The sequence below is a fragment of the Sphingorhabdus sp. M41 genome, assembly GCF_001586275.1.
GTDB lineage: Bacteria > Pseudomonadota > Alphaproteobacteria > Sphingomonadales > Sphingomonadaceae > Parasphingorhabdus.
Genome location: NZ_CP014545.1, coordinates 686,058 through 801,400 on the forward strand (window position 1 = coordinate 686,058; position 115,343 = coordinate 801,400).

Genomic DNA, 115,343 nt, shown 5'->3' on the forward strand with positions numbered 1-115,343 from the left:
GCCGTCGATTGCCTGGTGTTCCAGTAGCGCAGGTCGCGTTTGGCGATCTTGAGCGCTACCTCGTCGGTGAGTTCAGCGACCTTTGCCTGCAATTCGCCGACGCGGTCCTTGATCAGCTGCAAGCCGCGCGCGGTGACCAGATTGGGGCCGACCGGAATCGGATGCTCGAACTTCGGCTCGAGATGCTCGTCATCACCTTCTCTGCGGAAAGCAACGCTCATCAATCAGGCCTTGGTCGTCTTGGGGGTTACCCAGATCGACACCGGCGCGACAAATTTGCCATGCGCGGGTGTGCCGACATCGATGCGCTCGGCGGTGACCAGCTCGCCGCTCTCGAGACTGAAGGAGGCCCATGGTTTGGGCATGCGGCCAAAGGTCATTTTCTGGATCGGCTGACCGGTGGCGCTGTTCATGATGGTTGCGATAATAGCCATGCCGCGCCGCTTGCGATGGATGGGCCGAACTGTCAACCACCGGCATTGAATGGCGTCATACAGAGCGGGTCCGGGGTTGCTCCGGTCAGCGCCAGTCGACGATCTGCCAGCCGCGCTGTTTGGCCATATGCCGCAAGAGGGGGGTCGGGGTCGTTGCGATTGCTTCATCGGCAAATTCCAGCATCGCCTGGTCGCTGACATGGTCGGAATAGGCGCGGACATGGCTGTCGGCGCGCTGCCAGCCCTGTTTCGCAAACAGTGCCTCGATCCGGCCGATCTTGGCATCGTCATAGCAATTCTCGCCAATGATGGCGGGCAGGACGCGGCCTTGCGGGTCGACTTCCAGCAGCGTCCCGATCAGATGATCGAAGCCAAGGCGGCGGGCAATCGCCTCGGCGTAAAGTTCATAGGAAGCGGTGACCAGCACCAGCTTGCGCCCGTCAGCGCGATCTACCTCGATCTGGTCGATCGCTTTCCGATGACGGTTGGACCGCAACACCCTGTCGGCAAAACGCTCGATATGCGGTTGCAATGCCGAAAGTTTCGGGGAGCTGCCCAGCAACATCCGCTGGTTGAAGGTCTTCAATTGCCCGCGGCTGATCAGCTTGAGCCCATAGGCAATGAAGCCGAATGGCAGAAGCGGCAGAAAAATCAGCCGCCACGGGGCTCTCGCAAAAACCATGTGAAAGAGAAACGGTGTATAGGTTCCGCGCACAGTGATCGTGCGGTCCATGTCGTAAAGCGAAATTTTCTGCATGCCGTCCCGAAGTTCCCGTTCGCGGGGTCCTTAGCAGCCTGCCGGCAAAAGCACCAAATATTTGAGCAGTTTAATCTCTTGAGCTTTGGCGCAATTTCGGTCACCTATAGACGCGATGTCCATGCCCAGCGATTTTGTCGAAGAGACAGCCGAAGGTGGAGCGGTTACGCTGCATTTTTCCGGCGACCTGTCGATTGCCAGCATTGGCGACTTGCCGGAGCGTCTGAGAGAATATGAAGGCGAAGCGCAGCGGCTCGATATTTCTGCCACCGGCTATACCGACACCGTGGGGGCCTGGCTGATACACCGGACAGCGCGCGACATGAACGCGGAAATTGTCGGTGCGGGTGACGATGCACAGCGGCTGATCGCTGCCGTCGCAGGAGCCGATCAGCCGACGGAAATCCGGCCGGAACCGGCCAACCCGGTTATCCGGGTGCTGGGCGAAATTGGCGAGGCGACGGCTATCGCCTTTACCACGATGACCGGATTGATCGGCTTTTTCGGTGCAATCGTGGTCGGCTTCATGCGTTTGGTTCGACATCCCGGTAAAATAAGATGGAATGCCGTGATCCAGCGCTTTGACGTTGTCGGCGTCCGTTCGCTTGGCATCATTGGTCTGATGAGCTTTCTTATCGGTCTGGTGATCGCGCAACAGGGGGCGGTGCAGCTGCGGCAGTTCGGCGCGGAAGTGTTCACGGTCAATCTCGTCGGACGACTGACCCTGCGCGAACTGGGCGTGCTGATGACCGCGATCATGGTGGCGGGCCGGTCGGGCTCGGCCTTTGCCGCGCAAATCGGCACGATGAAGCTGACCGAGGAAATCGACGCGATGCGCACCATTGGCGTGTCACCGGTGGAGGCGCTGGTGCTGCCGCGCTTTATCGCCGCCGTCTTCATGCTGCCACTGCTCGGATTTTACGCATCGATGGTCGCGATCATCGGCGGCGGCCTGCTCAGCTGGGTTGAACTCGACATCCCGCCAGCCACTTTTTTCGCCCGCATCCGCGAAGTTGTGCCGCTGACCGACGTCTATGTCGGTCTCGTGAAAGCGCCGGTCTTTGGTGCGATCATCGCGGTTACCGGCTGCTATCAGGGCATGCAGGTCAAGGGCAATGCCGAGGATGTCGGCAAGCGGACGACCGCAGCGGTGGTTCAGGCTATTTTCCTCGTCATCGTGCTCGATGCCTTTTTTGCGGTTTTCTTTACCTGGATCGGATGGGATTGATGCTCGATTCGCAAGCCATTGCCTATGACCCCGATTATGAAGGCCCGATCGTCAGCGTCCACGGCCTGCGCAACGCTTTCGGCGAGCAGGTGGTGCACGACAATCTCGACCTCGATGTGCATCGCGGCGAAATCATCGGCGTGGTCGGGGGGTCCGGTACCGGCAAATCGGTACTGATGCGCTCGATCATCGGGCTGCAGACGCCGAAAGAAGGCGAGATCAAGGTCTTTGGCGAACAGATATTGGGAAAATCGGACACCGAGACAATCGAGATCCGCAAGCGCTGGGGTGTGTTGTTTCAGGGTGGCGCGCTATTTTCGACACTGACAGTGGCTGAAAATGTAATGGTGCCGATTCGTGAATTCTACCCGGATATGGACCGCGAATTCCGGCGCGAAGTGGCAAAATATAAGGTCTGCCTTTCCGGATTGTCGCCCGACGCCGCACCGAAATACCCTTCCGAATTGTCCGGCGGGATGCGCAAGCGTGCCGGCATCGCGCGGGCACTCGCGCTTGATCCGGAATTGCTGTTTCTGGATGAGCCGACCGCTGGGCTGGACCCGATCGGTGCCGCCGCGTTCGACAAGCTGACCAAGGAATTGCAGCAGACTTTGGGGCTGACCGTATTCCTGATCACCCATGATCTGGATACGCTGCATGCCATTTGTGACCGGGTGGCGGTACTTGCTGACCAGCGCGTGATCGCGGTAGGCACGATCGACGAATTGCTTGCGCTCGACCATCCCTGGATACAGGAATATTTCAACGGTCCACGTGGCCGGCTGGCATCTGCCGGAAAAAAGATGCTGGGATGAGAATGATGATGCGTATCAGAGAATTGTTGCAGGTGACGGCACGGCTCGTCATAGAGGTGAGATAGATGGAAACGCGCTCCAACCATATACTTGTCGGTGTTGTCACTTTGGCGATGCTGGCCCTTGTGGCCGCCTTTCTTGTATGGATCGTCCGCTTCGGCGATGGTACGACCAAGCAATATGACATCTTTTTCTCCCAGTCGGTAGGCGGATTGGCGTCGGGAACCGGCGTCACCTTTGCTGGCGTTCCCTCGGGCCAGGTGATCAAGGTCGAACTGTGGAAGAAAGACCCGAATTTTGTTCGCGTCCGCATTGCGGTCAGTGAAGACACGCCAATATTGGAAGGCACCACCGCCACCATCCAGAGCGTCAGCTTTACAGCGCCCCCCAATATTCAGCTCGACGGCGCGAAAAAGGGCGCGCCGCCGATTACCGAGCTCGGACCCGAAGGTGTGCCGGTGATCCCGACCAAGCCGGGAGCGCTCGGCGAACTGCTGAACAGCGCGCCGCTGGTAGTGGAACGGCTGGCAACCCTCACCGATCAGCTGACCCAGCTGTTGTCGGAGGATAATCAGAAATCGATCAGCGGCATATTGGCCAATACCGACAGGTTGACCGGCAGTCTTGCGAAACAGGCACCCGGACTAGAAGCGTTGATGGAAGAATCGCGGATAGCCATTCGTAACGCCGGTCAGACCGCCGAGAAGCTTTCGCTTGTGGCAGACAGCGCCAATGATTTTCTGACCAACAATGGCGAGCCAGTGGCCAGAAACCTTGCTACGACGCTCGACTCCGCATCCAAAAGTCTTCTTGCGTTGGAAGGTGTGCTGAAAAACGCGCAACCTGCAGCAGATCGCTTTTCGAACAAGACTTTGCCGGAAGTCGATCAGCTGGTGCAAGATATGCAGGCACTGACGAAATCCATGACAGCGGTGACCGAGCGGCTAGATCAGGGTGGCGCCGGATCCTTATTGTCTGCGCCAGCGCTGCCGGACTATAAACCAGGGAAATGACAGGGCAGATATGATGAGCAAGTTTCGAACTTTGAAATCTGTCGGTCTTCTGGCCGCTACTCTCGCGCTGAGCGCTTGCGTCAGCTTCGGCGGGGCTGAACCGCCGCCATCGCTGCTTTCGCTGTCACCCGACCAGAAATTGTCTGCAGGCGCGATGCAGAGTGGGCCGCAAGCCGGTTCGTTGGTGGTGGCGCTACCCGCAGCTCCGCAAAAACTGAATACCATTCGCGTGCCGGTACAGACCAGCGGCACGGGCATTGCCTATCTGAAGGACGCCGTCTGGGTCGATAAACCGGCTCGCTTGTTCCAGGATTTGCTCAGCGAGACAATAGCCGCGAAAAATGGCCGGCTAGTGCTGACCGCAACCCAGGCGGGCGGCAATGCACAAACCTATATCACCGGCGAACTGGTCAATTTCGGCCTCGATGGTCCCAGTCTGACGGTCACCGTCACCTATGACGCAGTGAAAATGGTCAAGGACAAGCCGGTTGAGAAAAAGCGCTTCGAAGCCAGCGAGAATGTTTTTGCGGCAGAACCAGATCCCGTCGGACAAGGCCTTAACAAGGCGGCCAATAAAGTGGCTGCCGACGTCGCCGAGTGGGTCGGCTAACAGTTTAGCAAAGCCCCCGCTACTCCTCGCCGTAGCTGAAGCCCTCGGGCTCCGGCCAGTCTATCGCAGTCGCTGCCATCACCCGAAACAGACAGCCCATCTCGTCTGCATGGGTCAGCCGCTGATGCGCAGACCGGATGTTATCAGCCTGTCTCGGACTTGCCGCGATCAGCGCTTCAGCGCGTTGATCAATTCCCAGCGACTTCAGCCACTGTCCCTGTTCGGTCGGCCCGTGCACCGCCAGCAAGCGCGTCCGCGCAATATTGGCCAAGGTGTGAAAATCGACATGAGCGGTGAGGTCTGATGTTCCCGGGCTGTCAAACGGGCTGATCGGCAGATGATCCTTCACCGCTTGCAGCGTGCTGCCGGTGCCCGGTCGCTCATAGCCATAGTCGATGATCAGCAAGGTGCCGCCCTGTTTCGCCAGACGATTGGCAAGATTGCCGGCCCATTCCACGCTGACCGGCGAGCGTTCCAATATCGTCCCTTCCGGAAATCCGCTCATGCTGTCGCCAATTTGCTCCGCCGCCGTTTCGGAACTGGGCACGGCGATAAATTTGCTGCGGTCCCGCGCGACCATCTGCCGTCGCCAGCCGCTCGATGTCGCGACAAATTGCTCGACCGGCAACGCATCGAAAAATTCATTGGCGACGATCAGCAGCGGCCCGTCTGTCGGCAGGCTGTCTATATCGGCATGCCATGTTGCATCGGGATGCAGCTCTGCCTGTTTGGCTTTTAATATCGGGCTGGTCTCGACAAGATGAACCGCCGGACTGCAGCCGAATTTGCGCAGGGACCGCAGCGCATCATAAGCCAAAGTGCCACGTCCCGGACCCAGTTCGACATAGTGACACTGTTTCGGTGACCCTTTGCGAAGCCACAGATCGGCGAGCCAGATGCCTATTATTTCCCCGAACATCTGGCTGATTTCGGGAGCAGTGACGAAATCACCTTCTTCGCCCAACGGATCCTTGCTGGCATAATAATGGTCATTGGCAATCGCCATATAGTCGCCGAGCGGGATCGGACCTTCGCGGTCAATCCTGTCGGCAATTATATGCGCTGCGCTGGGTAGGTCCGCCTTGATGCCGTCAGGCAACGCTCTTGTCTCCGGCCACCGGCTCGATGCGTGCGCGTCGGCCTTTCGCGGTGAACACCAGCCATGCACCGAGCAGGATCATCGGCACCGTCAACCACTGACCCATGCTGAAACCCGATTGCTCGACCAGCCAGGTAAGCTGGGCGTCCGGCTGGCGGAAAAACTCGACGAAGAAGCGGCTGCAACCATAGACCAGCAGGCCGACACCGACCAGCTTGCCGGGCTGATAGCGGGCATCGGTCTTCCAGAAGAGCAGCGAGAGAATGATGAAATAGAGAATGCCTTCCAGCCCTGCTTCGTAAAGCTGGCTGGGATGGCGCGCGACATCGCCGCCCATCGGGAAGACGATAGCCCAGGGAACATCGGTTGCTCGGCCCCAAAGCTCTCCGTTGACGAAATTGGCCAGCCGCCCGAAGAGCAGACCGAATGGGATAACGCAGGCGATATAGTCGCACATCCGCAGAAAATCGAGCTTCTCACGCCGCGCAGTCCACCAGAGAGCAAGCACGACGCCAATCGTTCCGCCGTGCAGCGACATGCCGCCGTTCCAGACCTGCAAAATCCGGATCGGGTCCAGCAGGATTTCCGGAGCGTAGAAAAACACATAGCCGAGCCGGCCACCGACGATGATCCCGAGCGTCGCCCAGAAGATCATGTCATCGGCATGGCGGCGGGCCATTGGCGAACCCGGCTGCGCTATCAGCTTGGTCAAATACCAATAGCCGATCAAAATCCCGGCAAGATAGGCCAGAGAATACCATTTGAGCTGGAAAAATCCGAGGTCAAGAGCGTTGGGAGACAGGCCAAGCTCCTCAAACCGCGTAAACTGTGCCGCATTGGCCAATATAATATCAATCAACTCTTTTCCCCGCGTGGTTTCCTGTCCATATAAAGGGAAATTCCCCTTTACCAAGAGGGAACAACGGGAGACTTGAATAATGGCGACCTCTGAACTTGATCTGGTAATTGACAAAACGCTGGAGGAACTGACGCAGCCTGGTCAGCTGCTGGAACTCGACACGATCAACAAATACGGCGTCGATATGCCGATTTTCAAGAATGCGCCGCAGAATGTGTCGGACTATTTTGCCTATTTTTGCCACCAGCATGCCGACAAGGAGTTTCTGATCGATGGCGACATCCGGCTGACCTTCGGAGAGACTTATGCTGCCGCGCGCGTTTTGGCCGGCGGGCTGGTTGAAGGCTATGGCGTTCAGAAAGGCGACCGGATCGGAATCGCGGCGCGCAATTCTGCCAATTGGGTCATTCTCGACATGGCGATCATTATGGCGGGTGGTGTCTCGACAAAATTGAACGGCTGGTGGCGCGGTGATGAACTGGCTGACGGGATTGAGGATGTCGGTTGTTCCTATGTATTTGCCGACTATCAGCGAGCCCAGCGCCTGGTTGAATCCAAACGCAATCACGGCGCCGAACTGTTGGTTTTCGAACATGACAAATTGCCGCTGGAAGGCTTGAAAGTCATGCTGGAAAAAGGTGGCGGCGCCGAAACACCGCTGCCGCAAATGGCTCCGGAAGACAATGCGACGATCCTGTTTACTTCCGGTTCCACTGGTCGCTCAAAGGGTGCCTATGCCGAGCATCGCTCGGTCGTCCAGGGCGCAATGAGCTTCGTCGGGACGGTACTGGTGCTGGTCAATATCATGGAAAAACAGGGCAAGATGCCCGAGGGGCAACCGACCGCGCTGGTCTGCGTTCCGCTATTCCATGTCACTGCCTCGGTGCCGCTGGTGCTGGTTAGCTATGCGATGGGCCGCAAGCTCGTATTCCTCAACAAATGGGATGCGGAAGAAGCGATGCGCCTGATCGAGAAGGAGCGCGTTACCTATTTCGTCGGTGTTCCGCTGATGAGCATGGAAATCTATTCGCATCCGCATCTTGACAAATATGATCTCAGCAGCTGTGTCACCATGGCCGCGGGCGGTGCGCCGCGTCCGGTCGAACATGTTCGGCGGATCAAGGAGAAAATGGGCGATGGCTATCCGGTGATCGGCTATGGCCTCACCGAAACCAATGGCGTTGGCTGTTCCAACCAGAATGAAAATTATCTCGCCAAGCCGGACAGCACCGGGCGGGCAACACCGCCGATTGTCGATGTCGCGATCCTCGACGATGACGGCAACAAGATGCCGCAGGGTGAGCGCGGCGAAGTCTGCATCCGCACCGCTGCCAATTTCACCGGCTACTGGAACAATGAAGAGGCGACAAAGGACGCTTTCACCGATGACGGATATTTCCGTACCGGTGATATTGGCTATCTCGATCCCGAAGGCTATCTGTTCATTGTCGACCGGAAAAAGGAAATCATCATCCGCGGTGGCGAGAATATCAGTTGTCAGGAAGTGGAAGCTGCCGTCTATGCCAATCCGGCTGTCGCCGAAGCCTGTATTTTCGGGGTCCCTGACGAGCGGTTTGGCGAAGTTCCGGCATTGGTCTATCACACCAAGGACGGTCACAGCCTGACCGATGAAGAACTGCTGGAAACGCTTAAGCACCAGCTCGCTCCCTTCAAGATGCCGGTTCATATCTGGCAATATGAAGAGCCGTTGCCGAAACTCGGTACCGCGAAAATTGCAAAAATCGTGTTGGCGAAAAAGCATCGTGACGAACTGGCTGCAACCGGATGAACATTCGTGCCAATATTCCGGCTGCGCCGGCCGATCCGGCTACGCGGATCGTCCGGCAGCGGGATATTATCAATCGGCGGGTGCTGGCTGAAGAAATTGATCGCCTGATTGCCGAACATGGCATGCCGACAGCGCGGGCGAAAATTCTGCCGCTGCTGCAGGAGGCGCTCAATGATGGCCGGGCGGAGATCAGCGCGCGTTTGCTGAAACGACCTTCGGCGGGTCATGAAATGGCGGCAGCGCAATCCTTCCTGGTCGATCAGCTGGTCCGCCTGATCCACGATATCGCGGTCTATCACCAATATCCGGTAAGCAATCCGTCGTCGGGCGAGCGGATTGCGGTGATGGCCGTGGGTGGATACGGCCGCGGCGAAATGGCGCCGCACAGCGATGTCGACATCGCCTTCCTGACCCCGCACAAGACCAATAGCTGGACCGAGCAAGCGGTTGAGGCGATGCTCTACTGGCTCTGGGACCTCGGTTTCAAGGTCGGTCAGAGTAGCCGGTCGATCGATGAAATGGTGCGCATGGCCAAGGAGGATTTGTCGATCCGCACAGCCCTGCTGGAAGGCCGCTATATCTGGGGCGATACCGGAGTCTACGAAGAAGCCAAACAGCGCTTTTTCAGCGATGTTGTCGCCGGTACCGACAGTGTTTTCGTGGCCGAGAAGCTCGCAGAGCGCGATGCGCGGCATATGAAAATGGGGGATAGCCGCTATGTCGTCGAACCCAATGTCAAGGAAGGCAAGGGGGGCTTGCGCGACCTGCAAACGCTTTACTGGATCGGCAAATATATCCATCGGGTGACATCCGCCGAACAGCTGGTCGATGTCGGTCTGCTCACCGTCGACGAATTCAAGCGCTTTCGCAAGGCGGCCAATTTTCTCTGGGCCGTGCGCTGCCACATGCATGATATCACCGGCCGGGCGGAAGACCGCCTGACCTTTGACCTGCAGCCGGAAGTGGCGCGCCGGATGCGATTCGCCGACCGTCCCGGCAAGTCGTCGGTCGAACGGTTCATGCAATATTATTTTCTCAACGCGAAAGTTGTCGGCAATCTGACCGGTGTGTTCCTCGCCCATCTCGATGAAACCCACAATGCCGGCGTCCGTCGCTTCCTGCCGTCGCTGACCCGCAAGCCGAAGAAGCTCAAGGGCTTTGTTCTGGATCGCGGACGGCTCGCCTTGCCGAATGAAAATTTCTTTGAGGAAGAACCGGTCCGGCTGCTGGAAATTTTCTGGCTCGCCGACAAACATGAGCTTGAGATTCATCCGATGGCGATGCGGGCTGCGCGCCGGGATGCCAAGCTGATCGACAACAAGATCCGCAAGGACAAGCACGCAAACCAGTTGTTTCTCGACGTGCTTTGTTCACCACGTGATCCCGAACTGGTGCTGCGCTGGATGAACGAAGCTGCTATTTTCGGCCGTTTTATTCCGGATTTTGGTCGTGTTGTGGCGCAGATGCAGTTCGACATGTACCATCATTATACAGTCGACGAGCACACTATTCGTGCCATCGGCCTGCTCGCCCGGATCGGAAGGGGCGACCTGATTGCCGATCATCCCAACAGCACGGCGACGATGGCAAAATTGCAGAACCGGCGGGTGCTGTTTGTCGCCACCCTGTTGCATGATATCGCCAAAGGCCGCGGCGGCGACCACAGTGTGCTGGGTGCGGAAGTGGCGATGAAGCTTTGTCCGCGGCTTGGCCTGCGACCCCATGAAACCGAACTGGTCGCGTGGCTGGTCCGCAACCATCTGCTGATGTCGGCAGTGGCCTTCAAGCGCGATCTGTCGGATTTCAAGACCATCCAGGATTTTGCCAGCAAGGTGAAAAGTGTCGAACGCCTGCGCCAGCTCACGGTGCTGACCGTCGTAGATATTCGCGCGGTCGGGCCGGGCGTGTGGAACAGCTGGAAGCGGCAATTGCTGACCGATCTGTTCGAAGCCGCGCAGGAAATGCTGCTGCTCGGTCACAAGCAGCGTGGCCGCAAGGAGCGGATTGACGAGAAAAAGGCGGTTCTGGCCGAAGCGCTGTCGCTGCCGGAGGCCGAGTTCAAGAAACTGTCCAAGCGGTTCACCGATGCTTATTGGATCGCGGAGCCGGATGATATCATTGCCCAGAATGCACAGCTGGTTCTGGACGCTGGTGACACGGATCTGGCGATATTTGCCGATGTCTATGCCGAACGCGGGGCAACATTGATAACCGTCTATGCGGCCGATCATTCCGGACTTTTCTACCGGATTGCTGGTGGGATCCATGTCTCTGGCGGCAATATTATCGACGCCCGCATTCACACCACCCGCGACGGCATGGCGCTGGACAATTTCCTCGTTCAGGATCCGCATGGCAAGCCATTTTCTGAAAAGGAACAGCTGGAGCGAATCAAGCAGGCCGTTGAAGATGCTCTGGCCAACCGATCCAAGCTTTCGAGCAAGCTCGACGCTAGGCCGCTTGCTCATTCGCGGGCAGGCGCGTTCGAAATAACGCCTTTTGCGCTGGTCGACAATGAAGCCTCGAACCGGTTCACGGTAGTGGAAGTCAACGCGCAGGACCGGCCGGCCTTGCTGAATGCCTTGGCTTACGCCCTGTTTGAATCGAAGGTCACCGTCCATAGCGCTCATATCGCGACCTATGGCGAGCGGGCGGTGGATACGTTCTACATCACCGATCTGTTGGGTGGAAAGATTACCAGCAAGCAGCGGCTGAACGGGCTACAAAAACGGCTGACCAATGCTGCCGCCCGCAAGCCGGAGAAGGAAACGGACTAGGGGAGCTTGTCTTTCAGAGCCGCCAGCATACCGAATGGCCCGGCCTCTTCTTCCGATTTCAGGCTTTCCTTTGCCACGACATCCGCATTTGGGCCGCGCGGGAAGGGGGGCAGCGCCAGACAGAGCGTTTGCGCGATTGCTTCGCCGAGATCGATCTGACCATTTTCATATTCGATTATATCGCAATCGTCTTCCGTCAGCTCGATTTCTTCCTCAGCGCCTTCAATGCCCAGTTCGGGCACAAAGGCAATCTCGAAATCCTCGCGCAACCGAACCTGAAAGCTCTCTCCGGTAATCGAGCAGCGCTGCTGCAGGTCGGATTCGATCCGTCCGGTAAAACCGATGCGATTATCGCCGGCCAGCAATGTAAATGCCGCGTCCAGTGCGGTAATTTTTGGCAGATCAAATCTCTGCGCCAACTTCCGCCTTTCTTCCTCATTTGCGGACAACTTGCCCGTGCGCGGCTTGGACCCGATTTCCGAAAGCTTGACGATATGGGAAAATTCCGGCTTGTCCATCATGCGGCCCGTCCGCTGTCCGGAAGCTGGCCCGCAACGATCGCGTCGGTCTCACGATCTTGCAGCGCGGCGTGATAAGCCGAGAGCCGGCTGGCGAGAATGTCCAGCGCCGCGTCGTCCGGTTTTTCGCCGCGGAAAATATTCCGGACTATTGCCTCGCGAAGGTCGGCATCTTGTTGCAGCGCATCCCGATAGGCGCCTACCCGGCCACCCAAAGCGCCGATTATCCGACCGACATGTTTGCCGACAATCATGTCGCCAATGCCGATCTGACGCAATTGCCCGTCCATGTCCTGAATGAAGATCTCGGTTAGCCAGGCGATCTCCTGACCTCGTTCCTCGTCTTTCTCCAGCCGGATCAGGACCAGCGAGAATATTGCAGCAATCATATCAAACCGGCCGTCGAGACTGTCCGGTACCTGTGCCTCTTCATACCAGCCCAGTTGCCGTCCCTCGCTGACAATCGCATCGTACAGCGGTTGCATTTTTGCATTGGGATTGTCTCGGGAAAAAATCTTGCTGAAAAAGGACATTGCTGGTTCCGCTGGTTGGATCGAAAGTTTATGGACGAACGGGTCGTTTGTTAAGTCTGGATACAGGGCATATTGATATTTATGGCGCGAGATGCAATGGGCGATGACGAGTCAGGTACCGATACGGTGCTGGCTGTATAGTGGAGAATGAGTTCGATGGTCGGCAATATCAAAAAACACGGTCTGTGGCTCGGGCTAATGGCTGGTGCGATGACAATGGCTGGATGCACTCAGGTGCGCGGCCATCAGGGATATATTGCCGATGAAGTGTTGATGTCAGCCATTCAGGCCGGCATCGATAACCGCCAGTCGGTGGAAGCTTCGCTCGGTCGTCCGACCTTCACTGGCCAGTTTGACGAAAATACCTGGTATTATCTGTCCCGCGACACCCGCCAATATGGCTTTAACAACCCGCGTCCCCGTGATCAGCAGGTGATGCGCGTGATATTTGATGCCGACGGCAACGTGACTGCGGTCGATCGCACCGGTCTTGAACTGGTGGCGAGCATAAGCCCGGATGGCGACAAAACGCCGACTTTGGGCCGCGATCGCTCCTTTTTTGAAGAATTGTTCGGTAATATCGGCGCGGTCGGTGCACCGGGTGCTGGCGGGGCGAGCAACGACCCGACCCGCCCCTAGCGACCAATCCTATTTTGCAATGCCGCTGGCAGCCAATACTGCCAGCGTTACCAGCTCCGATGCGGTGGATGCCATGGTGGCAATCTGCACCGATTTTTCCAATCCGACGAGCATCGGTCCGATGACCGAATCGCCACCCAGTTCGCGCAGCAATTTTGCCGACAAATTGGCTGACTGCAGGCCCGGCATGACCAGCACATTGGCGGGCTGGGACAGGCGGCTGAACGGATAGTTCGCCATCAGCTTCGGATTGAGCGCAACATCGGGCGCCATTTCGCCTTCATATTCAAACGTGACCCGTCGTTGGTCGAGCAAAGCCACGGCTTCGCGCAGATTCTCCAGCCAGCGGCCTTCGGGATTGCCGAAGGTTGAATAGCTGAGGAAGGCGACGCGCGGTTCGTGACCCATCTGCCGGGCTACCGCTGCTGTCTGCTCGGCGATGTCGGCCAGTTCATGGGCTGTGGGTCGTTCGTTGACGGTGGTGTCGGCCATGAACACCGTATGATGCTGGCCGACCATGACATGGATGCCTAGTGCGGTGCGGCCTTTTTCGACGTCAATCACTTTGGCGACATCGCGGAAGGATTGCGAATAGGGCCGGGTAACGCCGGTGATCATCGCGTCGCCCTGATCCATGGCGAGCAGCGCCGAACCGAAGATGTTGCGGTCCTGATTGACCATGCGCTTGATATCGCGCTCCATATAGCCGCGGCGGTGGAGACGCTCGTACAGCATGTTGACCATGTCCGGGACCAGCGGGCTGTTACGGCTGTTGTGCACTTCAAAGCTGTCCGGATCGCTGACGCCCAGTTCGGCAAGCTGTTCCCGCACGCGATCGTCGCGTCCGACCAGAACCGGTGTGCCATAGCCGCCATCGCGGAACTGGATTGCCGCGCGCAGCACGACGGCTTCTTCCGCCTCAGCAAAAATGACGCGCTTCGGAGAGAGACGGCAGGCTTCATAGGCTTGCGTCAGTACCGATGTTGTCGGATTGAGCCGCGCTTTCAGGCTCTGCCGGTAGGCGTCGAGATCCTCGATCGGCTTCTGGGCCACGCCGCTATCCATGGCAGCCTTGGCAACGGCTGCGGATACCACGTCCATCAGCCGCGGATCAAAGGGGGCGGGAATGATATATTCGACACCAAAGCTTGGTGCTTTCCCGCCATAGGCAGCGGCAACTTCTTCCGGAACCTGTTCGCGCGCCAGTTCGGCAATCGCATGGGCTGCCGCAACTTTCATTTCCTCGTTGATCCGGGTTGCCCGGACATCCAGCGCGCCGCGGAAGATGAAGGGGAAGCCGATGACATTATTGACCTGATTGGGATAGTCGGAACGGCCGGTGGCGATAATCGCATCTGGACGGGCCGCCTTGGCATCGGGCGGCGTGATTTCCGGATCGGGGTTGGCCATGGCAAAGATGATCGGTTGCGGGGCCATATCCTTGACCATTTCCGGCTTCAGGGCGCCGGCAGCCGACAGGCCGAGGAAAACGTCGGCGCCGGACAGCGCGTCGGTCAGCGTTCGTGCATCGGTGTCGATTGCGTGGGCAGATTTCCACTGGTCTACATCGTCGCGGCCGCGATAGATGACACCGGTCCGGTCACACATGGTCAGATTATCGTGCGGCACGCCAAGGCTCTTGATCAGCGAGGCACAGGCAATGGCGGCAGCACCGGCGCCATTAACGACGACCTTGATATCCTCGATCTTGCGGTCGGTCAGCAGGCAGGCGTTGATGATCCCGGCGGCGGCGATAATCGCGGTGCCGTGCTGGTCATCATGAAATACCGGAATATTCATCCGGTCGCGCAAGGTCTGCTCGATGATGAAACAATCGGGTGCGGCAATATCTTCCAGATTGATGCCGCCGAAGCTGGGCTCCATGATCTGGACGGCATTGATGAAGGCGTCCGCATCCTCGGTGTCCAGTTCCAGATCGATGGAATCGACATCGGCGAAGCGCTTGAACAATACAGCCTTGCCTTCCATCACCGGCTTCGAGGCTAGGGCTCCCAGATTGCCGAGGCCGAGGATCGCGGTGCCGTTCGAGATGACCGCGACCAGATTGCCTTTGGCGGTATAGTCATAGGCTTTCGACGGATCTTCGGCGATCGCCCGGACCGGAACGGCAACGCCGGGAGAATAGGCGAGGCTGAGGTCGCGCTGGGTTGCCATCGGCTTGGACGCAATAATCTCGATTTTTCCGGGACGACCGTGGGAGTGAAAAAGCAGAGCTTCCCGTTCGGAAAATTCTAGATTGTTGTCGTTATTGTCGGCCAAATTTTATCTCCGCATATTCAGTGGTCGGCTCGGTTGCGCCGATCGGAAGTTCACATCCCCCCAGAGACCTACTCGTTTTGTCTCGGAGCCGCAATATCAAGTAAATTTCAATAGGATATGTTCGCTACTCTTTTATGTCCGGCTGCACTCGGCTATCGCGGTGCCATGGCAACCCAGACTCAAGACAAGATGAAAAAATCGGCCAAAGCGCCCGCATCGGCACCGACCAAGGTCACGCCGATGATGGAGCAATATTTCGGGCTGAAGGAAAAGGCCGGCGATTGCCTGCTATTTTACCGGATGGGCGACTTTTTCGAGCTGTTTTACGAGGATGCCAAGCTCGCTGCGGCGGCGCTGGATATCGCACTGACCTCGCGCGGCAAAAATGCCGGGGAATCGATCCCGATGTGCGGGGTGCCGGTGCATGCGGCGGAAGGCTATCTGGCGAAGCTGATCCGGTCCGGTTTCAAGGTGGCCATCGCCGAGCAGGTGGAGACGCCGGCCGAGGCCAAGGCGCGCGGCGGCTACAAGGCCTTGGTCGCGCGGGACATCATCCGCTATGTGACCGCCGGGACGCTGACCGAAGACAATCTGCTCGACGCGCGGAGCGACAATATGCTGGTGGCGCTCGCCGAGGTGCAGGGAGAGATCGGACTGGCAGCGGCGGATATTTCGACCGGCAATTTCGAATTGGCGACGATTTCCGACGATGCGCTCGATGCCGAATTGGCCCGGATCGCGCCATCGGAAATCATCTGTCCGCCATCCTTGCTGCCACGGCTGCACAAGGCGACCGGCTGGGCCAAGGACAATTTCGACAGCGGCCGCGCGGAAAAACGGCTGCGCGAGCATTTCGGGGTGGCGACGCTCGATGGCATGGGCGAATTTTCGCGCGCCGAACTGGCGACCGCAGGCGGACTGATTGCCTATGTTGATCATGTTTCGCAAGGTCAGGCACCCTATCTGCATCCGCCGAAGAGACGGGAAACGCGGGAGTTTCTGTCGATCGACGGGCCAACCCGGGCGAGTCTGGAAATTGACCGGACGCTGGCGGGCGGGCGCGAGGGCAGCCTGCTCCACTCCATCGATCGCACAGTGACACCGGCCGGTGCCCGCTTGCTGGCCCGCGATCTGTCCGCGCCCCTGTTCGCGGAGCAGCCGATCAACCGGCGTCTCGGACTGGTGCAATGGTTTCATGACGGGTCGGGAATCCGCGACGATGTCCGCACCGAGCTGAAGGCGCTGCCCGATATCGGCCGGGCGCTGGGACGGGTTTCTGCAGGGCGAGGCAGTCCGCGCGATCTGGGGCAGATTCGCGACGGTCTGGCGGGTGCGCGGATCTTGCGCGAACGGCTGGCGCTGGCACTGGGTTTGCCGGCACTGCTCGAAAATCTGTTGCCCGCGCTGGATGGACATGGCGAGCTGGTCGACTTGCTGGAACAGGCGCTGGTCGAGACGCCGCCCACCGAAATGGCCAATGGCGGCTATATCGCGGCGGGCTATGACCCGGCGCTCGACGAACTGCGCAGCGCCGGGTCCGATGGCCGCAAGGCAATTGCCATATTGGAAGCCCGCTACCGCGAAGCTACCGGCATCAATACGCTGAAGATCAAGCATAATGCCGTGCTCGGCTATTTTATCGAAGTGCCCGCCCGGCATGGCGACAGCCTGATGGCCGAAAATTCGGGCTTCACCCACCGCCAGACGCTCGCCGGGGTGGTGCGCTTCAACTCGACGGACCTGCACGAAGAGGCGGTGCGCGTGTCGCAGGCCGGAGCCCATGCGCTGGCCGCCGAGGCCGCGCATTTCGAGGAACTGGTCGACAAGGTGCTGGCCCGCAAGAAAGAGATTGGCGAAAGCGCCGACGCGCTCGCCCGGATTGATGTCTCCGCGGCGCTCGCTGAACGCGCCGCCGAGGGCCAGTGGTGCCGGCCCGAATTTGTCGACGGCAATATATTGGATATCCAGGCTGGTCGCCATCCGGTGGTCGAAGCCGCGCTGTCGGTCAAGGGCGAGGCTTTTGTCGCCAATGATTGCTGCCTGGCGCAGGACGAGCGATTGTGGCTGGTGTCCGGCCCCAATATGGGTGGTAAATCGACCTTCCTGAGACAAAATGCGCTGATTGTCATACTCGCACAAGCGGGTGGCTTTGTTCCGGCGGCGTCCGCGAAGCTCAGCCTGGTCGACCGCCTGTTCAGCCGCGTCGGTGCCTCCGACAATCTTGCGCAGGGCCGCTCGACCTTCATGGTCGAGATGGTCGAGACCGCCGCAATTCTGTCGCAGGCGACCGAGAAAAGCTTCGTCATTCTGGATGAAGTGGGCAGGGGGACCTCGACATATGACGGTCTGGCACTGGCCTGGGCGGTGGTCGAGGCGGTGCACGAGACCAATCGCTGCCGCTGCCTGTTTGCCACCCATTATCACGAGCTGACCCGGCTGGCCGACCGGCTCGACGCGCTGTCGCTCCACCATGTCCGCGCGCGCGAGTGGAAAGGCGATCTCGTGCTGCTCCACGAATTGGCCAAGGGGCCGGCTGATCGCAGCTATGGCCTGGCGGTGGCGAAGCTGGCGGGCATCCCCAAGCCGGTGCTGAACCGCGCCAAGACGGTGCTCGACAAGCTCGAAGCCGGCAAGGCGGAAACCGGTGGTCTTGCCGCCGGTCTTGGCGATCTGCCGCTATTCGCTGCGAGCCTTGCAGACGTCGAGGAAAAATCCGATGATCTGCGCAAGGCGCTGGGCGCGCTCGACGTCGATGCGCTATCGCCGCGCGAGGCACTGGACCAGCTTTATGCGCTGAAAGCGCAACTCGAACAGGAATGATGCTATGAAAAAGTGGATCGTGACCTTGCTAGCCGTGGCGCTCATTGGCGGAGCGGCCTTTGTCTATTACACTCGCAGCACCAATAGCGAACCGCTGGAGATTGGCGTTACCGCTCCTGATTTCACCACAACCGGCGCGCTGGCGGGCAAGGAATTTCAATTTTCGCTGGCCGACAAGCTGAAAGACGGACCGGTCGTGCTCTATTTCTTCCCCAAGATCTTTACCGAGGGATGTACGATCGAAGCCAATATGTTTGCTGATGCCACCGCTGACTTCAATGCTGCCGGTGCCACGGTGATCGGCATGTCAGCCGACGATATCGAAGGATTGAAGAAATTCTCGGTCTCCGAATGCCGCGACAAATTCGCCGTTGCCCGTGCGGATGAGAAAATTGTCGAGGCCTATCAGGTCCGCATGGCACCGGGTCTCGCGATGACCAACCGGACCAGCTATGTCATCGATCAGAACGGTAAAATTGTCTTTGTCCACAGCGCGACCAAGCCGCAAGGTCATGTCTCGGGTACGCTTGCAAAAGTGAAAGCACTCGCCAAAAGCTGATTTAACGCTTGCATTTGCCGCACTGCTAGACTGAAAGATTTCCATGACCGATCACGCACCCGATCCCGCCATGCTCGCCAAAGCGGAAACGCTCACCGATGCCTTGCCTTATCTGCAACGCTATGCAGGCAAGACCTTTGTCGTCAAATATGGCGGCCACGCGATGGGCGATGCCGCGCTCGCCAGAAATTTTGCCCAGGATATCGTTCTGCTCAAGGCGGTCGGGATCAATCCGGTGGTCGTGCACGGTGGCGGCCCGCAAATCGGTGCGATGCTCGCTCGGGTCGGCGTGGAAAGCGAATTTGTCGACGGTCTGCGAGTCACCACGAAGGAAACTGCGGAAATCGCGGAAATGGTGCTCTCCGGCGCGATCAACAAGGAACTGGTCAGCTGGATCGGACAGGCCGGCGGCAGCGCCATCGGCATTTCCGGCAAAGATGGCGGCTTTGTCAAAGCGTCGAAGCTGCGCCGCACCAATCGCGATCCGGACAGCAATATCGAACGGATCATCGATCTCGGCTATGTCGGCGAGCCCAGAAGAGTGGATCGCAGCGTGGTCGACAAGATTTCCGCTGCCGGGATGATCCCGGTCATCGCGCCCATCGGCGTGGGTGACGATGGTGCAACCTATAATATCAACGCCGACACCATGGCCGGAGCAGTGGCCTCGGCCTTGCGCGCGGCGCGCCTGTTCCTGCTGACCGATGTCCCGGGCGTGCTCGACAAGCAGGGCGAACTGCTGACCGATCTCGACCCGACCAAGATCCAGGCTCTGGTTGACGAAGGCACTATCACCGGCGGCATGATTCCAAAGCTCGAGACCTGCGTGAAAGCGGTTCAGGAAGGTGTCGATGCGGCGGTTATCCTGGATGGCCGGATACCGCATGCGATGCTGCTCGAAATCTTCACCAGCAAAGGCGCGGGTACGCTGGTCCGGGATGATTTCGATTCGGTTGATTAAATCGCCGGCTGTCCTATATATATGATACAGTAAATTTCTGGCGGAATCCGTGACAAATCACTGGCCGCTCTGGTAGATTATCGATAAAGGGGCCGTCATGGTATTTGAACTCATCAACATTATCCAGTTTCTCCTTGGAATTGTAATCACGGTTATCATTGTGCAGGCAATCATGAGCTGGCTGCTCGCCTTCAATGTGATCAATCTGCAAAATGACATTGTCCGGGCGATCTGGACCACGCTCGATGCGCTGACCGCGCCGATCTACCGACCGATCCGCAAGATCATGCCGGATTTCGGAGCGATCGATCTGACCCCGATGGTCGTGATCATCGGCATTTTCATTATTCAACGGTTACTGGACGGCGTACAATATGAGATGTTAGCGGGATAAATACAGGTGGCAGCACAGATCATTGACGGCAAGGCTTTCGCCGCCGGCCTTCGCGAACGGATCAAAGACGCGGTTCCGGCCTTTGTGAAGCAGGCCGGCCGCGCGCCCGGTCTGGCCGTGGTGCTGGTCGGTGAAGACCCCGCCAGCCAGGTCTATGTCGCGTCCAAGCACAAGGCGACCATCGCCGCCGGGATGGAAAGTTTCGAACACCGGCTACCGGCCGATGTCGCGCAGGAAGACCTGATCGCGCTGGTCGAGCAGCTGAACGCCGATGAGACCGTCGACGGAATATTGGTGCAATTGCCTCTGCCAGAAGGTCTCGATGAAAAAGCCGTGGTCATGGCGATCGACCCTGACAAGGATGTCGACGGCCTGCATGTGATCAACGCCGGCCGGCTGGCCAATGGCGAGGACGCGCTGATCCCGTGCACCCCGCTAGGCAGCCTGATGCTGCTGAAAGATACATTGGGCGATCTGACCGGCCTGGACGCTGTGGTGGTCGGCCGCTCGATCCTGGTTGGCAAGCCGATGGCGCAGCTGCTGCTGGCAGAAAATTGCACCGTTACCATGGCCCATAGCCGCACGCGCAACCTGCCCGACGTGGTCCGCCGCGCCGATATTGTTGTCGCAGCCGTTGGCCGCGCCGAGATGGTCAAGGGCGACTGGCTGAAAGACGGCGCCGTGGTGATCGATGTCGGTATCAACCGGCTCGACCCCGAACCGGGCCAGAATAAAGGCCGTCTGGTCGGCGATGTCGCCACTGCTGAAGCGCTCGACCATGTCCGGGCGATTACCCCGGTGCCGGGAGGGGTTGGCCCGATGACCATTGCGGTGCTATTGCGCAATACGCTGGTCGCTGCATCCGCGCGCGCCGGACTGGAAAAACCAAAGGGTCTGTAATGCGAATATTTGCCGCTATCGGAATCGCGCTGATGCTTTCGAGCTGTGCGGGCGGCGGCGCTCGTCTCAATGACCGAGAACGGTACGACCGGGTCATCGGAAAGCCGGTCGCCAATCCGAGCGCGATCGTCAAGGCAGAATTGTCCTTCGCCCGGCTGGCGCAGGAAAAGGGGCAATGGACCGCATTTCGCGAGACCGCCGCCGACGAGGCGATCATGTTCACGCCCGAACTGGTCAATGCGCAACAATGGCTGAAAGGCAAGGCCGATCCGTCTCAGGCGGTTAGCTGGCAGCCACATAAAATCTACATGTCCTGCGATGGCAGCATCGGTGTCTCAATTGGCGCCTGGCAAAGCGCAAACGGCACTACCGGTCACTTTACCACCATCTGGCATCAGGATGACTTCGGCTCGCGTCGGCCCGGCAAGGACGTGAATTGGAAATGGATATTCGATGATGGTGTGCCGCTGACAACACCGCTGGCAGAGCCCGACTATGTCGAAACCGAAGTGGCTTCATGCAAGACGAAGCTATCCGAAACTGTTTCTCCAACAGGACTGACCGAAAAGGGCAAGTCCGGGACTTCCGCCGATCGCAGCCTGGTCTGGAACGCGGCCTTCGCGGCCGACGGCTCGCGCATCGTCTTTGTCGATCTGGCGCAAGACGACGGCAGCTTCAAGCGGGTGCATGAATATCGGGTCGACGCTCCGACACCATGATCGAACTTTTCATCTCTGCCTTCATCACCTTTTTCGTGGTGATCGATCCGCCAGGCTGCGCGCCGATCTACGCCAGCCTGACCAGCAGCGCGCCACCACGCGACCGCCGGATCATGGCCATTCGCGCTATCCTTGTCGCCGCAATCATATTACTGGTTTTCGCGCTGTTCGGGGAACAGATGCTGGGTGCGCTGGGTATCAGCCTCGACAGTTTCCGCATTGCTGGTGGCATCATGCTGTTCCTGATCGCGCTCGAAATGGTGTTCGAGAAACGCACCGAACGGCGAGAGGACCGGGCGCAGGAGATTATTGAGCAGCCCGAGATCGAGGATGTTTCAATCTTCCCGATGGCCATGCCGATGATCGCAGGGCCCGGTTCAATTGCCGCTGTCATGCTGCTGACATCCCAGCATGATGGCATCGACAATGCGCTGATCATTCTCGGCGCTTTGGGATCAGTACTGTTGCTCACCCTGTTCGGCCTGCTCGCAGCTGGCCCGCTGATGCGGGTATTGGGTAACAAGGTCGAAGCAGTCATTACCCGGGTGCTCGGCGTTCTCCTGGGCGCGCTTGCGGTACAATTTGTGGTCGACGGGCTGAACGCGAGCTTCTAGCGCGTCGCGACATTTGGCGCGGGATCTGACGCTAAAACCCTTGGCTATCCCACATCCGTCGGGCGTGGCTTACATTCATTCCCGCTCCGTCCAGAGCCAAAGTCTGAAGGCTGCTGTTCACTCGCTGATCACCCCGGAGATCGAGAGCAGCATGAAAGCGCGATTGGCCAGCCCGGGGTTGATGATCAGACGTTTGATCAATTGTTCCTGGCTTTCATTTTCGCTTCCATAAGCAGCGACCAGCTTGTCCCAGGACTCCCGAGAGTCCTCAATCCGGCCATTTTTGGCATAGACCATGGCCATAGCGATGTCATAATAAGGTCCAACGCCAGTACTGGACGGCACGATTTTCTCGGCGATTTCCAGTGCTTCCTTGTCCTTGCCTTCCGATAGCAGCGTTAGCACCAGTCCCGTTTCTGCGACGATGGAACCGCTGGGGTCGAGGGCGATGGCGCGTCTCAGATATTTATTTGCATCCGGGTCTCCGCAGCCAAATAGAAAGCCGCCAGTCTGAGCCTGAATGGTTGCTTCATAGGGATCCAGTTCAACCGCTTTTTCAGCAAATTCTTTGCCGCGAGCACAGCTGCGGTTGAAGAAACTGGATCTGGCGAGGGCAAAATTGGCCGACGCGTCTTCTCTGCCACGAACCATCGCGCGGCGTGCATATTGCAATCCCGCCTCGAAGTCCGGCTCTTTGCCGCTGGATTCTACCCGCAAAAAAGACATGAACGATGCAGCGGCAAGAATTTGGCTATCCAACGGATCCGCTTCCAGCGACTTTTTTATGCATGATTCAACGACCGGCAACAGATCAGGATCGCGATTGGCACGATAGTTTTCGAACCGGAGAAGACAGGAATAACCAATCATGGCGCCGTCGGGCAGATGTTTGCGCTGGTCGGTGGCAATCACTCCATAAATGCTGGCAATGCGACTGGCTACCGGACCAAGTTTTTCAGGATATTCAGACATTGAATCAGGCAACACCAGAGTTGTCGACCAGATGGTCTCCTTCTCTATCAACGATGTCAGCGAAAAGTTGATTTCGGGTCCGGCTGCCCCTTCGACTATCTGGCTTTTGAACAGATAGGCGTTCTGATCCTGATCTGAATTGATGTCTGACCCGTTTGCTGCTGCCAGGCGTACTTGCGCTGAACGGGCGAAGGCATCTTCAAAAAAATGTTGGATGCCCGAAGCTCTTCCGCTGGTTGAAACTCCGGAATCCTGTCGGGTGACGGCAACGTAAATTTTCGGAGCCATGGTATATCGGTCCGAATTTAATTCCGTGCCGGATGAATTCGGGTTGCTGGTGTTCAGCAACCAGATGAGGTCGGCTCCGGCTATGATCAGCAAGGCAGCGATTCCGAATGTTATCCACCGGTTCTTGAACCACAGATCCAGCTTGGTCTCGGTTGGTGCGGGGATATTGAGATCAACATCATCCGATGTTGTTGCAATCGGTAGCTCTTCCAGCTCAGCATCATTCACCTCGATTTCGACGGCATAATGGCCAATCGGAATATGCAGCCGGGTCGCACTGTGGTGAGCGGCATAATGAGCGGATAGCATTTTTCGCAGCCTGCCCACTTGTACGCGCGGATAGCTGTCAGCCTGAACATCAAAATCTTCGGTGCGACCAAGTCCGTCCACGGCAACCTGATAGGCCTTGGGTGGATTGGCCGGATTGGAAATGGCTTCTTCAACCAGATAGCTCAACAGTTGCGACATGACTGGCGAGCGAATGAAATCGGGCGATTGCAGAAGCATATGTGTTTCCGCACGGAGCAGCTTGGCTCGACGTTCCTCCGAAATCGGCGAGGATGTCATTTCGGTCTCCCTTCGAATTTATCGCTACCAGAAATAAGCGCTATCTGCACAAGCCAAATGATCACTGAAATGCCACTCGGTCTCGAAGACTGATCCAGCCTTCACTGCCGACGATGATATGATCGTGCACGGTCAATCCGAGTTCTTTACCGGCTTTTAGCAGGCGGCGGGTGGCATCGATATCGCCCTCGCTGGGATTGGGATCACCGGACGGATGATTATGCGCAAGGATCAGGGCGGTTGCATCCAAAGCTAGCGCACGTTTCAATATCTCGCGCGGATAAATGGGGGCTTCCGAAATAGTCCCTCTGCTCACGACTTCGTCGCTGATAAGCCGGTTCCTGCTATCCAGAAACAGGACCCGCACCTCTTCGACCGGCAAACGCGCCATGGCCACGATAAGATATTCGATGACGTCCGTAGCCTTGGACAGGCAAATCCGGTCCAGCATCTTGTCCTTGGATGATATGAGCATGGCTTCCCGCACCAGAGACAGGATGGCCCGGGCAGGATTGCTCTTGGCTGTCCGGGGATCAGAGTGCAATGCCGCCCCGATCGAACCAAATTCGGTAATTAATGCATCGGCGACGGAAGAAGCATTGTCTATTTTCGCAAGGACGAAAAGTCGCTCCAGGATTTGTCGACCCCGTACTGCCGAAGGCGCTGCTGATGACGGTAAGTGCCGGCGGTCAATACAATCAGCATCGGATAGGCCCAGACTGCCGCTACTGCTCCATAAGCCTGTGGCATCAGTTCCGGAATAACCATTATCGGCAGGTGCGTGAGCACCTGTATCGATTGCATAGCGCATAACCATAAAGTCCAATACCTCTCAGCATTTAAGGCAAGATAGAAAAAGCTGCCCAACATCGCTGCATCGACAAGGAAGATTCTCACTTCAACATGAGAAAATCGATCGGAAACAGGGGCGGCGACCGCGATCGTGAGAAAGAAACCGACCAAAATTATAATGACCGCAAATCGCTCCGGTCTGCCGCCCCATATCAATCCATAGCTGCAACAAATAATCAGCAGCGCTTGAAACAATTGAATCCTGACCATTATCCTTTCGACCAAAGAAAGTTGATACGGTCAAGCCTAGCTTGGACTAAGCGGAAGGGACCGCTCTGGGATACACAGCTTCCGGTTCCGAAAGTTCCGCCTGTACCGGAGGACATTCCAGACCATCACCCCAGCTAACGGCGCGCAATCCAGCATCTTCCCGGTCTTCAGCCAGATGCGCATGCGCTTCCACCACTTCCCGATAACAGCGGGCGGTCTGGGCTGCTGCAGCAATCAGTTTTTCCGAGGCATCCATCCCGGCAGTCAGGGAAAAACGGGTGCCCGATGCGAGTCGGGCAGCAGCAATGCTGCTCATCAGTTCACCCATCTGAACCATGGTCAAATTGAGGGATTTTTCGACCTCGTGGATTTTTTTTGCGATGGGGCGGGCGGCTTCGATACGTTGATTCAACATGTGACTCTCCAGTCGCCGGATCATACCGGCGCCGATTGGTGACCAAAATTCCAAGGATTAATTTGGGCTGATCAACCTGCTCACGAGTATTGCGGCAAGGCAGACAAAGGCAAATGCAAAGGCGAGCTTGACCGATAGGTCGGCGATCGCCCAGATTCGCGCTCCTTTGTTTAGATCGTTACCCAATTCTCCCTGCTTGCGAAACGGCACAGAAAGGAGCGGGTTGGAGAAAGTGGCATAAGACTGATATGCCGATTGCACTTCCCTGACTCTATCCTGCGACGCTGCCTGATGTCCAGGCAGGGGATAAATTGCGTCGGATTCCGGCTTCGTCGCAATCCCAATTTTCTTGGGTACAAAATATTTGGGTTCAAATCCCTCGTGTTCAGCCAGCATCCGGGCGGCAGCCCTGCTGCTCGTCACTTCCAGTTTTTGTCGCGCAGACCGCAGCCGTTCGTTGATCACATTGGGCGTGACGTCAATTTCCTGGGCCGCGGTTTTGGCGTCATGACCTAGCAAAAGCAGGCGCAGCGCCTCCTTTTCATTCTCATTCAGATTGTCGCAAAAAACGCTGGTCATATTTTGCTCATACGACAGGGACGTTGATTTGGCAAAAAATACATGGTCAACATAGCGGCAAACTCTCCCTTCCCGTAGCGCAAAAACGTGAATTTCATATGGTTTTGCTGGGGTTAAATCTCATGTTACCGCTACAAGGAGTAAATTTAATTCGATAACAAATTCCTAATATCGCAGCAATTCAGCCGGATCTGCGTTGGTTTCATTAACTTGTAACGCTCGAATTGCCGGTGACACGGGTTCAACCTCAAGAATGTCGGCAAATCAGCCCATAAACATGCTTGTTCGGCAAGAAGCCCTTGCGATTGTTTGTTCGGAAAGGCGGTACAACGGTTCTGGCTCTGCCTGAGTCCGAGTCCCTCCGCTGAAGAATGGGTATCGCATGCAGCAATGGAATACTCTGGTCAGTATTTTGTCGCTGTATCGGGCTTTTCAGCCAGTTCAAGAGGAGCGTTGAACCCGCTAAGCTTCTCTGAACATACAGATCCGGGTTGATCCATATTCTCCCATGAGTGGATCAACCCGGAGATGATATTACGGTCTGAGTGCAACCGATCGAGTGAATTTGAGTAGTATAGTAGTAGAGTAGAGATTGTAATCGTCATGATTAAACGCGATTTGAACAGCTTCACCCGGCGAGAAAAAGAACTTTTTCTCGGTCACTTGGTGACGTGGGGCGCGATTATTTCTGCCTTTGTTCTGGCGGTCGTCTTGTCACCGGTGGTCGCTGCGGAGCAGGATGAACCTGCCGCAACCATCCGTGCGGATGCCGACACCGATATCGTGATGAGTGACAAGGGCTGATCAGCAACTGACTCACTATCGCCAGCATGTCGTCTGGCGCATCATCTTAACCTCGCACCCTTGATCTGCGATGCTATAAAGGGCCTATAACGGGCGCGCTTCTTCCACCAACATCACCGGAATTCCATCCCGTATCGGATAGGCCAGACCCGCTGCTTCACTGATGAGCTCCTGCGCTTCTGTATCATGAACCAGCGCAGTCCGTGTTATCGGGCAGACCAATATGCTCAGCAATTGTGGATCAATTGCCTGCAGCTCGTCTTTTGCACCCTGAATGCTCATTGTAAGGTAACGCGGTCATCGTCGCCATCCTGGCGGCCGAAAAACTGCAGCAGCTGAATGATCAGTTCGGCGCGATTGGCGAGGCCATCGACTTCCAGCAAAGCCTGTTTAGACGCGGCGTCAAAAGGGGCAATCTGCGCGATGCCGTTGACAAAGGCCATGTCGTCGAGCCGCCCGATACTGTCCCAGTCAACCTGATAGCCTTGCAGTTCAGCAAATTTGCGCGACTCTATTTCGAGCGCAGCGCGTTCGGCGCTGGCCAATACTTCGTCCAGTTCCTGGTCGTCCTCAATCTCGGCCCTTACCTGGCGAAAGGCGGTGGATGCGTCGATTTCCTCGACAATCCGGAATCGCGCCACGCCTTCCAGCACCACATTGAAGCGCCCGTCATCCAGCGCCTCGATATCGATGATCTTGCCGAGGCAGCCAATATCGAACAGGGCAGGGTGATCGCCCGCTTCCTTCGGCTGGACCATGCCGATCCTACGATCACGCGCCATCGCGTCATTGATCAGCGCGCGATAGCGTTCCTCGAATATGTGCAGCGGCAGATGCATGCCGGGAAACAGCAACGCACCAGCCAGCGGGAAGATAGAAAGTCTTTTGGTTTCGCTCATCCGAACAGCACGGCGCTGAGCTTGCGGCGGGTCGCAGCCACCCATTCGTCCTCAAGGCCGACCATTTCGAACAATGACAGCAGTTTCTGCCGCGCCGCGCCGTCATTCCACTCCTTGTCGGCAGCGATGATGGTCAAAAGATGCTCGGCCGCAGCGTCATGGTCGCCGGTAGCGATCAGTGCGACGGCGAGATCGAATCGGGCCTGATGATCCTTGCTATTAGCAGCCACAGCCGCCTCCATCGCCGCCAGCGCGCCGGCATCGGGCTTGTCCTTGGCCAGTTGCAGGGTTGTCTGCGCGCGTTCGATCGCGGGGTCGCTGCGCAGCTCGTCCGGCAATCCGGCGAGCGCGGCTTCTGCCTGCTCTATATGGTCTGCCGCAACCAGCGCGCGAATCAGTCCGCCGACTGCCTCGACATTATCGGGCGCCATATCGGCAATCTGCGCGAAAATCCCGGCAGCACGCTCGGCATCGCCTTCGCCCAGCACTTCTTCGCCCATCGCGAGCAAAGGCGCGATATCCTGTTCGGGCTCCGCTCCGCCGCCAACAGGCAGCTTTTCGAGCAACTGGTCAAGCGCGCCGGTCAATTGGCTTTCGCTGCGGGCGCTTGTCAGGTCCGCGACCGGCTTGCCCTGAAAAATCGCATAAACGGTAGGGATCGACTGCACCTGGAACTGGGCAGCGATAAATTTATTCTCGTCGACATTGATCTTGGCCAGTATCACGCCCTTGTCGGCATAAGCCGCGGCCACTTTCTCCAGCAACGGCGTCAGCGCCTTGCACGGCCCGCACCATTCCGCCCAGAAATCGAGAATGACGAGCTTGTCCATGCTCGGTGTCACGACTTCCCGCTGGAAGACTTCTACCGCTTTTTGTTCTTCGACTGTCAGTCCTGCTGTTGCCACGTGATGCTCCTGTTATAGCGCGGGACCAATGCCCGGACGCGCGCTCAAATCGTTTAACTTGTGGGCTTTATGTGGGGAGCGGGACGCCAATGCCAAGGATATTTTTGCATTTGTAGTGAACTAGGCGTTGATTGGGGCTTGCGGGGTATAAAAACCCATGCTAACCGCGCGCCTCAACTGCTGCTGACCAAGTGATTACCCAAGTGTCGCAGCAACGCCGAGCGGGCGTAGCTCAGGGGTAGAGCACAACCTTGCCAAGGTTGGGGTCGAGAGTTCGAATCTCTTCGCCCGCTCCAGTTTTTCCAAATAATTTCAACATTTTATGCAGATCGCGGCGGCGCGAAATCTGCTTCCCCGCTCCAGACTCTGCGTCGGGTAAGCATGGGGGAAGCAGTTGGCAGCGTTTCATGGCGTGGATTTGGGTGTGCATTGCGACAATTTGCTACAAACGAAGCCAAGCTGCAAGGCGACTCTGCACCGAAAATTTGATGCTAAGGATATATACCCTTGCATATCCAACTTTCAAAAGCGGCTGAGGAGTCTAATGGCGCTGAGATCACAGAGTTCAACAGTCGTTGAGTACGTCAACAATGTGTCTTATTGCTTGATCTGCCTGTTCGTTGTTCGAAAACCTACCGAAACTGAATCGGATACACTCGGATGCAGTTTCGTAGTCAAATCCCATGGCCCGTAAAACGTGAGAGGGTTCGATTGAACCAGAGGAACAAGCTGATTGAGTTGATGCAGCAATCTTCGGCTGTAATCTAGCGAGAAGATCTGATGCATCTCGCCCCGGAAAATGCATGAGCGCATTTCCCGGGTGCCGTCGCTCGAGTGAACCAATCAAGCTAGCTATTCGTTTCTCTGCGAGACTTTTTATAAAGCGATTGCGTATCGCAGCAATTGTGCCACGCTCACTTGATCCATTGTCTGAGACGAGCCGGCAGGCTTCTCCAAAGCCCATAATTAGCTCTGTTGGCATTGTGCCGCCACGGCGTCCCCCTTGTTGTCCTGCACCGACAATAATAGGCTTTATCTGATCCGACAGGCCAGGACCTGTCAACAGTGCTCCGATGCCTTTGGGACCGTAAATCTTGTGCGCCGAAACTGTTGCGAAAGCGATGTCAAGATTAAGCAGATCAATATCCATTGCAAGAGGTGCTTGCGAAAGATCGACGTGTAGCAGAATTCCTCGGCTTCTGCAGAGATCTGAATGGGCAGTAAGATCCGAAATTGCACCATTCTCATTATTGACGCCGACAATCGATACCAGAGCCGTGGAGTCATTTAGCAATGTTCTTAGGTGATGGTGGTCGGGTGCGCCATGTTTATTAAGAGCTATTCGCTTGACCGTTAACCGACTATTTTCCGCTTCATTCAAAATTGAGCCATGGTCAGCAGCGCCGATTAAAAGCTCCGTGCGCTGTGAACTAGAAGCTATTGCTTCGGCCGTCCTGACGGCCATTGCATTAGACTCACTTGCTCCGGATGTGAAAATAACGTCTTCACCTTGAAGGCCAAAGAGTTCTCCTACCTGCGCGCTTGCCACCTTAATGGCAGCGGCGGCGCGCCATCCGAGCACATGATCTGCCGAGTGCGGATTGGCAAAATGCGCTGCTGAAGCTGTATGGATCACCCGCAAAACACGCTCATCGACGGGAGTCGATGCTTGGTAGTCAAGGTAGATTGTTTGCCCAACCTGCATATTAACCCCGATGTTGGAAGAACTCGCCTGTAGCCCTTATAAACAAATTTGTATACTGGATGATGTCACCAGGAGGTAGAATGAACAAGCACGGGCTAAAAAGTGCCGACTATCGGCCATGCTTTTCGGGGCATGAAACATTCCCCCTACGTTATGGTTGGCTGCAGAAAGCGTATCGTGCTGTTAACCAAGTGTCATCAGCAAAAGACGCGGTACACCTATTCCGAGATCCCGAGTCTATCGCTCGTTTCGGTGTGGGCCGCAATATGGTCAGCGCGATCCGCTATTGGGCCATTGCCGCTGGCGTATTGGAAGAAACTAGGGCAGGACTTCAAACAACGTGGCTTGGGACTATGCTGTTCGATGAGAATGGAACTGATCCTTATCTTGAAGAAGACGCCTCACTTTGGCTGCTTCATTGGTATTTGGCTGGGCGTTGTAGACTCACATCGGTCTATTGGCTGTTTAATGAATTTAGAGGGGGCAGCTTTGTTCGGCAGGACATCGTCGCTCCTCTACTTAAACTTGCCGAAGAGCGTGGGTGGAGCCGGGTGGCATCCACAACGGTTGACCGAGACTTGCAGTGCATTCTTAGAAGCTATATTGGTGGACGCGGCTCTAGCGAAGCTGGAGAATCCGTACTCGCTGAACTTGGTCTGATTCGTCCAATGGACAAGCAGCGGTCGCGGCTATCGCGCGGTCGCAAACCTAATCTTTCCAATGCAATATTCCTCTATTGTTTGAATGAGTTCTGGAATAACTTTGCGCCTGATCAGGCGACTATGTCATTCGAAAATACCGCTTACGCGCCCGGTTCTCCGGGGCGTGTTTTTTTGCTTGAGGAGGATGATATCGTTGATCGGCTTGAGCAGCTTGAAGAAATTTCGGGCGGGGCATTAGTTTGGTCAGAGACAGCGGGATTACGACAGATAATTCGGAGCAAAAAACGTTCGATAAAAGCGGAGCAACGCATTCTTCGCGAGACACTGATCAGCGATTGTATTCGGATGGCTGCATGAACAATTCCGTGACAATAACACCACGATTCCGTCGGTCCGTCCGCCTAGACACGGATTTTTCGTCGGCAACTGCGATTGATGACTTTCATTGTCCGGCTTCATTCCAAGCCGCCATAACTTTCATGGCATCCCACATCGCTGATACTGAACAAGGTGCCTTTACGTGGACCGGGCCTTATGGCGGCGGCAAGTCTAGCTTAGCCGTTGCGGTCGCCTGCCTATTTGGAGCGCCTAAACCAGTCCGTGATCAAGCCGCTTCTTTGTTCGGCGAATCCGTCATAATCGCTTTAAAGTCGGCACTGCCCTATTTCCCATCGCGCTGGAATGTGCTGCCGCTAGTCACGGAACGTCGGTCGATCGCGATTCAACTTGCAGAGCTTTTGGATATCCCTGCCTCCTCGAGTGCATCAGACATCCTCAATGAGATAAAACGTAAAACTAAGGATCGCGGTCTGCTCATTATTATGGATGAGCTAGGTCGTGGATTAGAGGCAGCAGCCGACGGCGAAGGCGATCTTCACCTCCTACAAGACATCGCTGAACTCTCTGCACGTAGCGAGAGTAAGTTCATTTTTCTCGGAATCTTGCACCAAGGTTTCGAGGAATATGCTGAGCGACTAGGTAGTAGAACTAAAGAATCCTGGGCGAAGATTCAGGGGCGGTTTGTTGATATTTCAATTTCGATCTCGCTTGAAGAGACGATTGAACTAATTGGTGAAGCACTTGGGCACAACCGTGCTATCCATACAGCCATTCCATTGAGCAACGATTGCGTCGCGCAATTGCGACCGGTACGCAAAAAAGCCGACGCCAAGCGCATGGCAGGTAAGCTGGCTCGCGCAGATCCGCTTCACCCTTTTACTGCCTGTCTCTTGGGGCCCCTTTCCCGGCGGGGTTTTGGTCAAAACCAACGAAGTGTGTTTTCCTTTTTGAATTCTGCTGAACCATACGGGCTACAGGACGTACTCAAAAAAGAGGCTCTCGACGGCGTTTACCCGCCGCACCTATTGTGGAATTATCTACAGGCGAATTTTGAAGCTGCAATCCTGACGTCACCGGACGGGCGTCGATGGGCAATGGCGCATGATGTCCTTGAGCGGTGCATGGTGCGCGGCGCAAGTGACCTAGAACAACAAGTATTAAAAACCATCGCAATTTTTGAATTGCTCAAAGATCGGTCCGGAATTGCGAGCAATTTAGAAACGATTGTTCTAGCGCTTAACGAAATCAATCGCTCTGATATTGAGGCGGCGCTTACGCGTCTGGAACAGCAATCTGAAATCGTTTTCCGGAAACACGCAGGCATATATGTGCTTTACGCAGGGTCGGATTTCGATGTCGCGGCTCGATTAGGAGAGGTTTTATCAGAACCGACGGATATCGACCTCAACATGGTGCGCTTGCTGGCTGATCTTCAGCCGATGTTGGCGAAGCGTCATCATGAGGAGACAGGCGCGATGCGGTGGTTCGAGATGTCGATCGATCCGGTATCGAAGCTGGAGTGTTCCACAGCCCCTAAATACGCTCAAGACACTATTGGACGCATAGTTTTTGCATTGCCGATGAAAGGTGAGAGCCAGAAGGAAACCATAAATGCGTGTAAGCGCGCCGCCCGTGCCGAGGGTAATTGCCCGTTAATCATCGGTCACCATGCTGACGCAGCCCAAATTCTCGACCTCGGACGAGAACTTGCGGCGCTAAATACTCTGGAAAGTAAGTTTCCAGAACTTCGAGGTGATCCGATTGCACGTAGAGAAATCGATGCTCGTGTCGCAGAGGTTCGTCAGAAACTCGAGGATATCCTACATGGTATGATCGAAGAGTGCAGTTGGTTCGTTGCAGACCAGAAATCAAAGCGACTGACCAAGCGTCTCTTAAACGAGCAACTGTCCATCCTGGCTGATGCGATCTTTAGCGATGCTCCACTAATTCGCAATGAGCTGTTAAACTGCTCTGAGCCATCCTCGAATGCGGTAAGTGCGCGAACCAAGCTAATGAAACGTATGGCAATGCGTGGGACGAGCATTGACCTAGGGTTTGACGGAAAAAACTATCCTGCGGAGCGCGGACTCTACATTTTGCTGCTCAAAGAAACAGGAATTCACGTTGAGGGTAAATACCGCGCCCCCGCCAAGGGCAACACGCTGTATCCATTGTGGTGTGTGGCCGATAAGTTGCTCTCATCTAAGCAGGGTGTCGTGGGGGGTGATGAGATTATTCAGGCTTGGGGCAAGGAACCAATTGGGTTGAAGACCGGCCTTGGACCGGTGTTTTTGTCAGCCTACATTCTGTCGCGTCGTGATCGTGTTGCGGTCTACGGAGAAGGAATATTTCAGGCCAACTTCAATGAGCTTTGTGTCGAGTTCCTCGCTCGAAATACCAAAGACATTGAATTGCGAAAGGTTGAAATGAAAGGGTTTGTCGGAGATACACTTAAGACCCTAGGCGGACTCCTAGAAATCAAAGATACTGCGGAACCGTTGCGGGTTGCGCGAACGATAATTAGCGAGTTCGATGCCCTCGTGCCTTGGACGACGCGAACCCAATCTCTTTCTCCGCAAACACTCAAGGTCCGTGAGATTCTCAAGCGGGCGAGTGACCCAAACCAGCTCTTGTTTGACGATTTGCCGCGCTTAGCTGAGCCGCTAGCCGATGGCAATTTTGATGCGAATGCAACGGCAGTCCTGCTTAGAGACGCACTGGCCGAAATGCGAGCAGCCTATCCAAAGGTACTCGACGATTTGAAAGATCTGATGTTGCGAGAACTGGATGTTCGAAGTCAAGACGACCACGCCTTTAAAGATTTACGCGATCGTGCAGATAACATCCGCCATATTGGCGGTGATTTACGTTTAGAAGCTTTCGTGGGAAGGCTGACGCAGTTCCATGGCACGCGAGAAGATATAGAGGGGCTTGCCGGCGTCGCCGTCAATAAACTCCCAAGAGACTGGAATGACGGTGACCGAGAACGCGCAGCTGTCGGTCTTACCGAACTTTCGACTGTGTTTCTGAAAACCGAAACGATGGCTCGGGTTAAGGGGCGCAAGGATGGGCGCCATGCCATGGCAGTCGTCGTGGGCAAGCAGAACATGCCGCATTCTCTGTTCAGCGAGATCCAGGTCGCTGATGTCGATTGGCATGATGTAGAAAAGCTAGCTGGCACGCTTGATCGTGCTTTGAGCGAGGCAGATCAGCAGAGCCGCGAGATCATTCTGGCTGCTCTGATCGAGGTGACATCTAAATATCTCAACACAAGCGATGAACGTCTTGCAGGAGAACGAGCATGAGATCTACCCGCCACGTGTTGGGCCTTTCGGGAGGCCGCGACAGCGCTGCTCTGGCCATCTTTATGCGTCAGAGACATCCAGAAATTGAGGTCGAGTATTTCTTCACTGATACGGGTAAAGAATTGCCTGAGGTATACGAATATTTGACGCGCCTTGAAGGCTATCTTGGGAAGCCGATACGTCGATTAAATCCTGATCGTGACTTTGATTTCTGGCTGAAGAGCTACAAAAGCTATCTACCTTCTGCGCAGTCACGCTGGTGCACGCGCCAGCTCAAGCTTCGCCCGTTTGAGAAATGGGTGCGAGAGTTTCTTGAAGCCGGAGAGACGGTTATGTCCTACGTTGCGATCCGCAGCGATGAAGAATACCGAGAGGGTTATCAGTCAAACAAGGAAAAGCTGCTGGTTAGGCTACCCTTCAAGGACGCCAGCATTGATAAGGCGGGTGTCATCGAGATACTAGAAGGTTCAGGATTGGGTCTTCCAGAATACTATAGTTGGCGCAGTCGCAGTGGTTGTACTTTCTGCTTTTTTCAGCAAAAGATCGAATGGGTGCGTTTGAAAGAGCATCATCCGGGGGCGTTCGAGGAAGCAAAACTGTACGAGAAAACGGCAATTGAACACGGCTCACCGTTCACTTGGAGTCAAGGCGAGTCGTTAACTGATCTTGAGCAACCAGAACGGCAAGAACAGATCAGACTGGATCACGAAAAGCGTTTGGTTAGGGCGCGCACGCGGGTGCAGGCAAACCCATTGCGCCCAGACACGCCGTTGGACCTAGATGATGTTTATGGAGGGGCAGCCAAAGCCTGTCTGACCTGCCATAAATAGTGAGATACAATATAAATAAATTTTGTTTAAGGTCATTTCATGTTCAAAGTAACTGCACGGACCGTACTAGAGTTGGGATCAGAACTAATAAGTTCGGATCCCATCGCCTTTTATGAGTTGATCAAGAATGGGATCGATGCTGGTTCCAAGAACGGTGTTACGATCAAATTTGATATCGTGTTGGCGCGCCGAGACTTTGAAGAGGCAAAGGCGGAAGTTTTAGCTGAATTGAAACTTCAGAGTCTTGAAGCATCTGATGACGAAGAGCAGGATGACGCTTGGGATTTTGAAGATTTGAAAAAGTGGCTCGCGGGCAAACTTATTACCGAGGCCGATGATCTATGGGAGGAAGCGAATTCTCTCATTGAAGCTGCAGAAGATCTCGAAGAGCTTGCAAGCGTCTTGCAGACGATTAATGGCCTGAATTCTATCACTGTATCCGACACAGGATCGGGCATGTCGCTTAAAGAACTGACCTCGGTTTTTCTAGTGATTGGCACGTCCTCGAGAAAAACTGAAATTGATGCTGCGCTAGCCGGTGGAAAGTCGCACACCCCCTATTTGGGTGAAAAGGGTATCGGGCGGCTGTCAGCAATGAGGCTGGGCGACACGCTCTCGGTCCGTACGACGAAATCTGGAGAAAGCCACTACAGTCTTATCGACATCGATTGGTCAGCCTTCGATGATTCGACTAAGATGATCGAGGATATCACCGTTACGCCTGCACGCGGCGGCAAGAAGAAAGACCCTGAGTTCAGCGGCACTCAAATCGTTATTCGTAAATTGAATGCCGACTGGGCCGAGAAACGCGTTGGTTGGCTTGCAATGGATGATTTCTCCTTGCTTATCAACCCGCTCGACAAAAAGATAAGCCAGCGGATTGTTGTCCTATGGAATGGCAAGAGGGTCAACATTCGGCGGTTGGAGAACAGTTTTTTGTCTCATGCCAATGCCCTTGTGCGAGGAAAATATCGAAATACCGAGAAAGGCCCCGAGTTGGAGCTTCGGATTGAGCTGAACAATATTGGTTTTGACCATCCCAAAGAAATAAGTATCGAAACGGCGACAGCCGATGTCTTACATGGCGCTTTGGTAGGTCCAAAGGCAAAGCGCCGACGGATGAACAAGCGAGATGTCGACTACACAGCGCTCGATACAGTTGGCCCGTTCGACTTCGAGCTACATTGGTTTAACCGTTCAATTCTGCGGAAACACAAAACAACAGGTGAATTTCAAGCTCTTAGAAACCTACTCGACCAATGGATGGGGGTACGCCTCTATCGCGATGGCTTTAGAGTTTACCCCTATGGCGAAGAAGATGATGATTGGCTCGATCTCGATAAAACAGCCCTTAAGTCAAAGGGCTATGCATTAAATCGCATTCAGTTGATCGGACAAGTCGAAATCGGGCGTTTGTCTAATCCTCGCTTAATTGACCAAACCAACCGCGAAGGTCTTCGTCAAACACCCGAAGAGGCTATATTGAAGGAGACAGTTCAGTTCTCCGTGGAGCGTTTGCGTGATGAGATGAACCGCATCACACGGGAACAAAAAGATGCAAAACAACCTTTCATCGCTGATGAAACACGAACGGCCGATCTAGAAAAGCGGATGAAGGCGACTATCCGTTCAATTGGCAAAGTTGTTCCCAAAGAGCATCGAGAGGCTGTCCAAGAGTTAGAATTAATGCGTGAGGAGTTTTCTCGCTATGCCGCAAAAGCGCGTGAGCGCATTGCTGACATGGAAAAGGATGCGGATCAGATGCTCGCAATGGCAGGCATCGGCTTGATGGTCGAAGTTGTGGCGCATGAGCTAACCCGGTCCGCGGAAGATGCTTTGGATATTCTCAACAGTCTCAAGCGAAAAACTGTTCCCGACGAAGTGCGTCAGAGGCTTGAAAGTCTCCGCGCATCGATGAATAGTATTAGCAAGCGCCTGCGCATCCTGGACCCGCTAAGCGTAACAGGCCGCCAGCGTAAAGAGCGTTTTAAATTGGACGAGCTAGTCGATGAAATCCTCGATGCTCATGAAGTGCAATTTGCTCGCCACGAAGTCCAACTAAGCGTGTTTCCCCCAGATAAGCCTGTTGAAGTGACGGCAGTTAAAGGGATGGTTGTCCAGGTTTTGGAAAACTTGATCTCGAACTCATTATATTGGATGGATGTTGAGAAGCAGCGCAAGATGTCACGTGAACCAATGCTCACAATCGCCGTTGAAGATAATCCTCCGCGTGTCCGTTTTACGGACAATGGACCCGGCATTTCAAAACAATACAAAGATCGGATTTTTGATCTTTTCTTCTCGCTTAAAGACAAGAGCCGCCGCCGCGGACTCGGGCTATTTATCGCCAAGGAAGCTGCTGAACATAATGGTGGCGCCTTGATATTGGATGTAGAGACTACCAACAGCGAAGGTCGGTTTACTACTTTTGACTATCAAGTGGTGGGGGACGACTCTTGAAAGATAAAAAGCTGGTAGAGAAAGCTGGAATCACGTCTGCAATCATCGTTGATGACGGATACGATGAGGATCCATTGTATCACGAGCTGATCGATGAAGATGGCTGGGACATTTTTTTTGATGATGTTCAAGGTGCTGCATCGTCGCGCATCGAAGCATTTTTACCCGAATTCGATCCTAGTGCCAGAGATGAGCTCAAGTCCGATCAAAAATTTATCGATGCACTATGGCGCAACCGAGAAGATATTCGCGACCTTTTGGGCGGCCTTTTTGATGACTATGAGCAAAAGGCCGCAGATAACGCGCCTTTTCTTACGGCGGCGGAAGATGCACTGACTGCGCTCGGCATTCCTTACACCACCCATGGTCGGGATTTTGTCAACGATGCTGTTGATGCAGACTTGATCGTGATCGACTTGTTTTTGGGTATCCAACAGGGTGCTGAAGACCGACAGCTTACGGTAGACAGACTTAAATGCGCTATCGATCAGCGGAAGGGGGCTCTCCCATCTATTGTGCTGATGTCCCAGATTCCGACGATTGACGACTTGGCCAAAGAATTCCGTAGTGACGTGAAGCTCCATGCTTCTGCGTTTCGATATGTTAGGAAGCCCGATCTTCAGACACCAGGACGCGTTCAGGGGCTAATTCTGACGCTCGCCGCGCATCGCAGGGACAGTCAGGCTTTGTCTACCTTTGTGGAGACGTGGGAGCAGAAAGCACAAGATGCCGTCGGAAAAGCAGCGAGTGCGCTCCGAAAAATCGACATTGATGATTTGCAACATATTCGGACTATGCTTTTGCGCTTCGAAGGCGTGAACACATCCAGTTATATGCTAGATGTTTTTGATCGCGTCCTTCAATATGAGATTGAGGCTCATAGCGAAGTTTTAAAAGCGGCTATTCTGCTTGATGAGATGGCAGACGACCCCCCGCCATTGATGATTTCTAACGACCGCGACACCTATGCCATCTTGGAGCGTACGCTGTTTGTCAATCCAAACCGCAGATCACATGCGACGGGCGCTGTATGGCCAATTACTTTTGGAGATATAATAGGACCACGAGTGGGGACTGCAATCAAGCCTCGTGGGTTTTTTGCAGGACAAAATGATTTGGTGTTCTTTGTCGCATCTCCAGAATGCGATCTTATCAGAACGGACGGTCTAAAAACTGTGCTGTTGATCGCCGGCAAACTCGAAGAAGTCGATATGGCGAAACCTGTACTCGGCGTTTCTGGAAACACAACGCCAGTTTTATCGATTGATGGCGGTCGGCGATATCAGGTGACTTGGGATTTCGGGGATTTGCGCACAATGAACCTTTCACGAGCAAAGAACCTCTTGAAGACGAATGGTGATGCAGTCGTTCTTGGCCGTCTCAGGGATATCTCTGCGCTCGGGCTGCGTCAGCAGCTCCTTGGAAATGTTGGACGGGTGGGCGAGATGGCGCCCTTGCCAAGGTCGTTTCGGTTCACCGCTGATATTTACTATGCACACCAGGACCAAACGGAACGGCAACTGGCTCTGCCAGCGGGAGTAGTGCTGCGTGGCAACGCCCTCGTTCCGCGAAAAGCAAAATCGGCCACACTTATTTTTGATTCGAGCTGTGAAAACGAACTTACAACTGCCATATTGGGCTTGGATGTCGCGACGGTCTCTGATGGCAGTAAGGCGTTGCTGAACAAGCTTAAAGAGCAAACTCGGCTTAGAAAGCTTTTTCGATCAGGTTTTCAGTGGATCAGTTTGCCGCTGAAAGACCCGCAGCCGGCAGAACTTCTCCAGGATGGTGAACCTCTCCCGGAGAAAGACGATAAAAAGCCAAAAGTGGAGAAAGTCGGTATGATTGTGACCCAACCTAACTTTGTCGAACAGCTCGGCACCAATTTCCGCAAATCAGGTTTAATTTTTAAAATCGTCGTCGACGAAACATTGGTTGGATGACGTCGGCATAGTCACATACCCGCGATTTAAGGCCTGAAAGCAAGCGACGGCGTTGAAAGTGTTGGAATTTCGCCATTTTCGGTCGATCATGCCAGCCGGGTCGGCGATTGGCTGGCGCATATTTCCCAGTAATTCCAACAGCCTGCACCCCAACCGACGGCGCTGCTTTTATCTTGCCATGCACCCGACCTTCCTAACCGTCTGCTCCTGATACCTAAATTCGGGGCTGCTATATCGTACCATATGGGGTTCCTTCTTACGTTGGAGGGCTTCTGGTAGTATCGCGATATTATGATAATCGGGGTAAGCGTAAATGGTGGTCTGAGCGAGCCGATGCGTGGTGGTGCAGTGGGTTTTCGAAGGTCAATATTGCAACGTCCACGGTCTGAAACGTGCAACGTTCGCGCGCTGGCTGAACATGCTGACCGACTCAAAAATGGCTAAGATGCGTGTCGAGCGCGCGGCTTTGGAGCGTAAGCGAGCGGTCACCAAAAGGGTAGGAAGCTGACCACCGACCGACGCAATCGGGCAGCGCAGTCGTTCTGGGCGATGCATTTGGAAGCCTTGAACTGGAGCGGAATGAGCTCAAAAATTATGCGCTAGCGCTTCGAATTTCCCAGCTCAGCCTGCGCAGATGGCGCGATCTGATTGCCGACGAGGAGCTCGTGATCGACTGGCGCGCGCAGCTTCATGGCAGCGCGCGACCGCAAATAAGCACTGGTGCTAGCAGCGCTGCTAACGGTGATGCTGCCGGTTACGGCTTAACAGAGGCGCTGACGGGCGGCGCGCGCTCGGCAGGCCCGCGCAGCTTCACCGACGAAGAACAGCGCATGATCGTGCTCTAATCCGAGGTGCCTGGCGCGACGGTGGCGGAGGTGTGTAGGCGTCATAATATCGTCACCAGCATGTTGTTCCGCTGGCAGGTACGGCTGGCCGCGCAACACAGGCAGCAACAATCGTCTTGGGCGGTTTGTTGATTGCTAGCCGTAATATTTAGCATGATAATAAAGCAGGCCATCCAGTAGAAATTGATTGTCGCCCTTCCTATATCGTTGGGAACTTCAACTATAGGAAAGGTAATCCAGAATGGCTGACTATCATATTTCCAAAGATGCTGATGGCTGGAAAGCAATGAAGGCTGGCGGCGAGAAAGCCTCGGCCCGCGCATCGACCAAGGCTGAAATTCAGGCGCGAGCCAAAGAACTGGCGACAAATTCTGGCGGGGGTGAGGTGAGAGAACATGCCTCGCGTGATGGCTCGGTGCATAAGCGTGGGCAAATCATTGATAGCGACACCCATGGTAAAACTGATCCACGCGGGAATGGCTAACTCTTCGCAAAGATCATCATCTCGAAAAGAACGGCACTATAGCCAATCCAGTCTGGCTGATGGGGTGTATGTCGCTTCAATCTGTTTATCAAAATAACCGTGAATCTCTGAAGGCTACGCCTCATAGTTTTGTCCAATGCCGCGCCTTTCTTGATGTAGGCCGCGTTGCTCGGCAAGCTCTGCCTGTATCATATGGCGCCGTTGCTCACGATCCCGCACGAGGCAACGATAGACGTTATCTTACAATTGAATGTCGGCTATTCCGCTGACAGAACTTCATTCTCTAATGCAGAAATTCGCTCCAAGCATATCGTGTGAACCACGCGACCGAGTTCCTCGATCTGCTCGCCCAGCCAAGTCAGTTCTTCCTCGCTGATGCGGTAATGCTTCGAGTATCGCGCCTTCACATATGCTTCCTTGAGCTTCTCGAACCGTGCCCGGTCCGCACGAAGTTCGCGCGGCCAGCAATCGACAAGGCGCATATCTAGACGCTCCGCCTGCGTTCTCAGGAAACCAAGATTGTGAACATGCGGTGTGTAGAACGTGCAGACCAGTAATACACAGTGGTAAAGCGTTTCGGCTGTCTGGTGCAATTCAAACGCTGCGTGTTTATATAACCCTTCAGCGATTGCAAAATTCGCAATTTTTTGTCGCCCACCGGCCGCAGGAAACCACTCCTCAAAATACTCCTTGGCCATCGCCAGCGCCTGCTCGGGTGTCTTTGGTTTGGGAACGTGCAGTTGGCGGCCATCGGCCTCATAAAGCGCAATGCCGTCCTTTGCGACGTCCATGAAGAAGTAGCGGCCATGAGCCAGGCCATCATTCACTTCTCCGAGTGTATGGACGATGAAGTTGACCGGCGTGCGCAGCGTCTTGTCGATGGCCAGTTCGCGCATCAACCGGTTGTCCAGCTTGAGCCAGTAGTCGACCTTGTCGGTCAGGCGCTTATCATTGACGATGATGAGGATATCGAAGTCGGAGCGATAGCCTTTGGCCGTGTGCGGCTCGTCGACCCAGCCTCCGCGAGCGTAGCTTCCATAGAGGATGATCTTCTCGATCTTCCCCTTCTTCTTCCACTCATGCTTTGCAAGCGCCAGCGCGTCTTCGAACTCTTCGAAGATTATCGCCTTCACGCGCTCGATCTCGCGCTGCTTGGCTGCCGGAAGATGATCAAGTGTCGTCTGCATAATTACCTCCACCCTGAAAGGTCTTTCGCTTATTGGCAAGCCAGATCATACGATTACGCTGCCCTCGGCCGTGTCTATACCAAGAAATGGGGATGGTACGCGAAAGCCACAGTAATCACGCTACGGCGCGCAACGATGCGAGCGTTCGCGCCTGTTTGACTTCGCGCACGCTTTGCAGTTCTCCACCGGCTAAAAGCCGAGCAATCTCGGCTGACACCTGATCGGCAGCAATGACCAGCGCGGTGTCGAGATGGACATATCGTTGCGTAACTCCGCGCGGGGCGTGGCCCAGAAGACCGGAGATGGTTAGTTCGCTAAAACCTAGCGATGCCGCCAAGCTGGCAAAGCTGTGGCGTAACGTGTGAGGTGTCACTTCCTCTAGGCCAGCTCGCGCGCAAACACGGTCGAGCACGCGGACTACGCCAATGAAATGCCCGTCACCCCAATCGGCGGGGAACACAAACGGTGAATGACTGCGCTGCGCCTGCTTTTCGAGAACCGTCATCGCGTCATCGCCAGCAACGCGCATTTGCGGCCCCGACTTTGTATCGGGGAACCGAACGAGATTGTCGTCGGGCTGAACCCATTCCTTTCGCATCGCCAGAACCTCCATGCGCCGGAACCCGGTGAGCAACATGACGCGGATTGCGGCAAGAGCGGTCGGATGCTCGCCCTCGCTCCCCATCTGCGTCATCAGTTTGCCCAGGTGCCGGATTTCGCCAGCGTTCAGATGGCGCTTTAGTTTCTGGGAAGCCATGATCCGCACGCCCGCTGCCGGGCTAACCTCGATAAGCCCAAGGCGGCGGGCGTGATTGAGAAGACTTCGCAAGGTGCTGATCGAACGCGATGCAACGCCTATCCCGCCTGCTGTCCGCCCACCTCTCCCGACTTTGCGAGCCTTGGCCGTGCGTCCAGCGGCGATATCGCCCTGTAAACGTTCAATGTCGGCGAGCTTAAGCTGGCTGACCACGCGGTTTCCAATTAGCGGCTTGATATGAAGGTCGATCCGGCTGCGGTCACCGGAGATTGTTGATGCTTTGATGGGCCGACGGTTACGCCCGATTAGCCGTCCAGCCTCGGCTTCGGTCAGATACCAGTCGCAAATTGCCGAGATCGTCCAACCCTGTTTGATGGCATGACGTTCTGCCGATGGGTCTGCGCCATCGATGACGCTCGCCAGCTTCTTCTTTGCGTGGTCGCGTGCCTGCTCGACGGTTAGGGCGCCATATTGGCCGATGACGCAGCGGCGGGTGCGTCCTTCGAGATTACGATATTGAATGATGAATGAGCGTGTGCCGCTGGGTTTGATGCGAACGCCAAATCCTTTGAGTTCGCTATCCCACAAAAAGTTGTCGCGGGGGCCGGGCTTTGCAGCGTCGATTATGCGCTTGGTCAATCGGGGCATGTAAAATTCCTTGGGGGTTAGAGTAAAATCCTCTCTGGTTTTGTGACTGGGCTGGCGGCGCACGCGCGCCAAATCTGCTTCCCCACGCAGGTGCAGCATAAGCGGGGAAGCAGGGGGGAAGCAGTTGGCGGAAAACCGCGGCAAATCGTAGCGTAGCCGATTCGGGTTTTCGGTCAATATAAGCTATTGAATAGTAGTGGTATTTCGTGGTTTTAGAAACATCGGGAAACTGTAGCGAAAACGACCAGAACCCGTTGCCAAGGTTGGGGTCGAGAGTTCGAATCTCTTCGCCCGCTCCAGTTTTTCGGTTAAAAGCAAACATGCGGCGCATGTTTGCCCGAAAAACTCCCGACCGCGAGGGAGGGTGGCTTGCCCAAATGTACCTCAGCACTATCACCCTGCGAGTTTCCTGCTTCCTAGCGAATGAATCAATCCGGCGGATTGTCATCCGGAAAACTCCCAAGCGCAGGCGCAGGGTGGCTTGCCCACATATTCACACGCACGCACCGTTCCAGAGAATTCCCTCTTCCCTGGAAATGTCGACGGCATTGCCGATCGCCTGAACGAATCAGCTCCCTGCGGGCGGAGAGCACTGGGCCTCGAATCGATGGAACAGGGCGCCGATTATGAAGCCGAAATCCGGAACAGTCCCGGGATGGTTACGCCTTTCACCATAATATCATCGGCGCACCACTCGTCGGCAGCAACTATTGTGGCCACATGTCGAGAGCGGCAATCAAGCTGTCGGCATCATTGGTATCTGCATGCGCGTCCGCCAGTTCGTATCGAAAAGAAACGGCAATGGAAGCCACCAGTTTCGCGTCCTTATGCAAATCAGCGGCAACAGTCCTGTCACCCGCAGCAGCACGCTCGAACGCCTGTTCGCGCAGCCTTGCAGCTTCAGTGATCAAGCCGGAAACATAATTGGTCATGTCTCTGGCCGACTGAGGAGTAATTCGTAGGGGACGTGCCATGGCGCACCTATAATCCCGGTGGTTCAGCTCGTCTACCCTTGCCATACAAGGTGGAAAACCCGAGGAAAATGGTCCGCATAATATGGCTGAAGAGCAGGAAGCGAGTCGCCGCCCGGATCATTTGCAGCGCAGGGTCAATATATCCGTCACCAGTTCCAGATCGCTCGGCTTGTCCACATCGATCGCCGCTTCCGCGATCGGCAATATGATAGGCTCGGCCTGCAGCTTCATGCGCTCGCCCGCCTGAGTCATGGCATCCTTGAAACCGATCGTCCGGCTCAGTGCGCGCAGCAGCAGCCATGGGCCGAAATGGGCGAAGATTTTCCAGCCCTTCTTGCGGTCCTTTTCGATCGCCGACCAGAAAGCCACCGCTGGCTTGGCTGCCTCATTGTGCAAAGCGAAGAGATTGGCACCGCTATAGGCACCGCCGCGGAATTTCAGCCAGGTGCGGCGGGCATCGGGATAAGCGGCGAGCATGGTCTGGCGCTCGACCACGCCGACCGCGACATCCTGCCCATTATGCCCCTGAAAGAAACAGTCGAGTATCTCTCCGGTCAGCAGCGCATTGTCGGCCGTGGTCACCAGTACCGGCCATGGCGCGATATCACTGCCGATCACGCCGTGGATGCTGGTCGCGATGCCGTCGTTTGATTCGACGAAGGCAATGCCCTCATGTTCTGCCAGATCCGGACTTAGGCCCGCCTTCAGATGTTCGGGCGACTGGGCCATGACAACGATCCTGCCAATATGAGGCGAGCCGATCAGCGCGCGCGCCACACGTTCGAGCATGGTCTGGCCTGCTATCGGGATCAGCGCCTTATATTTGACGTTGCAGTAAGCCGCCATCGGGTCGCCCTCGGGTCGCTGGCCAGCCAGGATGATCGCCGTCCACGGCGGCTGCTGGTTGGGTCTGGCATCATCGGCGGACATATCGGGGGGTACTAACAGGGGTCATGGGCGTCCTTGTAATTTTTCAGCGCGACCGGCGGGGACCGTCTGCGCTGGCTATATGTAGACGCAGCAAAGGCTTTTGCAAAGCAGGCCATGGCGCCGGTCATTTACCCGGGTCCCGACCGGGAGCCGGTAGACTTTCGCGCGAAATCTGTCCAAGGACGGGCAGCGCCGGATTTGGTTCGCCAGCGCCTTCAAGAGTAGATGAGGTCGGACATCCGATGGAAAAAATATGAGCTCCGAATCATCAATCGATCCCCGGCGCATCGGCTTTCTGTTCAATCATGACGAATTGCATCAGGTAGCCCATATCGCGCCGATCATCTCCGCGCTGCAGCGGCAGGCACCGAGCGCGCGCGTCGAAGTCATCACTTCCAGCGACCGGCAGGCCGAAGCCGTTCGGCAATTTCTCGATCCTGCTTTGCCGACCCCCGCTTTCTGGTCGATCCGGCCCAATCGCTGGAGCCGGCTGGCCGAGAATCTGCTGGGCAAGATGGTGCCGCTCAACCGGCTGAGCAGCCTCAAGCGGAGTAGCGACCTGTTCCGCCATTTCGACGCGCTGGTGGTGCCGGAGACCACGACGACCTTTCTGAAGATAAACCGTTCATCGGACCGGACCAGGCTGATCTTCTTTCCCCATGGTGCCGGTGACCGCTCGATAGGTTTCTCGCCGGAAATAAGCCTGTTCGACTATGTGCTGTTGCCCGGCGAGAAAACCCGCGACCGGATGCTGGCAGCGGGCGTGATCCGCCCCGACAATCACCGCATCGTCGGCTATCCCAAATTCGAAGCTTATGCGAACCGGCCGCCGGTGAGGCTGTTCGACAATGACAAGCCGATCGTGCTCTATAACCCGCATTTCGATCCTTTGCTCTCGTCCTGGTTCCGCTTCGGCGAGCAGATTCTCGACTATTTCGCGCAGCAGAGTGACTATAATCTGATTTTCGCGCCGCATGTCATGCTGTTCCAGCGCAAGCTATTGGCTTCGGTCGAGCACCGGATGCTGAAATTCCGCCAGCGAATCGACCCGCATTATGCTGCGCTCGCCCATATCCATATCGACACCGGCAGCAGCAGCAGCGTCGACATGACCTATACCAATGCGGCCGATATCTATCTCGGCGATGTCAGCAGCCAGATATACGAATTTATCCAGAAACCACGGCCGGCTATTTTCTTCAATTCCCATGAAGCCGACTGGCGGGGCAATCCCAATTATGACCATTGGAATTTCGGTCCCGTGCTGGATGATATCGCCGACCTCGGACCGACGCTGAAGGCGGTCTCGCCACTATCGGACTCCTATCGAGAGGCGCAGACCCGTGCCTTTGCTTATTCTTTCGATATCGACGCTCAACAACTTCCGTCCCAACGCGCCGCCCTGGCGATAGCCGAATTTCTGGATCTGCAGCAGCGCGGCGAGCCGGCCACTATATAGCGGTGGGTTCGATCGTCAGAAAGTCCCTGATCTCAGCCGAATTCGGTCCCAGGCTGATCGGGTTCCGGACCCCCGGCAGGACACAGATATCGAACAATTCAGTGATCGCGCCCTCGAAGCGCAGCCATTGCGCGACCTCCCCGGTCGACTGCGAAACGATCTGCACGCCGCACCAGACGTCCTGATCCTTTTCCTTCAGCCGGTCGTCCAGCGCCAGCCCCTCGAAATGGCCCTTGCGGGGTTTCGACAGAGTGACGAAAACATGATCATTGTGAAACGCCAGGCCGCGTAAAAATCCGGGGAAAAAGGTCAGTGGCACGAAGCTGTGGTCAGCCGGATCCAGCCAGCCCAGCTCGCCGGTCCCCGAATTCAGCAGCCAGACCCGACCGTCATGAAAGCGCGGACTGTGCGGCATCGACAGGCCTTCGGCGATGATTGCATTGCTTTCCACATCGATGATCAGCCCGCCCTCGTCCCGCTGATCCCGCCACCCGTTGGCCACGTTCGAGCGAGCGGCGGCGCTGACATATTTCGGCCGGCCGTTAACCATCGCCAGTCCATTGAGATGGCAGCGGTCTTCCGCGATAATTTCGCTGATGAATGCGGGCTTCCAGACCGGCTTGAAACTGTGGGTCAGGCTGGGTTCGCACAGGCAGTTGAAGCGGGTGTTGACGAAGACGATCCTGCCATTTTCCTGAATGCCGATTTCGTGGATGTCGACATTGCCGGTGGTCTGCAAGTTGCGCGGCACATAGACCTTGTCATGCACCTGATTGGCCGTCTGACCGGACATCAGAACATTTTCCATGCGGACGATCTGGGTCAGCGTGCCGAGATAGATCCGGCTGGCATCGCCAGTCAGACCCATAGCCTGCGGATAGACGGCTTCATGCAGCGCCAGTTTTTCGTCGATGCCATGACCGATCAGATAGAGCCGCCCGGTCTGGTAGGAGGTAAAGCCGATGGAAATATCTTGGTTCGCCAGAAAGGACGGAAGTCCGGGCGAGAAACTGATTTCTATATTGCCCACGTCGGCAGCTGCGGTCTGACCGGCATCGCTGGGCGTATGTCTGCTTTCGGGAGCTAGGGTCTGCGCGCCACCCGCATCTGGCTTGTCGTCGCTCACAATATCGCTCCTGCTAGGCATCAGGCCTCGATCAGCGATCTTTCCATAAAAGCTCGGTGGCGCAAAGACTTAAATGTGGACGGCTGGCGGTTGTATAGCCCAAAACCTCGCGCCTCGGCGGCTAAAAGTCGACAGCGATACCCTTGTGCTCCCAATCTCCATAGCGAGTGGGGCCGTTTTTCTCGCCAATCTCTGCCGCCTTTTCGATCGGATCGGGTTCCGGCACCGGTTTGTTCGGGGAGAGATGCGCTGGCGCCTTGACATGGGCCGGTCGCTCACCGGGTTTTCTATTGCTTTCGGTCATTTTTTTGCCTTGTCCACCAGTTTGAATCGCCCCGCCTCAAACCCTATATTGAGCTTAGAAACACGATTATCAAGCGAGTACAGGCGATGAACTTTATGAAAACAACCATGTTGCTGGCAGCGCTGACCGCGCTGTTCATGGCATTGGGCTATTCGCTGGGTGGCAGCGGTGGCGCGATAATCGCCCTGCTGGTCGCGGCGGGCATGAACCTGTTCACTTACTGGAACGCCGACAAAATCGTGCTGAAAATGCACAATGCGGTCGAGATTGATGCCAAAAGCCACCCCGAATTTTACAAAATGGTTCAGAATTTGTCGAAACGGGCAGGTTTGCCGATGCCGAAAGTCTATATTGTCGACCAGCCCCAGCCCAACGCCTTTGCCACCGGCCGGGACCCCGAACATTCGGCGGTTGCGGCAACCACCGGCTTGCTCAAGATGCTCAGTCATGACGAAATCGAGGGTGTGATGGCCCACGAACTCGGCCATGTGAAAAACCGCGATACGTTGATCATGACCATGGTCGCGACGATCGCCGGCGCCGTCTCGATGCTGGCCAATTTCGGCATGTTCTTCCGCGACCGCAACGCCGGTGTCGCCGGCATCATGGCAGTGCTGATTGCGCCCTTCGCCGCGATGATCGTGCAAATGGCGATCAGCCGCACCCGCGAATTCGGCGCCGATGCCGCCGCTGCGCAGATCAGCGGCAAGCCCCTGTCGCTGGCTTCTGCGCTGGCCAAGATTTCGGGCGAGGCCGCCCGCATTCCCAACCCGATTGCTCAGCGCAACCCGGCGGCGTCACAACTCTATATCGTCCCCGGCGGCGTCCGCCAGATGTTCTCCACCCATCCCGCGACCGAAGACCGGATCGCGGCCTTGCAGGCGATGGCGCACGGTGGCGGCTCCGGCGGCTGGTCCAGTCCGCCCGACGAGATCGGCGATATGGGGCGCCGCCATAAACCGAGCGCACTGGATCCGACGCGCTAGAAACAGCTGGGCTGGAGAGACAACATGCTCCGGCCTAGCCATCCGCCCGGATGAGATAGTCAAAGGCGGACAACGCGGCTTTCGACCCTTCACCCATCGAAATGACAATCTGCTTATATGGCACCGTGGTAACGTCGCCCGCCGCAAAAATGCCCGGAACAGACGTTTCACAGCGATGGTCGATCTCGATCTCGCCATAAGGGGATCGCTTGACCACATCGCCGAGCCATTCGCTGTTCGGCATCAGGCCAATCTGGACGAATACACCTTCCAGCGCGACATCATGCTCCTCATCGCTGTTGCGATCCTTGTAGCGCAGGCCGGTGACCTTCTCGCCGTCGCCAGTAATTTCAGTCGTTTGTGCCGAAACAATGGCGGTGACATTTGGCAGGCTGTTCATTTTCTTCTGCAGCACGGCATCGGCGCGCATCGCGCTGTCAAACTCGATCAGGGTGACATGGCTGACAATGCCAGCCAGGTCGATCGCCGCTTCAACGCCGGAATTGCCACCGCCGATAACCGCGACGCGCTTGCCTTTGTAAAGCGGGCCGTCGCAATGCGGGCAATAGGCGACACCCTTGTTGCGATATTCCGCTTCGCCGGGCACGCCGATGGTTTTCCAGCGCGCGCCGGTTGCCAGAATGACCGCTTTCGCCTTCAGCGACCCGCCGCTCTCGGTCGTGAGCGCAAACAGATCGCCGTCCTTGGCCGGGCGCGCCAGATCCGCGACGCGCTGCTGGCTGAACACTTCCAGATCATATTCGTTCACATGCCGCTGCAATTCCGCGGTGAGCTTGGGCCCCTCGGTATAGGGCACGGAAATGAAATTCTCGATTCCCATCGTATCCATCAACTGACCGCCGAACTGTTCGGCGATGATGGCGGTGCGGATTCCCTTGCGTGCGGTATAAATCGCCGCCGCTGCGCCGGCGGGGCCGCCGCCGACCACCAGCACGTCATAGGGGTCTTTTGCCGACAGTTTGCTGGCCGCCTTTTCAGCGCTGCCGGTATCGACCTTGGCCATGATTTCGGCCAGATTCATCCGGCCGGAACCAAAGGGCTCGCCGTTCAGAAAGACGGTTGGCACCGCCATGACCTTTCGCTCTTCAACCTCATCCTGAAACAGCGCGCCGTCGATTGCGACATGGCTGACATTGGGGTTGCGGGCCGCCATGATATTGAGCGCCTGAATGACGTCTGGGCAATTCTGGCAGGAGAGCGAGAAAAACGTCTCGAAATGATATTCGCCTTCCAGCGATGCGACGCTTTCGAGCAGCTCGTCATCCTCCTTTGGCGGATGGCCGCCGACATGGAGCAGGGCGAGAATCAGGGAAGAAAATTCATGCCCCAGCGGCAGACCGGCAAATTCGACTTCCGATTTGCCATCGTCCGCAGAAACCAGGAAAGATGGCACACGCTTTGATGTCCCGTTGAGATCGACTTCCACGAGATCGGACATCGGGGCGATCGTCTCGACCAGTTCTTTCATCTCGGCCGATTTTGCGCTGTCGTCCAGCGTGGCTACCAGCCGGATCGGGCGGCGCAGATTGACCAGATAGGCTTTCAGCTGATCGGCGGTGGATTGATCGATGATGGGCATGATATTTCTCTCATATCGCCAGGGCAGCGCTATAGGCTCGCTGGCATTAGGTCGAAGCGAAGGGGGAGAGTGACCGGCACAAAGCCGGTCACTGCATTTTTCATTGGTTTTGGATCGGGTTTAGATTTTGCCGACGAGTTCAATGGAAGGGGCTAGCGTTTCTTCGCCTTCTTCCCATTTTGCCGGGCAAACTTCACCGGGATTGGCGCGGACATATTGCGCTGCCTTGATCTTGCGGACCAGTTCAGCCGCGTTCCGGCCGACGCCTTCACAGGTAATTTCCATGACCTGAATGACGCCATCGGGATCCACAACGAATGTCGCGCGGTCGGCAAGGCCCTGACCTTCACGCAAGACGCCGAAATTGTTGCTGATCGTGTGATTCTGGTCGCCCAGCATGTAGAAATTGATCTTGCCGATCGCATCGGAACTTGCATGCCATGCCTTGTGGCTGAAATGCGTGTCGGTGGAAACCGAGTAAACTTCAACGCCCATGGCCTGCAGCGCATCATATTGGTTAGCCAGATCTTCCAGTTCCGTCGGGCAGACAAAGGTAAAGTCTGCAGGATAGAAGAAAAATACGGCCCATTTGCCGGCGACATGTTCTTCCGTCACGTTGACAAATTCACCGCGGTAATATGCTTCGGTAGAGAAAGGCAAAATTTTGCTGTTAATGGTGGCCATTCGTAGTCCTTTTTTTTTCGGTTGAGATTTTTTGCACGCCAGCATTGGCGAGCAATTATCCTTCTGTTTGAGACGCTTGAAATATGTTGTGGTGCAGCACTATTCAACAGCCAATCGGAGCCTATCCGGATAATTATGCCGATCACAATGATCGGTGATTTCAATCAGCGCCAATCCATGTCCGTTTTCCCCGCCTGCCACTCAGCGGTACCGCCAGCAGCGCGGGCAAAAAAAGGGCCGGATCAAATCCGGCCCGCTTCATTCTCTTGGTGAAGGCACGGCAGAGACTATCTCTGCCGTGCCTATTGGTTTGCTTGGTCTGGATTACTCAGCGAGCATTTCGTCATAGGCAGCGCAAGCTTCAGCCGCACCAAGGCTTCCGTCGGCAGCGCCTTGCTGCATCTTTTCCTGAACGGCCTGCATCTTGCTGGTCATTTCCTGCAGCGCTTCCGGATTGCTGGCCAGGCCTTGCATCTTCGTGCCAAGTTCTTGGGCCTTGGCCATCATCGCTACCTGGGTGCACGCTTCGGTGGTTGCAACTTCAGCGGTTTCTTCCGTTGCAGCGGTTTCTGATGTCTCATCGCTGGTACCGCATGCACCGAGCGCAAAGGCGCTCGCAAAAACTGCCAAGGATGCAATTGAATTTTTCATAGTTTTTTACTGTTGTTTCTATATGTCACCGAAAGATTCTGGATAAATCCAGACACGGACCTAACGTAACCTCCAGACGCTAAGTAACAATAGCGCGAGCAGTGTATCTGATCTGCTCCAATGACAGTTCGAAACCATTGGCCGATAGCCTTCAAATCCGTGATTGTCGTTTTCCACACTAGCCCTGCTCCATCCAAAAGCTTGATCGAAACGCCGGAAGGTCTATGCGGTTGGGCAGAGCGAGCCACCCGGGTTCTCCAAGCCAAATCATCGCGGAATAAAAATGAACGAACCCAATAATAAAATCCCCGGCCTTGCGACGCGCCAGTCCGCCATTCGCCTGCTTGACGCCGTCTGCCGGCGCGGTGAGACGCTGGATCAGGCGATGCCGGCCGCAACCGGAAAGCTGTCCAATCCGTCGGACAAGTCGCTCGCCCATAATATTGCCGCCAATGTGCTGCGCTGGATGAGCGCGCTCGATGCCATGATCGACAGCGCGACCCGCAACCGGCTGGCCGATGATGCCAAGGCGCGGATGGCGCTGCGCATCGCACTGGCGCAGGTGCTGATCCTCGACACGCCCCAACATGCCGCGATTTCTACCGCCCTGCCGCTGGTCCATGGTGGCCCGCGTCGGTTGGTTCACGGCGTATTCTCGACCGTCATGCGCGGTATCGAATCGGGCAAGCTGAAACTGCCCGAATATCCCGAAATTCCCGGCGAAACACTGGACCGCTGGACCAGCAATTGGGGCGAGGATGTCGCCAATGCCGCGAGCGAGGCGTGGTCCACACCGGCACCGCTCGACCTCAGCTTCCAGTCCGACGATGTCGGCTCGCTGGAAGGCACAAAGCTCGCCCCGAAACATCTCAGGATATTTCCAAATCTTCCAGTCACTGGGCTCGACGGATTTGATGAAGGCCAGTTCTGGGTACAGGATCTGGCCGCCTCGATTCCCGCGCGGCTGTTCGGCGAAGGCGAGGGCCGGACCATATTCGACCTCTGCGCCGCCCCCGGCGGCAAGACCATGCAGCTGGCCAGCGCTGGCTGGAAAGTGGTCTCCGTGGACAATAGCGCCAAAAGAATGGAACGTTTTCAGGACAATCTCAGGCGCACCGGCTTGGCAGCCGAAGAAGTCATCGCCAATCTGATGCAGTGGGAGCCGGCGGAACCTGCGGATGCGGTTCTGCTCGACGCGCCGTGCAGCGCCACCGGCATTTACCGGCGACACCCCGATGTCCTGCATTGTATCGGCTCCCGCCAGATCGAGGATCGGGCCGAAGTGCAGCGCGCCTTGCTCGACCGCACGGCAGCCTGGGTGAAGCCCGGCGGGACTCTGGTCTATGCCGTCTGTTCGCTCGAACCGGAAGAAGGCGAAGAGCAGATCGATGCCTTTCTTGAGCGCCACGAACAGTTCGCCATCGATCCGGTCCGCGCTGACGAGTTGCCGACAGGCATATCTCCAGCCGAATCCGGCTCCGTCCGGACGCTACCCGACACGCTGGCCGAACAGGGCCATGTCGACGGGTTTTTCATCGCCCGGCTGGTTCGCAAAAGCTGATTTTCTATATATTGTGAACCTGTCCCCAAACTGTCCACAAGGGACTGTGGCAACAGCGGAATAGCGTCTTGCTTGCCCGGTTCAAAAATTCTACTGCCGGGCATAGTTTAAGGAAGCGCCATGTCCGACAGCATTCGTATTGCCCCATCCATTCTCTCTGCCGATTTTGCCCGGCTGGGCGAAGAGGTGCAGGCTATCGACAAGGCCGGCTGCGACTGGATCCATGTCGACGTGATGGACGGCCATTTCGTACCCAATATCACCATCGGGCCAGCAGTGGTCAAAGCCCTGCGTCCGCACAGCGCCAAGCCGTTCGACGTTCATCTGATGATCTCGCCGGTCGATCAGTTTCTGGAAGCTTTTGCCGAGGCCGGCGCCGACATCATCTCCTTCCACCCGGAAGCGGGACCGCATCCGCATCGTACCGTGCAGACCATCCAGTCGCTCGGCAAGCAGGCCGGGCTGGTGCTCAATCCGGCGACTCCGCTGGATATTCTCGATTATCTGATCGACGATCTCGACCTGATTCTGGTGATGAGCGTCAACCCCGGCTTCGGCGGGCAGAGCTTCATCGACAGCCAGTTGCGCAAGATCGAGGCGATTCGCAGACGGATTACCGCAACCGGCAAGGATATAAGGCTGGAAGTCGACGGCGGTATCGATCTCAAAACCGCGCCAAAGGCAATTGCCGCCGGCGCCGACACATTGGTGGCCGGAACCGCCACGTTCAGAGGTGGGCCTGATCATTATGCCGGCAATATCAGCGGCCTGAGGGGTGAATGACCACCGACGGGTCTGACCGGCTTGATCTGGGCGATGGCCACCCGGACGAGCCATCGACCCATGACGGAAATGATGCGGCAGGCGAAGGCCGAAGCCTGACTTTGCGCCACGAGCGCGACCGCGGCCAGTCGCTCGCCCAGCAGGCGACGATGCTCTATTACCGGATCACGTGGCGGATGCCGATGCACCGGCTCCGGCTGTCCGGAAAACTGCCCTTGCGGTTGCTCGCGGTACCGGTTGATCCAATAGAGGGTGACCGGGTGCAGGGGATGGCGGTGCGCGCTGGCTACTTCCTGTTCCGCGGCCTCAAGAAAAACCACGACAATATCGACTTTGCCAATCTCAAACTGCCACCGCAATTTGAAGATTATGTTCACCGTTTCCAATGGCTGCGCGATCTCGATACGGCGGCTTCGCGCGATCAGGCCGTGCCGGTGGCGGAAAAGCTGATCAGCCAATGGCTCGACGCCAATGGCGATGCCATTCGTCAGCCAGCCTGGCGGCCCGACAATTGCGGCTGGCGGATGCTGATCTGGGCTAGCCATGCGCCGCTGATCCTGTCTTCCAGCGACCTAATCTACCGCTCGAAAGTACTCAACAATATCGCCCGGACCGCCCGTCATCTGGACCGGACAGCGGACAAGGCGAATAGCAGCCTCGGCCGGCTGGTGGCGTGGAGCGGTGTGGTGGCTTCCTCTCTATTGCTGCCCGAAGGACGCGTGCGCCAGATTGTCGGCGAAGCGGGTCTCGAAAAAACAATGGGCGAGTTTTTCTTTGCCGACGGCGGTTCCGTCTCGCGGTCGCCGCTCAACCAGATGGACGCGGTGATATTGCTGTCGATGCTGAAGCAAGTCTATCTCGCCCGCAATCTGGATGCGCCGGAATTTCTCCAGCAAGCCCTCAATCAGGCCGTGCCTCCGCTCACCGCCTTGACCCATTTTGACGGGACGATGGGCAATTGGCAGGGCAGCGGCGCGACATCGGCGGAACAGGTGGCGCAAGTCGTCGAGGCCAGCGGCGTCCGCGCAAGACCGCTTCGTCAGGCGCGCGAATGGGGATATCAGCGGGTTTCTTCCGGCCGTACGGTGCTGGTGCTCGATGCCGCACCGCCGCCGATCGCGCGGATGGCCGTGGCTGGCTGCGCCTCCACCTTGGCCTTTGAAATTTCCAATGGCGACTGCCGGATCATCAGCAATTGCGGCGGGGCAGGGCTGGTCGGCGCGACCATCCCGGCAGCACTCGCCCGGGGCCTGCGAACCACCGCCGCGCACAGCACCCTGTGTATCGCAGACAGCAACAGCACCTCGATTCTGCCCGACGGCAAGCTTGGCCGCGGCGTCAGCGAAGTCGAGCTGTTCCGCCGCGATGTTGAAAATGCCACTCGACTTGAGGCCAGCCACGACGGCTATGCCAAGCGCTTTGGTCTGGTTCACAAGCGGCTGTTGCTGCTCCGCTCGGACGGTCTCGAACTGCGCGGCGAGGATATGCTGATTCCCGATGGCAAGAAGCGACGCCGCCGCAAGGATGATATCCAATATGCATTGCGGTTCCATCTCGGGCCGGATATCGAATGCGACCTGATCTCGGAGGGCAAGGGCGTATTGCTGCGTTTGCAGGACGGGAATCTGTGGCAATTCCGCTCGACTAGCGGACAAATTCAACTGGAAGAAAGCGTCTGGGTCGACGGCATGGGTATTGGCCATGACGTCATGCAGATGGTGATTTCCGGAGCAGTGGGCAGAGGCGGTGGAGCAACCGGCTGGCTGCTCAAACATATGGGGTAAAAATGACAGAGAATATCAAAATCAAACGCGCGCTTTTGTCGGTTTCGGACAAGAGCGGCCTGGCCGATCTCGGCCAGCAGCTGGCGGCGATGGGCGTTGCGCTGATCTCGACCGGCGGCACAGCCAAGGCCTTGCGCGAAGCAGGCCTCCAGGTCGCGGATATTTCCGACGTTACCAATTTTCCCGAAATGATGGATGGCCGGGTCAAGACCCTGCACCCCAAGGTTCACGGCGGCTTGCTCGCCCGGCGCGACGACGCCGGCCATGTCGCTTCGATGGAAGAACATGATATCGCCGGGATCGATCTGGTGATCGTCAATCTATATCCCTTCGCCCAGACCGTCGCCAAGGGCGCGGAACGCGACGAGATTATCGAGAATATCGATATCGGCGGACCGTCGATGGTGCGCAGCGCGGCAAAGAACCATGATTTCGTGACAATCGTGACCGATCCTTCGGACTATGAAACCCTACTGACCGAACTGCAGCAGAATGACGGCGGCACCTCGCTCGCCTTCCGCAAGAATATGGCCGCCAAGGCCTTTGCCGCGACCGCCAGCTACGACAGTATGATCGCCCAATGGTTCGGCTTTGCCGATCAGGGCAAGATGTTCCCCGACACGCTGCCGATCACCATGAGCCGCCCGGTCGAGCTGCGCTATGGCGAAAATCCGCATCAGAGCGCGGCCCTTTATCTGCCCGACGGCCCGTCCGCTAGCGGCATTGCCCAGGCCGAGCAGCTGCAGGGCAAGGCGCTCAGCTATAATAATTATAACGACGCCGACGCCGCGCTCGAGCTGGTCAGTGAATTTCGCGACGGCCCACCGACCGTGGTGATCGTCAAGCACGCCAACCCTTGCGGCGTGGCGAGCGCGGATAATATTCTCGACGCCTACAAGGAGGCTCTGGCCTGCGACAGCGTCTCTGCCTTTGGCGGTATCATCGCGGTCAACCGGCCACTTGATGGCCCGGCGGCGGAAGCGATGACCGGCATCTTCACCGAAGTTGTCTGCGCCCCGGGCGCGAATGACGAGGCAAAGGCTATCTTCGCCAAGAAGAAAAACCTCCGCCTGCTCCTGACCGGCGAATTGCCCGATCCGGCCCGGACCGGCATGGGCTTCAAATCCATCGCTGGCGGTTTTCTGCTCCAGTCCCGTGACAATGGCCAGATCGCCCAGTCTGACCTGAAATGCGTCACCAGGCGCCAGCCGACCGAGCAGGAAATGGCCGATTGCCTGTTCGCCTGGACCGTCGCCAAACATGTCAAATCCAATGCGATTGTCTACGCCAAGGGCGGCGCGACAGCCGGCGTCGGTGCAGGCCAGATGAACCGGCTGGAATCGGCACGTATTGCCGCGTGGAAAGCCAAGGATGCAGCGGAAAAAGCAGGCTGGAGCGAAAGCCGGACCATCGGTTCAGCGGTGGCCTCGGATGCCTTCTTCCCCTTCGCCGATGGCCTGATGGCTGCGGTGGAAGCTGGTGCAACAGCGGTGATCCAGCCGGGCGGTTCAATCCGCGACGACGAGGTGATCGCGGCAGCTGACGAAGCAGGCCTGGCAATGCTATTTACCGGAATGCGCCATTTCCGGCATTAGGCTTTCTTCCCTCTCCCGTGCGGGAGAGGGTTGCGCAGACTTGCAAACTTGTTTGCTAGTCGCAGCTGGGTGAGGGCGCACTTCGCTTCGGGGTATAGAACACCCTCATCCAAGTCCGCCTAATCCGCTTCGCGCATAAGGCTCCCTATCCTTCTCCCTCACGGGAGAAGGGAAATAGTTAGATAATGGCAAAAAAGACTCCATTCCCACCTCGCGAAGAGATGCTGTCGCTCGTCAATGGCGGTGAACTGACCGTGAAAGTCACACCCAATGCGGGAGACAACAGCATCAGCCTGCCAGGAGCAACCGGGCCTGCCGGCATATTGCTGATCCGCGTGACCGCAACGCCGGAGAACGGAAAAGCCAATGCGGCGGTTTTGAAGCTGCTGTCCAAAGCGCTCAGGCTACCCAGGACATCGCTGGAAATCATTCGCGGCAACAATGCGCGCACCAAGCTTGTCAGAATTCCCGATTGAATATTCCTTCTCCATCACGGAAGAAGGGGAACATCGCTCCGCCATTGTGCTCCGCACTTGATGCGGAGCCCTGCATTATTAAGCGTGCAATATAGCCGAATCTCCGCCTCTGGCGGGGAATACGGTCAAGCCGCAATCACTCCGGCGTGGCAGCCTGTGCATTCTGTCCGTCACCTTCCGGTGCGGCGATGATGTCGCGGGTTACGCTGCCCTTGTCGACGGTGAACGTGTCCGGATCACCAACCGAGGAACGAATCCCTGCGTCCGAGCTGCCGGCCTGACCGACGATCGCCGATTCGGTGATGCTGCGCGCTTGCGGGCCGCCGAACAGGGCTTCCAGAGTCTGCTGCTGCAAACCGCCGGTCTGGGGACGAGGCTGACCGGGCTGTGGCGGGGTCAGCGTGAAATCGGGCGGAATGACCAGCGGTGGCTGGCGGGAAACAGCGAATTCGTCGGGCCGATCACGGTCAAACAGGCCGGTGGAACCACAGGCCGTCAGGCTGGCCAGCGAAACTAGGCTGATGGCGACGGTGGATTTACGCATGATATTGTCCCTCAAAAATCTCTTACGGAGCCTGATAGCGCGCTCCTGACACAGGTCAACTTTCGTCAAGCTGAACATCGTCTTTTGTCTCGTCCTTCTTTTCGCGGATAAGCAACGCCCGCGCAAGCAGGATCACCACACCGATGCTGATACAAGCATCGGCGAGGTTGAAAATGAGGAAAGGCCGGAAATCGCCGAAGTGCAGATCGGCAAAGTCCGCAACATAGCCGAGCCGCGCGCGGTCGACGATATTGCCCATCGCCCCGCCGAGCACCATGCCGAGCGCGATAATATCCCATTTCGCCTTTTCGCGGTTCATCCAGATGAACACGGCAATGCCGATCAGGCCGGTCAGCGTGACCAGAGCCCAGCGCTGAAAATCGGTCGAGGCGGTGAGAAAGCCCATCGAAACCCCGTAATTTTCCGCCCAGGTCAGGTTGAAAAATGGCATCAGTTCAATCTGGCCGCGGACCGGCAACTGGAGCGGCCACATGACAAGAAATTTGCTCGCCTGATCAAGGATGAAGATCAGAAAGGCGATGACCAGGCCGATGCGGCGGTAGTTTTTGATTTGTGCGCTATCAGTCATATCAAATTCCGTTCGGAGCAGCGCAATGGTGAGAGAGGGAGTCGTCATCCTGAACTTGTTTCAGGATCCCGCCGGGCTTGGCGCTCTGTCGCCGGAGGTCCTGAAACAAGTTCAGGATGAGGGGTGAGAGAATGTCGTTCACGCCACCACCTCTGCACAACGATCACACAGCGCACCATCCTCTTCCACTTCCGGAAGCAAACGCCAGCAGCGGCCACATTTATGGTTGTCCGTCTTGGTCACAGCGATTTCCGCACCATCAGCGACATCCGCGACAATCGCCAGCTCGGCAAATTCTTCGGTGCTGATCGGCAGATCGGTCATCGGGTAAACAACCTCTGCTTCCAGACTCGACCGAATGGTCTTTTCCCGCCGCAGTGGTTCAATGGCTTCGGTAACTTTTTCGCGGGCATCGCGAATGGCCTGCCATTTGCCCGCGAGATCAGTATCGGTCCAGCCAGCATCAACCTCGGGCCATTCCTTCAAATGGATCGAGTCTTCCTCATCCGGGAACCGGCTCTGCCAGATTTCCTCGGCGGTAAACACCAGCACCGGCGCGATATAGCGGGTGAGGGCGTGGAACAATATGTCCATCACCGTCCGGTAAGCCATGCGCTTCGGATCATCCGGCGCATCGCAATAGAGGCAGTCCTTGCGGATATCGAAGAAGAAGGCGCTGAGATCTTCCTGCGCGAAGGCATTCAACGTCCGCATATAGGGGCCAAAAGCAAAGTCATTCACATGCTGCTTCAGCTCCGCGTCAACCTCGGCCAGACGGTGCAGGATATAGCGTTCCAGCTCGGGCATGTCAGCCACCGCCACGCGCTCGGCATCGGTGAAATCACCCAGCCCGCCGAGCATATAGCGGAACGTGTTGCGCAGCTTCCGGTAGCTGTCCGAAACCCCTTTCAGGATTTCATCGCCGATCCGGTGGTCTTCGGTATAATCGACACTCGCAGCCCACAGCCGCAATATGTCCGCGCCCTGCACATCGATGATCTTTTTCGGATCGAGCGTGTTGCCGAGCGACTTGGACATTTTCTTGCCGGTCTTGTCGAGCGTCATGCCGTGGGTCAGCACGGCTTTATAAGGCGCGCGGCCTCTAGTGCCGCAGGACTCAAGCAGGCTCGACTGGAACCAGCCGCGATGCTGGTCGCTGCCTTCCAGATAGAGATCCGCCGGGCTCTGCTGTTCCGGCCATTTGCCGCTTTCCAGAACAAAGGCATGGGTGCAGCCGCTGTCGAACCAGACGTCGAGAATGTCGGTGATCACCTCATAATCGTCGAGCTGATGGTCGTTGCCGAGAAAATCCTGATGATTGGCGTTGAACCACGCATCGGCACCACCAGTTTTGAACGCGGCGATTATCCGGGCATTAACCGCTGGATCGTTGAGATATTCGCCGCTCTTGCGATCAACATAAAGCGCGATCGGCACGCCCCAGGCGCGCTGGCGGGACAAAACCCAGTCCGGCCGCCCCTCGACCATCGATTCCAGCCGACGACGCCCGCGTTCCGGTACGAAGCGGACCTTGTTGCGGATTTCGTCGAGCGCTACGTCGCGAAGGGTTGCCCCTCCACCATGCTGCGCATGGTCCCCGTCCCCGTCGCTGCGCGTCAGGGAGGATGCTTCCCCTTTTCCTCCCTGCGCCGAAGGCGTGGGGAGGGGGACCGCCGCAGGCGGTGGAGGGGCACTGAGAGGCGCATCCATCGGCACAAACCATTGCGGCGTGCAGCGGTAAATAATCTTGGCTTTCGAGCGCCAGCTGTGCGGATAGCTATGCTTGAAATCGGCGCTCGCCGACAACAGCGCACCCGCCTCGCGCAAGTCCGAACAGATCGGGCCTTCCGGGCTGTTGAATTTCTTGTTGATCACACCGCCGGCGCGCTCGTCGCCACGCGGCAGCCATTCCCAGTCGTCGCGATAGACGCCGTCCGCATCGACCGCGAACACCGGATTGATGCCATTGGCCTTGCACAGATCGAAATCATCCTCGCCATGATCGGGCGACATATGGACCAGCCCGGTACCCGCATCGGTGGTAACAAAATGCGAACCATCGAGAAACGGGCGCGGCTTGGAGTAGAATTCGCTGTCCGGGAATTTGTCTGCCATCGGATGTTTGGCAGTGGCACCGGCGAGCTGGGAGCCTTGGAATTGGTTATCAACTACTAGGGCCTGCATGCGCTCAGCGTCCGATAAGCCAGCAGCGACATTTCCAGTAGGTTTCAAGGTAAGCCCAGTCCGCTCGAAGAATTGGTCGACTAGATCGAAGGCAACAAGATATCTGCGATCATCGCTCGCGTTGATCTGCAAATAATATACATCCGCCCCATAAGCGAGCGCCTGATTGACCGGAATCGTCCAAGGCGTCGTCGTCCAGATCACCGCATGCGCACCAACCAATTCCGGCGCATTCGGCGCCTCAACAATCTCGAACGCCACATCAATCTGCGTCGAGATTATGTCCTCATATTCCACCTCGGCCTCGGCCAGCGCGGTCTTCTCGACCGGCGACCACATCACCGGCTTGGCACCGCGATAGAGCTGGCCGGCTTCGGCGAATTTCAGCAATTCGGTGACAATCGCCGCCTCGGCGTCATAGTCCATCGTCAGATAGGGCTTGTCCCATTGTCCCATCACGCCGAGCCGCTTGAACTCCTCGCGCTGCACACCTACCCAATTGTCGGCATAGGTGCGGCATTCGGCGCGGAACTCGCTGGCCGGGACCTCGTCCTTGTTCAGCTTTTTCTTGCGATATTGTTCCTCGATCTTCCACTCGATCGGCAGTCCGTGACAATCCCAGCCGGGCACATAAGGCGCGTCCTTGCCGAGCAGGCTCTGCGAGCGGACAACCAGATCCTTCAGCGTCTTGTTGAGGCTATGACCGATATGGATATTGCCATTGGCATAAGGCGGGCCATCGTGAAGGATGAATTTCTCGCGGCCGGCGCGGGCTTCGCGCAGCTTTTCATAGAGACCGATCTTCTGCCAGCGCTCCAGTATCGCCGGTTCCTTTTGCGCAAGGCCGGCTTTCATGGGGAAATCGGTTTTCGGCAGGAAAACCGTGTCTTTATAATCTGCTTTGGGATCGGTCATGATCGCGGGGATTAGGGGAGGTTGCGAGCGTGTGCAAGCATGGTTTTGCACCGGTGACCCAACCGTTCGTCCTGAGCTTGTCGAAGGACCTTTATCGGCTTGAGACGTCCTTCGACAGGCTCAGGACGAACGGCAGAGACGCTCTCGCCCGACCGCGCAACTCAAGCCAGCAACTCTTTCGCCCGCTCACAATCCTTTTCCATCTGCACCTTCAGCGCGTCGAGATCATCGAATTTCTCCTCGCCGCGCAGGAAATGGTGCAGTTCGACTTCGATGGTCTGGCCATAGAGGTCTTCGTTGAAATCAAAGAAATGGGGCTCGAGCAATTCCTTGGGCGGGTCGAACATCGGCCGCACGCCAAGACTGGCGGCGCCGTTCAGCACCCGGCCGTCGGGCAGGCGGCCTTTGACGGCATAGATGCCATATTTGGGCCGCAGATATTCGCCGATATCGATATTGGCGGTGGGATAGCCGAATTCCCGCCCGTTCTTGTCGCCGTGGATGACTTCGCCTTGGATCGCGAATGGCCGGGTCAGCAGACGACCCGCTTCCTCGCAATGCCCTTCCTTCAGCGCTGCGCGGATGCGGCTGGATGAAATCACATCATCGCTGTCGCTAACGGCGTTGACTGCTTCGCTCTTCAGTCCGTGCGCCGCGCCGATGTCGCGCAACACATCAATATTGCCTTTTGCGCCCTTGCCGAAGGTGAAATCCGCGCCGGTGACCACACCGGCCGCGCCAAAGCGGTCGACCAGCAGCTTGGCGATAAAATCTTCTGCCGTGGTCGCCGCCAGCCCGGCGTCAAATTCGAAAACCAGCATCGCGCTGGCGCCGGCATCGGTAAAGAGGCGCTGGCGCTGGTCGAGCGACGTCAGCCGGAAAGGGGTGACATCGGGCTTGAAAAAACGCACCGGATGCGGATCAAAAGTCGCGATGATCGTCGGGCGGCCTTCGTCTCGCGCCCAGCTCAGCGCCTTGCCGGCGACCGCCTGGTGGCCGAAATGGAATCCGTCAAAATTACCCAGCGCGATGATCGCGCCGCGCAGCTCGCCTTCGATCCGTTCTTTTCCGTTTAGTCGTTGCATGAGATGTTCATTAGCCACAAATTGTCATTCCGGAAGCAGATTTCTTCCAAATCTATGATTTGGCTAGGAAATCTAGCTGTCCGGAATCCAGCTTCAGACTGTCTGGACGAGAGGTGGATTCCGGGTTCCAAGCAATGCTGATGAAAAATCTGCTGTTTTTCAAGCATTTCCAGGCCCCGGATTGACAATATGGGTCAAGGGGCGGTGATGGTGACTGGTACAGTATGTTCGTCATGCCAGCGGCGGTTGCGCTCTATTCCGTAACCAGCTCGCGAGCATCGGTACCGGGTTTGACCACCAGCGGCGTTGCCGGTGTCACTTCGCTTTGGGGCGGCGCGACCGTCTTTGGTATCGGCTCAATACCCGCCTTGATTACCCGCAAGGCATTCAGACCCATCACCGCACGAATTTCCGCTTCGCTGAACCCGGCATCCATCAGCGCCTGGGTAATCTGCACAACCCCGCTGGTGTCAAAGCGAGTAGTGACCGCGCCATCGAAATCGCTGCCCAGCGCAACATGCTCGATGCCAACCAGATCACGAACATGTTTCGCTGCCTTGGCTACGGTTGCCGGATCGGTGTCGCACATCGCCCCGTCCCAATAGCCGAGGCCAATGACCCCGCCGGTCGCTGCCACATCTTTAATCTCTTCATTGGTGAGGTTGCGATTGACCCCGCATACCGCCTGCACGCCGCCATGGCTGGAGACCACCGGACGCTTCGCCATTTTCAATATATCGGCAACCGTCGCATGGCTCGAATGGGCGATATCGACGATCATCCCCATTTGCTCCATGTCGCGAACGACGGCCCGGCCAAATTTGGTCAGCCCGCCCTTTTTCTCGCCGTGCATCGAACCGGCCAGTTCATTGTCGAAAAAATGCACCAGCCCCGCCATCCGCATGCCCGAAGCATATAGTTTCTTCAGATTTGCCCGGTCGCCTTCCAGCGTCTGCAGGCCCTCAGCCGAGAACAGGACGCCAATCGGTCGTTTGTCACGGGCGCGGAATTCAACCAGACCATCGACATCGGCTGCATTGCTGATCGTTGCCAGTTCGCCAGCGGAATCTTTCACCGCCCGGCCCAGTTTCTGCGCATGGTAAAGCTGCCGCTCGATCAGCGAGAACCAGGTCCGCACCGGCTGCAGCTGGGTGATCGCCAGCAAGGTGATATTGTCGGTATCGGCGCTGTTGCTGTCGTAATTCTGACCCCTGGGTGTCTTGGTCACGCTGGAGAAAATCTGCAGCCCGACATTGCCCGCCTGCAGGCGCTTCAGGTCGATATGACCGCGATCGACGCTGTCGGTAATCTTTCGCTTCCACAGCAATGTGTCGCCGTGCAGATCGACTATCATCAGGCTGTCATGCAATGTCTGCGCTTCCGCGCTAATCGCCGGCAACGGCTTGCCGTCGACCATATTGGTTTGCTTCTCGAACCATGCCGGCCCGAAAATCAAAAATCCGCCGATTGCAATCGCGATGAGACCCGAAAGTGCCAGCGCGATTTTCTTCACGGCAGTCTGCGTTTCAGAGTGACGAAGCTGTAGCCAGGCTTGCCATTTTTCGCTTCACGATCCTCGCGCGCTGTCTCTTCCCAGATGGCGGCGTCAAACGCGGGCATTTTAATGTCACCTGCCGGTTCGCTATGCACCTCGGTCAGTTCGATTCGGTCGGCCTTGTCGAGAAAGGCCTTGTAGATTTCCGCACCGCCAATCACCGCAATATGGGGGGCATTGGCCATTTTCAGCGCTTCTGCAATACTGCTGGCAACCTCCGCTCCGTCGCCTTCCCAATTCTCGTCGCGGGTGAGCACGATGTGGCGCCGTCCGGGCAGCATGCCGGGCAGGCTGTCAAAAGTCTTGCGGCCCATGATCATCGGCTTGCCCATGGTCATCTGCTTGAATCGTCGCTGATCTTCCGGCAGGTGCCATGGTATGGTGTCGCCATCGCCGATCACGCCATTGTCGGCGATTGCCAGGAAGAATATAATTTCAGGATGGTTCATGAGCGACGCCTAGCGCAGTTACAGCATACTGCAAATTAGAAATATAATTTGGTGACATGGCCCATTTTACGACCGGGCCGGCTCTCGCCCTTGCCATAGAGATGGAGGTGGTTGGCATCATCGCTCAACAGCTCCTGCCAGCTGCCCGCCTGCGCCCCGATCAGATTGTGCATTTCGACCTTTTTTGCGGCGAGACCCGTGTCACCCAGCGGCAATCCGCAAATCGCCCTGATATGATTTTCAAACTGGCTGGTGACCGCACCTTCGATTGTCCAGTGGCCGCTATTGTGCACGCGAGGCGCCATCTCGTTGAACACCGGTCCGCTCTTTGTGGCAAAAAATTCGCAGGTCAGCACACCGACATAATTCATCGCTTCCGCCATTTTGGCGGCGAGTGCGCGGGCGTCGTCCTGCTGCTCCAATATTTCCATCGGAGCGGGCGCGGTCGAGACCGACAAGATCCCGTCGACATGGACATTATGCGGCGTGTCCCAGAAACGGATTTCGCCATCCTGGCCGCGCACCAATATCACCGAAAATTCATGATCGAAGGTGACAAAGCCCTCGGCAACGCAAGGTTGATGCGCCACCGCTTCCCAATGCTGGTCAAGATCGTCGCCCGGACGAATTCGCGACTGGCCCTTGCCGTCATAGCCCATGCGGATGGTCTTGAGGATCGCCGGTGCGCCGATCTCGGCAATCGCCTTGTCCAGACCGTTCCGGTCGGTCACTTCGGCAAAAGGGGCGGTAGTGCCGCCATGATCGCAAGCGAAATTCTTCTCGGCGACCCGGTTTTGCGCAATGTCGAGCGCTGCTATCGGCGGGTGCAGCGGCGCGCAGGCTTCGATCTGATGCAGCGGATCGACCGGCACATTCTCAAATTCGAAGCTGACCACGTCGCAGCTCTCGGCGAAGCGGGTCAGCGAGGCGATATCATCATCCTCCGCGCAGGTGAATTCCGCCGAAACTTCGGCCGCCACGCTATCCGTGTCCGGAGCATAGATATGACAGCGATACCCCAGCTGCGCTGCCGCCACGCTCAGCATCCGGCCGAGCTGGCCGCCGCCCAATATACCAATGGTTGATCCGGGAGGGAGTGGGTTCATACGGGCTGTTACTCGGGCTTGTCGGCGACGGCTTCGGTCTGCGCCGCGCGCCAGGCGTCAAGCCGTTCGGCCAGCGCAGGATCATTATTGGCCAGAATCGCTGCTGCTAGCAGCGCCGCATTTTTTGCACCCGCATCGCCAATCGCCAAAGTCCCGACGGGGATGCCCGCGGGCATTTGTGCGATCGACAGCAAGCTGTCCATGCCGCTCAACGCCTTGGACTGGATCGGCACGCCAAGCACGGGCAGGCGGGTCATCGAGGCGACCATGCCGGGCAGATGGGCAGCGCCGCCGGCGCCGGCAATGATTACCTGCAATCCGCGTTCGGCAGCTGATGTCGCATAGTCATAGAGCCGGCCCGGGGTGCGGTGTGCCGACACGATTTTTTGCTCGTGGGGCACTTGCAACTGATCCAGAATGTCGCTTGCAAGCTTCATCGTGGCCCAGTCGGACTGGCTGCCCATGATTATTCCAACCGGAGGAGGTGCTTCGACCATTTTTGCCCCTGACAAATGCTACGGAAGCAATGCGGTTTAGTCATGAAATTGCGTGGACGCAATGACACATATGGGGGTTTTTATTTTTCGTGGCGATAATTTCTCATCCAGCGGATCGCTCTGAATTCTGCCGGCGCTCGCAATAGCTATGGGGCGTGCCGACACAATAACCCTATTGTGCTTTCAAATAGGTATAAATATAAGTACTGACAGGAATAAGCATGGCAAATAAAATAGAACAGCATCGGGCAAGCCATGTTAAACATTGCGCCAACTGCTCTATATTGGAGCAGGAAATAGTTGCCCTGAGAGAGGGTCTCGCTGAAATGAAGCAGCACGCCTATAATGATGTGCTTACCGGACTTTCAAACCGTCGTTTTTTTGTTGAAAGTCTTGAAGAACGGGTTGCGCGGTGTCGGCGATATGGTGACAATTGCGCCGTGTTGTTTCTCGACGTCGACAAGCTGAAGACCATCAATGACGAGCATGGCCATGCTGCCGGAGATGCGCTGCTGGTCCGTTTGGCCGAAATGTTGAAAACCTATACCCGAACGACGGACGTGGTCGCACGAATTGGTGGTGATGAATTTGGTCTTTTGCTCGACCATTTAAATGCCGATCAGGTCGTCGACAAAATCCACTTTCTCATCGAACAGTTTGGCTTGGAAAAGCTTGTTCATGAAGGCAAGATCCTGCCCCTTGCTGCTTCGATCGGCTATTGCTTTGTCGGGCCACAGGACACAACGGAAGGTCTGATGTCGCGCGCCGATGCATCCATGTACCGCGCGAAAGGCAAGTCCGAATAGCGCCTCGGACCATTTTCCAATCAGTCTGCCGCTCGGGCAGGCCTATCGTTCCGAAAGATAATAGCGTTCAATCTCGTTCAGATCGTCGTCCAGCTCATAGACAATCGGCTGGCCGGTCGGGATTTCCAGGCCGGTAATCTCGTCATCCGGAATTTTTGAGAGATGCTTGACCAGCGCGCGCAGGCTGTTGCCATGCGCTGAAATCAGAACCTTTTTCCCATTTTGCAATTCCGGTGCGATCCGGCTTTTCCAGTAAGGCAGCACTCGCGCGATCGTGTCTTTCAGGCTTTCCGTGGATGGCACTTCAATGCCCTTGTAGCGTGGATCATTGGACATTTGATAGGGGCTGTCCGAAGCCATAGGCGGCGGTGGCGTATCGAAACTGCGCCGCCAGATATGGACCTGCTCGTCGCCATGCTTGTCGCGGGTTTCCTGCTTGTTGAGACCGGTCAGCCCGCCATAATGGCGTTCGTTGAGCCGGTAATTTTTCTCCACCGGCAGCCATAGACGGCCCATTTCCTCCAGCGCGAGATTGAGCGTCTTGATCGCCCGGGTCTGGACGCTGGTAAAGCAGACATTCGGATCAATGCCCCGTTCCTTCATCAGCTGCCCGGCAGCCTTGGCTTCTTCAATGCCCTTTTCCGTGACGTCGACATCCCACCAGCCGGTGAAACGGTTTTCGAGATTCCATTGCGACTGGCCATGGCGAAGCAGGATGAGTTGGGGCATTGATTGTCCTTAAAAATATGTTCCCCCTTCCTCTAGCGGCGATGACGAAGGTCGCCAAGAGCGATTTCAGACAGGAAATATCACGTCAGCGGGTCCGTGCGGACAGGTACGCCATTGTCGCGTGACTTTTGGCCGTTGAGCATCAACCGGCGTCTCCTTGATCCTTCTGCGCGGGCGCTCTGTGATCGACCTTTTGTTGTCGCGGTTGCTCCCAATCGGTTTCGCATCGGCGTTCGATTGTTTGCCCACGGTAAAGGTTCGGCAAGGAAATAGTCCTAAGGGGGGTGCATCCATCCCCCCTCTCTGCGCAATCAAACATAGACAACAGTGCTTCAAACTGGAGAATATAAGTGAACAAAGTCAATCCATTGATCGCGGCTGCGCTTTGCGCAACCGCCCTGACTACTCCTGCGATCGCACAGGACAATGCGCAGGAAGCAGCAACTTTCGACGACAATGTCATCGTCGTGACGGCCACGCGCCGCTCGCAGGATGTTCAGGACATTCCTCTCGCCGTAACCGCGATCAGCCCGGTCGAGCTCGATCGTCAAGGCGTCGTCAATGTTGGCCAGATCACCAATCTGTCGTCCAGCTATTCGGTATCCAATGCCCAGCTGGCTTCCGGTTCGGTGGTGCTTCGGATCCGCGGCGTCGGTACGACGTCCAACAATATCGGCTTTGAATCGGCGGTCGGCATTTTCATCGACGGCGCTTATCAGTCCCGCCCCGGGGTCGCGCTATCAGAACTTGTCGATGTCGAACGCGTCGAGGTTTTGCGCGGTCCACAGGGCACGCTATTTGGACGGAACACGTCTGCCGGTGCTCTCAATATCATCAATATCCGGCCGGACCTGAACACGTTCGGCGGTTTTGCCAATGCTACCTATGGCAATCGTGACCTGACGGGTGTGCAGGGAGCGGTGAACCTGCCGATCGTCGAGGGTGAACTGGCGCTCCGCGTAACCGGTGCCTATCGGGAACGCGACGGCTATGTGACCGTGGTCGATGGCAGCAGCAGCAAGATCGGCGATTCGAACGGCATCGACCAATATCTCGTTCGTAGTCAGCTGGGCTTTGAAACCGGCGGCGGGATCAGGGGAAGGCTGATCGCCGACTATTCGAAGAGCACTGCCGGTTGCTGTGCCGCAATCGAGGTCCTGCAATCGCCGCTCGAATCTGCTGGCCTGTTCGCGGCTGTCGGGCTGGGGCCCCGCGGCGGCATGGCCGGACCGGTCGTCGCGGTGAATCCGTTCGATACAAGCACGGCGGAAATCGCCGCCGGCAATCTGATTGCCACCGCCAGTTTTGCCCCTGAAACGCGGTTTGACCAATGGGGCGTTACCGGGGAAGTCGAAGTGCCGCTCGGCGACAGTGCCAACCTGATCTATATCGGTTCCTATCGCGAATATGATGCGACCGAGGCCTATGACAATGATTTCTCTGATCTCGATCTGTTCAACGTGACCGGTAACCGCACGGCGATAGACACCATGACCCATGAGATACGGGTTCAGGGCGATCTGTTCGGCGGTGCGCTGAACTGGCTGGTCGGCGGCTATTATTCCCGCGAGGACATTGCACAGGACCTCTCCCTGGCTCTGGGGGAAGATTATGATCAGGTTGTCGGAGCCACGCTGGCCGGTGCGACCGGTGGCGCTACGCTCAATCCGCTAAGTCCGATTTTCCTCGGCACCACGCCGTTGCAGAATATCACGGGCTTTGATCCGGCAACGATCACCAATACCAATCTTTATGCGCAAAATAGCGAAAGCTGGTCGATCTTCACGCATAATGTTCTGGAAGTGGCCGACGGGCTGAAGCTGACCCTCGGTCTTCGCTATTCGGACGAAAGCAAGGTCGGCAGCTTTGCCAGCGGAGGCACCAGTAACTCCGTCTGTCCGTCGATTGTGGGACAGCTTTCACCTGGCGGACCATTGAGCGGCCTGCCGGCTTCGCTACAGAATGCGTTATTTGCGCTCGGTTGCTTTGCCCTGACCGCTCCGGCCGATGCGCCTTTCGCGGCCGTTCTGCCAACACCACGCACATTCAGCAGCAAGTTCAGCGACAGCGAGCTGATCTACACCGGAACACTGTCTTATGCCTTCGCCGATCCGGTCAATATCTACGCCAGCTTTACCCATGGCTACAAATCGGGGGGCATCAATCTCGATTCGACCGCGACGGCCGGGGGTGCAGATCCGCGCTTCCAGTCGGAAGAGGTCGATTCCTATGAAATTGGCCTGAAAGCAAAATTCCTGGACAATGCCGTAACCTTGAATCTTGCGGCTTTCCGGGAGGAGTTTTCCAACTTCCAAATTCTCGAATATACCGGCACGCAATTTCGCCCCTTCAATGTTCCCAAGGCTGTTTCTCAGGGCGTCGAAATCGAAACGACGCTTCGGCCGAGTGATCATTTCACGGTCAACGCCGCGCTGACCTTCACCGATGCCCATTATCCGGATGATTGTGCCGGCACCCAGACCACGGTCAATGTGCTGGCTCTATGCGGCAATTCACTCACCAACGCTCCGGACTTTGTCGGCATTGCCGGCGCCACTTATAGCAATGACATCGGCGCCAGTCTGGAATATTTCCTCAACGGGCAAGTCCGGTTCGAGGGTGATCGCCGCACGTCGACCCAGGCTGTTGATCCTACTGACCTGACCGCGCTTCCGTTTGTCGTCCAGGACAGCAATATCAAGATCAATCTGCGCGCCGGCATCGGCAGCCAGGACAAAGCCTGGGGCATCGAAACCTTCGTGACCAATCTGACCAACGAAGTGACCCGCGGTGTTACATTTGCGACGATCCTGCGGTCCGGTTCGCAGTCGGTCTTCGTTCAGGATCCGCGCAGCTACGGACTGACCTTGCGCAGCAAGTTTTAGAATTGCTCTGGTTTCGACGGCTTAATATTGCCGAAAGGGGAGGCCGGCGCGTCCGGCCTCTCCATCTTCCTGCCGCCAGGCACTGCGCTGCCGATAAGCCGGAAGGCCGCGATAATCTTGTCCGGCGCGGCGCTCAACATATTCCCTGCCATTTCCAGCTTGGGCAATTTCGTGCCGGGCGCGTTCATGGCTTCGAGATGATCGTGTTAGGCCGTGATCGGTGAGCGCCATGAAGTCGAGCAGCGGCCCATCCGACCTCAGGTCCTGTCCGAGCGAGGCCGCCGCTACGGCAACTGCCAGAAATTAGCGTGTCATTTTTGCATCTCCCCCCGCACAGTCGCCGATTTGCGAGCGTTTCGAAACGAGCGATTGTCACATTTTTGCAACGATCACATCTGAATCGGCTAGTTTCAGCCACTCTCCGCTTGATTTAACGGAGCAATTAAACGACTGACGCAGCCTCAGCTGTCGCAATAACAAGCCATCCCCCTAGGAAATTTGGCGGACGTGACAGAGAATTCAACGGGAGAAGATGAATGAAGACGATCAATAAAATCCTCATGGCAGCACTTTGTAGCACCGCCATGACTGCCCCCGCTTTTGCGCAAGACGCTGCGCAGGAAGCCGAAACCTTCGACGAAAATGTAATCATCGTGACGGCAACCCGCCGTGCGGAAGATGTTCAGGACATTCCTATCGCCGTAACCGCGGTTAGCCCGGTCCAGCTCGAGCAGCAGGGCGTGGTCAACGTGCAGAATATCGGTAGCGTGTCTTCAAGCTTCTCCACATCCAACGCGCAAACCGCTTCCGGAACGGTTGTTCTTCGTATTCGCGGCGTCGGTACAACGTCCAACAACATCGGTTTTGAATCCGCTGTCGGGATTTTCGTGGACGGCGCCTATCAGTCACGTCCCGGCGTTGCGCTCGGTGAATTTGTTGACGTCGAACGGGTCGAAGTTCTCCGCGGCCCGCAGGGTACATTGTTCGGACGTAATACGTCGGCTGGTGCCTTGAACATTACCAATGTTCGGCCTGACCTCAACGATTTCGGCGGCTTCGTAAACGCGACCTATGGCAATTTTGACCATATGAGCCTCCAGGGTGCGATCAACGCTCCCCTTATCGAAGACACTCTGGCGCTTCGCGTAACCGGAGCCTATCGGAAGCGTGACGGTTATGTCGATATCATTGACCGCGCCGGCAACAGCGTAGGCGATTCCAACGATACCGATCAATATCTGCTTCGTGGTCAGCTTGGCTTTGAGAATGACAGCGGCATTCGCGGACGTTTGATTGCGGATTATTCCAAGAGCACGGCAAGTTGCTGTGCAGCGATCGAAGTTCTGCAATCTCCGGTTGAAACTTTCGGCCTGTTCGGCGCTGTAGGCCTTGGTGCCCGTGGCGGTATGTCGGCGCCTGATGTGGCAGTGAGCCCGTTTGATACGGTTTCCATGCAGCGGGCGGCGGACAATCGTATCGCAACTTCCGATATGAGAGCAGATCCATCCAATGATCAATGGGGTGTGACTGGCGAGATTGAGCTTCCGATCAGCGACAGTGTCGATCTGATCTACATTGGCTCCTATCGCGAATTCAGGGCAGAAGAATCCTACGATTCGGACTTCTCGGGACTCGACGTTTTCAACGTCCTTCCCGGTGGCGGCACCGCCATCGATACGATGACCCATGAATTGCGTCTGCAGGGTGACGCTCTCGACGGCGCGCTTAGCTGGTTGGTCGGCGGCTATTATTCGAAAGAAGATATTTCCCAGACGGTCAACTTCGGACTGGGTGCGGATTATGACCGTCTTGTCGGTGCGCTTTTGGCAGCAGGTACCGGTGGTGCTACGCTGAACCCGGCAAGCCCGATCTTCCTTGGCGCAACACCATTGCAGACTTTGACTGGCGTTGATCCATCAACGGTTCGCAACACCAATGCCTATACGCAAAGCAGCAAAAGCTGGTCGATCTTTACCCACAACACTCTGGAAGTAGTTGATGGTTTGAAATTGACAGTTGGCCTGCGCTATTCTGATGAAAGCAAAGACGGTTCGTTCAGTCAGCCAACGACCAGCAACAACCTCTGCCCAGCAACCCTGGGTCAAATCGGTGCGGGCAATGTGCCAGCGCCATTGATCAGCAACATTTTCGGTCTGGGTTGCTTTGCTTTTGTCGCGCCAGCAATCGGAACGGCTGCAAATCCATTCCCGCTGCCACGGCCATTCGCCAGCACGTTTAGTGATGAAGAGCTGATCTATACCGGTAAGGTGAGCTATGAATTTGCTTCGCCGGTCACCGTTTATGCCAGCTTCACGCACGGGTATAAATCCGGTGGCTTCAACCTCGATTCCACCGCTGCAGCCGGCGGCGCTGATCCGCGCTTTGCTTCGGAAGAAGTCGATGCCTATGAAGTTGGCCTGAAAGCCAAGTTCCTCGACAATGCGGTTACCTTGAACGTTGCTGGTTTCCATGAGGAATTCACCGACTTCCAGGTACTGGAATTCACTGGTGCGCAGTTCACGACGTTCAACGTGCCGCTTGCAAAATCGACTGGTGTTGAAATTGAAACGGTCATTCGTCCGAGCGCAAATCTCACGATTAACGGCGGTTTGACTTATACCAACGCCAGATATCCTGATAATTGTGCAGGAACGCAGACCTCGAACAATGTTGTCAGCCTGTGCGGGAATTCACTGACCAACGCCCCGAAATGGGTGAGCATCATGGGTGCGACCTATGACCGCGACCTTGGAGACAGTCTGAATTTCTTCATCAACGGTCAGCTGCGGATGGAAAGCGATCGCCGGACATCGACGCAAGCCTTTGATCCAGCCGATCTGACGACGCGGACGCCTGTTCCGTTCGATGTTCAGGATGGCAATGTCAAAATCAACATGCGGGCCGGTCTCGGTGATATCGACGGTGCATGGGGAATTGAAGCCTGGGTTACCAACCTGACCAATGAAATCACACGCGGTGTGACGTTCAATACGGTTCTGCGTTCTGGCTCACGCTCTGCCTTCATTCAGGAACCACGCATGTTTGGTGTGACCCTGCGCGGCAAATTCTAGGCGCGACGAAAAATTGGTGACATTTGGTCACCAGATGAACAGGGGCCGGTTTTCCGGCCCCTTTTTATTGCGCAGCTGAACCATTGGTGCAAAAGACTGCGGCTATGAAAAACTTTATATTCCAGACCGTTCCCGTGCTCCATTTCGGCGATGGCTGTCTCGCCGAACTGCCCGGACAGATTGCAGCCCTGGGTGCATCCCGGCCGATGATTGTCACCGACAAGGGCATCGTCAATGCCGGCCTGATTGTGCCGGTTGAAAAAACATTGTCCGAAGCCGGCTTTGACGTCGTGATATTCGATTCGGTGGTGGCCGACCCGCCAGAGGCGATTGTGCTGCAAGCGATAGAAGCGGCAAAAGCGGCAGGCGCGGATATTCTCATCGGACTTGGTGGCGGCAGCTCGCTCGATACCGCCAAGGTGGTTGCTGCTCTCGCGGTGGAGGATGCCCAGCCACTTGCGGATATTTACGGCATTGGCCTGCTGGAGCGCAAAGGTCTGCCGACCATATTGATCCCGACGACGTCCGGCACCGGATCGGAAGTAACCGCTATTTCGATCCTGACCACAGGCGAAACCACCAAGGCCGGTATCATCTCGCCGCATCTGTTTGCCGATGTCGCGCTGCTCGACCCGGCCCTGACAGTCGGACTTCCCGCCAATGTCACCGCCGCGACCGGCATTGACGCCATGGTGCACGCGATCGAATCCTACACCAGCCGCAACGGCAAGAATCCGGTCTCCGACATGCTCGCGATCGAGGCGCTTAAACTGCTCACCGCCAATATCAAAACCGCCTGTTCCGACGGGAAAAACATGCAGGCCCGCGAAGCGATGCTGCGCGGTTCCATGCTCGCCGGTCAGGCTTTTGCGAACAGTCCGGTCGGCGCGATCCACGCGCTCGCTTATCCGCTCGGAGGCATTTATCATATCCCGCACGGCCTATCCAACGCGCTGGTCATGCCTTATGTGATGCAATTCAATCTCGAAGCCGCTGCGCCGCTCTATGCGCAACTCGCCGACGCCCTCGACCTGCCACGCGGCAGTGAAAACAGCAGCGAGGCACGGGCGCAGCAATTGATCGACTATCTCGAGGCGCTCGCCGTAAAGGTCGAGGCGCCACGCAAATTGCGCGACATCGGCATTGCTCGGGAAGCCACGACCGAACTGGCCGAAGCAGCGATGCTGCAAGGCCGGTTGCTCGACAACAACCCAAGAGAAGTGACGCTGGCCGACGCGCAAAGGATATATGATGCCGCCTGGTAACGACTCCCGAGCCAAACCACCGGTCCGCAGCGACTATCGCGCCGGTTCTACGATCACCACGCGCTGGAACGACAATGATCCTTATGGCCATGTGAACAACGCCATCTATTATTTCTGGTTCGACACAGCGGTGAATCGCTATCTGATAGAGCAGGGTGCGCTCGATATCACTGGTGGCGAGACCATCGGTCTGGTGGTCAACACCAGCTGCGACTATTTCGCGCCGATCGCCTTTCCCGACGACGTCATGGCGCGCATCCGGGTAGAGCGGCTCGGCAATAGCAGCGTCACCTATGGCGTCGGCCTGTTCCGCGGGGAAGAGGACGTGGCATCAGCCGCCGGCAGCTTCACCCATGTCTACGTCGATCGCGCCACCCGCCGACCGGTTTCTCTGCCATCTCCCTTGCGTTCCGCACTGGAGTCGATAGAAGTTTAATCATACGATTAAATCTCTGGGAGAGAGACAGATGCTACGCCCTTTTGATAATGACGAGCGCCGCCAGTTCCGCGAAACCTGCCGCCGCTTTGCCGAAACCGAACTGCAGCCGTTCGCCAACGAATGGGATGAGGCAGGCGAAATTCCCTGGGAAATGCATCAGAAAGTCGGGGCGCTCGGCGTCTGGGGCTTTGGCGTCGACGAAAAATATGGCGGCCTTGGCATGGACGACATCTTCATGCGCGCTGCCTGGGGCGAGGAAGCGGCAAGAGCGCATAACGGCGGCACGCTCGCGGCGCTCGGCGGACGGTCGATCTCGATAGGTCCGATCCACAAGCTGGCTTCGCAGGATATAAAAGACCGCATCCTGAAGGATATCGTGCTCGGCAAAAAGGGCTCCAGCCTCGGCATTACCGAGCCCGGTGGTGGCTCCGATGTCGCCAATATGCAGACCACCGCCCGGCAGGATGGCAATCACTGGGTGATTAACGGCGCCAAGACCTTCATCACCGGCGGTATGACTTCCGACTATTATGTTATCGGCGCGCGGACTGGCGGCGAGGGCCTGAACGGTATTTCACTGTTTCTGGTCGACGCCGACGCCGAGGGCTTTTCGCGCACCGCGCTCGACAAGAAAATGGGCTGGTGGGCCTCGGATCAGGCCTCGCTCTATTTTGACGAAGTGCGGGTGCCGGCGGAAAATATGCTCGGCGAGGAAGGGCGCGGCTTCATCCAGATCATGCACAATTTCAACCACGAACGGCTCGGCATGGTGGCCCAGTCTCTCGGCATGATGCGGGTCTTGCTCGAATATTCGATTGACTATGCGCAGCAGCGCGAGACGTTCGGCAAGCCGATGATCAAGCATCAGGTGATCCGCCACAAGATCGCCGACATGTCGGCGCGGGTCGACCGGCTCGATGGCTGGCTCAACCAGATATGCTGGCTCGCCGATCAGGGCGAAATGCCGGTCGCGCAGATTTGCAAGGCCAAGTTCAGCGCCACCAAGGATCTCGAATTTTGCGCAAGCGAAGCGATGCAGATTCTCGGCGGCGCCGGCTATTTGCGCGGCAATCCGGTCGAGCGTTTCTACCGCGAGGTCAAGGTGATGGCGATTGGCGGCGGATCGGAAGAGATCATGCGCGATCTCGCGGTCCGGCAAATGGGTCTCTGATCCCGCTTGCCAATCCCGGCTGGTGAGGGATAAGCATAGCATCCAGAAAATCCGTTCGTGCTGAGCCTGTCGAAGCACCGCGCCCGGCAACAGCATCAGGCTGATGGAATATAATATGCCCGATCTAATATCCGCCGATAGCCAGCCAGAAAACGGTCCGATCCTGCTGCCGGCGGGTTCGGTGCTTTTCGGCCTACTCACCTTCGCGATGATGGACGTTGCGATGAAAAGCTTGTCGATAGAGATTGGCGCCTATAACGCCATTCTCTGGCGGGTACTTCTGGCGTTTGTGATTGTTTCGTTGGTCTTCTTCGCGCGGCGCCCCAAAATGCCAGGGAAGGCCGCCCGCAAGGTCCATCTGCAGCGCGGCATTATCGTGGTCTTCATGTCCTATCTGTTCTTCTGGGGTCTGGCGCGGGTGCCGCTGGCCGAGGCCATCGCGCTGTCTTTCATCGCGCCGATTATCGCGCTCTATCTGGCCGCCGTGTTCCTCGGCGAGACCATCCACCGCAACGCCATTTACGCCTCGGCTCTGGGCTTTGCCGGGGTGCTGGTGATTGCGTGGGGCAGGGCGAGCGGCGAGTTCGAGAAAGAGGCGCTGCTCGGTATCGGTGCCATACTTGTGTCGGCGTTACTCTATGCCGGCAATCTGGTGATCCAGCGGCAGCAGGCGCTGCTCGCCGGTCCGATCGAAATCAGCTTTTCCCAAAATCTTGTTGTCGGGTCCTCCTTCCTGCTGCTCGCGCCCTTTTTTGCGGTTGTTCCGGAAGTGGAATCGCTGCCCTTTATCGGGGCCGCGGCGATATTCTCGCTCATCTCCTCGCTGTTCATTGCCTGGGGCTATGCGCGGGCCGAAGCACAGAATCTGATCAATCTCGAATATAGCGCCTTCATCTGGGCGGCAATTTTCGGCTGGCTGTTTTTCCGCGAGCCGATCACACTGACCACGGTCGTGGGCGCGCTCATGATCGTCGTCGGGTGCATATTGGCCACCAAGCGAGACCGGAAACTCGCGCATATCGAATCGACCGCGGTCTGATCGCGATGGCGCTGCGGATCAGCAACCGGCAGGCGCGGTGGCTCTGGCTGCAGGCGCAGGGTCTGTCGGAAACCCCGACCGGCCCCTTGGACCTGCCGGAGATGATCCGCCGTCTCGGCTATGTCCAGCTCGACACGATCCAGAATGTCACTCGCGCGCACCATCATATCTTGTGGAGCCGCAACCAGAATTACCGCGAACCGATGCTCGACCGGCTGCTGGGCGAGGACAGGGCGGTGTTCGAACATTTCACCCATGATGCCTCGATTCTGCCGATCGAATTTTACCCGATGTGGCATCGCCAGTTCCGACGGCTCGGCGAAAAGGTCGCCGGCTATGCTTCCTTTCAAAAAGCTGTACGGGAAATCGGGGCTTACGAGATCAAGGCCCGTATCGCGGCAGAAGGGCCGCTATCGACCCAGGCCTTTGACACCAAGGTTACCGGCAAGAAACAGATGTGGGACCGCCCGCCGCACAAGCGGGTGATGGACCAGCTCTGGTATGCCGGCGAACTGGCCACCTCCCATCGCCTCAATTTCACCAAATATTATGACCTTAGCGAACGGGTGATCCCGCCCCAACATCGGGAAGCAACCCATGATGACGCAGGCCAGATCGACTGGCTGTGCCGCTATGCGCTGGACCGGCTGGCTTTCGCTTCGTTTGGTGAAATTCAGCGTTTCTGGGATGCGGCGGATGCAAGAGAAACGCGGCTCTGGGCGCAATCCGCAACGGACATTGTCGCGATCGAGGTGGAAAATCACGAGGGGCAGTGGTTCAAGGCGCTGGCACCGCCCGATATCGAAACACGATTGACCAATATACCCGCTCCCACAGCGCGGCTGCGCATTGTCAATCCGTTCGACCCGATCGTGCGCGATCGCACCCGCTTGCTGACCTTGTTCGGCTTTCATTATCGCAACGAGATGTTTGTCCCCGCGGCGCAGCGCTTGTGGGGCTATTACGTCTATCCGATATTGGAGCGCGACCGTTTTGTCGGCCGGATCGAAATTAAAGCTGACCGGTCAGCGGGAAATTTGCGGGTAACACAATTCTGGTCCGAACCGGCAACGCGCTGGTCCACGGGACGGCAACACAGGCTGGCAGCGGAACTGACGCGGCTGGCGCGGCTGATCGGGGTTAATGATGTGCTATGGGAGTGCGACTGCGCGTAGGAGCAAATTCTCGTCCTATCTGACAATCCCGCGAAAGCGCAGCTCGCCGGATGCGCCAGGCGCGATCGGTGACGGCAATATCCAGCGGATATGGGTAACATCAGAAGCAAGGGCCGGACGGGTTTCCAGCGTCGCTTCTGCCACGCTCAGCGCTGATAGTTGACCGAAAGTCTCGCCACCATCAACCGATACCAGTGCCCAGTCTTCCAGAGCCTCGGTAAAGATCACCGCTGAATGGACCGGATTGTTGACCACGAAACCAGTCACGGTATTCTGGCCAGTATTTCGATAGCTATTGGTGAACAGCAGCTTGTCACCGGGAATGACCTTGACGGTGGCCGGGTCGACCAGAGTGGTGACAGTCGCGCCGCTCTCCGACTCTTCGGTCCGTTCGACCATGATCGAGCTGTCGATCTTTACATCGGCTTGCGGGTCGGTTGCAGCGGCTTGAATAGTAGCCGTGAGAGGGGCTGCATAAGCAACCTCGGACAATGACATTCCCGTCATCAAAACGCCGGTGACCATGGCGGCTTCGAGCAAAATCATCCGTATCTTCGACATTTTCAGCATTCCTGTTGACCATTTGCTGGCCGGACTAAGCGCCCGGTCCATATGGGGTGAAATATGGTATGACATGGTTAATATGGGATTAAAATCGGTTGTGAAACTGGCAGTCCTATGCTGTTTGGATGGAATATCTCGCAAAAAGAAATGCTTGGTGGAAAAGCAATGTTATTCGTTGGCATCGCGATTCATCCACCGCTAAAGGGGTCTGTGATGGGTCGAACCGCATTTCGTCGCTGCCTGGGCATGCTGGTTGTTTCGCTGATGGGTTCGCTCATCGGCCCGGGCCATGCACAAACCTCAGATCAGTCAGTCGCCGATACGCTGGACGAGCAGGAAGTCGAAGCTCCGCTCGACCCGGACCAGCCGCTGACCGAATTTTCCGATTTCGGTGTCGAATGGCCGGATATGGACCAGCCGCTGGAACCGCTGGTCGATGATAGCGAAGACGAGAGCGGTTCGGACCTGACCGCCGCTGATGAAATCGAGAATGAGCAGATACAACCCAGCGAGGATTTTTCGGCCGATGAATTGTCGCTCAACGAGTATCGGCCTACCGACGCTCTGGCAGAAACCGCTTATCGGATCAGCTTCGAAGGATTGCCCGAAACGATCGGAGAAGTCTTTGACAGTCGTTTCCAGATATTATCGGTTCTGAAACAATATCGTGGGGAAGACGCCAATTTCGCCCAGATCCGGCGGCGGGCACAAAGCGATGCCGATCTCGTCGAGCGGCTGCTGCGGATAGAAGGCTATTATGACGCCGTCGTGCAGACACGCTTTGAAGCTGACGGCGCCGAGCGGGTGGATGTCGTCATCAACGTGCAGGCTGGCCCGCAATATGAACTGGACGCGATCGCCTTGCCCGGTCTGGAAACCGCAATTGCGCCAGATCCACAAAAGTTCCGGGACAGCTTCGGCTTGCAGTCCGGGGATATCGTCAACAGCGACCGGATCATGGATGCAATCGCCCGGCTCGACGGCGCGATGGCGGAAAACGGCTATCCGTTTGCCAAGACCGGCGAGCCTGAACTGGAAATTGATCATGCCGAGCGGCTCGGCGATCTTGAGGTTCCGGTGACGCCAGGCGGTCGCTTTAATTTCGGTTCGATTGTCCTGGCGCCGACCAAGCTGTTCGATGCCGATCATGTCCAGATGATCGCCCGCTTCGATCCCGGCGATCTCTATCAGGCTTCAGATGTCGAGGATTTGCGCCGGGCTCTGATCGCGACCGGTCTGGTCTCCACCATCTCCGTCGATCCGGTGGCGGCAGCGGATCCGGCAGCGGTGGATATCGCCGTCAGCCTGACTCCCGCACCGCTGCGCACGGTGGCCGGCGAACTGGGCTATGGCACCGGTGAGGGCGCTCGCGCCGAGGTCAGCTGGGAGCATCGGAATTTATTTCCGCCAGAAGGCTTGATCCGCGCGACCGCTGTCCTTGCCACGCAGGAACAATCGGGCAGCATCGCCTATCGCCGCAACAATTACCGGCGTCGCGACAATATATTGAACGGGCGAACGGGATTAAGCGTTGTCGATCGTCCGGCGTTCAATGCCCAGACATTCTCGGTTGCCGCCAATATCGAACGGCAGAGCAATCTGATTTACCAGAAGCGCTGGAGCTGGTCGGCTGGCATCGAACTTCTTGCATCGCGGGAAACGGATGTCACCGGCCCTACCGGAGCAACCGACCGGGAAACATATTTTATCGGCGCGTTGCCGGGCCTGGTCACTTTTGACGCCAGCGACGACCTGCTCGACCCGACCCGGGGTTTCCGGATCAGCGCCCGTGTTGCTCCCGAAGCATCGCTTCAGGATGGCAGCTTTTTCTATGTGCGCGGGCAGCTGGATGGTTCCGGCTACTTCCCGGTCTCTGATAAGATCGTGCTCGCCGGACGCACCCGTTTGGGAACGATTACCGGTGCCGGCAACAACCGGATCGCACCGTCGCGTCGTCTCTATTCCGGGGGCGGCGGCTCGGTGCGCGGCTATGGCTATCAGAGCATCGGGCCGCGCGATGCCAATAATGATCCTGTCGGCGGTCGGTCGCTGGTCGAATTCTCGCTGGAAGCGCGCGTTCGCACAGGATTTTTTGGTGGCAACCTTGGCATCGTGCCCTTTGTAGACGGGGGCAATGTCTATACCAGCAGCACCCCGGATTTCTCCGGCATGCGCTACGGCGCCGGCATCGGCATGCGCTATTATAGCGATTTCGGACCGATACGGATCGATGTCGGTACGCCGATCAATCCCCAGCCGGGTGATTCACGCATCGCCGTCTATGTTTCGCTCGGACAGGCCTTCTAGATGGCAGATAGCTCCGAAACGTCCCGCTTCAAGTTGATGAGCTGGCGTTGGCCGATGCGCAGCCTATTGGCATTGGCTGCAATGCTGGTCGTTGCATTGGTCGGCGCGGCCATGTGGCTGGACAGCGATGCCGGCCATCGCTTCATCATCAATCAGGTTGAAGCGCTGGAGCCGGACAATGGCTTGCGCATCCAAATTGCCGAGATTGACGGATCTATTTATGGCGAGGGAGAAGTGCAGGGACTTCAGCTCAGCGATCCCAAGGGCCGGTTTTTTTCCGCCGGGACAGTTGCGGTCGACTGGAACCCGCTGGCCTGGATATTCAACGAGCTCAATATTTCCGATGCGGTGATTTCAAAGGCCCGGCTCGATCGTCTGCCGGAATTGATCGACAGCGGCGAAGACCAGCCACTGCTCCCCGGCTTCGACATATATGTTGGTGCGTTTCGCGCCGACAATCTGGCGCTCGGAGAAGCGATTGCCGGAACCGAACAATTTGCCAACCTGTCCGGTTCGGCCGATATCCGTGCTGGGCGCGCGATGGTTCGTCTCGATGCGGCAACGACCAGCAGCGGTGACAAATTGCTGCTCGCCCTCAATGCGGAACCGGAACGCCAGAAACTCGATATCGATGCTGAAATAACAGCTCCGGCCGGTGGCGTTCTGGCGGGTGCTCTGGGGATGGATCGCGATCTGGCGGTCACTTTGAAAGGCGACGGCAGCTGGCAGAAATGGAATGGCGAGCTGAATGCGCTCAGCGGCGGCGAGCCACTGGCGCAAATCACTCTCGACGCGAAGGATGGATTATTTGCCTATGATGGCAAGCTGACCGCCGCTCTCATGCCCGAAGGGGTGGCGCAGAGAATGGCTTCGCCCAATCTGTCCGTCAAGGGGACCGCTAGTCTCGCCGACCGTCTCGTCGCATTGGATCTCAACGCCCGCTCCGCCGCTCTGGCCATAACCGCCAAGGGAGGAATTGATCTGGGACGCAACAGTCTCGATGCGATGCGGCTCGAGACAAGGCTGATCAATCCCTCCGCGCTTGCCGCCAATATGAAGGCACAGGATTTCGAGCTGAAGGCACTGCTGAACGGAAAATTTTCGCAGTTGCGCTATCAATATCTGCTGACCGCACCGCAACTGGCTCTGGGCAAGACGTTGCTGACAAATGTGCGCGGCGAGGGTGAAGGACAGCGCGATGCAGGCGGCTGGGACATTCCTGTCGAGCTTTCGGTCGGCACGGTGATTGGCAATGGTGAATTGCTGAAACAATTGCTCTCCGGGTTTAGCACGACCGCCTTGCTTCGTTACGAAAAGGACCTGCTCTTTGCCGAGCGCGCGCGGGTTGCGACCAACGTTGCAAAAGGCATGTTGGATCTGGAACTGCGCCCCTCGACCGGCGATTTCGCCGTCAACATCGACGCCAATGCCCCCGGTTTTGCGGTGCAGGGAGTCGGGGTCGCCGATATCATCGCCCAGATCAATCTGGGCCCCTCGGCCAACGGAGTTTCGCTCGATGGTCAGGTCAATGCCAGGCTGCGGCGGTTCGACATCGGCTTTTTGCGCGAGTTGGCGGGTGGCTTGCCGGCCTTGCAGACCGGTCTTTCACTCGGGCCGGATGGACTGTTGCGCTTCACCAATCTCAACGTATCGGCTCCCAAGATTTCGTTCCGCGGTTCGGGCAGTCAGACCGGCGCGGCAACCTTCGCGTTTCGCGGGTCGGGCAGACAGGATAGTTATGGCCGCTTTGACCTGAAGCTTGATGGCGCTCTCGATCGTCCGAAAGTCGCCTTGTTACTCGACAGCCCGCTGCCGGCAGCTGGCCTGTCGGCGGTCAGCCTGAAGCTCGATCCGGTGAAGGGCGGCTTTTCCTATGTCGCTTCCGGCGGATCCACTCTGGGACCCTTTAGCAGTAACGGGATGATCCTGACCACAGCGGGCCAGGACACAGCCGTACGCGTCGATCGTCTGTTGGTGTCCGACACGCTGGCAACCGGCACGATCACGCCAACCGCAGATGGGCTTGCCGGAACGCTCGTCGTCAGCGGCGGCGGCGTCAATGGATCGGTGCTGTTCCGCCCCGGCGACGGACGGCAGTTGATCCGCGCCAATCTCAAGGCCGAAAATGCCCGGTTTGACGGCAAGCCACCCATTTTCATCCGTACCGCCGTGCTCGATGCCGATATTGTCCTGATCGATGGCCAGTCGAATATTGACGCGACACTGCGCGCGCAGGGGATCAGCCGTGGCGAGCTGATCATTGGCCGGGTGGCTGCCAATGCGAAGCTGACCAACGGCACAGGCTCGGCAACCTTTACCGTCGCCGGGACGCGCGGCAGTACCTTCGAGTTTCAGGCAAAAGCCGATATTACGCCCGACCGCTATCGGATTACCGGAGCCGGCCAGTTTGAAGGCCGCAACCTCCGCCTGAGCAAGCCACTCGAACTGCGGCGAGTCAGCGATGGCTGGACCGCTTCGCCGACTACGATCACCTATGGCAGCGGCAGCGCCCGGATGTCCGGTCGCTGGGGCAGCGGAAGCTCCCGGCTCGATCTGGCCATGACAAAAATGCCGCTGTCGCTGATCGATATTGCCTATCCCGACCTTGGGCTGGGGGGCAGCGTCAACGGTACCGTCAAACTCACCCAGTCGGGTTCGCAGGTGCCGGTGGGCGAAGCAAAGCTGACGATCCAGGGATTGACGCGGTCGGGCTTGATCCTGACCTCCGAACCGGTTGATCTCGGCCTCAATATTGCGCTTTCCCAGCGCAACGCAGCAGCCCGCGGAGTCATCAAATCGCCTGCGGGCAAGACCATCGGCCGGTTCCAGGGGCGGGTAACCGGGCTGAGCGGCGGGAACTGGCAAAACGAGCTGATGCGCAGGCCGCTGTTCGCGCAGGCGCGGTTCAATGGCGGCGCTGAAAGCATCTGGCGTCTCACCGGTATCGAAACCTTTGACCTGACCGGACCGGTGGCGGCCAGTGCCGATATCAGCGGCAGCCTCGCCAATCCGCAGATCAGGGGACAGGTGCGGACCGCCAACGCCCGGCTCGAAAGCCCGCTTACCGGTACGGTCATTTCCAATATCAAGACTGTGGGCCAGTTTGATGGCTCGCGTCTGGTGCTGCCCAAATTGACCGGTGTGACCGCCGGTGGCGGAACGGTAAGTGGCAGCGGCAGTTTCAACTTTGCCGTCGCGCCCGGTGAAGGCATCGGTATCGTGATAGACGTCAATGCCCAGCAGGCAGCGCTGATCGCGCGGGATGATTTTGCCGCCACCGTGACCGGCCTGATCAAGATCCGCAGCTCGGCGGATGGCGGCCTGATCTCTGGCGACGTCACCCTCAACCGCAGTTTCTTCCGTTTTGGCAAGGCCAGCGCGACCGCCAGCCTGCCGGACATCAAAACCCGCGAGATCAATCGGCGAGCCGATGAACGGCCGGTGCTGGTTCGCAGTCGGCCATGGCGATTTGACTTGTCGGCCAATGTCCCCAACCGCTTGCGGGTCGAGGGGCTCGGACTGGACAGCGAATGGGCTGCCAATCTCAAGATTTCCGGGCCGGTCGACAATTTTGCGATGGTCGGCACCGCCAATCTGATCCGCGGCAATTATACCTTTGCCGGGCGGCGTTTCCGGTTGGAACGCGGACGCATTCGCTTTGTCGGCAATCAGCCGGTCAATCCGATACTGGATATCGAGGCGGAAGCCAATCTGACCGGCCTCAACGCGACGATCAATGTCACCGGCACCGGCAATCAGCCGGAAATCGCTTTCACCAGCATCCCGGCCTTGCCCGAGGACGAACTGCTGTCACGGGTATTGTTCGGCGCTTCCATTTCCGACCTGTCCGCACCCGAAGCGGTCCAGCTGGCCGCTGCCGTGGCTTCGCTCAACAGCGGCGGCGGACTCGATCCGATCAACCAGCTGCGCAAGGCGGTCGGGCTGGATCGTTTGCGTATCCTGCCCTCTGACACCGACACCGGTTCGGGCACCTCGATCGCCGCGGGCAAATATATCACCCGCCGCCTCTATGTAGAGCTGGTTACCGACGGCAAGGGCTATAGCGCCACCCAGCTGGAATTCCAGATCACTCGCTGGCTGTCGATTCTGTCGACTATCTCGACTCTCGGCCGGCAGAGCGCCAATGTGCGGGTGAGCAAGGACTATTGACCGGTATCCGTGCCGGCGCCGGATGCGGTTGCCGACATTAGCCCTTTACATGTGTTGTTCAGCCTGTTGATAAGGTGGCCGCGCTCCTGCAGCTCATGGTGGAGCATATTCTCCCATTTTCTCAGGTTGGCGATCCAATGACTGCTTTGCTCGGGCTGGTCATTCGCAGGAATGAATATGCGGGCCGGGGGGAATAGGATGCAATGGATTGCAGGACACTGGCTCGCCCGGCTGGAATATTCAGCCGCTCGATTGCAATCCGGATTGGACCATTTTCAGTCGGACATAATTGCGCCGTGCCGCGATTGTCATGACATGACCAACATCGAAAAATCCGGTTACGGATGATGGGCGCCATTCGCTGGCAGCCAGTTGCGCGAAAGCATGCCGAGCGAAACTTTACCCTCTCAGTGCAATCATCTGTTGAAGGATATATTATGCGCGTTCGAAACAATATCACAAATATGAAGCCGCCCCTTTTGGCATTGGCATTGGGAGTCGCGATCATTCCCGGCTTGGCCCATGCGCAGGCGGAAGAGATTGACGCTGGCATCGAAAGCCCTGGAAACCAGGTTTTTCTGGTTCGCAACGACCGCGGTGTCATGCAATATGACACAAGGACAACGAACCCCGGATCCGGCCCCAACGACCTCAGTCGAACAAATCTGGGTCCCTATATGCCGCAACTGACGGCATCATTCAGCTATGGCGGCGTGAAATATCTCTTTTTGCGAACGGGCCAATATGTCGGGCTTGATGCCAATAGCGAGAATGTTGTCCAGCGGCTCAGCTATATTGATAACAATAATTGGCCGGGATTGGCGCCCTATGGCAACAAGATAGAAGCAGCGCTCCGATTCAAGGGAAGTACGATATTATTCTTCCTGAGTGACGGGCAATATATCGAATATGATATGGCACAAAGAAATATCGCATTTGGTCCGATTGCGATGAACGCGATCACCTTGCCGAGCCTGCAAAACGTCGCCGGACAAATCACCGGCGCGGCACGATGGGACAATAATCGTGCGGTCATATTCCTGAGGGGTCAGCGACACATGTGGTTCAATTTCCGCGGCGTGAATGCCAGCGGATTGCCGACCCCAAATTTCGGTAGCCAATTTGCACAGCCGCAGGTCTTTGCCGGCGGATATCAAGGCGGCTACCAAGCGCCACCCGTACCACAATATCAACCACCCGTTCCGCAACCACAATGGCAGCAACCCCAGGTGTGGCAACCGCAAGCACAGCGGCCGCAATGGCAACAACCGCCGGTTCAGCAACCGCAATTCCAACAGCCGGTCGGGTCCCCCGGCACGATCAACAGGCTGACAAATAAACTGAACTACACTGCCGATACCCAGACATTGGCGATGCGACCTGACAGTCACCGGATCGCAACGGGAGGCTGGGACAACACGCTTTCCATATGGGATTCGTCGGGCCAGACTCTGGTGCATGCCGTGGCAATCTCGCTTCAGGGCAGAGGTGACTTGCTGCTCGATACGGCTTTCAGTCCAAACGGACAGCGGATTGTCACCGGCAGCCGCCAGACTGGCAATACGGCAGAGGTAACCGTCAATGTGTGGGACGCATCCACCGGTAGCCAGGCCTTGATCCTGCAAGGGGCACCTACCGGCTTTTGCCAGTCTGTCGCCTATGACCCGCAGGGATTGCGGATCGCCGCTGGCTGCTTTAGCCAGACGACCGGCAACGCGATGGTGCGCGTATGGGACGCCAATAATGGCGCGCAACTGTTCCAGATCAATGGCGTCGATGGCCCCGTGACATTCAGTCCGGACGGCAATTTGCTGGCCAGCGCATCCGGCGCCACGCAGGAGATCAACATATATAACTCCCGCACCAGCCAATTGCTCCAGACCCTCCAGGGCAATGCGGTTAGCGGAATCAAAAAGGCCGTGTTCACCCCCGACGGTACCCATCTGGTTACCGGCAATTTTAACGGGACTGTCACTGTGTGGTCCATCCCCACAGGTCAGATCGTTTCGAGTTTTTCCGGCCATGCGGGGCCGGTCAATGATATCGCGATCAACCGGAATGTCACCCGCATCGCCAGCGCAGGCGAGGATGGCAGGCTAATCTTGTGGGACAGTTCTACCGGCCGGCAGCTCTCGTCCTACAACGGACCGAAACCGCTCCGTAATGTCCTGTTCAATCCGGATGGCGACGTTGTGCTGACCGGCGGGGATGAAAATATAATCAGAATTTTCGCCGATTGAGGTCTGGGGTAAAGCCCGCATCGTCCACCCAAAAAGCCAAGCAACCTGCCGACCAGGGCTTCGACCATGGGAGATCGCAGCCAGGCAGAATTTTCTCCGGAAAGCTTTGAAAAGGCCCTCTGCTCTATTGCTCTACGCGCTTGTCAAACAACAACCGGGCTTCTTCTATCTCGTCGAGATTGCGTTCCGCCCAGATCCAAACCCCGCAAAAGGCCTCGCCGAGGCTTAGGCCGAGATGGGTTAGTCGATATTCGACCTTGGGCGGAATGACTGGGTGGATCGTCCGGATCACCAATCCGTCCCGTTCCATCTGCCGCAAGGTTTGCGTCAGCATTTTCTGGCTTATGCCGCTGACTCGCCGTCCGAGTTCGGTGAAACGCAATTCTTCGCCATGGGCCAGTTCCTCGACGACCAGCATCGTCCATTTGTCCGCCACACGCCCGATCAGTTGATTGACGAGCGCCTCGACACGCGGGTCGGTGGTCTCGGAAGATGGTGCCGATTCCTGTTCTCGCCCGCTATCCATGTTGCTGTTGCCCGGCGACCGCTTGCTCATGTCACACTCTCTTTTGGGTAAGTATAAATCTTCTCGGTGCCTTCTATCAAATAGTCGGTGAAACGCTAATCGGGATTTATCAGGGACAGCAACAGGAACAAAATTGTGAAGATATCCGGCAATACCATCCTCATCACCGGCGGCGGCAGCGGCATCGGGCGGGCTCTGGCCCATCGTTTCAACGATCTCGGCAACATAGTGATCGTGACCGGCCGGCGCATGGGTCCGTTGACCGAAACGATCGGCAAGCGAAAGCATATGACGGCTTGCCTGCTCGATGTCGCAGATCCTGCCGCGATCAAATCTTTTGCGGATTCAATACTCGCCAACCATCCGGAGCTGAATATCCTCATCAACAATGCCGGGGTGATGCGCTATGAGGACATGACGTCGGCCCGCGACCTGGGCGATGCCGAAGCCATGGTCACGACCAACCTGCTCGGCCCGATCAGGATGATCGATGCATTTGTCGCTCATCTTGCCGCACAGCCTGATTCGGCCATTGTCACCATATCGTCAGGACTGGCCTTTGTTCCCATGGTCGCTGCACCCACTTATAGTGCAACCAAGGCAGCGATCCATTCCTACTCCCTTTCTCTGCGAGAACAACTCAGGGGCAAGACTGAGGTCATCGAAATCATCCCGCCCGCCGTCCAGACCGATCTCACGCCAGGACAGGCGACCCGCGACGGCTATCTCCCGCTCGAGACATTTGTCGATCAGGTGATGACCGAATTTCGGCAACGGCCAACCCCGGAGGAAATCGTCGTCGAGCGTGCCAGGATATTGCGCAATGCGGAGCAGGACCAGCGCTTCCCGGCAATGATGAGAGCGCTCAACCCGCGATGAAACAGCGCCTTGCCTGCCATCCATCAAACCCAAAAAAGCCCGGAGCAAGTGTTTGTCCCGGGCTTTTTGTTTCTGATCCGATCGGAAAGATCTCGTCTTAGAGAAGTATCACGGGATCTGTTTTACCCGCTTGCAATGGAAGAGGCCCGGCGATAAGAGCTAATGATAATCGATTGCAATAAGGATTTTCAATTTGACGCGACGGGCGATTCGGCTGTGGTTTCTGGTGCACAAGTGGAGCAGCCTGGTCTGCACCGCTTTCCTGCTGATGCTCTGTGCCACCGGTCTGCCGCTGATATTTCATGATGAAATCGACCTGCTGACAGAAGATCAGCCGGAATTTGGCATGGTCGGCGTCGGTTCGTCCAGCAATGCGCAGGGCCTTCTTCCGCTGGACGAGATGATGCGCCGCGCGCTGGCCAACCGTCCGGGCGAGGTGCCGGTATTCATGGCCTTTGATAACGACCAGCCTTCAATGACCATCACCACGGCTCCGCGACCGGATTCGCCCGGCGCCGAAATGACAATCCAGTCCTTGGACCGCTCGACCGGCAAGCAGATCGGCATGGAAGCGGAGAGCGACGGCGGTGTGATGCACTTTCTGCTGCAATTGCACACCGATATGTTCCTCGGCTTGCCCGGAATGCTGTTCCTTGCGGTGATCGGGATATTGTTCACCGCTGCCCTGATATCCGGAGTGGTCCTTTACGCTCCGTTTATGCGCAAGCTCGATTTCGGGACATTGCGGGTGTCGCGCAGTCCACGCCTGAAATGGCTCGATTATCACAATCTGCTGGGTATTGTCGCGATGGCCTGGATGCTGGTGGTCGGGCTGACCGGTGTCATCAATGCGCTGTCCACGCCGATCGAGGATATCTGGCAGGCCAACGAACTGGCCGACATGACCAGCGAATATGCCGGGCGCGAGCCGCTGCCGCCCGCCCGCTACGGATCGCTCGATCTCGCCATGGCGCAGGCACGGGCAGTCCTCCCGGGCAACAATCCGCAATTCATCGCCTTCCCCGGCGGAACGTTCAGTTCGCAGCACCATTATGCGGTGTTTTTCCAGGGCGACACGCCGCTTACCGAGAGATTGCTGACTCCTGCCTTGATCGATGCCGAGACCGGCGACTTTACCGACGCCCGGCCGATGCCCTGGTATTATCAGGCGCTGTCGCTCTCGCGTCCCCTGCACTTCGGCGACTATGGCGGACTGCCCCTCAAGCTGCTGTGGGCCGCATTGACACTTTTCACCATCGTGGTGCTGGGCAGCGGGCTCTATCTCTGGCTGGTCAAGGGAGCCGCTTCTTCACGAGCGCATCTGCGCCAGATTGAACAGCTGGCGGTCCCGGCAGAATGAGCGCGCGCAACAAGCACAGCATGCCGCTGCGGACGATCTTCGCCTGGCCGTTGGCAATCTTCCTGCTCGGCATTGTCGGACTGGTGAGTGCCCTTACCGGGGACGGCTGGCGCGACGGCCTGTCCTGGCTGGCGCTCGCCGCTCCGGTGGCCGCGCTGGTCTGGGCGATGCGGGCCCGTCGTCACTAATCATATGAATTCACACTAAAAGGGAAAAATAATGAACCAAAACCATGCGCGCTCCGCGCTCCTGATCACCGCAAGCGCCACAGCGCTTACACTGGCTTGCCCTGCGTTTGCGCAAGAAAGCCCAGCTGACAAGGACCTGATCATCGTCACCGCCCAGCGGGACAATCAGACCGGTGTGCGCCAGGGCGGAAGCGCCGGTGTGCTGGGCAACAAGCCGGCCGAAGATCTGCCGTTCAGCGTCCGCAGCTACAATTCTGCGCTGATCCTCAATCAGCAGCCACAGACGCTTGGTCAGGTGCTCGAGAATGATCCGACGATCCGCACCACAACCGGTTTCGGCATCGCCGGCGAACTGTTCAATATTCGCGGTTTCACGCTTGGCGGCGACGATATTGGCTACGACGGCCTCTACGGCATCATGCCCCGCCAGCTTGCTGCTCCCGAACTCTATGAATCGGTGGAAGTTCTGAATGGCTCCAGCGCATTCCTGAACGGTGCTGCACCGGGCGGGTCGGGGATAGGCGGCAGCGTCAATCTCATCCCCAAACGTGCCACCGACCGGGAAACAACCCGTGCGACGCTGGGCTATACCGCACCGGAGCATGTCGGCGGCAGCTTCGACATTGGCCGCCGCCTGGGTGCGGATGGTGAATGGGGCATTCGCATCAACGGCGCCGCGCGGGCCGGCGATGTCTCGGTCGATGACGAATTCCGCAGCACCTATGTGCTCGGCGCCGGGTTCGACTATGTTTCCGGGCCGCTGCGGCTGTCGCTCGACCTCGCCTATCAGCGGATCAAGGTGGCGCATTTCCGGCCGAAACTGCGCGTTGCCGGTCTTGGCGTTATCCCCGAGGAACCCGATGCCAGCACCAATTTCGGTCAGCCCTGGCAATATACCACCTTGCGCGATGTCTTCGGCCAGTTCCGCGCCGAATATGATATTGCCGAAAACGTGATGATCTATGCCGCCTTCGGCGCGCGCGACGGGTCGGAACAGGGTGTCTACAGCACGCCGACATTGCTCGATGCAACCACCGGCGATATCTCGGTCAGCAGTTCCTATATTCCGCGCACCGACAATAATGAGGCGGCGACGGCGGGATTGCGCGCCCGGTTTGAAACCGGCGGGGTTTCGAACGAGATCAATTTCGGCGGTTCGATAAACTGGCTGGTCAACCGCAATGCCTATGAGTTCTACACCGCCTCGCCCGAACTCAATAATCTCTACGATCCGATCGAGGTGACGCGGTCTTCCACCGTCTCCTTTACCGGTGGCAATCTGGACGATCCGTTCCCGGTCTCGCGCACTCGGCTCAAAAGCGCGTTCATCTCGGACACGATCGGTTTCTGGGACGACCGGGTGATGTTCACCGCTGGTGTGCGTCTGCAGGAGATTGGTTCGAAATCCTATTCTGCCTTCACCGAAGCGCTGACCGGCGAATATAAGGAACACGCCTGGACGCCGGTCTTCGGTCTGGTCGTCAAACCGGTCGAGGGGCTTTCCCTCTACGCCAACCGCGTCGAAGCGCTGGTGCAGGGCGCGAGCGCGCCCACCAGCGGTGCCAATCCTGCAGGCGGGAATCCGCTGCCGGTGAGCAATGCCGGAGAAATTCTCTCTCCCTATGTGTCCGAGCAATATGAGGTTGGCGGCAAGCTTTCGCTTGGTCCGGTAGACATGGCGCTGGCGCTGTTCCAGATCGACCGCGAGACGGCCATTCTCCGTATCGATCCGACGGATGCAACAATGCTCGAATTCGGTCCCTACGGGATCCAGCGCAATCGCGGTATCGAGTTCACCCTTTCCGGTGAAATCAGTGACGGACTGCGCCTGATCGCGGGCGGCTCGGTGATCGATGCCAAGTTGCGCCAGACACAAAACGGCGTCAACGAAGGCAATGATGCGGTAGGCGTCCCCGAATATCTGCTCAACGCCAATGTCGAATGGGATGTGCCGTTCGTACCGGCGCTGACGCTGACGGGCCGTGTTGTGCATACCGGCGAACAGCCTGCCGATATCGCCAATACGCTGGTTCTGGATGCCTGGACCCGGTTCGATATCGGAGCGCGCTATGTTGCGCTGCTTGGCGACAATCCGCTGACCTTGCGACTGAGCATCGATAATGTGGCCAACGAAGCCTATTGGGCATCGGCCTTCGATACGTTCCGTCCGGATCTGGCACTGGGCTCACCGCGCACGTTCAAGGCATCGGCAACAATCGAATTCTAAGAAATGGCCGACTCCCGCAGGGCAACCTGCGGGAGTCGGCAAGCCACTTTCCTGTTCCCCGAACATGAAAAAGCCCGGAGCAATCGCTTGCCCCGGGCTTTTTCCCATTCACCTGATCGGAAAGATCAGCTCGAATAATACATGTCATATTCAACCGGGCTCGGCGTGGTTTCCCAGCGGCTGACTTCTTCCCATTTCAGTTCGGCATAGGCTTCGATCTGGTCCTTGGTGAACACGTCGCCCTTGAGCAGGAACTCGTGATCGGCTTCCAATGCTTCCAGCGCTTCACGGAGCGAACCGCAAACCGTCGGCACTTCGGCCAGCTCTGCTGGTGGCAGATCATAGAGATTCTTGTCCATGGCTTCGCCCGGGTGGATCTTGTTCTCGATGCCGTCGAGACCCGCCATCAGCAATGCTGCCGACGAGAGATACGGGTTGGCGAGCGGATCGGGGAAGCGGAACTCTACGCGCTTCGCCTTGTCGCCTGCACCATATGGAATCCGGCAGGATGCGGAACGGTTGCGGCTCGAATAGGCGAGCAGCACCGGTGCTTCAAAACCGGGAACCAGACGCTTGTAGCTGTTGGTCGTCGGGTTGGAGAAAGCGTTGATCGCCTTTGCATGTTTGACGACGCCGCCGATATAGTGGAGGCACATTTCCGAGAGCCCCGCATATTCATTGCCGGCGAACAGCGGCTTGCCGTCTTTCCAGATCGACATATGCGTGTGCATGCCGCTGCCGTTATCATCCTTGATCGGCTTCGGCATGAAGGTTGCGGTCTTGCCATAGGCATGGGCAACCTGCTGCACGACATATTTGTAGACTTGCACGCGGTCGGCGGTTTCGGTCAGCGTACCGAAGGTGATGCCGAGTTCATGCTGGGCGGAGGCAACCTCGTGATGGTGCTTGTCCATCGGCAGGCCCATTTCCAGCATGGTCGCAACCATCTCGCCGCGAATATCCACGCAGCTGTCGACCGGAGCAACCGGGAAATAGCCGCCCTTGGCGCGGGGACGATGGCCCATGTTGCCGACATCATAATCGCGGCCGGTGTTGGTCGGCAGCTCGATATCGTCGATCTTGAAGCCGGAACGGTCATAGCCGGTTTCGAACTTCACATCGTCGAACATGAAAAATTCAGGTTCCGGTCCGACATAGATGGTGTCGCCGATACCGGTCGATTTCAGATAGGCTTCGGCGCGGACAGCGGTCGACCGCGGATCGCGATTGTACAGCGATCCGTCACCCGGTTCGACGATATTGCAGACCAGGATCATCATCGGCGTGGCGGAGAATGGGTCCATATAGACCGCATCGAGGTCGGGACGGAGGATCATGTCGGATTCATTGATCGCTTTCCAGCCCTCGATCGAGCTGCCGTCAAACATGAAGCCTTCTTCCAGCACATCTTCATCGATGACGCCTGCGCACATCGACAGATGCTGCCATTTGCCGCGTGGATCGGTGAAGCGAACATCGACCCATTCGACTTCCTCGTCCTTGATCATTTTGATAATATCAGATGCTGTATTGCCCATTTGTTAGTCCCTTGGTTTTGGTTTATTTGGGTGGTTGCGAAAAAAAAGATCAGATGGCGTCGTTGTCGCGCTCTCCGGTACGGATACGCAGCGCCGATTCGACCGGAATGACAAAAATCTTGCCGTCGCCGATGCGGCCGGTCTGGGCGGCTGCGGCAATTGCCTCGACCGTACGGTCGGCAAGACTGTCCTCGACGACGACTTCAAGCTTCACCTTGGGAAGGAAATCCACGACATATTCCGCGCCGCGATACAGCTCGGTATGGCCTTTCTGCCGGCCAAAACCTTTGGCTTCGGTCACGGTGATTCCGGAAACGCCGACTTCATGCAGCGCTTCTTTGACTTCATCCAGTTTGAATGGCTTGATTATCGCTTCAATCTTTTTCATTTTTTACGTCCCTGTGTACCTCTTCCTCGGCCAATCCTCATGCGCAGAGGAAAGGTGCCTGAGTCGGGCACAATTGCCCGATGCTATTCAATTACCATGCCAGAATCGATTCGCGAACAGAATCACCGGAATGCTTGAGTGTATTGCTAATAGCTAATCGACCCGCTGACAATGCCGCCCAAAAAACAGGCATTTACAACGGCAAATGACCATAATTTGGGCAGATTTTTTAGCAGCGGGATTGACTGAGACTCGTGGCACTCCTTTTTGCTAAACGTGTGGGACTTGGGCGGAGTTGAATACGGTTGATTTAACGTAGTTTCGCGTCATGCTTTGTCTTCGTTTTGGAGTAAGTATCGGATTTTGAGCTAGTCATGCACCTCACCTCAATCGAGAAAGCTAAAAGCCGCCTGCGTTCAGCAAAACGTGCTGTCAGCGCTATGGGTGCAACTGAAGATCCAAACACAATTGCTGACAATTGGGTCGACTTTCTGACAGCATGGAAGGGTGTCTACGAACAAGTCAAAAAAGCTTCAAAAACAACGCCGCAAGAAATGCAATGGTTTGGTGGAGTGTCTCGAGAGAAGAAAACCGATCCGCTGTTAAAGTATGTGTTTGAGGCGCGAAACGATGAAGAGCACGGCGTTGGCCGGTCAGCCCTTCCTCATGATGGTTTAGTCAAATTTCCAGCTAAGAGTTACGAAGTTTCCATCGCAAGTATGAGATTCGATCCGGAAACTCGCGAAATCACGCTTTACGGTCCGGACGGGAAACCAGTCTATGATCCAGTAAAACTATCAGGCCCTGGCGTTACTCTTGATCCGATAACAGCACGAGATGGTAGAGTTATTGACCCGCCTGAGTCTCACTTAGGGGAATCCATCAATCCGGACGTTTTGTCAGTTGCAACTGCTGCGCTTCACTATGCGGATAAACTAGTGATGGTAGCTGAGGCGATGCACACACCATAGCGACAAACACGCTCTGCACAGAACCTCGATGGCTGCTCTCAAGCCGAGAGCTATTTATGTAGTTCCGCTAGTTCTCGGCCTGATCATTTTTATCATCATACTGGTTCTGCAGTTACCTAGCGCCGGTCTAAAATCAAAGATTGCTTACTAACCTATGCATTTAGTTGTCCTAGTTTTGGCTAATAATTTCCTTGCGATCAGCGCGCCGTTGGAGCGGTCATCTCGGGCAGGTTTTCCTTCGTCCAGATCGACCGGTTGACGACATAGTGGCGGATATTTTCCACCTGCTCGTCTTTCAGCTGTGATCCGAAACCGACCATGCCATGCTGTTTCAGCGCTCCGCCGGTAACGACCGACGCCCAGGCTTCGGTGTCAGGCAGCACGCCGCTAACCCTAAGGTCAGGCGTGAAGCCATTGCCGATAGCGCTGTCGCCATGACAGACCAGGCAATTGCGCCCGTAAAGTCCCTTGCCGGCAGCAATCTGTTCCGGGGTTCCGGTTTGTACCGGCGGGTCCCAGATCACTTCGCCTTTTTCGGGCAGAGCAGGCAATTTGGCTTTGCCGCCCAGTTTCAGCACCACCAGCCGCGGAATATTGGGCAGCTGGCGAGTCACGCCACCGGCGACACCGGCGACCAGCGGAAAGGCACCACCCTTGCTGGTCAGGAATGCGACATATTGCTCGCCGTCGATCATATAGGTGGATGGCGCGCTGACGATGCCGGACTGCATCGGCAGGCTGAGCAATTCCGTACCCTTGTCCGCCGAATAAGCCTTGAAAAAGCCGGTGCTGGTGCCTTGGAACACCAGATTGCCGGCCGTCGTCATCGTGCCGCCATTCCAGGCTGCCGGATAGTCGACGCTCCATTCGACCTTGCCGGTTTTCGGGTTGAACGCGACCAGCTTGCCGGTGGTGGCGGCAACTGCCGCCTTGTAGACATCCTTGTCGTCCGGCAACTGGCCGATCGCCCAGCCGATCCCGACATTGAATCCCAGCCGTTCGCGTTTCTTGTCGATTTCCGAAACCGGCACTTCATAGCCCTGTGGGATTTGCTGGGCCGGGATATAGACGAGGCCGGTCTTCGGATTATAGCTCATCGGATGCCAGTTATGCGCACCCAGCGCGCCGGGGATGGCGACAAACGGCTCCTTGGTCTTGTAGAATCGGGCCGCCGGATTTTCGATCGGGCGACCAGTGGTCAGATCATAGCCGGTGGCCCAGTTGATTCCGTCGACAAAAGGCTCGGCGCTGATCAGCGTGCCATCGAGCCGGTCGATGACGAAGAAAAAGCCGTTTTTCGGTGCATGGTAAAGCACCTTCCGCATCTTGCCGTCGATCGGCATCTCGGCCTGGATGATATGCTGGGTCGCCGTATAGTCCCAGGTTTCCGCTGGTGTTTCCTGATAATGCCAGAGATATTTCCCGGTATCGGGATTGACCGCGACGATCGAGGAGAGGAACAGATTGTCGCCTTCGCCGCCCGAACGCAGGCCGTGATTCCAGGGGTTGCCGTTGCCGACGCCAAAATAGAGCTGGTCGAGATCCTCGTCATAGACGATGCTGTCCCAGACCGTGCCGCCGCCACCGGAAACTTTCCATTCGCCGTCGCCCCAGGTCTTGTTGGCCGCCTTGGCAAAAATTTCGTCGCTGGCTGCACCGTCCGCTTCGCCTTTCGGATTGGGCACGGTGTAAAAGCGCCATTTCAGATTGCCGTCGCGAATGTCATAGGCGGAGACATAACCGCGCACGCCGAATTCGGCGCCGCCATTGCCGATAATCACCATATTCTTGACGACCCGGGGTGCGCCGGTGATTGTGTAAGGCTTGCTGTTGTCAGTGGTCTGGGTTTCCCACAATCGCGCGCCGGTATTCCGGTCCAGCGCGATCAGGCGCCCGTCAATGGTGCCGAAAAACAGCTTGCCGCGGTTGATCGCTACCCCGCGATTGACCACGTCGCAACAGGCATCGACCGCTTTCTCGCCAGCCACGCCGGGATCATAGGACCAGAGTTCCTCGCCGGTCTTGGCATCATAGGCAAAAACCTTTGACCAGGCGGTCGAGATATAGAGCTTGCCGTCCACTTCAACCGGGGTCGCTTCCTGACCACGGGCATCGGGCAGGTCCTGGAACCAGGCGACACCAAGTTCGCCGACATTGCTTTCGTTGATCTGGTCGAGCGGGCTGTGGCGCTGTTCCTTGGCGTCAAAGCCGATATTGCTCCAGTCCGCGTTCATGACCGCATCGGTCGTACCCGGTTCGCTGGTCTGGCTTTGGCAAGCCGCCAGCATCAATGGCATCAACAATATCCCCAGCCTGCGCATTACCCGTCTCCTAAAAAACCGCCGGACGGTCTGCCGCCCGTGCAATTTAACTGACTAGCTAAACTCTGGGCGGATGGTCAAGGATTATAGGTCTGGGATCGGCTATTCGTGCATATCCTGAAGCGGCGCCCGGTTCTGCGATCTGCCGCTCCGGCTAGTCGTGGCTGCTTTGCAACCGCAGTTCCATGCCCGTTCCTTCGGCGTGCCAATGGATCGATGCACCGAGCGACGTGGCCAGCGAACTGATGACGCGGGTTCCCAGCCCGGACGCGGACGCCGCACGCTCCGCATCCTGCCGGCTTGCCGAACCATTGTCCTTGCAGACAATCGACCATCGATCACCCTCTGTCGAAATCACGAATTCGATCTTGCCACCATCAGAGGTAAGACCGTGCTTGACGCTGTTCGACACGAATTCATTGACGATCAGCAGCAGGCCGTTGGCGAGATGCGGGGTTGCATGATCGCCGCTCACCGAGGCCGTAAGCGCAATGCCGTCGGGCAACAATTGTTCGAGGTCAAGGCACACGCGTCGGAACAGCGAGGCGAGGTCGACCAATTGTCCCTGTTCCAGATCGTGCAGCTCGGCGTGCAGCGAGGAGAGCGACCGGATTCTCAGGCTTGCATCTTCAAGCGCCAGCCGCACTTTCTCGTCCGGCGCGGCCCGCGCCTTCATCGCGAACAGCGAGCCGATCGAGGCCAGCGAATTTTTCACCCGATGGTCGATTTCGCGGCGCAGCACCTGTTCTCTTTCGAGCGCCTGACGCAGGTCCAGTTCCCGCATCACCTGCTGCGAAAGTATCCTGATCACCTTGCGTTGCTGGTCGCTCAGCATGCGCGGCTTGGTGTCGAGTACGCACAGCGTGCCCAGCGGCAGGCCGTTGGCGGCTTTCAGGACCGCTCCGGCGTAGAAGCGAAAGCCGTCTTCGCTGGTGCACAGCGGGTTGTCGGCCATCCGCTCGTCGGCCAGCGTATCGGGTATCTCGACGAAATCGCCCTGCAGGATGACATGGCCGCACAGGCTGGTTTCGATCGGCGTCGATCGCACGCCCAGCCCGACCTCGGCCTTGAACCACTGCCGACCTTCGTCGATGAAATTGACCACCGAAACCGGCGCATCGCACAATTGCGCGGTCAGTTCGACGATCTCGTCAAACGCCCGTTCGCGGTCGGTGTCCAATATGCCATAGCGGCGCAGTTCGCGGAGGCGCTCGGCCTCTTGGGGGTGGAGTTGGGGCTTCATTTCATGCTGATAGCACAAGAAATAGAAGAAGGAAGAGGCTCCGGCACCGCTTTTCATCAAGTCGGCGTTTCGGCTGGATGGCATCCGGAGCCCCTGGTGATGGCCAGCATAATATCGGCGGTCCGCACGATCCCCTCCGCAACGGCTCGCCGCAGGACCCGCTCGGACTGCCCGCAGAAAGGGCGGATATGGCCGACATGTTCATCCCGGAGTCAGGGTCGGCCGGTCAGTCCGGCGACGACTTGTTCACAGGCGGTGCCAGTGCCGCTCCGATCGTGCCGCAAACCGAAAGGAAGATTGACAGGCGGCATCCCATCATCACAGGTCCGGCCACATGAAGCACGGCAGCGCCGACAGGGCCGACAGGGCCGGAAAATTGACTTAAGGAGACAAATAATGAGCAACATTTTCAACATCAGAAAGGCAGGCCTCCTGCTTGCCACGGCGGCTATATTGACGCCGGTCAGCATATCCGCGCAACAATATGACAAAGAAGATATCATCGTATCGGGACAGCAGGAAGCACAAGCGGCCGATCTCGCCATGGATCTGTCTCAAGCGCCCAAAGGCCCGGAGATCGAAGGCATTATTTCCGCCCGCAGCGCCGACCGTCTGCAGGTTACCGCCGACGATGGCACCAGAACGATCATCGCCTTCACCGACGCTACCGAGATAAAGGCCAGCAAGGGCCTGTTCGGCCTCGCCCGGAAGAGCCTCGCCACGGACGCGCTGCTCAACGGCCTGCCGGTCAGTGTCGACACAGTACAGCTTGGCGACGAGCTGGTGGCAAGCCGGATCAATCTCCGCAGCAGCGATCTCAAGACCGCCAACATGATTCACAATGGCACCGCCCAGGGCTTTGCCGAACAGACGGCCGCGACCGAGGCGCTGCGCAGCCGCGTCAGCGACATCGACCAGTATAATGTCAAGGGCACGACCAATGTCCATTTCGACACCGGCAAGGCGAAACTGTCCGAACGCGGCAAGGCCGATCTGTGCGCCACCGCCGAGGCCGCCGATGAAATGAACAATGCCCTGATCCTGGTCGTCGGCTATACCGATTCAACCGGCGATTATGAATATAATCAGCAGCTCAGCGAAAAGCGCGCCAGCCGCGTGGTCAATTATATCCAGCAGAATTGCGGCTGGAAACCCTATCGCATGCTGACCCCCACCGGCATGTCCGAAGCCGATCCAATGGCGAGCAACGACACCGCCAGCGGCAAGGCCCAGAACCGCCGCGTTGCGGTCAATATCCTGGTCAGCAAGGGCCTCGACGGGCTCTAGGCCACGGAATGAAGCGGGGCGGGTATAGCGCCCGCCCCGCCGTTTTTGCCCACACGAGCGGAGCCACGGCTCCCGCATGAACGTCTTTACAATCTGCCTCTGCACCAATAGTATGACGCTCCGTCTGCAAGGAGCTTGACCATGGCCACCGTCCGCAAAACCATCACCCTGAGCGCAAGTCAGGACGCGTGGATAAAATCGCAGATCGCGCGCGGTGCCTTTAACAATGACAGCGAATATATTCGCGATCTGGTCAAGCGCGACCAGTCGCAGCAGGACCGGCTCACCACGTTGCGCGAAGCGATAGCCGAAGGACTGGACAGCGGCGCCAGCGATCAGTCGCTGGACAATATATGGAACGCAGCCGAACAGCGTCACCGCGCCCGGGATGCCTGAACTGCATCTAAGCAGGCAGGCCGCAAGTGATCTGGCCGAAATAGCCGATTACACCATAAACGAATTCGGCATCGATCAGGCGCGGCTTTATCGGGACCAGCTTCGCGGCTGTTTCCTGTCCCAGCTCGACAATCCGCAGCTTGGCCGCAGCGCGGAAGACGTGTCGCCGGGATTGCGCCGCATCCGCCAGCAAGCGCATGTTGTCTTTTACAAATATGCGCAGAACGAATTGCTTATAGTCCGCGTCCTGCATCAAGGCATGGATTTCGAGCGGCATCTCTGAACAGGACCGCTATTAATCACCCTGCACGAGGAACGTCATTGCGAGGAGCCGAAGGCGACGCGGCAATCCAGAGCGTCTTGCCACCATCGCCGGTGCGTGCCGCTCTGGATTGCGTCGCTGCGCTCGCAACGACGTAAGGGCATCCAGATTTTACCCTGACTGCGTGGGAAGGAAAACAATCTCGCCCATAGCAAATTCGCCACCACACCGAAACCCCGGCCAGCGGATCAGCGCTGTTTTCTGGTCGTCGCCGCGTTGAAGTCGGGGTCCTTTTTCGCCACCCAGTTGACAAATTTGCGCACCACCGGATCGGCGAGCAGCGCGTCGACGTCCATGCCGTGGCGCTGCAATTCGCTATTGGTGAAATGGGTGATGATGGTCTGCTGGCAGATCGGATGCATCGGCACAGTATCGCGCCCGCCCCGGCTTTTCGGCACCGGATGATGCCAGACGATGGTCTTGCCGGTCGGCCGCCCGCAGAGCCAGCAATCCGGCACCTCCGCCGGAAAGTCCTCCTCCTGTGGCAGATCCTGCCAGCCACCATGTTTCGAATGTTTGCGGGCCATATTTTGGGGTCTCGGTTGGTGGAGGGTGAGGGGGGCTGCTTAGGCAGATGTGGAGGGGATTGCCAGATAAAGCTATTTGGCGCGCGGACCGGCGTGATCGATTGGGGTTGTGGAATGCTGTGGTGGATTTGCCGGGCTAGTGCAATGAATTGTCATCGTAAATTGCAGCGTGACGACCATGAGTTGGAAACACCTCTCCGGAGGGGATGCTGTTGTTATGATGTTTCCGTTCCGAAAAGCGGCTGTTCTGTTAACTGTCTCTGGCCAAAACCATCCCGCCCTGTACCAGAATTGCTCCCATCCCGAACATCAGTATCAGCAACCAGATCAATCCGCCGATGAAGGGGATCATGCCCAGCGCCAGGATCAGGAGTATCGCCATCGCTGACCAGAGCAGGCGGGCTCCCGTGGTTGGCAGCGGCGCATCATCTGCCGGCTTCCTGATGATCCGGCGGCCCTGCATGCCGATAAAATAGGCCGATGCAGCAACCCCGACCGGCGTGAAGGCAAACAGCATCGCCGCGATCAGCATCGCCAGTGGTGCGCCGACGATTGTTACAAAAAGCATGAACAGGGTGAACGGTAGGACGAATGTCGCTAGAAACCCTACGCCCAGCGACAACAGGGGCTTCTGCCTGATCAACTGCGCGGACTTGTTCATTAGTCCCGGCAATATCAAGGCAATGACCACCACCAGCAGCATGATACCCAGCACCGCGGCTATCGCAAAGCCGGCAAAAAATGCCGCGCTGCCTTTGCCCCAGCGTTCGAAATCATCATGTTCGTTCGCGGGCAATATGCTGCGAGTTCCGACAATGACAGCGCCGGGGGAAATCTCGATTTCTTCGCCGCGATATTGCAGGTCGCCGCCGAGTCGCGCCTTCGGGCCGAGCTCGATCTTGTCGCCCATTAGCTTGACATTGCCCTCAACGGCCGAATTCAGGATGATCCGGCTGGCCGCGACCCTGAGCTCTTTCTGGATCGGTGCATTGATCGTCACTTCCCCGCCGGAAACAATCGCGGAGCCGGCTACCTGCAATGCGGGATGCAGCGTCACCATCCCGCCCGCTGCGAGCACATCGTCGTTCACCGAACCGCTGCGCAGGTCCAGATCCCCGCCTGCCGCGATGATATCGTCCACCTTGATGTCCCTGATATCAACTTCGCCGCCGGCCAGGATCAGATGATCGGCGGTCGTCGCATCGACCCGGATAGTGTCGCCCGCTGCAAATATGTCATCGTCCGAACTGGCCTTGATCCTGATCTCGTTGCCGGCAAAGAAGGCCATGTCGAGAAGGCTGGCTTCGGCTCTTACCATTTCTCCGGTCTCGGATGTAATCTGGGACACGGCACGCGTCGTCAAAAACATGGCCAACAGAACAAGGGCGATCGCCAATATGGTCTTGAACAGCAATCCATATCTGATGGTCATGACGGCTTCCTTCCGATTTCCCATCAGGGCGTTCGTGCAATATCAGCCCCGACGGACACTATTGTGGAACGACAGGCCGAAGCCCGTCGCCGTTTCGCAATTCCGGAAGCTATGAAAGGGACCGCAGGTTGACCAGTCCGGTAATCTACCTAGCGGAAGGGATCTTCGATTCTGGATGCCGCTCTGTCACGAATTATTGTGGCAGCTGGAGAATTCATAGCGTGGCCCCGCCGAATTTTCAGTTGCATTTAGGACGGCATTGCCGTACAAATCCTGCATGGATAAAGCGCCGGTCCATACCGTCGTCGCAACGCTCGCTTTTCAGAAGAGGGCCAAGGCCCTCGGGGTTAGTGAGGCTGAACTTAATGCGATCTACGATTTGTATCAGTCCAATCCCGGCTTCGGCAAGGTCGAGCCCCGCACCGGCGGTTTGCGCAAGGGGCGCGTCGCGAAGGCGGCGACGGGAAAGAGTGGCGGCTATCGGGTGTTCAGTTTTTTCGCTGACGCTGCCAATCCGGTGTTCCTGCTCTGGATGATCGACAAGACCGACGATGACAGTCTGACCGGCGAACAGAAAAATGCTTTCAAGGCAGCCCTTGCAAAGCTCAAGAAGGAATTGAGAAAATGAAGGACGAAGATTTCATCGGCATCATGAACGGTATCGAAGATGCGACGGCCTTTGTGCAGGGCAAGCATTCTCGCGCACAAGTGGTGGCTGGGCCGGATATCAAGGCGCTGAGAAAGCGTATCAAGATGACCCAGGCGGTGTTTGCAAAAACCTATCGCCTGCCACTCGGAACGGTCAAGGACTGGGAGCAGGGAAGGCGTCAGCCCGATGCTCCGGCGCGCGCCTTGCTCGCCGTGATCGAAGATGATCCCGAGGCGGTGCAAAAGGCGCTGGCAGCAAGCTGATTACCCCCACTCAATAAGGCGGGCAATCCAGCCCAGCCGCACTCTTCGTAAATATCTCGTTCCCGTCCTCGGTAATCCCGATACTATGCTCGAACTGCGCGGTCAGTGACCGGTCGCGGGTGACGGCTGTCCAGCCGTCATCCAGCATCTTGCAGGCATATTTGCCGATATTGATCATCGGCTCGATGGTGAAGAACATGCCGGGGCGCAGTTCCGGGCCGGTGCCGGGGCGGCCGGCGTGGACGACTTCGGGGGCGTCGTGGAACATCTGGCCCAGACCATGGCCGCAGAAATCGCGGACCACCGAATAGCGATTGGCTTCGGCGTGGCTCTGGATCGCGTGGGCGACATCGCCCATCCGGTTGCCCGGTTTCGCCTGCTCGATGCCCAGCATCAGACATTCATAGGTGACCTGGACCAGCTTGCTCGCCTTGATCGGGGTCTTGCCGACCAGATACATGCGACTGGTATCGCCGTGCCAGCCATCGACGATCACGGTGACGTCGATATTGACGATATCGCCCTCGGCGAGCTTCTTGTCGCCGGGGATGCCGTGGCAGACGACATGGTTGATCGAGGTGCAGCAGCTGTGGGTGAAACCGCGATAGCCAAGCGTTGCCGGGACCGCGCCAGCGGCAAAAGCCTGCTGCCGGACCATATCGTCGAGCGCGCCGGTGGTCACGCCGGGGACGACATGCGGCACCAGCGAGTCAAGTATCTCGGCGGCCAGCCGGCCGGCCTTGCGCATGCCTGCAAAGCCTTCCGGCCCGTGCAATTTGATCGCGCCGGTGCGGGAGGATGGAGTGGTGTCTTCTACGGTCATATAGTCTGTCATGCCGCCTATATAACGATGGAATCGTCAATATGCGAGACCTGCCGCGCATATGTTTGCGGTTATTTAATATAAATTTGCTAAGTGGCAGTCTTTGAAGGGCCCGTCGAAGCCATGCTGACGAAGTTGAAGATAATCCTGATACTGGCTGCCTTGCTGCTCGGCTCGGCGCAGACGGTCGTGCGGTTTGAATCGCTGATCACGCCGGAACTGCAGCCGCTCAGCCTGATCGCTTACACGGTGCTGCTCGGCCTCTGTCTGGTCGGCATTTTCAGCGCCGCCTTCATTCCGGTCGCGGCCATCCGCTGGAGCTTCGCGCTGCTCATATCGCTGGCCGGGATCATGGTCGAAACCTACCAGAGCTCGGTCGCGGACGATATGCCCTATGACGCCTTCATCAGCATGATCAATGCATCCGGGTCGCTGCACGAGGCCTGGGGCCAATATGCCGGCGCGATCATGATTGGCGGGGTGCAGGCGCTGTTGCTGTTTTTCGGCATCGGACTGAGCATCCACCATGTCACCAAAAAACACAGCAAGAAGCTGATCGCCGCGCCGCTGCTGATCCTGTTCGTGCTGGCCGGGGTCCTGTTCATCCGGGGCGGCGATGGCGCGCGCGGCCTGCCGGCGAGCTATACCGGCGCCGCCTATGCGATGCTCTACGGCTATGAGCGCTCCACCGAAGTCATCGCGCCGCGCGAACCGGTGAGGCTGCCGGTGGTCACGCCGCGGAACGGCGATGGCGATATCGTGATGCTGGTCGATGAAAGCATCTCCGGCCAATATCTCGATATCAACAGCGACCGGGGCGTTTACAGCGGCCTGATGGCACCGAAAAACGGCGTCACCGCGCATAATTTCGGGCTGGCGTCGTCGATCGCCCATTGCAGCGCAGCGGTCAACATGACCTTGCGCCACGGCGGCACGCGGGACGATTATGTCCGGATCAACGGCAGCATGCCGTCGATCTGGGCCTATGCCAAAAGGGCAGGGATGGAGACCGTCTATATCGACGTGCCCCGGACCAACCGGATATTCAACAATCTGATGAACGAGTCCGAAATGAAGGACGTCGACCAGTGGATCGAGTTTGACGATGTCCCGATCCAGCGCCGCGACCATGCCGCCGCCGATACGCTGGCCGGATTCCTGAATGACGGCAAAAGACAGTTCATCTATCTGCAGAAGATCGGCGCGCATTTTCCGATCCACGACAAATATCCGGATGAATATATGCGCTACAGGCCGGCGCTGCCGCGCGGCCGGTTTCTCAACATTTCCGATACCGGCGACCGCGCTGGTTTTTCCGGTTCCCGGATGAGCTGGGTCACCTATCGCAACGCCTATCGCAACACCTTGATATGGAATGTCGGTGCTTTCTTCGACCGGCTGCTGGGCCAGGCCGATCTGGCGGGCTCGACGATCATCTACACCTCCGACCACGGCCAGAATCTGCACGAGCGCGGCGGCACCGGTGTCGTCACCCATTGCTCGCCCGATCCCAAGCCGGAAGAGGGGCTGGTGCCGCTGGTCGTGCTCGATAGGCCGCAAGCCGCCGGCCAGCCCGGCGCGATCGACTGGGACGCGGCCATCGCCAAGGGCAGAAACCGGTCCAGCCATTTCCAGATATTCCCGACCGTGCTGGAGATGATGGGCTATGAACCGAAAGCGGTGCAGGCCATTTACGGCGCTGATCTGCTGACCGCCAACACCGCGCCATTCGGCTTCAATTACCAGTTCAACGCCCGCCTCGGCCGCGCGCCCAGCTGGAAAGAGATCAGGCTCGACGAAATCGCCTGGCCCCCGGCCAGCGATTTCCAGCCTCCGGCCAAGCCGGGGCCGAAGCAAAAGATCGCGGTGCGATAAGCTTCTCTCCCCATTGCAGAAATATGTTTTATCGCTGTATAGGCATGGCATGAGCAAAGAAAAAATCTGGACCGCCGCGCTGATCGTGATCGGCGACGAAATCCTCTCCGGCCGCACCCAGGACAAGAATATCGCGCAGGTCGCCAGCTGGCTCAACGTCCAGGGCATTCGCCTCGCCGAGGTCCGCGTGGTCGCCGACGACATGGACCATATTGCCGAAGCGGTGAACATATTGCGCGCCCGCAACGACTATCTGTTCACCACCGGCGGCATCGGCCCGACCCATGACGATATTACCGTCGACGCGATATCCAGGGCGCTCGGCGTCGATGTCGTGATCCACCCCGCGGCCCGCGCCATCCTCGAGAAATATTACGCCACCCGCGGCGGCCTCAACGAGGGCCGGCTGCGCATGGCCCGCGTGCCCGAAGGCGCCGAGCTGATCGAGAACCGCATGTCCGGCGCGCCCGGCATCCGCATCGCCAATCTGTTCCTGATGGCCGGCGTCCCCCATATCACCGCCGGCATGCTCGACGCGCTCACCGGCACGCTCGAGGGCGGTGCGCCACTGCTCAGCGTCACGCTCGGCGCCTGGGCCCCGGAAAGCGAGATTGCCGAAGTGCTGCGCGCGGCGGAAAAGGCCCACGACAGCTGCGTCATCGGCAGCTACCCCTTCTTCCGCGACGGCACCGTCGGCGCCAATTTCGTCGTCCGCTCGACCGAGCCGCACGAACTGGAGACGTGCCGCGCCGCGCTGAAGGCCGGGCTCGAGGAAGCCGGCTACGAGGTTACGGATGGCGGGATTTAGCGCGGGCTTTGCGCGGACTGACCGAGCTGCCGTTCGCACTGAGCCTGTCGAAGTGCACCTATCGGGGTGAGTTGTCCTTCGACAGGCTCAGGACGAACGGTGTGGCCACCCCAACCTCGTCATCCTGAACTCGGCTACCTTGCGGTGGCCTTCGGCTCAGGACCCCTTGAGATTGCGCGCTGCCGATGGAGGTCCTGAAACAAGTTCAGGATGACGAGTGCGCCCTAATCCGTTCGTGTCGAGCGAAGTCGAGACACCCTAGCGCGCCCAGCCGCCTCTCGACTTCGCTCGAGACGAACGGCATCCCCCCTATGTAACATCCCGGATAGCCCGCCCCGCCCATTTCCCCGAAACAGCGGCGAAACCGCAAGGAGATGATCATGCCCAGCCTTCCCTTTGACGATGCCGAGATCGAGCAGATGATCCTGCGGCTCAACGCGGTCATGGCCAAGGAAGAGACCGATATCCCCAATCCCGGCGGCAACGCCCCCGACGACGAGGTCGCCGCGATGCTGCAGGAGACCCGCGGCGATCTCAGCCGCGACGAGCTCAGCCAGGAAATCGAGAGCATGAACGACGAGCAGCAGGATGCGCTGGTCGCCCTGTTCTGGATCGGCCGCGGCGATTCAGAGCCGGAAGAATGGGAAGCCACCAAGATACTCGCCCGCGAGCAGCATGTCGGCCCGGTCAGCAATTATCTGCTCGGCCAGCCGGAAGTCGGCGAATTTCTCGCCGAGGGTCTGGACAAGATGCTGCAATTTGGCGTGGATTGACGGGGCGGCGGGACACGCTGTGCTCCGCACTTGATGCGGAGCCCCGCGCGTTCAGGAACCACCGGTGCCCGCGGCCAGAGTTCCGCGTCAAGCGCGGAGCACATGGAGTTAAACACAACTTCGTCATCCTCAGCCACCACAACTCGTCATCCTGAACTAGTTTCAGGACCCCTTGAGATTGCGCTCTGCCGCCCGAGGTCCTGTGCCGAAGGCCACCGCAAGGTAAACGAGTTCAGGATGACGAGGGAACGCACCCCACACCCCGTTCGTCCTGAGCTTGTCGAAGGACACTTCTCGTCAACAGACGCACTTCGACAAGCTCAGTGCGAACGGTTTACGGCAGTCGGAGTCTTTTTGACGCTGGTCCAGGAGGCAATCAAGGCCGTGCCGGGCATATTCCGCCATCAGGACCGGGAGATTTGACCAATGACCGCAAGAATATTCCTCGCCGCCTATCTGCTGTCGGTCTTCCTTGCCGATATCACGCTCCAGTGGATCGGCAGGATGCACTACCCCAAATCCTGGGATCTGCTTTTGGCCTTCTACGGATTTCCGCAGATGGTGGTGGCTGGCCTGCTGCAGCGATATTTGGAAAGCCCGCTGCTAAGCAGCTTCGTGGCGCTGATAGCGATAGCGGCGCTGGTTGTGCTTCTGTCTTATGCTTATCGGAAATTTGGTCGGGGATTGTTGCAGCGGTCACCGTAATTGTAAGCGAGTCATGAAGGTAGTTCACCGGCGAAGGCCGGTGCCCAGAACAGTCCTGTCCGATCGGCAATTAGTGCATTTAGTAAACTGTCACCGTAATCCCAGTCCGGTTTGTTTTAGCTGTGTAGAACGGTGTATCAGAGGGGGGAGTTTGTAGAAACTGGGATAATTCTGTTGTGGCTGTCTAAAACATGTACAAAAAGAGCAATGTATATTGAGGATGCAAAAATTGTTTAGAGAAATTGAAAATTTAGATCAGATTATACTGATATTGAAATTTGTTGGAGCATCGCTAGCGATATTATTGGTCACGGGACGTATTGCCTACTATTTAGGTATGCTGAAAGGTTCATTAAGAGCTAGGAGGCTCGAAAAAGAACTTTCGGAATCTCCCTTTGAGGGGCCATTTTCCGATAAAGTATTGAAGTCAGCTGTTCGGAATTATATTCAACCAGATTGCTCGCCTACTGATCCATCGCATGAATCAGATCTTCGTTATACTGTAGATATTCGAGAACAGCTATTCAGTGTCGTTGACAGATATGTTCAGAACGATGGGCGGCGAAAACACCTAATGATTTTGGCAGATTCCGGGATGGGTAAGACCTCGTTCTGCTTAAATTATTTCCATTATTATCGCAAAACAGGAAAGCATCATGTGGCCCTGATCAATCTTTCTAACGGGGACGATATTAGCAGATTGGGTTTAATCAAAAACCAAAATAAAACCGTTTTGATCTTGGATGGCCTTGATGAGGACGCGAAGGTTCTAGAAGACTTTAACGGACGAATGACCGAAATTCTAATGAAATCAAAGGATTTCATGATGGTTATCATTACATGTCGATCGCAATTTTTTCAGCATAAAGACCAGATACCGGTCGATACTGGGGTGTCCTTATTTACGCCTAGAAAGGCGGGCGAAGACAGAAACTTCAAAATATATCATATGTATCTGATGCCGTTCAATGAACGGCAAGTCGATCAGTATATTTCTCACCACTTTCCTCGCTATAATTTTTTTAATTATCGAAACCGGGCGAAGTCGTTCGATATGATCGATAAGGTTCCGGAGCTAACAGTAAGGCCAATGCTATTGGAATTGCTACCCGATCTCGTAAAAGAAAAATCGGTCATGAAAGAGCTCTTTGAACTATATCGATATATGATCGATAAATGGTTGGAGAGAGAGAAGTCGTGGATACCAAAAGAAATTTTATTCGGTGTTTCGGTGCAGCTCTCCGTGTACATATATGGCAAGCAGCTTGCAGGTGAAGGTGATCGAGTTACACTTGATGAGTTGCACGTGATAGCCGCAGATCACGGTGTCGATACTGATTACTGGCGTCAGTTATCGGGCAGGTCATTATTGAACCGGGATGGAGATGGGAAGTTCAAATTTTCTCACCGGTCAATAATGGAATTTTTCTTCGTACAAGCGGCCATACAAGGAAATACCGAGTGCTTTCAAATCGGTTGGACAGATTTGATGCGAGAGTTATTCGTGAGCTGGGGACACACTGATAGAGACCTTGAAAGTATTGAACAGGCACGTGCGATTCTTAGATCTAATTTGTCACAAACGGGCCTTATACCTTTGTCGGAACCTCCGGTAGGCCCTGGTTTTGTTACAAATAAGGATTTGGATGCTTTGTCGTCTTCGACCGGCCCGGCTATTGGATTGCGTCGATCAATCAGCCCTTCATGGCGATTGGATAGTCTATTGATCTCAACGGAATTTGATCAAACCAAAGTCTTTGATATCGAGTATGACTTAGAATGGTCTATACCCAGAATCGATGTTAGTGAAGTGGATGGAGTTGAAATTAACAACATTAGAAAAGTATCCGACCTACAAAGATTGGAAAATGGTGATTATGAATTCCGGTATCCATCTTACGCTGAATTCATAACGTTAGTTCGGGCGTTAAGTGCCGCGGGAAAGATTGATATTTTGAGCAAGCGGGTATTATACTACCTTGGCGATAAATGGGGTGATAGAGAGCATATGTTGGTTGCTCTACAACCTGGGAACGTGGCTCCAGAAATGATGCGACAGATAGATGTAGATAGATCGGTGGAGGGAACCGATCAGCAAGTCAGCACTTACCTCGCTAGTGTTTATGTCAATCCAGCCGCATTCAATGGTGTGAAAGCAGTCGGTATCCGAGTGAAGGTTGAAGCTCAGTTGTCCCTCGCTGTGTAAATCGGGTTTCAGTCCGTCAGCACGCGGAGGGATTAACGTCCGCGTTCGCTTCCAGTGAATGCCGACGCTAGCAATCGTCTAACCAGGTAAGTAATTGAGCCGATGCTATTTTGTTAATTGCTATTCGTGGTAATGCTTTGGGGCGTGTTCCCCTTAGCCCCCGTCGTTGTTTTCAAAATCGTGAAAGAGGTTCAAGATGACGAATGGACGTTGTCCGACGGCGGCTAGGTCAAACTAAGGTCCAAAAAATCGATTTGAGGCGATGGACCGCAATCGAAGATTGTCTAGTAAAGTGGATTGTCCACATTGCGGGATTATCATCCATAAGCTAAAGCCCACCCGAACAACCGAATCCCACCTCCGCCACGGCCCCAACCGGCAAGGCACTCCCCGTAGTGTGGGTTTCAAAAATATAGAAACGAAAGGCCACACTCCACCATGACAACCACCGGCAAAGACTCACTCGGCACCCGCTCGACGATGACCGTCAACGGCACCGAATATAGCTATTACTCCCTCGCAAAAGCGGCGGAAAAGCTCGGCAATATCGACAAGCTGCCGTACACGCTCAAAGTGCTGCTGGAGAATATGCTGCGGTTCGAGGATGGCGGCTTTACCGTGGACGCGAAGGACGCGCAGGCGGTGGTTGACTGGCAGAAGGAAGCCAAGAGCGCAGCGGAAATTCAATATCGTCCGGCCCGCGTGCTGATGCAGGATTTCACCGGCGTTCCCGCCGTGGTCGATCTCGCGGCGATGCGCGACGGGATCAAGGCGCTGGGCGGCAATGCCGAGCAGATCAACCCGCAGGTGCCGGTGCATCTGGTCATCGATCACTCGGTGATGGTCGACGAATTCGGCACGCCGCAAGCCTTCGAACATAATGTCGAGCTGGAATATCAGCGCAATATGGAGCGTTACGAATTTCTCAAATGGGGCAGCAAGGCATTTGACAATTTCTCCGTTGTGCCGCCGGGAACCGGCATCTGCCATCAGGTGAACCTGGAAAATATCGCCAAGGCGGTCTGGTCGTCGAAGGACGCCGAGGGCAATATGGTCGCCTATCCCGACACTTGCGTCGGCACCGACAGCCATACGACGATGATCAACGGTCTCGGCGTGCTCGGCTGGGGCGTGGGCGGGATCGAGGCGGAAGCCGCGATGCTCGGCCAGCCGGTATCGATGCTGATCCCCGAAGTGGTCGGCTTCAAATTGTCCGGCAAGCTGGCCGAGGGCATTACCGCGACCGATCTGGTGCTGACCTGCGTGCAGATGCTGCGCCATGTCGGTGTGGTCGGCAGCTTTGTCGAATTTTACGGTCCCGGCCTGAAGGAACTGTCGCTCGCCGATCGCGCGACCATCGCCAATATGGCGCCGGAATATGGCGCGACCTGCGGCTATTTCCCGATCGACGAAAAGACACTCGAATATCTCGAACTCACCGGCCGCAGCGCGCAGGATATCGCGCTGACCGAAGCTTATGCGCGGGAGCAGGGCTTCTGGCGCTATGACGAGACGACCAAGGACGCGATCTACACCAAGACGCTGGAACTCGACATCAGCACCGTGGTGCCGTCGCTCTCCGGACCGAAACTGCCGCAGCAGCGCGTGTCGATGGCCGAGCTGGACGAAGAGTTCAACCGCGACCTCAAGAAGGTCTTCGGCGTCGATGATGACGGCAAGCGGGTGGACGTCGACGGCAGCGACCAGGGCTTTGCCCATGGCGATGTCGCGATTGCCGCGATCACCAGCTGCACCAACACCTCCAACCCGACGGTGCTGATCGCCGCCGGTCTGGTCGCGCGCAAGGCGCGGGAACGCGGGCTGCAGCGCAAGCCATGGGTCAAGAGCTCGCTGGCGCCGGGATCGCAGGTGGTCACCGACTATCTCGACAAGGCGGGATTGTCCGAGGATCTCGACTATCTCGGATTCAACCTGGTCGGCTATGGCTGCACCACCTGTATCGG

103 protein-coding genes and 1 tRNA gene (2 of these 104 cut by a window edge) are annotated in these 115,343 nt (G+C 57.0%); 60 read left to right on the forward strand and 44 right to left on the reverse strand.

Annotated elements, in window-relative coordinates:
- The 3 genes from AZE99_RS03340 to AZE99_RS03350 all read right to left on the reverse strand — a co-directional run.
- Window positions 1-221: the 5' end (the start) of a GreA/GreB family elongation factor gene (locus AZE99_RS03340; protein WP_067198080.1), read on the reverse strand. Its footprint begins 250 nt before the window's first position; only the first 221 of its 471 coding nucleotides appear in the window; the start codon lies at window positions 219-221; the stop codon falls past the left edge of the window.
- A gap of 3 nt (window positions 222-224) precedes the next feature.
- A complete protein-coding gene (locus AZE99_RS03345) occupies window positions 225-434 on the reverse strand; it encodes a hypothetical protein (protein WP_067198082.1) in 210 nt (69 codons plus the stop codon).
- Window positions 435-519: 85 nt separating this feature from the next.
- Entirely contained in the window at window positions 520-1,191 is a 672-nt protein-coding gene (locus tag AZE99_RS03350) for an HAD family hydrolase (RefSeq protein WP_231862683.1), read from the reverse strand.
- A gap of 115 nt (window positions 1,192-1,306) precedes the next feature.
- Here AZE99_RS03350 and AZE99_RS03355 point away from each other — a divergent pair, with 115 nt between their 5' ends.
- The 4 genes from AZE99_RS03355 (at window position 1,307) to AZE99_RS03370 (ending at window position 4,857) form a co-directional block, all read left to right on the forward strand.
- Entirely contained in the window at window positions 1,307-2,419 is a 1,113-nt protein-coding gene (locus AZE99_RS03355; RefSeq protein ID WP_067198084.1) for an MlaE family ABC transporter permease, read from the forward strand.
- Complete coding sequence (locus AZE99_RS03360; protein WP_335339228.1) at window positions 2,419-3,234, forward strand: ABC transporter ATP-binding protein; 816 nt, start codon at window positions 2,419-2,421, stop codon at window positions 3,232-3,234. The genes AZE99_RS03355 and AZE99_RS03360 overlap by 1 nt, the downstream gene beginning before the upstream one ends.
- A gap of 65 nt (window positions 3,235-3,299) precedes the next feature.
- Window positions 3,300-4,247 carry an MlaD family protein gene (locus AZE99_RS03365; protein ID WP_067198087.1) on the forward strand — a complete coding sequence of 316 codons (948 nt, stop codon included), beginning with the start codon at window positions 3,300-3,302 and terminating at the stop codon, window positions 4,245-4,247.
- Window positions 4,248-4,257: 10 nt separating this feature from the next.
- Complete coding sequence (locus AZE99_RS03370) at window positions 4,258-4,857, forward strand: ABC-type transport auxiliary lipoprotein family protein (RefSeq protein ID WP_067198088.1); 600 nt, start codon at window positions 4,258-4,260, stop codon at window positions 4,855-4,857.
- A gap of 19 nt (window positions 4,858-4,876) precedes the next feature.
- On the opposite strand, the gene AZE99_RS03375 is transcribed toward AZE99_RS03370, so the two are convergent.
- Window positions 4,877-5,956, reverse strand: a complete 1,080-nt coding sequence (locus tag AZE99_RS03375; protein ID WP_231862684.1) for a class I SAM-dependent methyltransferase — start codon at window positions 5,954-5,956, stop codon at window positions 4,877-4,879.
- Window positions 5,949-6,815 carry a prolipoprotein diacylglyceryl transferase gene (gene lgt / locus AZE99_RS03380; protein ID WP_067198089.1) on the reverse strand — a complete coding sequence of 289 codons (867 nt, stop codon included), beginning with the start codon at window positions 6,813-6,815 and terminating at the stop codon, window positions 5,949-5,951. Before lgt ends, AZE99_RS03375 begins: the two co-directional genes overlap by 8 nt.
- A 79-nt stretch (window positions 6,816-6,894) precedes the next feature.
- Here lgt and AZE99_RS03385 point away from each other — a divergent pair, with 79 nt between their 5' ends.
- Together AZE99_RS03385 and AZE99_RS03390 are read left to right on the forward strand one after the other, a co-directional pair.
- Entirely contained in the window at window positions 6,895-8,604 is a 1,710-nt protein-coding gene (locus AZE99_RS03385) for a class I adenylate-forming enzyme family protein (protein WP_067198090.1), read from the forward strand.
- Window positions 8,601-11,381, forward strand: a complete 2,781-nt coding sequence (locus AZE99_RS03390) for a [protein-PII] uridylyltransferase (RefSeq protein WP_082788218.1) — start codon at window positions 8,601-8,603, stop codon at window positions 11,379-11,381. Before AZE99_RS03385 ends, AZE99_RS03390 begins: the two co-directional genes overlap by 4 nt.
- On the opposite strand, the gene AZE99_RS03395 is transcribed toward AZE99_RS03390, so the two are convergent.
- Both AZE99_RS03395 and AZE99_RS03400 read right to left on the reverse strand, forming a co-directional pair.
- Window positions 11,378-11,902: a YceD family protein gene (locus AZE99_RS03395; protein ID WP_067198092.1), complete on the reverse strand. Its 525-nt coding sequence runs from the start codon at window positions 11,900-11,902 to the stop codon at window positions 11,378-11,380. The two genes, AZE99_RS03390 and AZE99_RS03395, sit on opposite strands and share 4 nt — an antisense overlap.
- Window positions 11,899-12,432, reverse strand: coding sequence for a ubiquinol-cytochrome C chaperone family protein (locus tag AZE99_RS03400; protein WP_067198093.1), 534 nt, complete (start codon window positions 12,430-12,432; stop codon window positions 11,899-11,901). The genes AZE99_RS03395 and AZE99_RS03400 overlap by 4 nt, the downstream gene beginning before the upstream one ends.
- A gap of 147 nt (window positions 12,433-12,579) precedes the next feature.
- On the opposite strand from AZE99_RS03400, the gene AZE99_RS03405 reads away from it, so the two are divergent.
- Window positions 12,580-13,071, forward strand: a complete 492-nt coding sequence (locus AZE99_RS03405; protein ID WP_067198095.1) for an outer membrane protein assembly factor BamE — start codon at window positions 12,580-12,582, stop codon at window positions 13,069-13,071.
- Between the two features lie 9 nt (window positions 13,072-13,080).
- Here the strand turns inward: AZE99_RS03405 and AZE99_RS03410 are convergent, their stop codons facing one another.
- Entirely contained in the window at window positions 13,081-15,351 is a 2,271-nt protein-coding gene (locus AZE99_RS03410; protein ID WP_067198097.1) for an NADP-dependent malic enzyme, read from the reverse strand.
- Between the two features lie 240 nt (window positions 15,352-15,591).
- Between AZE99_RS03410 and mutS the strand changes: the two genes are divergently transcribed.
- The 7 genes from mutS (at window position 15,592) to AZE99_RS03445 (ending at window position 22,318) form a co-directional block, all read left to right on the forward strand.
- On the forward strand, window positions 15,592-18,171 hold the full coding sequence (gene mutS, locus AZE99_RS03415) for a DNA mismatch repair protein MutS (protein ID WP_082788442.1): 2,580 nt from the start codon (window positions 15,592-15,594) through the stop codon (window positions 18,169-18,171).
- Between the two features lie 4 nt (window positions 18,172-18,175).
- On the forward strand, window positions 18,176-18,730 hold the full coding sequence (locus AZE99_RS03420; protein ID WP_067198098.1) for a peroxiredoxin: 555 nt from the start codon (window positions 18,176-18,178) through the stop codon (window positions 18,728-18,730).
- A 43-nt stretch (window positions 18,731-18,773) separates the two neighbouring features.
- Window positions 18,774-19,691 (forward strand): acetylglutamate kinase, encoded by a 918-nt coding sequence (gene argB / locus AZE99_RS03425; protein ID WP_067198100.1) that lies wholly within the window; start codon window positions 18,774-18,776, stop codon window positions 19,689-19,691.
- Window positions 19,692-19,788: 97 nt separating this feature from the next.
- Window positions 19,789-20,085, forward strand: coding sequence for a YggT family protein (locus AZE99_RS03430; protein ID WP_067198102.1), 297 nt, complete (start codon window positions 19,789-19,791; stop codon window positions 20,083-20,085).
- 6 nt (window positions 20,086-20,091) lie between these two features.
- Window positions 20,092-20,985: a bifunctional methylenetetrahydrofolate dehydrogenase/methenyltetrahydrofolate cyclohydrolase FolD gene (gene folD / locus AZE99_RS03435; RefSeq protein ID WP_067198104.1), complete on the forward strand. Its 894-nt coding sequence runs from the start codon at window positions 20,092-20,094 to the stop codon at window positions 20,983-20,985.
- Entirely contained in the window at window positions 20,985-21,704 is a 720-nt protein-coding gene (locus AZE99_RS03440) for a hypothetical protein (protein WP_067198106.1), read from the forward strand. The genes folD and AZE99_RS03440 overlap by 1 nt, the downstream gene beginning before the upstream one ends.
- Window positions 21,701-22,318: a MarC family protein gene (locus AZE99_RS03445; RefSeq protein WP_067198107.1), complete on the forward strand. Its 618-nt coding sequence runs from the start codon at window positions 21,701-21,703 to the stop codon at window positions 22,316-22,318. Before AZE99_RS03440 ends, AZE99_RS03445 begins: the two co-directional genes overlap by 4 nt.
- Window positions 22,319-22,435: 117 nt before the next feature.
- Here the strand turns inward: AZE99_RS03445 and AZE99_RS03450 are convergent, their stop codons facing one another.
- The 5 genes from AZE99_RS03450 to AZE99_RS03470 all read right to left on the reverse strand — a co-directional run bounded on the left by AZE99_RS03450 (window position 22,436) and on the right by AZE99_RS03470 (window position 26,201).
- A complete protein-coding gene (locus tag AZE99_RS03450) occupies window positions 22,436-24,145 on the reverse strand; it encodes a tetratricopeptide repeat protein (protein WP_067198109.1) in 1,710 nt (569 codons plus the stop codon).
- Window positions 24,146-24,206: 61 nt separating this feature from the next.
- Window positions 24,207-24,689 carry a JAB domain-containing protein gene (locus tag AZE99_RS16235; RefSeq protein WP_197460241.1) on the reverse strand — a complete coding sequence of 161 codons (483 nt, stop codon included), beginning with the start codon at window positions 24,687-24,689 and terminating at the stop codon, window positions 24,207-24,209.
- Window positions 24,690-24,748: 59 nt separating this feature from the next.
- On the reverse strand, window positions 24,749-25,207 hold the full coding sequence (locus AZE99_RS16240; protein WP_067198113.1) for a hypothetical protein: 459 nt from the start codon (window positions 25,205-25,207) through the stop codon (window positions 24,749-24,751).
- 46 nt (window positions 25,208-25,253) lie between these two features.
- Complete coding sequence (locus AZE99_RS03465; RefSeq protein ID WP_067198114.1) at window positions 25,254-25,622, reverse strand: hypothetical protein; 369 nt, start codon at window positions 25,620-25,622, stop codon at window positions 25,254-25,256.
- 57 nt (window positions 25,623-25,679) lie between these two features.
- The gene (locus AZE99_RS03470) at window positions 25,680-26,201 is read right to left on the reverse strand and encodes a helix-turn-helix transcriptional regulator (RefSeq protein ID WP_067198116.1); all 522 of its coding nucleotides are present in this window, start codon (window positions 26,199-26,201) and stop codon (window positions 25,680-25,682) included.
- Between the two features lie 603 nt (window positions 26,202-26,804).
- On the opposite strand from AZE99_RS03470, the gene AZE99_RS03475 reads away from it, so the two are divergent.
- Window positions 26,805-27,005: a hypothetical protein gene (locus AZE99_RS03475; protein ID WP_067198118.1), complete on the forward strand. Its 201-nt coding sequence runs from the start codon at window positions 26,805-26,807 to the stop codon at window positions 27,003-27,005.
- An 84-nt stretch (window positions 27,006-27,089) separates the two neighbouring features.
- On the opposite strand, the gene AZE99_RS03480 is transcribed toward AZE99_RS03475, so the two are convergent.
- Genes AZE99_RS03480 through AZE99_RS03490 form a run of 3 tightly spaced genes read right to left on the reverse strand, consistent with a single transcriptional unit; the run spans window position 27,090 to window position 28,809 of the window.
- On the reverse strand, window positions 27,090-27,287 hold the full coding sequence (locus AZE99_RS03480; protein WP_067198119.1) for a Trm112 family protein: 198 nt from the start codon (window positions 27,285-27,287) through the stop codon (window positions 27,090-27,092).
- Window positions 27,284-27,904 carry an LON peptidase substrate-binding domain-containing protein gene (locus tag AZE99_RS03485; protein WP_067198121.1) on the reverse strand — a complete coding sequence of 207 codons (621 nt, stop codon included), beginning with the start codon at window positions 27,902-27,904 and terminating at the stop codon, window positions 27,284-27,286. The genes AZE99_RS03480 and AZE99_RS03485 overlap by 4 nt, the downstream gene beginning before the upstream one ends.
- Entirely contained in the window at window positions 27,901-28,809 is a 909-nt protein-coding gene (locus AZE99_RS03490; RefSeq protein ID WP_067198122.1) for a tetratricopeptide repeat protein, read from the reverse strand. Before AZE99_RS03490 ends, AZE99_RS03485 begins: the two co-directional genes overlap by 4 nt.
- A 221-nt stretch (window positions 28,810-29,030) precedes the next feature.
- Here AZE99_RS03490 and AZE99_RS03495 point away from each other — a divergent pair.
- Window positions 29,031-29,105: transfer RNA gene (locus tag AZE99_RS03495), tRNA-Gly, on the forward strand.
- A gap of 269 nt (window positions 29,106-29,374) precedes the next feature.
- Here the strand turns inward: AZE99_RS03495 and AZE99_RS03500 are convergent.
- Window positions 29,375-30,514, reverse strand: coding sequence for a cysteine desulfurase family protein (locus tag AZE99_RS03500; protein WP_067198124.1), 1,140 nt, complete (start codon window positions 30,512-30,514; stop codon window positions 29,375-29,377).
- Window positions 30,515-30,594: 80 nt separating this feature from the next.
- Between AZE99_RS03500 and AZE99_RS15905 the strand changes: the two genes are divergently transcribed.
- The 8 genes from AZE99_RS15905 to AZE99_RS03540 all read left to right on the forward strand — a co-directional run bounded on the left by AZE99_RS15905 (window position 30,595) and on the right by AZE99_RS03540 (window position 41,382).
- On the forward strand, window positions 30,595-31,533 hold the full coding sequence (locus tag AZE99_RS15905) for a DUF4007 family protein (RefSeq protein WP_197460242.1): 939 nt from the start codon (window positions 30,595-30,597) through the stop codon (window positions 31,531-31,533).
- Window positions 31,530-34,820 carry a hypothetical protein gene (locus AZE99_RS03515; RefSeq protein ID WP_156472084.1) on the forward strand — a complete coding sequence of 1,097 codons (3,291 nt, stop codon included), beginning with the start codon at window positions 31,530-31,532 and terminating at the stop codon, window positions 34,818-34,820. The genes AZE99_RS15905 and AZE99_RS03515 overlap by 4 nt, the downstream gene beginning before the upstream one ends.
- Window positions 34,817-35,650, forward strand: a complete 834-nt coding sequence (locus AZE99_RS03520; RefSeq protein WP_067198131.1) for a phosphoadenosine phosphosulfate reductase family protein — start codon at window positions 34,817-34,819, stop codon at window positions 35,648-35,650. The genes AZE99_RS03515 and AZE99_RS03520 overlap by 4 nt, the downstream gene beginning before the upstream one ends.
- A 39-nt stretch (window positions 35,651-35,689) precedes the next feature.
- Window positions 35,690-38,110, forward strand: coding sequence for a sensor histidine kinase (locus AZE99_RS03525; RefSeq protein ID WP_067198133.1), 2,421 nt, complete (start codon window positions 35,690-35,692; stop codon window positions 38,108-38,110).
- Entirely contained in the window at window positions 38,107-40,053 is a 1,947-nt protein-coding gene (locus AZE99_RS03530) for a hypothetical protein (protein WP_067198135.1), read from the forward strand. Before AZE99_RS03525 ends, AZE99_RS03530 begins: the two co-directional genes overlap by 4 nt.
- A gap of 665 nt (window positions 40,054-40,718) precedes the next feature.
- On the forward strand, window positions 40,719-40,898 hold the full coding sequence (locus AZE99_RS03535; RefSeq protein ID WP_067198137.1) for a hypothetical protein: 180 nt from the start codon (window positions 40,719-40,721) through the stop codon (window positions 40,896-40,898).
- A 21-nt stretch (window positions 40,899-40,919) separates the two neighbouring features.
- Entirely contained in the window at window positions 40,920-41,030 is a 111-nt protein-coding gene (locus AZE99_RS16530; RefSeq protein WP_443027800.1) for a hypothetical protein, read from the forward strand.
- 109 nt (window positions 41,031-41,139) lie between these two features.
- On the forward strand, window positions 41,140-41,382 hold the full coding sequence (locus AZE99_RS03540; RefSeq protein WP_067198139.1) for a DUF2188 domain-containing protein: 243 nt from the start codon (window positions 41,140-41,142) through the stop codon (window positions 41,380-41,382).
- A 257-nt stretch (window positions 41,383-41,639) separates the two neighbouring features.
- On the opposite strand, the gene AZE99_RS03550 is transcribed toward AZE99_RS03540, so the two are convergent.
- The 4 genes from AZE99_RS03550 to AZE99_RS03565 all read right to left on the reverse strand — a co-directional run bounded on the left by AZE99_RS03550 (window position 41,640) and on the right by AZE99_RS03565 (window position 45,878).
- Window positions 41,640-42,569 carry a nucleotidyltransferase and HEPN domain-containing protein gene (locus tag AZE99_RS03550; protein ID WP_067198143.1) on the reverse strand — a complete coding sequence of 310 codons (930 nt, stop codon included), beginning with the start codon at window positions 42,567-42,569 and terminating at the stop codon, window positions 41,640-41,642.
- Between the two features lie 115 nt (window positions 42,570-42,684).
- Complete coding sequence (locus tag AZE99_RS03555; protein ID WP_067198145.1) at window positions 42,685-43,974, reverse strand: tyrosine-type recombinase/integrase; 1,290 nt, start codon at window positions 43,972-43,974, stop codon at window positions 42,685-42,687.
- Window positions 43,975-44,681: 707 nt separating this feature from the next.
- The gene (locus tag AZE99_RS03560; protein ID WP_197460244.1) at window positions 44,682-44,948 is read right to left on the reverse strand and encodes a hypothetical protein; all 267 of its coding nucleotides are present in this window, start codon (window positions 44,946-44,948) and stop codon (window positions 44,682-44,684) included.
- A 117-nt stretch (window positions 44,949-45,065) separates the two neighbouring features.
- On the reverse strand, window positions 45,066-45,878 hold the full coding sequence (locus AZE99_RS03565) for a nucleotidyltransferase family protein (RefSeq protein ID WP_067198148.1): 813 nt from the start codon (window positions 45,876-45,878) through the stop codon (window positions 45,066-45,068).
- 253 nt (window positions 45,879-46,131) lie between these two features.
- Here AZE99_RS03565 and AZE99_RS03570 point away from each other — a divergent pair, with 253 nt between their 5' ends.
- Window positions 46,132-47,337, forward strand: a complete 1,206-nt coding sequence (locus AZE99_RS03570) for a hypothetical protein (RefSeq protein WP_067198150.1) — start codon at window positions 46,132-46,134, stop codon at window positions 47,335-47,337.
- Here the strand turns inward: AZE99_RS03570 and AZE99_RS03575 are convergent.
- Together AZE99_RS03575 and AZE99_RS03580 are read right to left on the reverse strand one after the other, a co-directional pair.
- Window positions 47,330-48,463, reverse strand: coding sequence for a TIGR03032 family protein (locus tag AZE99_RS03575; protein WP_197460245.1), 1,134 nt, complete (start codon window positions 48,461-48,463; stop codon window positions 47,330-47,332). The two genes, AZE99_RS03570 and AZE99_RS03575, sit on opposite strands and share 8 nt — an antisense overlap.
- Window positions 48,464-48,584: 121 nt before the next feature.
- Window positions 48,585-48,767 carry a DUF1674 domain-containing protein gene (locus AZE99_RS03580; RefSeq protein ID WP_067198151.1) on the reverse strand — a complete coding sequence of 61 codons (183 nt, stop codon included), beginning with the start codon at window positions 48,765-48,767 and terminating at the stop codon, window positions 48,585-48,587.
- 86 nt (window positions 48,768-48,853) lie between these two features.
- On the opposite strand from AZE99_RS03580, the gene AZE99_RS03585 reads away from it, so the two are divergent.
- Window positions 48,854-49,753 (forward strand): M48 family metalloprotease, encoded by a 900-nt coding sequence (locus tag AZE99_RS03585; RefSeq protein ID WP_067198153.1) that lies wholly within the window; start codon window positions 48,854-48,856, stop codon window positions 49,751-49,753.
- A gap of 34 nt (window positions 49,754-49,787) precedes the next feature.
- Here AZE99_RS03585 and ahpF read toward each other — a convergent pair whose 3' ends face one another.
- The 3 genes from ahpF to AZE99_RS03600 form a co-directional block, all read right to left on the reverse strand.
- Window positions 49,788-51,347, reverse strand: coding sequence for an alkyl hydroperoxide reductase subunit F (ahpF, locus tag AZE99_RS03590; RefSeq protein WP_197460288.1), 1,560 nt, complete (start codon window positions 51,345-51,347; stop codon window positions 49,788-49,790).
- A 126-nt stretch (window positions 51,348-51,473) separates the two neighbouring features.
- Window positions 51,474-52,037, reverse strand: coding sequence for an alkyl hydroperoxide reductase subunit C (ahpC, locus tag AZE99_RS03595; protein ID WP_067198157.1), 564 nt, complete (start codon window positions 52,035-52,037; stop codon window positions 51,474-51,476).
- Between the two features lie 324 nt (window positions 52,038-52,361).
- On the reverse strand, window positions 52,362-52,688 hold the full coding sequence (locus AZE99_RS03600) for a hypothetical protein (protein ID WP_067198158.1): 327 nt from the start codon (window positions 52,686-52,688) through the stop codon (window positions 52,362-52,364).
- A gap of 283 nt (window positions 52,689-52,971) precedes the next feature.
- Between AZE99_RS03600 and AZE99_RS03605 the strand changes: the two genes are divergently transcribed.
- From AZE99_RS03605 to AZE99_RS03625, 5 genes are all read left to right on the forward strand, one after another.
- Window positions 52,972-54,249 carry an RsmB/NOP family class I SAM-dependent RNA methyltransferase gene (locus AZE99_RS03605; protein ID WP_067198160.1) on the forward strand — a complete coding sequence of 426 codons (1,278 nt, stop codon included), beginning with the start codon at window positions 52,972-52,974 and terminating at the stop codon, window positions 54,247-54,249.
- Between the two features lie 120 nt (window positions 54,250-54,369).
- Window positions 54,370-55,032, forward strand: coding sequence for a ribulose-phosphate 3-epimerase (gene rpe, locus AZE99_RS03610; RefSeq protein WP_067198161.1), 663 nt, complete (start codon window positions 54,370-54,372; stop codon window positions 55,030-55,032).
- Complete coding sequence (locus AZE99_RS03615) at window positions 55,029-56,816, forward strand: heparinase II/III family protein (RefSeq protein WP_067198163.1); 1,788 nt, start codon at window positions 55,029-55,031, stop codon at window positions 56,814-56,816. The genes rpe and AZE99_RS03615 overlap by 4 nt, the downstream gene beginning before the upstream one ends.
- A gap of 2 nt (window positions 56,817-56,818) precedes the next feature.
- The gene (gene purH, locus AZE99_RS03620; RefSeq protein ID WP_067198164.1) at window positions 56,819-58,411 is read left to right on the forward strand and encodes a bifunctional phosphoribosylaminoimidazolecarboxamide formyltransferase/IMP cyclohydrolase; all 1,593 of its coding nucleotides are present in this window, start codon (window positions 56,819-56,821) and stop codon (window positions 58,409-58,411) included.
- A 185-nt stretch (window positions 58,412-58,596) separates the two neighbouring features.
- A complete protein-coding gene (locus AZE99_RS03625; RefSeq protein ID WP_067198165.1) occupies window positions 58,597-58,887 on the forward strand; it encodes a DUF167 domain-containing protein in 291 nt (96 codons plus the stop codon).
- 136 nt (window positions 58,888-59,023) lie between these two features.
- Here the strand turns inward: AZE99_RS03625 and AZE99_RS03630 are convergent, their stop codons facing one another.
- The 8 genes from AZE99_RS03630 to purE form a co-directional block, all read right to left on the reverse strand.
- A complete protein-coding gene (locus AZE99_RS03630; RefSeq protein WP_067198166.1) occupies window positions 59,024-59,431 on the reverse strand; it encodes a DUF3035 domain-containing protein in 408 nt (135 codons plus the stop codon).
- A gap of 55 nt (window positions 59,432-59,486) precedes the next feature.
- Window positions 59,487-60,020: a signal peptidase II gene (gene lspA / locus AZE99_RS03635; protein WP_067198167.1), complete on the reverse strand. Its 534-nt coding sequence runs from the start codon at window positions 60,018-60,020 to the stop codon at window positions 59,487-59,489.
- Window positions 60,021-60,158: 138 nt separating this feature from the next.
- Complete coding sequence (ileS, locus tag AZE99_RS03640) at window positions 60,159-63,119, reverse strand: isoleucine--tRNA ligase (protein ID WP_067198169.1); 2,961 nt, start codon at window positions 63,117-63,119, stop codon at window positions 60,159-60,161.
- Window positions 63,120-63,280: 161 nt separating this feature from the next.
- Complete coding sequence (locus AZE99_RS03645) at window positions 63,281-64,204, reverse strand: bifunctional riboflavin kinase/FAD synthetase (protein ID WP_067198172.1); 924 nt, start codon at window positions 64,202-64,204, stop codon at window positions 63,281-63,283.
- 253 nt (window positions 64,205-64,457) lie between these two features.
- Window positions 64,458-65,717: a dipeptidase gene (locus tag AZE99_RS03650; protein WP_082788224.1), complete on the reverse strand. Its 1,260-nt coding sequence runs from the start codon at window positions 65,715-65,717 to the stop codon at window positions 64,458-64,460.
- Window positions 65,714-66,208 (reverse strand): dihydrofolate reductase, encoded by a 495-nt coding sequence (locus AZE99_RS03655; RefSeq protein ID WP_067198177.1) that lies wholly within the window; start codon window positions 66,206-66,208, stop codon window positions 65,714-65,716. Before AZE99_RS03655 ends, AZE99_RS03650 begins: the two co-directional genes overlap by 4 nt.
- Before the next feature lie 35 nt (window positions 66,209-66,243).
- Complete coding sequence (locus tag AZE99_RS03660) at window positions 66,244-67,314, reverse strand: 5-(carboxyamino)imidazole ribonucleotide synthase (protein ID WP_067198179.1); 1,071 nt, start codon at window positions 67,312-67,314, stop codon at window positions 66,244-66,246.
- Window positions 67,315-67,322: 8 nt separating this feature from the next.
- Window positions 67,323-67,811, reverse strand: coding sequence for a 5-(carboxyamino)imidazole ribonucleotide mutase (gene purE, locus AZE99_RS03665; protein ID WP_067198181.1), 489 nt, complete (start codon window positions 67,809-67,811; stop codon window positions 67,323-67,325).
- A 221-nt stretch (window positions 67,812-68,032) separates the two neighbouring features.
- Between purE and AZE99_RS03670 the strand changes: the two genes are divergently transcribed.
- Entirely contained in the window at window positions 68,033-68,617 is a 585-nt protein-coding gene (locus tag AZE99_RS03670; RefSeq protein ID WP_082788225.1) for a GGDEF domain-containing protein, read from the forward strand.
- 42 nt (window positions 68,618-68,659) lie between these two features.
- On the opposite strand, the gene gpmA is transcribed toward AZE99_RS03670, so the two are convergent.
- Complete coding sequence (gene gpmA, locus AZE99_RS03675) at window positions 68,660-69,346, reverse strand: 2,3-diphosphoglycerate-dependent phosphoglycerate mutase (RefSeq protein WP_067198184.1); 687 nt, start codon at window positions 69,344-69,346, stop codon at window positions 68,660-68,662.
- A 350-nt stretch (window positions 69,347-69,696) separates the two neighbouring features.
- Between gpmA and AZE99_RS03680 the strand changes: the two genes are divergently transcribed.
- The 8 genes from AZE99_RS03680 to AZE99_RS03715 all read left to right on the forward strand — a co-directional run bounded on the left by AZE99_RS03680 (window position 69,697) and on the right by AZE99_RS03715 (window position 80,391).
- Complete coding sequence (locus AZE99_RS03680) at window positions 69,697-72,231, forward strand: TonB-dependent receptor (RefSeq protein ID WP_067198186.1); 2,535 nt, start codon at window positions 69,697-69,699, stop codon at window positions 72,229-72,231.
- A 27-nt stretch (window positions 72,232-72,258) separates the two neighbouring features.
- Complete coding sequence (locus AZE99_RS16245; protein ID WP_197460246.1) at window positions 72,259-72,432, forward strand: hypothetical protein; 174 nt, start codon at window positions 72,259-72,261, stop codon at window positions 72,430-72,432.
- Between the two features lie 335 nt (window positions 72,433-72,767).
- The gene (locus AZE99_RS03690) at window positions 72,768-75,302 is read left to right on the forward strand and encodes a TonB-dependent receptor (RefSeq protein WP_067198190.1); all 2,535 of its coding nucleotides are present in this window, start codon (window positions 72,768-72,770) and stop codon (window positions 75,300-75,302) included.
- 104 nt (window positions 75,303-75,406) lie between these two features.
- A complete protein-coding gene (locus tag AZE99_RS03695; RefSeq protein ID WP_067198191.1) occupies window positions 75,407-76,567 on the forward strand; it encodes an iron-containing alcohol dehydrogenase in 1,161 nt (386 codons plus the stop codon).
- The gene (locus tag AZE99_RS03700) at window positions 76,551-77,003 is read left to right on the forward strand and encodes an acyl-CoA thioesterase (protein WP_156472086.1); all 453 of its coding nucleotides are present in this window, start codon (window positions 76,551-76,553) and stop codon (window positions 77,001-77,003) included. The genes AZE99_RS03695 and AZE99_RS03700 overlap by 17 nt, the downstream gene beginning before the upstream one ends.
- A 31-nt stretch (window positions 77,004-77,034) precedes the next feature.
- Window positions 77,035-78,177: an acyl-CoA dehydrogenase family protein gene (locus AZE99_RS03705; protein ID WP_067198195.1), complete on the forward strand. Its 1,143-nt coding sequence runs from the start codon at window positions 77,035-77,037 to the stop codon at window positions 78,175-78,177.
- A 115-nt stretch (window positions 78,178-78,292) separates the two neighbouring features.
- Window positions 78,293-79,216 (forward strand): DMT family transporter, encoded by a 924-nt coding sequence (locus tag AZE99_RS03710; RefSeq protein WP_156472088.1) that lies wholly within the window; start codon window positions 78,293-78,295, stop codon window positions 79,214-79,216.
- A 5-nt stretch (window positions 79,217-79,221) separates the two neighbouring features.
- Window positions 79,222-80,391, forward strand: a complete 1,170-nt coding sequence (locus AZE99_RS03715; RefSeq protein ID WP_067198196.1) for a winged helix-turn-helix domain-containing protein — start codon at window positions 79,222-79,224, stop codon at window positions 80,389-80,391.
- A gap of 15 nt (window positions 80,392-80,406) precedes the next feature.
- On the opposite strand, the gene AZE99_RS03720 is transcribed toward AZE99_RS03715, so the two are convergent.
- Window positions 80,407-80,952 carry a hypothetical protein gene (locus AZE99_RS03720; protein WP_156472089.1) on the reverse strand — a complete coding sequence of 182 codons (546 nt, stop codon included), beginning with the start codon at window positions 80,950-80,952 and terminating at the stop codon, window positions 80,407-80,409.
- Window positions 80,953-81,168: 216 nt separating this feature from the next.
- Here AZE99_RS03720 and AZE99_RS03725 point away from each other — a divergent pair, with 216 nt between their 5' ends.
- The 3 genes from AZE99_RS03725 to AZE99_RS03735 all read left to right on the forward strand — a co-directional run bounded on the left by AZE99_RS03725 (window position 81,169) and on the right by AZE99_RS03735 (window position 89,672).
- The gene (locus AZE99_RS03725) at window positions 81,169-83,262 is read left to right on the forward strand and encodes an autotransporter assembly complex protein TamA (protein ID WP_082788445.1); all 2,094 of its coding nucleotides are present in this window, start codon (window positions 81,169-81,171) and stop codon (window positions 83,260-83,262) included.
- The gene (locus tag AZE99_RS03730; RefSeq protein WP_067198202.1) at window positions 83,263-87,432 is read left to right on the forward strand and encodes a translocation/assembly module TamB domain-containing protein; all 4,170 of its coding nucleotides are present in this window, start codon (window positions 83,263-83,265) and stop codon (window positions 87,430-87,432) included.
- A 464-nt stretch (window positions 87,433-87,896) separates the two neighbouring features.
- Window positions 87,897-89,672 (forward strand): hypothetical protein, encoded by a 1,776-nt coding sequence (locus AZE99_RS03735; protein ID WP_156472091.1) that lies wholly within the window; start codon window positions 87,897-87,899, stop codon window positions 89,670-89,672.
- Window positions 89,673-89,796: 124 nt separating this feature from the next.
- Here AZE99_RS03735 and AZE99_RS03740 read toward each other — a convergent pair whose 3' ends face one another.
- A complete protein-coding gene (locus AZE99_RS03740; protein ID WP_156472323.1) occupies window positions 89,797-90,198 on the reverse strand; it encodes a winged helix-turn-helix transcriptional regulator in 402 nt (133 codons plus the stop codon).
- 135 nt (window positions 90,199-90,333) lie between these two features.
- Between AZE99_RS03740 and AZE99_RS03745 the strand changes: the two genes are divergently transcribed.
- The 4 genes from AZE99_RS03745 (at window position 90,334) to AZE99_RS03760 (ending at window position 94,852) form a co-directional block, all read left to right on the forward strand.
- A complete protein-coding gene (locus AZE99_RS03745) occupies window positions 90,334-91,077 on the forward strand; it encodes an SDR family oxidoreductase (protein WP_067198207.1) in 744 nt (247 codons plus the stop codon).
- A gap of 193 nt (window positions 91,078-91,270) precedes the next feature.
- On the forward strand, window positions 91,271-92,437 hold the full coding sequence (locus AZE99_RS03750; RefSeq protein WP_067198208.1) for a PepSY-associated TM helix domain-containing protein: 1,167 nt from the start codon (window positions 91,271-91,273) through the stop codon (window positions 92,435-92,437).
- Window positions 92,434-92,625, forward strand: coding sequence for a hypothetical protein (locus tag AZE99_RS03755; protein ID WP_067198210.1), 192 nt, complete (start codon window positions 92,434-92,436; stop codon window positions 92,623-92,625). The genes AZE99_RS03750 and AZE99_RS03755 overlap by 4 nt, the downstream gene beginning before the upstream one ends.
- Window positions 92,626-92,656: 31 nt before the next feature.
- Window positions 92,657-94,852: a TonB-dependent receptor gene (locus tag AZE99_RS03760; RefSeq protein WP_067198211.1), complete on the forward strand. Its 2,196-nt coding sequence runs from the start codon at window positions 92,657-92,659 to the stop codon at window positions 94,850-94,852.
- A gap of 125 nt (window positions 94,853-94,977) precedes the next feature.
- Here AZE99_RS03760 and glnA read toward each other — a convergent pair whose 3' ends face one another.
- Both glnA and AZE99_RS03770 read right to left on the reverse strand, forming a co-directional pair.
- Complete coding sequence (gene glnA, locus AZE99_RS03765) at window positions 94,978-96,390, reverse strand: type I glutamate--ammonia ligase (protein ID WP_067198213.1); 1,413 nt, start codon at window positions 96,388-96,390, stop codon at window positions 94,978-94,980.
- Between the two features lie 49 nt (window positions 96,391-96,439).
- Window positions 96,440-96,778: a P-II family nitrogen regulator gene (locus AZE99_RS03770; RefSeq protein WP_067198215.1), complete on the reverse strand. Its 339-nt coding sequence runs from the start codon at window positions 96,776-96,778 to the stop codon at window positions 96,440-96,442.
- Between the two features lie 374 nt (window positions 96,779-97,152).
- Between AZE99_RS03770 and AZE99_RS03775 the strand changes: the two genes are divergently transcribed.
- Window positions 97,153-97,749 (forward strand): hypothetical protein, encoded by a 597-nt coding sequence (locus tag AZE99_RS03775; protein ID WP_067198216.1) that lies wholly within the window; start codon window positions 97,153-97,155, stop codon window positions 97,747-97,749.
- A 197-nt stretch (window positions 97,750-97,946) separates the two neighbouring features.
- On the opposite strand, the gene AZE99_RS03780 is transcribed toward AZE99_RS03775, so the two are convergent.
- Together AZE99_RS03780 and AZE99_RS03785 are read right to left on the reverse strand one after the other, a co-directional pair.
- Window positions 97,947-100,070 (reverse strand): PQQ-dependent dehydrogenase, methanol/ethanol family, encoded by a 2,124-nt coding sequence (locus AZE99_RS03780; protein WP_067198218.1) that lies wholly within the window; start codon window positions 100,068-100,070, stop codon window positions 97,947-97,949.
- Window positions 100,071-100,224: 154 nt separating this feature from the next.
- Window positions 100,225-101,397 carry a sensor histidine kinase gene (locus AZE99_RS03785; RefSeq protein ID WP_231862685.1) on the reverse strand — a complete coding sequence of 391 codons (1,173 nt, stop codon included), beginning with the start codon at window positions 101,395-101,397 and terminating at the stop codon, window positions 100,225-100,227.
- Between AZE99_RS03785 and AZE99_RS03790 the strand changes: the two genes are divergently transcribed.
- From AZE99_RS03790 to AZE99_RS16535, 4 genes are all read left to right on the forward strand, one after another.
- The gene (locus AZE99_RS03790) at window positions 101,391-101,651 is read left to right on the forward strand and encodes a hypothetical protein (protein WP_067198220.1); all 261 of its coding nucleotides are present in this window, start codon (window positions 101,391-101,393) and stop codon (window positions 101,649-101,651) included. The genes AZE99_RS03785 and AZE99_RS03790 overlap by 7 nt on opposite strands.
- Before the next feature lie 58 nt (window positions 101,652-101,709).
- The gene (locus tag AZE99_RS03795; protein ID WP_067198222.1) at window positions 101,710-102,600 is read left to right on the forward strand and encodes an OmpA family protein; all 891 of its coding nucleotides are present in this window, start codon (window positions 101,710-101,712) and stop codon (window positions 102,598-102,600) included.
- A 141-nt stretch (window positions 102,601-102,741) separates the two neighbouring features.
- Window positions 102,742-102,996 (forward strand): type II toxin-antitoxin system ParD family antitoxin, encoded by a 255-nt coding sequence (locus AZE99_RS03800; protein WP_067198224.1) that lies wholly within the window; start codon window positions 102,742-102,744, stop codon window positions 102,994-102,996.
- The gene (locus tag AZE99_RS16535) at window positions 102,989-103,279 is read left to right on the forward strand and encodes a type II toxin-antitoxin system RelE/ParE family toxin (RefSeq protein WP_082788227.1); all 291 of its coding nucleotides are present in this window, start codon (window positions 102,989-102,991) and stop codon (window positions 103,277-103,279) included. Before AZE99_RS03800 ends, AZE99_RS16535 begins: the two co-directional genes overlap by 8 nt.
- 227 nt (window positions 103,280-103,506) lie before the next feature.
- Here the strand turns inward: AZE99_RS16535 and AZE99_RS03810 are convergent, their stop codons facing one another.
- Window positions 103,507-103,845, reverse strand: coding sequence for a hypothetical protein (locus tag AZE99_RS03810; RefSeq protein ID WP_067198227.1), 339 nt, complete (start codon window positions 103,843-103,845; stop codon window positions 103,507-103,509).
- 250 nt (window positions 103,846-104,095) lie between these two features.
- Window positions 104,096-105,277, reverse strand: coding sequence for a hypothetical protein (locus AZE99_RS03815; RefSeq protein ID WP_067198229.1), 1,182 nt, complete (start codon window positions 105,275-105,277; stop codon window positions 104,096-104,098).
- Window positions 105,278-105,554: 277 nt separating this feature from the next.
- Here AZE99_RS03815 and AZE99_RS03820 point away from each other — a divergent pair, with 277 nt between their 5' ends.
- Together AZE99_RS03820 and AZE99_RS03825 are read left to right on the forward strand one after the other, a co-directional pair.
- On the forward strand, window positions 105,555-105,905 hold the full coding sequence (locus AZE99_RS03820; RefSeq protein ID WP_067198231.1) for a type II toxin-antitoxin system RelE/ParE family toxin: 351 nt from the start codon (window positions 105,555-105,557) through the stop codon (window positions 105,903-105,905).
- Window positions 105,902-106,189: a helix-turn-helix domain-containing protein gene (locus AZE99_RS03825; protein ID WP_067198233.1), complete on the forward strand. Its 288-nt coding sequence runs from the start codon at window positions 105,902-105,904 to the stop codon at window positions 106,187-106,189. The genes AZE99_RS03820 and AZE99_RS03825 overlap by 4 nt, the downstream gene beginning before the upstream one ends.
- Window positions 106,190-106,199: 10 nt before the next feature.
- Here the strand turns inward: AZE99_RS03825 and map are convergent, their stop codons facing one another.
- Complete coding sequence (gene map, locus AZE99_RS03830; RefSeq protein WP_067198234.1) at window positions 106,200-107,024, reverse strand: type I methionyl aminopeptidase; 825 nt, start codon at window positions 107,022-107,024, stop codon at window positions 106,200-106,202.
- A gap of 111 nt (window positions 107,025-107,135) precedes the next feature.
- Between map and AZE99_RS03835 the strand changes: the two genes are divergently transcribed.
- The 6 genes from AZE99_RS03835 to acnA all read left to right on the forward strand — a co-directional run.
- Complete coding sequence (locus AZE99_RS03835; protein ID WP_156472093.1) at window positions 107,136-108,887, forward strand: sulfatase-like hydrolase/transferase; 1,752 nt, start codon at window positions 107,136-107,138, stop codon at window positions 108,885-108,887.
- A 49-nt stretch (window positions 108,888-108,936) separates the two neighbouring features.
- Entirely contained in the window at window positions 108,937-109,695 is a 759-nt protein-coding gene (locus tag AZE99_RS03840) for a competence/damage-inducible protein A (protein ID WP_067198237.1), read from the forward strand.
- Between the two features lie 380 nt (window positions 109,696-110,075).
- A complete protein-coding gene (locus AZE99_RS03845; protein ID WP_067203253.1) occupies window positions 110,076-110,468 on the forward strand; it encodes a DUF3775 domain-containing protein in 393 nt (130 codons plus the stop codon).
- A gap of 426 nt (window positions 110,469-110,894) precedes the next feature.
- A complete protein-coding gene (locus tag AZE99_RS03850; protein ID WP_067198239.1) occupies window positions 110,895-111,173 on the forward strand; it encodes a hypothetical protein in 279 nt (92 codons plus the stop codon).
- A 220-nt stretch (window positions 111,174-111,393) separates the two neighbouring features.
- On the forward strand, window positions 111,394-113,379 hold the full coding sequence (locus tag AZE99_RS03855; RefSeq protein ID WP_156472094.1) for an NACHT domain-containing protein: 1,986 nt from the start codon (window positions 111,394-111,396) through the stop codon (window positions 113,377-113,379).
- A 438-nt stretch (window positions 113,380-113,817) separates the two neighbouring features.
- Window positions 113,818-115,343: the 5' portion of an aconitate hydratase AcnA gene (gene acnA, locus AZE99_RS03860; RefSeq protein WP_067198243.1), read on the forward strand. The gene runs 1,159 nt beyond the window's last position; the window shows 1,526 of its 2,685 coding nt (coding positions 1-1,526); its start codon is at window positions 113,818-113,820; its stop codon lies beyond the right edge, outside the window.

Excerpts from the sequence above, each read along its gene's own strand:
- AZE99_RS03790 (WP_067198220.1), top strand. The coding sequence starts at position 101,391 with ATGGCATCCGGAGCCCCTGGTGATGGCCAGCATAATATCGGCGGTCCG.
- argB (WP_067198100.1), top strand. The coding sequence starts at position 18,774 with ATGACCGATCACGCACCCGATCCCGCCATGCTCGCCAAAGCGGAAACG.
- AZE99_RS03465 (WP_067198114.1), bottom strand. The coding sequence starts at position 25,622 with ATGTTGAATCAACGTATCGAAGCCGCCCGCCCCATCGCAAAAAAAATC.
- rpe (WP_067198161.1), top strand. The coding sequence starts at position 54,370 with ATGTCCGACAGCATTCGTATTGCCCCATCCATTCTCTCTGCCGATTTT.
- AZE99_RS03385 (WP_067198090.1), top strand. The coding sequence starts at position 6,895 with ATGGCGACCTCTGAACTTGATCTGGTAATTGACAAAACGCTGGAGGAA.
- AZE99_RS03430 (WP_067198102.1), top strand. The coding sequence starts at position 19,789 with ATGGTATTTGAACTCATCAACATTATCCAGTTTCTCCTTGGAATTGTA.
- AZE99_RS03630 (WP_067198166.1), bottom strand. The coding sequence starts at position 59,431 with ATGCGTAAATCCACCGTCGCCATCAGCCTAGTTTCGCTGGCCAGCCTG.
- AZE99_RS03710 (WP_156472088.1), top strand. The coding sequence starts at position 78,293 with ATGCCCGATCTAATATCCGCCGATAGCCAGCCAGAAAACGGTCCGATC.
- AZE99_RS03450 (WP_067198109.1), bottom strand. The coding sequence starts at position 24,145 with ATGACATCCTCGCCGATTTCGGAGGAACGTCGAGCCAAGCTGCTCCGT.
- AZE99_RS03850 (WP_067198239.1), top strand. The coding sequence starts at position 110,895 with ATGACCGCAAGAATATTCCTCGCCGCCTATCTGCTGTCGGTCTTCCTT.
- mutS (WP_082788442.1), top strand. The coding sequence starts at position 15,592 with ATGATGGAGCAATATTTCGGGCTGAAGGAAAAGGCCGGCGATTGCCTG.
- AZE99_RS03345 (WP_067198082.1), bottom strand. The coding sequence starts at position 434 with ATGGCTATTATCGCAACCATCATGAACAGCGCCACCGGTCAGCCGATC.
- AZE99_RS03615 (WP_067198163.1), top strand. The coding sequence starts at position 55,029 with ATGACCACCGACGGGTCTGACCGGCTTGATCTGGGCGATGGCCACCCG.
- AZE99_RS03395 (WP_067198092.1), bottom strand. The coding sequence starts at position 11,902 with ATGATGGACAAGCCGGAATTTTCCCATATCGTCAAGCTTTCGGAAATC.
- AZE99_RS03605 (WP_067198160.1), top strand. The coding sequence starts at position 52,972 with ATGAACGAACCCAATAATAAAATCCCCGGCCTTGCGACGCGCCAGTCC.
- AZE99_RS03810 (WP_067198227.1), bottom strand. The coding sequence starts at position 103,845 with ATGGCCCGCAAACATTCGAAACATGGTGGCTGGCAGGATCTGCCACAG.
- gpmA (WP_067198184.1), bottom strand. The coding sequence starts at position 69,346 with ATGCCCCAACTCATCCTGCTTCGCCATGGCCAGTCGCAATGGAATCTC.
- AZE99_RS03740 (WP_156472323.1), bottom strand. The coding sequence starts at position 90,198 with ATGGATAGCGGGCGAGAACAGGAATCGGCACCATCTTCCGAGACCACC.
- AZE99_RS03515 (WP_156472084.1), top strand. The coding sequence starts at position 31,530 with ATGAACAATTCCGTGACAATAACACCACGATTCCGTCGGTCCGTCCGC.
- purE (WP_067198181.1), bottom strand. The coding sequence starts at position 67,811 with ATGGTCGAAGCACCTCCTCCGGTTGGAATAATCATGGGCAGCCAGTCC.
- AZE99_RS03420 (WP_067198098.1), top strand. The coding sequence starts at position 18,176 with ATGAAAAAGTGGATCGTGACCTTGCTAGCCGTGGCGCTCATTGGCGGA.
- AZE99_RS03500 (WP_067198124.1), bottom strand. The coding sequence starts at position 30,514 with ATGCAGGTTGGGCAAACAATCTACCTTGACTACCAAGCATCGACTCCC.
- AZE99_RS03695 (WP_067198191.1), top strand. The coding sequence starts at position 75,407 with ATGAAAAACTTTATATTCCAGACCGTTCCCGTGCTCCATTTCGGCGAT.
- AZE99_RS03770 (WP_067198215.1), bottom strand. The coding sequence starts at position 96,778 with ATGAAAAAGATTGAAGCGATAATCAAGCCATTCAAACTGGATGAAGTC.
- AZE99_RS03405 (WP_067198095.1), top strand. The coding sequence starts at position 12,580 with ATGAGTTCGATGGTCGGCAATATCAAAAAACACGGTCTGTGGCTCGGG.
- AZE99_RS03690 (WP_067198190.1), top strand. The coding sequence starts at position 72,768 with ATGAAGACGATCAATAAAATCCTCATGGCAGCACTTTGTAGCACCGCC.
- AZE99_RS03370 (WP_067198088.1), top strand. The coding sequence starts at position 4,258 with ATGATGAGCAAGTTTCGAACTTTGAAATCTGTCGGTCTTCTGGCCGCT.
- AZE99_RS03825 (WP_067198233.1), top strand. The coding sequence starts at position 105,902 with ATGAAGGACGAAGATTTCATCGGCATCATGAACGGTATCGAAGATGCG.
- AZE99_RS03480 (WP_067198119.1), bottom strand. The coding sequence starts at position 27,287 with ATGAGCATTCAGGGTGCAAAAGACGAGCTGCAGGCAATTGATCCACAA.
- AZE99_RS03785 (WP_231862685.1), bottom strand. The coding sequence starts at position 101,397 with ATGCCATCCAGCCGAAACGCCGACTTGATGAAAAGCGGTGCCGGAGCC.
- AZE99_RS03525 (WP_067198133.1), top strand. The coding sequence starts at position 35,690 with ATGTTCAAAGTAACTGCACGGACCGTACTAGAGTTGGGATCAGAACTA.
- AZE99_RS03445 (WP_067198107.1), top strand. The coding sequence starts at position 21,701 with ATGATCGAACTTTTCATCTCTGCCTTCATCACCTTTTTCGTGGTGATC.
- AZE99_RS03560 (WP_197460244.1), bottom strand. The coding sequence starts at position 44,948 with ATGGCACGTCCCCTACGAATTACTCCTCAGTCGGCCAGAGACATGACC.
- AZE99_RS03585 (WP_067198153.1), top strand. The coding sequence starts at position 48,854 with ATGAACTTTATGAAAACAACCATGTTGCTGGCAGCGCTGACCGCGCTG.
- AZE99_RS03855 (WP_156472094.1), top strand. The coding sequence starts at position 111,394 with ATGCAAAAATTGTTTAGAGAAATTGAAAATTTAGATCAGATTATACTG.
- AZE99_RS03705 (WP_067198195.1), top strand. The coding sequence starts at position 77,035 with ATGCTACGCCCTTTTGATAATGACGAGCGCCGCCAGTTCCGCGAAACC.
- map (WP_067198234.1), bottom strand. The coding sequence starts at position 107,024 with ATGACAGACTATATGACCGTAGAAGACACCACTCCATCCTCCCGCACC.
- AZE99_RS03845 (WP_067203253.1), top strand. The coding sequence starts at position 110,076 with ATGCCCAGCCTTCCCTTTGACGATGCCGAGATCGAGCAGATGATCCTG.
- AZE99_RS03365 (WP_067198087.1), top strand. The coding sequence starts at position 3,300 with ATGGAAACGCGCTCCAACCATATACTTGTCGGTGTTGTCACTTTGGCG.
- AZE99_RS03800 (WP_067198224.1), top strand. The coding sequence starts at position 102,742 with ATGGCCACCGTCCGCAAAACCATCACCCTGAGCGCAAGTCAGGACGCG.
- AZE99_RS03645 (WP_067198172.1), bottom strand. The coding sequence starts at position 64,204 with ATGCAACGACTAAACGGAAAAGAACGGATCGAAGGCGAGCTGCGCGGC.
- AZE99_RS03835 (WP_156472093.1), top strand. The coding sequence starts at position 107,136 with ATGCTGACGAAGTTGAAGATAATCCTGATACTGGCTGCCTTGCTGCTC.
- AZE99_RS03400 (WP_067198093.1), bottom strand. The coding sequence starts at position 12,432 with ATGTCCTTTTTCAGCAAGATTTTTTCCCGAGACAATCCCAATGCAAAA.
- AZE99_RS03580 (WP_067198151.1), bottom strand. The coding sequence starts at position 48,767 with ATGACCGAAAGCAATAGAAAACCCGGTGAGCGACCGGCCCATGTCAAG.
- AZE99_RS03625 (WP_067198165.1), top strand. The coding sequence starts at position 58,597 with ATGGCAAAAAAGACTCCATTCCCACCTCGCGAAGAGATGCTGTCGCTC.
- AZE99_RS03600 (WP_067198158.1), bottom strand. The coding sequence starts at position 52,688 with ATGAAAAATTCAATTGCATCCTTGGCAGTTTTTGCGAGCGCCTTTGCG.
- glnA (WP_067198213.1), bottom strand. The coding sequence starts at position 96,390 with ATGGGCAATACAGCATCTGATATTATCAAAATGATCAAGGACGAGGAA.
- AZE99_RS03660 (WP_067198179.1), bottom strand. The coding sequence starts at position 67,314 with ATGAACCCACTCCCTCCCGGATCAACCATTGGTATATTGGGCGGCGGC.
- AZE99_RS03735 (WP_156472091.1), top strand. The coding sequence starts at position 87,897 with ATGAAGCCGCCCCTTTTGGCATTGGCATTGGGAGTCGCGATCATTCCC.
- AZE99_RS03350 (WP_231862683.1), bottom strand. The coding sequence starts at position 1,191 with ATGCAGAAAATTTCGCTTTACGACATGGACCGCACGATCACTGTGCGC.
- AZE99_RS03550 (WP_067198143.1), bottom strand. The coding sequence starts at position 42,569 with ATGCAGACGACACTTGATCATCTTCCGGCAGCCAAGCAGCGCGAGATC.
- lspA (WP_067198167.1), bottom strand. The coding sequence starts at position 60,020 with ATGACTGATAGCGCACAAATCAAAAACTACCGCCGCATCGGCCTGGTC.
- AZE99_RS03730 (WP_067198202.1), top strand. The coding sequence starts at position 83,263 with ATGGCAGATAGCTCCGAAACGTCCCGCTTCAAGTTGATGAGCTGGCGT.
- AZE99_RS03840 (WP_067198237.1), top strand. The coding sequence starts at position 108,937 with ATGAGCAAAGAAAAAATCTGGACCGCCGCGCTGATCGTGATCGGCGAC.
- AZE99_RS16240 (WP_067198113.1), bottom strand. The coding sequence starts at position 25,207 with ATGGTCAGGATTCAATTGTTTCAAGCGCTGCTGATTATTTGTTGCAGC.
- AZE99_RS03555 (WP_067198145.1), bottom strand. The coding sequence starts at position 43,974 with ATGCCCCGATTGACCAAGCGCATAATCGACGCTGCAAAGCCCGGCCCC.
- AZE99_RS03780 (WP_067198218.1), bottom strand. The coding sequence starts at position 100,070 with ATGCGCAGGCTGGGGATATTGTTGATGCCATTGATGCTGGCGGCTTGC.
- AZE99_RS03670 (WP_082788225.1), top strand. The coding sequence starts at position 68,033 with ATGGCAAATAAAATAGAACAGCATCGGGCAAGCCATGTTAAACATTGC.
- purH (WP_067198164.1), top strand. The coding sequence starts at position 56,819 with ATGACAGAGAATATCAAAATCAAACGCGCGCTTTTGTCGGTTTCGGAC.
- AZE99_RS15905 (WP_197460242.1), top strand. The coding sequence starts at position 30,595 with ATGAACAAGCACGGGCTAAAAAGTGCCGACTATCGGCCATGCTTTTCG.
- ileS (WP_067198169.1), bottom strand. The coding sequence starts at position 63,119 with ATGACCGATCCCAAAGCAGATTATAAAGACACGGTTTTCCTGCCGAAA.
- AZE99_RS03755 (WP_067198210.1), top strand. The coding sequence starts at position 92,434 with ATGAGCGCGCGCAACAAGCACAGCATGCCGCTGCGGACGATCTTCGCC.
- AZE99_RS03470 (WP_067198116.1), bottom strand. The coding sequence starts at position 26,201 with ATGACCAGCGTTTTTTGCGACAATCTGAATGAGAATGAAAAGGAGGCG.
- AZE99_RS03655 (WP_067198177.1), bottom strand. The coding sequence starts at position 66,208 with ATGAACCATCCTGAAATTATATTCTTCCTGGCAATCGCCGACAATGGC.
- AZE99_RS03760 (WP_067198211.1), top strand. The coding sequence starts at position 92,657 with ATGAACCAAAACCATGCGCGCTCCGCGCTCCTGATCACCGCAAGCGCC.
- AZE99_RS03775 (WP_067198216.1), top strand. The coding sequence starts at position 97,153 with ATGCACCTCACCTCAATCGAGAAAGCTAAAAGCCGCCTGCGTTCAGCA.
- AZE99_RS03570 (WP_067198150.1), top strand. The coding sequence starts at position 46,132 with ATGAGCTCCGAATCATCAATCGATCCCCGGCGCATCGGCTTTCTGTTC.
- AZE99_RS03700 (WP_156472086.1), top strand. The coding sequence starts at position 76,551 with ATGATGCCGCCTGGTAACGACTCCCGAGCCAAACCACCGGTCCGCAGC.
- AZE99_RS03815 (WP_067198229.1), bottom strand. The coding sequence starts at position 105,277 with ATGACCATCAGATATGGATTGCTGTTCAAGACCATATTGGCGATCGCC.
- AZE99_RS03540 (WP_067198139.1), top strand. The coding sequence starts at position 41,140 with ATGGCTGACTATCATATTTCCAAAGATGCTGATGGCTGGAAAGCAATG.
- AZE99_RS03475 (WP_067198118.1), top strand. The coding sequence starts at position 26,805 with ATGATTAAACGCGATTTGAACAGCTTCACCCGGCGAGAAAAAGAACTT.
- AZE99_RS03440 (WP_067198106.1), top strand. The coding sequence starts at position 20,985 with ATGCGAATATTTGCCGCTATCGGAATCGCGCTGATGCTTTCGAGCTGT.
- AZE99_RS03715 (WP_067198196.1), top strand. The coding sequence starts at position 79,222 with ATGGCGCTGCGGATCAGCAACCGGCAGGCGCGGTGGCTCTGGCTGCAG.
- AZE99_RS03360 (WP_335339228.1), top strand. The coding sequence starts at position 2,419 with ATGCTCGATTCGCAAGCCATTGCCTATGACCCCGATTATGAAGGCCCG.
- AZE99_RS03355 (WP_067198084.1), top strand. The coding sequence starts at position 1,307 with ATGTCCATGCCCAGCGATTTTGTCGAAGAGACAGCCGAAGGTGGAGCG.
- AZE99_RS03725 (WP_082788445.1), top strand. The coding sequence starts at position 81,169 with ATGGGTCGAACCGCATTTCGTCGCTGCCTGGGCATGCTGGTTGTTTCG.
- ahpC (WP_067198157.1), bottom strand. The coding sequence starts at position 52,037 with ATGGCCACCATTAACAGCAAAATTTTGCCTTTCTCTACCGAAGCATAT.
- AZE99_RS03565 (WP_067198148.1), bottom strand. The coding sequence starts at position 45,878 with ATGTCCGCCGATGATGCCAGACCCAACCAGCAGCCGCCGTGGACGGCG.
- AZE99_RS03520 (WP_067198131.1), top strand. The coding sequence starts at position 34,817 with ATGAGATCTACCCGCCACGTGTTGGGCCTTTCGGGAGGCCGCGACAGC.
- AZE99_RS03390 (WP_082788218.1), top strand. The coding sequence starts at position 8,601 with ATGAACATTCGTGCCAATATTCCGGCTGCGCCGGCCGATCCGGCTACG.
- AZE99_RS03485 (WP_067198121.1), bottom strand. The coding sequence starts at position 27,904 with ATGAGCGAAACCAAAAGACTTTCTATCTTCCCGCTGGCTGGTGCGTTG.
- AZE99_RS03720 (WP_156472089.1), bottom strand. The coding sequence starts at position 80,952 with ATGTCGAAGATACGGATGATTTTGCTCGAAGCCGCCATGGTCACCGGC.
- AZE99_RS03820 (WP_067198231.1), top strand. The coding sequence starts at position 105,555 with ATGGATAAAGCGCCGGTCCATACCGTCGTCGCAACGCTCGCTTTTCAG.
- AZE99_RS03795 (WP_067198222.1), top strand. The coding sequence starts at position 101,710 with ATGAGCAACATTTTCAACATCAGAAAGGCAGGCCTCCTGCTTGCCACG.
- AZE99_RS16535 (WP_082788227.1), top strand. The coding sequence starts at position 102,989 with ATGCCTGAACTGCATCTAAGCAGGCAGGCCGCAAGTGATCTGGCCGAA.